The organism is Sedimenticola hydrogenitrophicus (assembly GCF_029017505.1).
GTDB classification, from domain to species: domain Bacteria; phylum Pseudomonadota; class Gammaproteobacteria; order Chromatiales; family Chromatiaceae; genus Sedimenticola; species Sedimenticola hydrogenitrophicus_A.
Map to the genome: position 1 here is coordinate 1 of NZ_JAQGEI010000015.1, position 115,343 is coordinate 115,343.

Annotated in this window: 94 protein-coding genes and 1 pseudogene (1 of these 95 running past the window's edge); 31 read left to right on the top strand and 64 right to left on the bottom strand. The window is 62.8% G+C overall.

Going from position 1 to position 115,343, the window contains the following annotated elements; genetic code table 11:
• The 14 genes from O9K64_RS11030 to O9K64_RS11095 form a co-directional block, all read right to left on the bottom strand.
• On the bottom strand, positions 1-280 hold a 280-nt coding region (locus O9K64_RS11030; RefSeq protein WP_275098120.1), incomplete at its 3' end, for a helix-turn-helix domain-containing protein.
• 331 nt (positions 281-611) lie between these two features.
• The gene (locus O9K64_RS11035) at positions 612-1,259 is read right to left on the bottom strand and encodes a class I SAM-dependent methyltransferase (RefSeq protein WP_275098121.1); all 648 of its coding nucleotides are present in this window, start codon (positions 1,257-1,259) and stop codon (positions 612-614) included.
• 6 nt (positions 1,260-1,265) lie between these two features.
• A complete protein-coding gene (locus O9K64_RS11040) occupies positions 1,266-2,147 on the bottom strand; it encodes an alpha/beta hydrolase (RefSeq protein ID WP_275098122.1) in 882 nt (293 codons plus the stop codon).
• Between the two features lie 267 nt (positions 2,148-2,414).
• Positions 2,415-2,798, bottom strand: a complete 384-nt coding sequence (locus O9K64_RS11045; protein WP_275098123.1) for a carboxypeptidase-like regulatory domain-containing protein — start codon at positions 2,796-2,798, stop codon at positions 2,415-2,417.
• Between the two features lie 28 nt (positions 2,799-2,826).
• On the bottom strand, positions 2,827-3,999 hold the full coding sequence (locus O9K64_RS11050) for a trans-sulfuration enzyme family protein (protein ID WP_275098124.1): 1,173 nt from the start codon (positions 3,997-3,999) through the stop codon (positions 2,827-2,829).
• Positions 3,996-4,550: a peroxiredoxin family protein gene (locus O9K64_RS11055; protein WP_275098125.1), complete on the bottom strand. Its 555-nt coding sequence runs from the start codon at positions 4,548-4,550 to the stop codon at positions 3,996-3,998. The genes O9K64_RS11050 and O9K64_RS11055 overlap by 4 nt, the downstream gene beginning before the upstream one ends.
• The gene (locus tag O9K64_RS11060; protein WP_275098126.1) at positions 4,547-5,122 is read right to left on the bottom strand and encodes a hypothetical protein; all 576 of its coding nucleotides are present in this window, start codon (positions 5,120-5,122) and stop codon (positions 4,547-4,549) included. The genes O9K64_RS11055 and O9K64_RS11060 overlap by 4 nt, the downstream gene beginning before the upstream one ends.
• A gap of 28 nt (positions 5,123-5,150) precedes the next feature.
• Positions 5,151-6,359 carry a multiheme c-type cytochrome gene (locus tag O9K64_RS11065; protein ID WP_275098127.1) on the bottom strand — a complete coding sequence of 403 codons (1,209 nt, stop codon included), beginning with the start codon at positions 6,357-6,359 and terminating at the stop codon, positions 5,151-5,153.
• A gap of 262 nt (positions 6,360-6,621) precedes the next feature.
• Positions 6,622-7,890: a hypothetical protein gene (locus tag O9K64_RS11070; RefSeq protein WP_275098128.1), complete on the bottom strand. Its 1,269-nt coding sequence runs from the start codon at positions 7,888-7,890 to the stop codon at positions 6,622-6,624.
• 155 nt (positions 7,891-8,045) lie between these two features.
• A complete protein-coding gene (locus O9K64_RS11075; RefSeq protein ID WP_275098129.1) occupies positions 8,046-8,846 on the bottom strand; it encodes an outer membrane lipoprotein-sorting protein in 801 nt (266 codons plus the stop codon).
• 13 nt (positions 8,847-8,859) lie between these two features.
• A complete protein-coding gene (locus tag O9K64_RS11080) occupies positions 8,860-11,172 on the bottom strand; it encodes an efflux RND transporter permease subunit (protein ID WP_275098130.1) in 2,313 nt (770 codons plus the stop codon).
• Between the two features lie 315 nt (positions 11,173-11,487).
• Positions 11,488-11,844, bottom strand: a complete 357-nt coding sequence (locus O9K64_RS11085) for a DsrE/DsrF/TusD sulfur relay family protein (protein WP_275098131.1) — start codon at positions 11,842-11,844, stop codon at positions 11,488-11,490.
• A 46-nt stretch (positions 11,845-11,890) separates the two neighbouring features.
• A complete protein-coding gene (locus tag O9K64_RS11090; RefSeq protein WP_275098132.1) occupies positions 11,891-12,910 on the bottom strand; it encodes a VTT domain-containing protein in 1,020 nt (339 codons plus the stop codon).
• 69 nt (positions 12,911-12,979) lie between these two features.
• Complete coding sequence (locus O9K64_RS11095) at positions 12,980-13,822, bottom strand: sterol desaturase family protein (RefSeq protein WP_275098133.1); 843 nt, start codon at positions 13,820-13,822, stop codon at positions 12,980-12,982.
• A 93-nt stretch (positions 13,823-13,915) separates the two neighbouring features.
• On the opposite strand from O9K64_RS11095, the gene O9K64_RS11100 reads away from it, so the two are divergent.
• The 6 genes from O9K64_RS11100 (at position 13,916) to O9K64_RS11125 (ending at position 21,919) form a co-directional block, all read left to right on the top strand.
• A complete protein-coding gene (locus O9K64_RS11100) occupies positions 13,916-14,578 on the top strand; it encodes an ArsR/SmtB family transcription factor (RefSeq protein WP_275098134.1) in 663 nt (220 codons plus the stop codon).
• 158 nt (positions 14,579-14,736) lie between these two features.
• Entirely contained in the window at positions 14,737-16,080 is a 1,344-nt protein-coding gene (locus tag O9K64_RS11105) for a sensor histidine kinase (protein WP_275098135.1), read from the top strand.
• 191 nt (positions 16,081-16,271) lie between these two features.
• Positions 16,272-17,648, top strand: a complete 1,377-nt coding sequence (locus tag O9K64_RS11110) for a sigma-54-dependent transcriptional regulator (RefSeq protein ID WP_275098136.1) — start codon at positions 16,272-16,274, stop codon at positions 17,646-17,648.
• A 154-nt stretch (positions 17,649-17,802) separates the two neighbouring features.
• Entirely contained in the window at positions 17,803-19,128 is a 1,326-nt protein-coding gene (locus O9K64_RS11115; protein WP_275098137.1) for an ethylbenzene dehydrogenase-related protein, read from the top strand.
• The gene (locus tag O9K64_RS11120; protein ID WP_275098138.1) at positions 19,109-19,786 is read left to right on the top strand and encodes a NapC/NirT family cytochrome c; all 678 of its coding nucleotides are present in this window, start codon (positions 19,109-19,111) and stop codon (positions 19,784-19,786) included. The genes O9K64_RS11115 and O9K64_RS11120 overlap by 20 nt, the downstream gene beginning before the upstream one ends.
• A 381-nt stretch (positions 19,787-20,167) precedes the next feature.
• On the top strand, positions 20,168-21,919 hold the full coding sequence (locus O9K64_RS11125; RefSeq protein ID WP_275098139.1) for a putative bifunctional diguanylate cyclase/phosphodiesterase: 1,752 nt from the start codon (positions 20,168-20,170) through the stop codon (positions 21,917-21,919).
• 222 nt (positions 21,920-22,141) lie between these two features.
• On the opposite strand, the gene O9K64_RS11130 is transcribed toward O9K64_RS11125, so the two are convergent.
• The 12 genes and pseudogenes from O9K64_RS11130 to O9K64_RS11185 all read right to left on the bottom strand — a co-directional run bounded on the left by O9K64_RS11130 (position 22,142) and on the right by O9K64_RS11185 (position 38,286).
• The gene (locus tag O9K64_RS11130) at positions 22,142-23,299 is read right to left on the bottom strand and encodes an HD domain-containing phosphohydrolase (RefSeq protein WP_275098140.1); all 1,158 of its coding nucleotides are present in this window, start codon (positions 23,297-23,299) and stop codon (positions 22,142-22,144) included.
• Positions 23,299-24,510: a response regulator gene (locus tag O9K64_RS11135; RefSeq protein ID WP_275098141.1), complete on the bottom strand. Its 1,212-nt coding sequence runs from the start codon at positions 24,508-24,510 to the stop codon at positions 23,299-23,301. The genes O9K64_RS11130 and O9K64_RS11135 overlap by 1 nt, the downstream gene beginning before the upstream one ends.
• Position 24,511: 1 nt before the next feature.
• Positions 24,512-24,757: pseudogene (locus O9K64_RS11140) on the bottom strand (ATP-binding protein); the annotation flags it as partial.
• Positions 24,758-24,851: 94 nt separating this feature from the next.
• Positions 24,852-26,999, bottom strand: a complete 2,148-nt coding sequence (locus O9K64_RS11145) for a PAS domain S-box protein (RefSeq protein ID WP_275098142.1) — start codon at positions 26,997-26,999, stop codon at positions 24,852-24,854.
• Positions 27,000-27,404: 405 nt separating this feature from the next.
• Positions 27,405-27,851 (bottom strand): YiiD C-terminal domain-containing protein, encoded by a 447-nt coding sequence (locus O9K64_RS11150; protein ID WP_275098143.1) that lies wholly within the window; start codon positions 27,849-27,851, stop codon positions 27,405-27,407.
• Positions 27,848-28,489: a carbonate dehydratase gene (gene can, locus O9K64_RS11155; RefSeq protein WP_275098144.1), complete on the bottom strand. Its 642-nt coding sequence runs from the start codon at positions 28,487-28,489 to the stop codon at positions 27,848-27,850. The genes O9K64_RS11150 and can overlap by 4 nt, the downstream gene beginning before the upstream one ends.
• A 108-nt stretch (positions 28,490-28,597) precedes the next feature.
• A complete protein-coding gene (mce, locus tag O9K64_RS11160; RefSeq protein WP_275098145.1) occupies positions 28,598-28,996 on the bottom strand; it encodes a methylmalonyl-CoA epimerase in 399 nt (132 codons plus the stop codon).
• Positions 28,997-29,261: 265 nt separating this feature from the next.
• Positions 29,262-30,254: a methylmalonyl Co-A mutase-associated GTPase MeaB gene (meaB, locus tag O9K64_RS11165; RefSeq protein ID WP_275098146.1), complete on the bottom strand. Its 993-nt coding sequence runs from the start codon at positions 30,252-30,254 to the stop codon at positions 29,262-29,264.
• A 51-nt stretch (positions 30,255-30,305) separates the two neighbouring features.
• Positions 30,306-32,288, bottom strand: a complete 1,983-nt coding sequence (locus tag O9K64_RS11170) for an acetyl-CoA carboxylase biotin carboxylase subunit (protein WP_275098147.1) — start codon at positions 32,286-32,288, stop codon at positions 30,306-30,308.
• A 227-nt stretch (positions 32,289-32,515) separates the two neighbouring features.
• Complete coding sequence (locus tag O9K64_RS11175) at positions 32,516-34,048, bottom strand: acyl-CoA carboxylase subunit beta (protein WP_260292951.1); 1,533 nt, start codon at positions 34,046-34,048, stop codon at positions 32,516-32,518.
• Between the two features lie 79 nt (positions 34,049-34,127).
• Positions 34,128-36,278 carry a methylmalonyl-CoA mutase gene (scpA, locus tag O9K64_RS11180; protein ID WP_275098148.1) on the bottom strand — a complete coding sequence of 717 codons (2,151 nt, stop codon included), beginning with the start codon at positions 36,276-36,278 and terminating at the stop codon, positions 34,128-34,130.
• A gap of 97 nt (positions 36,279-36,375) precedes the next feature.
• A complete protein-coding gene (locus tag O9K64_RS11185; RefSeq protein WP_275098211.1) occupies positions 36,376-38,286 on the bottom strand; it encodes a propionyl-CoA synthetase in 1,911 nt (636 codons plus the stop codon).
• 429 nt (positions 38,287-38,715) lie between these two features.
• Here O9K64_RS11185 and O9K64_RS11190 point away from each other — a divergent pair, with 429 nt between their 5' ends.
• The 3 genes from O9K64_RS11190 (at position 38,716) to O9K64_RS11200 (ending at position 40,476) form a co-directional block, all read left to right on the top strand.
• Positions 38,716-39,159 carry a hypothetical protein gene (locus tag O9K64_RS11190; protein WP_275098149.1) on the top strand — a complete coding sequence of 148 codons (444 nt, stop codon included), beginning with the start codon at positions 38,716-38,718 and terminating at the stop codon, positions 39,157-39,159.
• Between the two features lie 128 nt (positions 39,160-39,287).
• Entirely contained in the window at positions 39,288-39,719 is a 432-nt protein-coding gene (locus tag O9K64_RS11195; RefSeq protein WP_275098150.1) for a CBS domain-containing protein, read from the top strand.
• A gap of 82 nt (positions 39,720-39,801) precedes the next feature.
• Positions 39,802-40,476, top strand: a complete 675-nt coding sequence (locus O9K64_RS11200) for an endonuclease I family protein (RefSeq protein ID WP_275098151.1) — start codon at positions 39,802-39,804, stop codon at positions 40,474-40,476.
• A 27-nt stretch (positions 40,477-40,503) separates the two neighbouring features.
• Here the strand turns inward: O9K64_RS11200 and O9K64_RS11205 are convergent, their stop codons facing one another.
• The 7 genes from O9K64_RS11205 to O9K64_RS11235 form a co-directional block, all read right to left on the bottom strand.
• Positions 40,504-41,130 carry a DsbA family protein gene (locus O9K64_RS11205; RefSeq protein ID WP_275098152.1) on the bottom strand — a complete coding sequence of 209 codons (627 nt, stop codon included), beginning with the start codon at positions 41,128-41,130 and terminating at the stop codon, positions 40,504-40,506.
• 88 nt (positions 41,131-41,218) lie between these two features.
• Positions 41,219-42,508, bottom strand: a complete 1,290-nt coding sequence (locus O9K64_RS11210) for a hypothetical protein (RefSeq protein WP_275098153.1) — start codon at positions 42,506-42,508, stop codon at positions 41,219-41,221.
• A gap of 31 nt (positions 42,509-42,539) precedes the next feature.
• Positions 42,540-43,643, bottom strand: a complete 1,104-nt coding sequence (locus tag O9K64_RS11215; protein ID WP_275098154.1) for a bifunctional chorismate mutase/prephenate dehydrogenase — start codon at positions 43,641-43,643, stop codon at positions 42,540-42,542.
• Positions 43,644-43,746: 103 nt separating this feature from the next.
• On the bottom strand, positions 43,747-44,361 hold the full coding sequence (locus tag O9K64_RS11220; protein ID WP_275098155.1) for a flavin reductase family protein: 615 nt from the start codon (positions 44,359-44,361) through the stop codon (positions 43,747-43,749).
• Positions 44,358-45,527 (bottom strand): alkaline phosphatase family protein, encoded by a 1,170-nt coding sequence (locus O9K64_RS11225; RefSeq protein WP_275098156.1) that lies wholly within the window; start codon positions 45,525-45,527, stop codon positions 44,358-44,360. The genes O9K64_RS11220 and O9K64_RS11225 overlap by 4 nt, the downstream gene beginning before the upstream one ends.
• Positions 45,528-45,684: 157 nt before the next feature.
• Entirely contained in the window at positions 45,685-46,116 is a 432-nt protein-coding gene (locus O9K64_RS11230) for an FKBP-type peptidyl-prolyl cis-trans isomerase (protein ID WP_275098157.1), read from the bottom strand.
• A 454-nt stretch (positions 46,117-46,570) separates the two neighbouring features.
• Positions 46,571-48,223: a PAS domain-containing protein gene (locus O9K64_RS11235; protein ID WP_275098158.1), complete on the bottom strand. Its 1,653-nt coding sequence runs from the start codon at positions 48,221-48,223 to the stop codon at positions 46,571-46,573.
• A gap of 190 nt (positions 48,224-48,413) precedes the next feature.
• On the opposite strand from O9K64_RS11235, the gene metH reads away from it, so the two are divergent.
• The 11 genes from metH (at position 48,414) to O9K64_RS11290 (ending at position 60,933) form a co-directional block, all read left to right on the top strand.
• The gene (metH, locus tag O9K64_RS11240) at positions 48,414-52,121 is read left to right on the top strand and encodes a methionine synthase (RefSeq protein ID WP_275098159.1); all 3,708 of its coding nucleotides are present in this window, start codon (positions 48,414-48,416) and stop codon (positions 52,119-52,121) included.
• A gap of 230 nt (positions 52,122-52,351) precedes the next feature.
• Positions 52,352-52,816, top strand: coding sequence for a peroxiredoxin (locus O9K64_RS11245; RefSeq protein ID WP_275098160.1), 465 nt, complete (start codon positions 52,352-52,354; stop codon positions 52,814-52,816).
• 109 nt (positions 52,817-52,925) lie between these two features.
• A complete protein-coding gene (locus tag O9K64_RS11250) occupies positions 52,926-55,250 on the top strand; it encodes a hybrid sensor histidine kinase/response regulator (protein WP_275098161.1) in 2,325 nt (774 codons plus the stop codon).
• 73 nt (positions 55,251-55,323) lie between these two features.
• Positions 55,324-56,199 (top strand): response regulator, encoded by an 876-nt coding sequence (locus O9K64_RS11255; protein ID WP_275098162.1) that lies wholly within the window; start codon positions 55,324-55,326, stop codon positions 56,197-56,199.
• Between the two features lie 19 nt (positions 56,200-56,218).
• Positions 56,219-56,560, top strand: a complete 342-nt coding sequence (locus O9K64_RS11260; RefSeq protein ID WP_275098163.1) for an ArsR/SmtB family transcription factor — start codon at positions 56,219-56,221, stop codon at positions 56,558-56,560.
• 206 nt (positions 56,561-56,766) lie between these two features.
• Positions 56,767-57,870 (top strand): cell division protein ZapE, encoded by a 1,104-nt coding sequence (gene zapE / locus O9K64_RS11265; RefSeq protein WP_275098164.1) that lies wholly within the window; start codon positions 56,767-56,769, stop codon positions 57,868-57,870.
• Positions 57,867-58,061: a SlyX family protein gene (locus O9K64_RS11270; RefSeq protein WP_275098165.1), complete on the top strand. Its 195-nt coding sequence runs from the start codon at positions 57,867-57,869 to the stop codon at positions 58,059-58,061. Before zapE ends, O9K64_RS11270 begins: the two co-directional genes overlap by 4 nt.
• A gap of 93 nt (positions 58,062-58,154) precedes the next feature.
• Complete coding sequence (locus O9K64_RS11275) at positions 58,155-58,373, top strand: hypothetical protein (RefSeq protein ID WP_275098166.1); 219 nt, start codon at positions 58,155-58,157, stop codon at positions 58,371-58,373.
• Positions 58,361-59,551, top strand: coding sequence for a DUF2325 domain-containing protein (locus tag O9K64_RS11280; protein WP_275098167.1), 1,191 nt, complete (start codon positions 58,361-58,363; stop codon positions 59,549-59,551). The genes O9K64_RS11275 and O9K64_RS11280 overlap by 13 nt, the downstream gene beginning before the upstream one ends.
• Positions 59,552-59,580: 29 nt before the next feature.
• Positions 59,581-59,715 (top strand): hypothetical protein, encoded by a 135-nt coding sequence (locus O9K64_RS11285; protein WP_275098168.1) that lies wholly within the window; start codon positions 59,581-59,583, stop codon positions 59,713-59,715.
• A gap of 126 nt (positions 59,716-59,841) precedes the next feature.
• Positions 59,842-60,933 (top strand): Opr family porin, encoded by a 1,092-nt coding sequence (locus tag O9K64_RS11290; protein WP_275098169.1) that lies wholly within the window; start codon positions 59,842-59,844, stop codon positions 60,931-60,933.
• Positions 60,934-61,071: 138 nt separating this feature from the next.
• Here the strand turns inward: O9K64_RS11290 and hemE are convergent, their stop codons facing one another.
• The 15 genes from hemE to O9K64_RS11365 form a co-directional block, all read right to left on the bottom strand.
• A complete protein-coding gene (gene hemE, locus O9K64_RS11295) occupies positions 61,072-62,169 on the bottom strand; it encodes a uroporphyrinogen decarboxylase (RefSeq protein WP_275098170.1) in 1,098 nt (365 codons plus the stop codon).
• Between the two features lie 143 nt (positions 62,170-62,312).
• A complete protein-coding gene (locus O9K64_RS11300) occupies positions 62,313-62,837 on the bottom strand; it encodes an iron transporter (protein ID WP_275098171.1) in 525 nt (174 codons plus the stop codon).
• Between the two features lie 86 nt (positions 62,838-62,923).
• Positions 62,924-64,384, bottom strand: a complete 1,461-nt coding sequence (locus O9K64_RS11305; RefSeq protein ID WP_275098172.1) for a 4Fe-4S binding protein — start codon at positions 64,382-64,384, stop codon at positions 62,924-62,926.
• Positions 64,381-65,589, bottom strand: a complete 1,209-nt coding sequence (locus tag O9K64_RS11310; RefSeq protein ID WP_275098173.1) for an FTR1 family iron permease — start codon at positions 65,587-65,589, stop codon at positions 64,381-64,383. Before O9K64_RS11310 ends, O9K64_RS11305 begins: the two co-directional genes overlap by 4 nt.
• Complete coding sequence (locus O9K64_RS11315; RefSeq protein WP_275098174.1) at positions 65,586-65,993, bottom strand: hypothetical protein; 408 nt, start codon at positions 65,991-65,993, stop codon at positions 65,586-65,588. Before O9K64_RS11315 ends, O9K64_RS11310 begins: the two co-directional genes overlap by 4 nt.
• 639 nt (positions 65,994-66,632) lie before the next feature.
• Positions 66,633-68,084: a glutamate synthase subunit beta gene (locus O9K64_RS11320; RefSeq protein WP_275098175.1), complete on the bottom strand. Its 1,452-nt coding sequence runs from the start codon at positions 68,082-68,084 to the stop codon at positions 66,633-66,635.
• Positions 68,085-68,086: 2 nt separating this feature from the next.
• Positions 68,087-72,727 (bottom strand): glutamate synthase large subunit, encoded by a 4,641-nt coding sequence (gene gltB, locus O9K64_RS11325; protein WP_275098176.1) that lies wholly within the window; start codon positions 72,725-72,727, stop codon positions 68,087-68,089.
• 247 nt (positions 72,728-72,974) lie between these two features.
• Positions 72,975-74,738, bottom strand: a complete 1,764-nt coding sequence (locus O9K64_RS11330; RefSeq protein WP_275098177.1) for an AAA family ATPase — start codon at positions 74,736-74,738, stop codon at positions 72,975-72,977.
• On the bottom strand, positions 74,735-75,829 hold the full coding sequence (aroB, locus tag O9K64_RS11335; protein ID WP_275098178.1) for a 3-dehydroquinate synthase: 1,095 nt from the start codon (positions 75,827-75,829) through the stop codon (positions 74,735-74,737). Before aroB ends, O9K64_RS11330 begins: the two co-directional genes overlap by 4 nt.
• Positions 75,830-75,912: 83 nt before the next feature.
• Positions 75,913-76,431, bottom strand: a complete 519-nt coding sequence (aroK, locus tag O9K64_RS11340; protein ID WP_275098179.1) for a shikimate kinase AroK — start codon at positions 76,429-76,431, stop codon at positions 75,913-75,915.
• A gap of 364 nt (positions 76,432-76,795) precedes the next feature.
• Positions 76,796-78,835 (bottom strand): type IV pilus secretin PilQ, encoded by a 2,040-nt coding sequence (gene pilQ / locus O9K64_RS11345; RefSeq protein ID WP_275098180.1) that lies wholly within the window; start codon positions 78,833-78,835, stop codon positions 76,796-76,798.
• 322 nt (positions 78,836-79,157) lie between these two features.
• Entirely contained in the window at positions 79,158-79,691 is a 534-nt protein-coding gene (locus O9K64_RS11350) for a pilus assembly protein PilP (protein ID WP_275098181.1), read from the bottom strand.
• Entirely contained in the window at positions 79,691-80,275 is a 585-nt protein-coding gene (locus tag O9K64_RS11355) for a type 4a pilus biogenesis protein PilO (protein ID WP_275098182.1), read from the bottom strand. The genes O9K64_RS11350 and O9K64_RS11355 overlap by 1 nt, the downstream gene beginning before the upstream one ends.
• Positions 80,272-80,829 carry a PilN domain-containing protein gene (locus O9K64_RS11360; protein ID WP_275098183.1) on the bottom strand — a complete coding sequence of 186 codons (558 nt, stop codon included), beginning with the start codon at positions 80,827-80,829 and terminating at the stop codon, positions 80,272-80,274. The genes O9K64_RS11355 and O9K64_RS11360 overlap by 4 nt, the downstream gene beginning before the upstream one ends.
• A gap of 1 nt (position 80,830) precedes the next feature.
• A complete protein-coding gene (locus tag O9K64_RS11365; RefSeq protein ID WP_275098184.1) occupies positions 80,831-81,907 on the bottom strand; it encodes a pilus assembly protein PilM in 1,077 nt (358 codons plus the stop codon).
• Positions 81,908-82,131: 224 nt separating this feature from the next.
• Between O9K64_RS11365 and O9K64_RS11370 the strand changes: the two genes are divergently transcribed.
• Positions 82,132-84,516, top strand: a complete 2,385-nt coding sequence (locus tag O9K64_RS11370; protein ID WP_275098185.1) for a penicillin-binding protein 1A — start codon at positions 82,132-82,134, stop codon at positions 84,514-84,516.
• A 166-nt stretch (positions 84,517-84,682) separates the two neighbouring features.
• On the top strand, positions 84,683-85,288 hold the full coding sequence (locus O9K64_RS11375; protein ID WP_275098186.1) for a hypothetical protein: 606 nt from the start codon (positions 84,683-84,685) through the stop codon (positions 85,286-85,288).
• Here the strand turns inward: O9K64_RS11375 and O9K64_RS11380 are convergent.
• The 4 genes from O9K64_RS11380 to hemW form a co-directional block, all read right to left on the bottom strand.
• Positions 85,285-86,580, bottom strand: coding sequence for a citrate synthase (locus O9K64_RS11380; RefSeq protein ID WP_275098187.1), 1,296 nt, complete (start codon positions 86,578-86,580; stop codon positions 85,285-85,287). The genes O9K64_RS11375 and O9K64_RS11380 overlap by 4 nt on opposite strands.
• 489 nt (positions 86,581-87,069) lie before the next feature.
• On the bottom strand, positions 87,070-87,273 hold the full coding sequence (rpmE, locus tag O9K64_RS11385; RefSeq protein ID WP_260293002.1) for a 50S ribosomal protein L31: 204 nt from the start codon (positions 87,271-87,273) through the stop codon (positions 87,070-87,072).
• Positions 87,274-87,372: 99 nt separating this feature from the next.
• Positions 87,373-87,735, bottom strand: coding sequence for a DUF3135 domain-containing protein (locus tag O9K64_RS11390; RefSeq protein ID WP_275098188.1), 363 nt, complete (start codon positions 87,733-87,735; stop codon positions 87,373-87,375).
• Between the two features lie 191 nt (positions 87,736-87,926).
• Complete coding sequence (gene hemW / locus O9K64_RS11395) at positions 87,927-89,090, bottom strand: radical SAM family heme chaperone HemW (RefSeq protein ID WP_275098189.1); 1,164 nt, start codon at positions 89,088-89,090, stop codon at positions 87,927-87,929.
• Between the two features lie 392 nt (positions 89,091-89,482).
• Here hemW and O9K64_RS11400 point away from each other — a divergent pair, with 392 nt between their 5' ends.
• The gene (locus tag O9K64_RS11400) at positions 89,483-90,673 is read left to right on the top strand and encodes an amino acid aminotransferase (RefSeq protein ID WP_275098190.1); all 1,191 of its coding nucleotides are present in this window, start codon (positions 89,483-89,485) and stop codon (positions 90,671-90,673) included.
• 240 nt (positions 90,674-90,913) lie between these two features.
• On the opposite strand, the gene mdh is transcribed toward O9K64_RS11400, so the two are convergent.
• The gene (mdh, locus tag O9K64_RS11405) at positions 90,914-91,846 is read right to left on the bottom strand and encodes a malate dehydrogenase (protein ID WP_275098191.1); all 933 of its coding nucleotides are present in this window, start codon (positions 91,844-91,846) and stop codon (positions 90,914-90,916) included.
• 298 nt (positions 91,847-92,144) lie between these two features.
• On the opposite strand from mdh, the gene O9K64_RS11410 reads away from it, so the two are divergent.
• Both O9K64_RS11410 and O9K64_RS11415 read left to right on the top strand, forming a co-directional pair.
• Entirely contained in the window at positions 92,145-94,433 is a 2,289-nt protein-coding gene (locus tag O9K64_RS11410; RefSeq protein ID WP_275098192.1) for an NADP-dependent malic enzyme, read from the top strand.
• A gap of 445 nt (positions 94,434-94,878) precedes the next feature.
• Positions 94,879-95,952, top strand: a complete 1,074-nt coding sequence (locus O9K64_RS11415) for a TRAP transporter substrate-binding protein (RefSeq protein ID WP_275098193.1) — start codon at positions 94,879-94,881, stop codon at positions 95,950-95,952.
• 74 nt (positions 95,953-96,026) lie between these two features.
• Here O9K64_RS11415 and O9K64_RS11420 read toward each other — a convergent pair whose 3' ends face one another.
• On the bottom strand, positions 96,027-97,406 hold the full coding sequence (locus tag O9K64_RS11420; RefSeq protein ID WP_275098194.1) for a TRAP transporter large permease: 1,380 nt from the start codon (positions 97,404-97,406) through the stop codon (positions 96,027-96,029).
• The gene (locus tag O9K64_RS11425; protein WP_275098195.1) at positions 97,403-97,957 is read right to left on the bottom strand and encodes a TRAP transporter small permease subunit; all 555 of its coding nucleotides are present in this window, start codon (positions 97,955-97,957) and stop codon (positions 97,403-97,405) included. The genes O9K64_RS11420 and O9K64_RS11425 overlap by 4 nt, the downstream gene beginning before the upstream one ends.
• 290 nt (positions 97,958-98,247) lie before the next feature.
• On the opposite strand from O9K64_RS11425, the gene O9K64_RS11430 reads away from it, so the two are divergent.
• Together O9K64_RS11430 and O9K64_RS11435 are read left to right on the top strand one after the other, a co-directional pair.
• The gene (locus tag O9K64_RS11430) at positions 98,248-99,636 is read left to right on the top strand and encodes an FAD-binding oxidoreductase (RefSeq protein ID WP_275098196.1); all 1,389 of its coding nucleotides are present in this window, start codon (positions 98,248-98,250) and stop codon (positions 99,634-99,636) included.
• 52 nt (positions 99,637-99,688) lie between these two features.
• Positions 99,689-100,357, top strand: coding sequence for a pseudouridine synthase (locus tag O9K64_RS11435; protein ID WP_275098197.1), 669 nt, complete (start codon positions 99,689-99,691; stop codon positions 100,355-100,357).
• 364 nt (positions 100,358-100,721) lie between these two features.
• Here the strand turns inward: O9K64_RS11435 and uvrD are convergent, their stop codons facing one another.
• The 3 genes from uvrD to O9K64_RS11450 form a co-directional block, all read right to left on the bottom strand.
• Positions 100,722-102,887, bottom strand: a complete 2,166-nt coding sequence (gene uvrD, locus O9K64_RS11440; RefSeq protein WP_275098198.1) for a DNA helicase II — start codon at positions 102,885-102,887, stop codon at positions 100,722-100,724.
• 306 nt (positions 102,888-103,193) lie between these two features.
• Positions 103,194-104,759 carry a class I adenylate-forming enzyme family protein gene (locus tag O9K64_RS11445; RefSeq protein ID WP_275098199.1) on the bottom strand — a complete coding sequence of 522 codons (1,566 nt, stop codon included), beginning with the start codon at positions 104,757-104,759 and terminating at the stop codon, positions 103,194-103,196.
• A 532-nt stretch (positions 104,760-105,291) separates the two neighbouring features.
• Complete coding sequence (locus O9K64_RS11450; RefSeq protein ID WP_275098200.1) at positions 105,292-105,846, bottom strand: hypothetical protein; 555 nt, start codon at positions 105,844-105,846, stop codon at positions 105,292-105,294.
• Positions 105,847-106,020: 174 nt separating this feature from the next.
• Between O9K64_RS11450 and O9K64_RS11455 the strand changes: the two genes are divergently transcribed.
• The 3 genes from O9K64_RS11455 to O9K64_RS11465 all read left to right on the top strand — a co-directional run bounded on the left by O9K64_RS11455 (position 106,021) and on the right by O9K64_RS11465 (position 109,334).
• The gene (locus tag O9K64_RS11455) at positions 106,021-106,254 is read left to right on the top strand and encodes a hypothetical protein (RefSeq protein WP_275098201.1); all 234 of its coding nucleotides are present in this window, start codon (positions 106,021-106,023) and stop codon (positions 106,252-106,254) included.
• Positions 106,255-106,476: 222 nt separating this feature from the next.
• Positions 106,477-107,592 (top strand): Glu/Leu/Phe/Val family dehydrogenase, encoded by a 1,116-nt coding sequence (locus O9K64_RS11460; RefSeq protein WP_275098202.1) that lies wholly within the window; start codon positions 106,477-106,479, stop codon positions 107,590-107,592.
• Positions 107,593-107,624: 32 nt separating this feature from the next.
• Positions 107,625-109,334: an AMP-binding protein gene (locus O9K64_RS11465; RefSeq protein WP_275098203.1), complete on the top strand. Its 1,710-nt coding sequence runs from the start codon at positions 107,625-107,627 to the stop codon at positions 109,332-109,334.
• On the opposite strand, the gene O9K64_RS11470 is transcribed toward O9K64_RS11465, so the two are convergent.
• Both O9K64_RS11470 and O9K64_RS11475 read right to left on the bottom strand, forming a co-directional pair.
• On the bottom strand, positions 109,331-109,993 hold the full coding sequence (locus O9K64_RS11470) for a hypothetical protein (RefSeq protein WP_275098204.1): 663 nt from the start codon (positions 109,991-109,993) through the stop codon (positions 109,331-109,333). The two genes, O9K64_RS11465 and O9K64_RS11470, sit on opposite strands and share 4 nt — an antisense overlap.
• Before the next feature lie 128 nt (positions 109,994-110,121).
• The gene (locus O9K64_RS11475) at positions 110,122-111,093 is read right to left on the bottom strand and encodes a hypothetical protein (protein ID WP_335342278.1); all 972 of its coding nucleotides are present in this window, start codon (positions 111,091-111,093) and stop codon (positions 110,122-110,124) included.
• Between the two features lie 345 nt (positions 111,094-111,438).
• Here O9K64_RS11475 and O9K64_RS11480 point away from each other — a divergent pair, with 345 nt between their 5' ends.
• Positions 111,439-112,011: an NnrU family protein gene (locus O9K64_RS11480; protein WP_275098205.1), complete on the top strand. Its 573-nt coding sequence runs from the start codon at positions 111,439-111,441 to the stop codon at positions 112,009-112,011.
• Positions 112,012-112,115: 104 nt separating this feature from the next.
• Here the strand turns inward: O9K64_RS11480 and O9K64_RS11485 are convergent, their stop codons facing one another.
• From O9K64_RS11485 to O9K64_RS11500, 4 genes are all read right to left on the bottom strand, one after another.
• Complete coding sequence (locus O9K64_RS11485; RefSeq protein WP_275098206.1) at positions 112,116-112,844, bottom strand: glutathione S-transferase; 729 nt, start codon at positions 112,842-112,844, stop codon at positions 112,116-112,118.
• Between the two features lie 379 nt (positions 112,845-113,223).
• Complete coding sequence (locus O9K64_RS11490) at positions 113,224-113,739, bottom strand: hypothetical protein (RefSeq protein WP_275098207.1); 516 nt, start codon at positions 113,737-113,739, stop codon at positions 113,224-113,226.
• Positions 113,740-113,886: 147 nt separating this feature from the next.
• Positions 113,887-114,483, bottom strand: coding sequence for a MarC family protein (locus O9K64_RS11495; RefSeq protein ID WP_275098208.1), 597 nt, complete (start codon positions 114,481-114,483; stop codon positions 113,887-113,889).
• Between the two features lie 258 nt (positions 114,484-114,741).
• On the bottom strand, positions 114,742-115,343 hold the 3' portion of the coding sequence (locus tag O9K64_RS11500) for an alanine/ornithine racemase family PLP-dependent enzyme (RefSeq protein WP_275098209.1). 502 nt of this gene lie beyond the right edge of the window; only the last 602 of its 1,104 coding nucleotides appear in the window; its start codon lies off the right edge, out of view — the gene reads right to left on this strand; its stop codon occupies positions 114,742-114,744.

Genomic DNA, 115,343 nt, shown 5'->3' on the forward strand with positions numbered 1-115,343 from the left:
GAATCTGGCGCGGCCCAAGCCCTAGCCGTTCACTTAAAGCTCTCTTGCTTGGATAAGGCTTTCGCTCTTCATCCCACCAATAATCAGCAAGTTGCAGCAGCACCGCCAACTGGGTTGGATTCAGGCCCAAACGCTGTTGAGCCCTCAATAGCAGGGAGGGGATAATGCTAAAACCTAGCTTCATCACCTGTTTACCCCATTTTTTCTCTGATGTCTGCGCCGTCTTGTTTCCCGGCAACAGTCTCACGATTTCGGCAGTTTGCCCGTGCTCAGTTTCCATCTGGTTTCCCATCACAATATATCAATCGATGGGTGGGAAATATTCCTAAAAACAGTCAGGTACAATAAGAATCAGGAGTCAAATACGACTAGGGCCACTGGAATAATATGACCCTTAGGTGGAGGCTTGTATGTCCTATTAATAAGCACGACTCTACACAGCATTACGTATACGTAGCACAAACCGAGTAACAGTTAAGGGTCTAGTCTCAGATGTCTAGTGGGTTACGCCCGTTCGGTTCTTTGCATGTTGGTTTAGCTCCCGGTATCGGGGATTTCCTCATGCTTTAGCCGCCCGTGATGTTAGACGTTATCGTTATGCCGCATCTCTATTACCTCCTCAGACAGACCGCCAGAAAACCACCCCAGGGGATTTGCCGGGGTAGCCAGGTCTCGGCAATGCGGGCGAAGCGGTCGCCCCGTGGCAGGAAGATGGCGCTGCCCATACTGACCGCGACGGGGCTGGGGGTAAGCCGGGGTATCCACTCCTCTCTTATCGCTTTCGCGCTGTCCCAGCGGGCACCCCGGTAAGCGCCCCGGCCCTGTTTTTCCCGATACAGCAAGCTGTGCCGGTTGAGCAGGCCGAGCACCACGGCATGGCGGGTAACCCGCCACATCTCCCGCAGGGCGACGACCGGGTCATCCACGAAACAGAGACTGGTGACGGCGCTGCTGTAGTCGAACTGGTTATCGGCAAACGGCAGTGCCCGGCCGTCACCCCGCAGGTAGGTGATGTCGCCGTCCTCGCCCGCCGCGTAGGCAAGTGCCAGAGAGTCCGGATCGAGACCGCTGACCTCCAGGCCCAGCCCGGCAAACCGGCGGCTGAAGTGGCCGGTCCCGCAGCCCACATCAAGGAGTGACGCGCCGACGACCGGGTTCAGCAGGTCACCCAGCAGCGTGAACTCCCGGTCACCGATCCAGCGCCCGCGCGGGGTGTGATACCACGCCTCGTAGGCCGCCGGATCGGTGATGCTGTGCATGGCCGGTTACTCGTTGATGAACTCGATGGCGCGCTCCACCAAATCCTCGGCGTAGAGGTCACGGAAGGAGTGGTCGGCGCCGTCCAGCACCTCCAGTTCGATGGTACCGGCCTCCGCCATGGGGGCCAGTGTCTTGTCCAGCCCCTTGACCACCTGATCCTCGGTGCCGGCGAACACCAGCACCGGCTGGCTGATCCCGGGCAGCAGGTAAGGGGTATCCTGGCGCGGCTCCGGGGCATAGTAGGAGACGAAGGCCTCGGCGGTGACGCTGGTCCCCTTGCAGTAGATGAAATCGGTCTGCTCCATCGGCATCTTCGACTGGCCGGCGGAGACCAGGGCCTGGGCCGACGCCAGCACCGGCGCCAACGGCTTGGCGTAACGCTTTTCATACTCCTCGGCGGCGTATTCCGGACTCCAGGTCTGCGGCGCGACCAGGATCACCTTTTTGACCACCGGGTCGCCCTGTCCGGCGGCAAACCAGGCAGTCTGGTTGCCGCCCCGGGAGTGGCCCAGCAGCACCACCTGTTGCGCCCCTTGGCGTTTCAGCCACTCCAGCCAGAGCCCGATCTCGGTGACCGCATCCGCATGCTTGTGGGCGTGGGGTGTGGCGCACTCGTAGGGACCCTGCCGGTCATTCAGGCCCAGGCCCAGGTTGATCGCCAGGGAACTCAGGCCGTTTTCCTGAAACAGCGTCTGCAGGGCGGTGATGATTTCGCTCTGGTTGTGCGACAGCGTACCGTGGGTGATGAGGATCACCGGTCCGGCGGGCCAGTTTTCGGTCTTTTCAAGACGGGCATTCAGGGTCAGGCCGGCGTCGCTCAGGGTCACCTCCGCGGCCTGGGCCTGAGCAAGAAACAGTACGGCTATCAGAAGAATATAACGGGTCACGTGTTTACCTCTCTGGTCTGTTTTTTTATCAACTCAAAGTTTCGGAGTTCGCAGTACTTGTAGGGTGGATAAGCTTGCGCATCCACCGCCATCCGATTCATGGTGGATGCGCTGATGCTTATCCACCCTACAAAATCAGCGATTCGGGCTTTGTGACAATCCTATAGGGGTCGGAGTCAAATTTGCTGGACATTGTTGTATGAAATGTCCCGTTTCCTTGATCAAATTTGACTCCGACCCCTGTCCTGTCGCCACCGCATTACCGGGTCAATCACAATCATCGTCCGCACTCCCGGACTGATCCTCCGCGAAGGCCTCGTTCACCAGTTGAACCTCGATCGCCACATCGTCGGCGCCAACGCCGATCCCCCGGGTCCAGCGGTTGACATAGCCGGACTTGAACGCCCCGAGATCGAAGCTGCCGCGCTCGACTGTGAAGCGGAAGCGGCCATCGGCTCCGGTGTAGACGCTGCCCAGGGTGACCCGGCTGTCCGAGTCGACCAGGATGATCTCCACCTTCGCCAGGCGATCCCCCTCCTCCGCCACGACCCCGGACAGGGTGGCGGCGTGGAGTGGCGCAAACACCAACAGCAGCGCCGCCCAGGTGCCGTGGCAACCCAACCCGAACCGTTTTTTTGTCCTATCCATCATGCGGGTCTCTCCGGCTGTCGGTCATCATTTAATCCAGCGCCTGTTGCAGGTCGGCGATCAGGTCGCCGGCATCCTCCAGCCCCACCGAGAGGCGCACCATGGCACCGCTGATGCCGCGGCGCGCGCGTTCATCCTCGCTCAGGCCGTGGTGAGTGGTGGTCACCGGCTGGGTCACCAGGCTCTCCACCCCGCCCAGGCTGGCGGCAATGGAGAACAGCTTGAGCCGGTCCACCACCGCAGCCGTTCCGGCCGTGTCGGCATCGATCTCAAGGGTGAGCATGCCGCCAAAGCCGCTCATCTGGCGGGCGGCGAGTTCGTGGCCGGGGAAATCGCCCAGACCGGGGTAGAGCACGCGGCGAATGCGCGGGTGGCGCGTCATGGCGTCGGCGATGGCCTGGGCCGTGGCGTTCTGCTGGCGCACCCGCACCACCAGGGTGCGCAGGCTGCGGGCCAACTGGCTGCAGGTCTCCGGCGCCGGCATCGAGCCCAGGTTCTTGCGCCAGCCCCAGATCGGATCGAGCAGCGCCTTCGACGCCATCAGCGCACCGGCGGTGAGGTCGCTGTGACCGCCCAGGTACTTGGTGGCGCTGTGCACCGCGAAATCGGCGCCCAGCGCCAGCGGCTGCTGGTTGACCGGTGAGGCGAAGGTATTGTCCACCGCCAGCAGGGCGCCGTGGGCGTGCACCTGTTCCGCGATCGCGGCGATATCGAACAGCTCCAGGGCCGGATTGGTGGGTGTCTCCAGGAACACCAGGCGCGCACCCGCCGCCAGCAGCCCGTCCAGGCGATCCAGTTCGGAGCCGAGGATCAGGTGGGTCGGGATGCCCAGCAGCGGCAACTGCTCGGCGATCAGCTCCAGGGTGCCGCCGTAGGCGTCGCCGATACAGACGATCCCTTGCCGGCCATGGGCCAGGAACAGGGCCGCCTCCGCCGCCATGCCGGAGGCGAAGGCAAAGGCCGCTTCCGCCCCCTCCAGGCTGGCCAGTTTCGCCTCCAGCGCCTGGATGGTGGGGTTCAGCCCGTAGCGGGTGTAGAGACTGCCCGCCTGGCGCCCCTCCACCACGTCGAGCAGCGCCGCGGTATTGGCGAACTTGAAGGTTGTCGTTGCGTAAATCGGGGTGTGCGGACTGCCATGACTATCGGCCAGTTCGCCGGCGTGGACACAGCGGGTGGCGAGTTGTTGTGCTTTTGTTTCGGTCATCGGTCGCTCCCTGAGAGTGGTCTATCGAAAGTAGTGTTCATGTTGCGCAGTTCGAGTACCGGTTGCAGCAATGCCGGATCGTCCCACTCGCGCCCGCCGATGGCGCGGTAGACGATGCGTCCCTGCGGATCCACCACGAAGGTGGTAGGCAGGCCCCGGATCGGCCAGGCGCCGCTGACCGAGCCGTCGCTATCGAACAGAATGGGGAACTCCACCGGGTAGCTGCCGGTAAACTGGAACACGCTATCCACATCCTCACCGACATTGACAGCCAGCAGCGCCACCCCTTCGGGTTGCAGCCGCTCCCAGGCGCGCTGCATGGAGGGCATCTCCTCGCGGCAGGGCGGGCACCAGGTGGCCCAGAAGTTGACGATGACCGGCCGGCCGCGCAGATCGGCGAGGCGAACAGCGTTGCCGTCCAGGTCCTGCAGGGTGAAGTCAGGGGCCATCGGCCGCGCCTCGACCGGGGTCAGGGTCTGCGCCGCCGTGGCGGTGAGCGGCAGCAGCAGTACGGCAAGCAGCAGGCGGCGCATCAGGTTCTCTCCTTTCATAATTGACGATCAGGGGCGCACCGCATCCCCGCAAAACGCAGATGCCGCGCTGTGTTGGCTTGCCGCCAGTCGACTTCAAGATCAAAGCTGGCGCCCGGCTCGAGGTTGAAGGTCACCATGCCCATGTTCCAGTCACCGGGTTGAAAGCGCTGCCGGGTCGGAAACAGCGACCAGCGAAAGGCGACACGGGCCGGTTGGGCTACCTCCAGCCGTTGCCACTCCTGTTGCCAGTCGGCCTCCAGCCGCAACGGCCGGGGGCTCCCCCGCGCCGGCATCACCCGCCAGCCGGACAAGTCCAACTCAATGGGGGCGTCGGCGTCGTTGCGGACGACGGCCTGGAAGACGCAGGCCAGGGCCACGGCTTCCGCCTCCCCGGGCCGGAACCCCCGACCCTGAAAATAGGCGCGGGACTGGTCCGGCAGGCGCTGGTTGAAGCTGAACGAGGCGCCGCCAACCCGCCAGGACCAGCTCTCCAGGCCCGTCTCCGGATCGCGGGCGTGCTCGACGCCGGCTTGCGCGGAGGCGCCGAACAGGAGCAGTCCGAGCACAGCGCCAATAGCGTGGTTCGCCATAGAATTCTCCCTTGCGGCCGCGCTGCGATCAGCCCGCCCGCGGGTCGCCGAGGGGCAGGCGCTTGCGGTATATCTCGTAGGTGGTGGGCTCCTCGCTCTGGTAACCGATGCGTTTGAGCCGCGCCTCCTCAACCAGCCCATAGCGCACCACCGCCTCGGCGGTCCAGGCGCGGTCGAGTGCCGCGCCGCTAAATTTGAACTCCTCGCTGCGCGGACGCCCCGGCGGCAGCCGGGTGTCCCAGAGATCGACAATGAACGGCCGCCACATGACCGTCCGTTTCAGTACTTTCTCCTCCTCGGCCAGTACCGCGCCATCCTGGTCCAGCAGCCGCACGCTGAGGACGAAATGCCGGTCCGGGGTGCCGGTGGGCACATAGTGGGCAGCGCCGACGTTGGTGATGGTCAGGCGGTAGCGGTCCGATTTGCCGCTCATCCGTTCGAAGCCGACCTCCACGGCCTTGCGCACCATCTCCGGATCATGGCCGCCGCGCCACACATGCTGCCGCGTCAGCCTCGGCTCGCCGCCGGCCACCAGCGGACGCTCCACCGCCGGCATGTGGCACTCGACGCAGCCCAGGGTGGCCGGATCGACCTGTTCCAGATCCCCGGTGTAGGTCGACGGCTCGCCCCCGCCGGTACGGATTTCGGCGACCGTGCCACAGGGCGGAAAGCGGAAGAAGGTGTCCCAACGCTCGCCACCCACCAGATGACATTGTATGCACACCTGGTTGCCGCTGCTGATTTGCCGCACCGGGTGGGCATCGCTTTCGCTGCCGTACGGGCCGAGAATCTGTCCCTCGCGCAGGTGGCAGGCGGCGCAGGTGACACCCTGGTGTTGCAGGCCAGGGTCAAAATCCGGATTCGGCGCCAGGATCGGGTCCCACTTTTCCTCATCGCGAAAACCGAGCACCCGATGCTCCTGCTGCCGGTCCAGGGGGGTGTGGCAGTTCTTGCAGACCTGCTGGCTGCCGTCGAATTGCCAGTCCGCCTGGAAATAGGGGTCGGTCCACGCCTGGCTGTGCATGCTGGTGCGCCACTCCTCATAAAATGCCGCATGGCATTCGCCGCAGCTCTCCGCCTTGAGGTCACCAAGCACGGCGGGCGCCGCGCTGGTATCCACGGGCCGCTCGAAGGCGGGAGCGACCACGAAGATGTTCAGCGGGCGCACGAAGCGCCAGCCCAGGAAGGCGGCCAGCGCCAACAGGACAGCGCCGAGGATGATGGTCTTTCGCTTCATGAAATTTTCCGATTCATCAAAAGGTATAACTCAGCCATCGTAGGGTGGGTTAGCGGCGCACAGACACAGAACTTCCAGACCACGATAACGCTTGGGCGCCGCGTAACCCACCGAATTCTCGACCACCAAACGGTGGGTTACGGCGCGCGTACGGTCCAATGCCAACGGCCATCCCCGGCGCACGGCGCGCCTAACCCACCCTACGGGAGCGCTGGGCCGCAACACCCTACATCTATTGGGCGCTGCGTAACCCACGAATTCCTCAAAAGGCATAACGCAGGGTCATGTAGACGTTGTCGTTATCCCCCAGAACGCCGAACTGGCCGCTGCGATCGCCCACCACCAGGTTCGCCCCGACCTCGCCCCACAGGGCGTCGCTGAAGGCGTAGCGGGCGGATGGGATGAGGTAGCCGTCCCCCTCGCTGATGCCCCAGAAGGCGAACAGGCTCAGGCGCAGGGTCTGGTGCATCTGGAACCGGGTGAGGCGCAGGGTCGCCACGCCGCGCAGCTCGTCGCGTTCGGGCTGCCCCGCCGGCAGGGTGCGCCGGTAGGCGGCGTGGTCGTGCATCCACTCCACATAGCCCTGCACCCCGAGGGTGGTGTCGGCGCCGATCTGGCGGCTGTAGCCGGCCAGCAGCCGCGTCTGGCTGTTCCCGATAGCGGGATCGTTGCCGTCACGATCATCGACCGAGTCGTAATAGCCTGCCTCCAGGCTGAGCACGCCGCTGCCCAGCGGACCCGAGAGGCTCGCGCCGACGGCGTTGAGGCGCGGAAACCCGCCTTGCCACCCGGCTCCCACTTGGCGTAACGCCGGGGCGCGGTAGTGGGTGCGGGAGAGATACAACGCCCCGTCCCAACTGCCGACGTAGCGCGAGACCCGCAACCCGACCTCCAGCCCCGACGGCTCGTCCAGCTCGGCCTGGATCGCCTGGCCCGGGAGGACGAAACGCTCCCGGTCCGGCAGGCGGTCCGGGCGAAAGTCGGCCAGCACCAGTTGCACATCGGCAAAGTCCGGGAACAGGTCGAGGCGCATCGCGTCGCTGCCGCGTTTCAGATACTCCAGCGGCAGGCCGCCGTAGAAGGCCGTCCAGTCCTTGGGGAAGGTGTCGTTGATGAACAGCAGGTCCGCCACCCCCCAGGTGACCACCTGACGGCCAGCGCGGACACTGTAGCGATCAGCATTGTAGTCGGCGTACAGCTCACGGACATCCGCCTCTGATTCGCCCAGTGCGGCGTCGTGCAACAGGTCGATCTTGCCGGCATAGCCCAGCGCCCCTGCAAAACCGCCGCCTTCCGCCTTGAGTTGCAGGCGCTGCTCATTGAAGGGCAAGTCGCAGGCGGTTCCCGGATCACAGTCCACGCCACCGAGGCGCGCCGCCCCGTGGGCCTGAAGGAAGCCGTGGATTTCAGGTATCTCCAGGGGGGGCGCCTCCGCCGCGCCGGCGGGAAGCCCCGCGCCCCAGGCCAGGACACCCGCCAGGGCGAAGTGAAGGATGGATGGCGTTTGCCTGGTAAGTGCCGGGCTAACCACGCATGTGGGCGCGTTACCCCCGGCAGAGGGCGTCTGCGGCCATGGATGGCCGCAGCGAGCCCCCAGGGATGGGTTTACGGCGTCCCTCTGCCGGGGGTAACACACCCACTTCCGGACTATTCCAGGGTGGTTGACCAGATGTTTGCATTCCCGGCTCATCGTATCCACTGCCGTGGTGGGCGTTGCAGATAGCGCTCGCTGAACAGGTCATCGTTAAGCCCGACGCCGTAGTTTATCTCGTCATACACCACCTCGGTGTGGTGGCCGCTCTGGGCGTCACGCATGGTACGCTGGGTGACGGTCCAGTGGCCGTCCACCTCGCGCACCGCGTCGGCGGTGAAGGTGCGCAGCAGCTCGCCGCGGCCGTCGTAGTACTCCTCCTTGAGCGGCAGCCAGCGCTCCCGGTCGACCCAGGAGAGGCGGCGCACGTAGTCCGCCTTGGCCTTCGGCACGCTCTCGATCCGGTAGACCGGCCGGCCATCCAGATCCGTCTCATCCAGCAGACTGTGGCTCTCGTCGCCTACCTCGCGGCCCGAGACGTCCTCGTAGGTGAAGTCCGAGCCGACGAAGGAGGAGCGCTTGTCATCGGCGGCGATGCGTCTGACCAGCTTGATGGCCGGGATGAAGATCCAGCGGTCATCCTCCCGGGCCGGGTATTTCCACACCATGAAGGTGGTGCCCTTCACGTCGGCCGGTTCGTGAAAGTAGATGTAGTAGCGCTGCTCGCCCGCGCCGCCCAGGTCCTTGCGCAGCAGGGTCATTACCCGCCGGCGCTCCTTGCCCTGGGGATTGACCAGCCGCATGGTGGCCCGGGTACGCTGGTCGTCTCCGGAGTAGTAGAAGGTTTCCAGGGAGCGGGCGATGATGTCGTCGGCGCCGGGTTGCGCCTGTACGCTGGCCGCCGAAACGAGGGCCAAGGTCAGGATCAGCGCCAGGAATGAGCTAAGAAATTTCATCACGATATCTCCTTCAGGCGGTCGCCGGCTGCTGCCGCCAGAGCCGGCCGTGGGTCAGTTTCAACAGTCCCGGCAACAGCCCCAGGGCGGTGAGGCCGGAAAACAGCATCAGCAGGGCGAAGAACACCCCCACCGTCTTGTAGGGGCCGAGCGGCGAGAACATCATCGGCGAGAAGCCCACGGCAATCACCCAGGCGTTGCGCGCGATGGCACGGGCGGTCTCGCCGAACACCACGCCGTTGGTTGCCGCCAGATCCCCGCCGAGGCGCGACAGATTGAGCCGGTAACGCTGGATGAAGTGGATGGCGAAATCGATGGAGAGCCCCAGGGTCAGGGCCGAGCAGACCGCCATGGGCATGTCGTACTCCTTGCCCACGAAGGCGGCCAGGCCATAGGAGAGGGTGATGGCGAAGACCAGCGGCAGCATGGAGAGCAGCGCCAGCACTGGGGAGCGGAACAGCAGCAGCATCATGGCGAATACCGCCAGGAAGCCCCCCAGCACCGCGTTCATCATCCCCACCACCATCTCGTCCTGCCACACCTTGTTGATATAGGTGAGGCCCGACCACTCCACCTGGATACCCGGCGGTGGCGGCTCCACGCGCAGCTGGTCGTCTATCAGCGCCACCACCCGCGCCATCTCCCGGTTGTCGCCGGCGCGCATCTGTACCCAGATGTTGGCGGTGCGGTAGTCATAATCGACAAAGTTGTCCAGGTCCCCGGCATCCCCGGCGGTCTCGTACAGGAACAGGTACTGGGCCAGTTCGTCGGTCTCGCCCGGGAGTTGCCGGGACTGCGGATCGGCATCGTGAACCACATAGTTCACCTGCTTGATGACATCCGCCAGGGAGGAGGTCTTGCCCACCTCGGGATCGGACTCCAGCACCCGCTGCAGTTTCTCGATGTAGCGCATCACCTCGGGCCGCTTCATGGCGCCCTCGGCATCGCCCTGGATCAGCAGGTAGGCCATGTAGGTGCCGCCGAACTGGCGGTTCATCACCCGGTCGGCAATGCGGATATCGTGACTCTCGGGGAACCAGGCCACCGGGTTGTCGTTGACCACGGTACGCGACACCCCCCAGAAGCCCAGGCCCAGCACCAGGGCGGAGATCAGCGCCACCGGCACGGCGCGGCCGAAGGCGAAACCACCGAAGCCGCGCAGCACTGCGCCGAGACGCCCGCCCTCGTGGTCCAGGGCGCCGATGGCCCTCTGCAGGCGCTCCTCCTTGATCAGCATGATCGAGGCGGGGACCAGGGTGAGGGTAAGCAGCAGGGCGGCCAGGATACCGATGGCGACGAAGGCGCCGAACACCTGTACCGGCGGGATGTCGGCCAGCAACAGCGAGGCAAAGCCGGCGGCCGAGGTCAGGGAGGTGTAGAGCATCGGGGTGTAGAGCTCCTCGATGCTCTCGCGCAGGGCCGCGCGCCGGTCCCCGAGGCGCGGATAGCGGTCGTAGAAGTCACTCAGGATATGGACCGAGTCGAGCACGGCGATGGGCATCAGGAACACCGGGATCATGCTGGACATGATATGCACCGTGTAGCCCATGCCGATCAGCAGCCCCATGCCCCAGACCACGGTGAGCATGGCCACGCCCATCACCGGCAGCACCAGGGTGAACTTGCGGAAGACAAACCACAGCAGCAGGAACAACACGCCGCCACTGGCCGGCGAGACGATAGCCATCTGGCTGAACATCTCAATGCCGAAGCTGTCCTCGGCGATCGGTAGCCCCGCCAGATGGTAGTCCTGTTGTGAGTCGAGTTCCTCATCCAGGATGGCGCGCAGCTCACCGCCGATGCGCGCCGCCTGGTCCTTGCGCTCGATCGGGATGTAGACCGCCAGTGCGGTACCGTCGGCGGAGGCCAACTTGTCGCTGAACAGCGGATTGTCGGCGATGGCGGCGCGTAGCGCCGCGATCTCCGCCGCGTCATCCGGGACCGCCTGCATCAGCGGGCGCACCTCCAGCAGCCCGCCCTTTGAGCGCACGTCGTCGCTGGTAGTGAGGCTGATCACATCCGCGGTGATCACCCCCTTGAGCCCCAGCAGCCGATCCACCACCCGCGCCACCCGGGCCAGCGGGTCGGGCCGGAACATCCCCGCCTCGTCGGTGATGCCGAGCACGATCAGGTCGTTGATGCCGAAGTCCTGCTTGGCGCGGTTGTAGAGCACCCGGTCGGCCTGATCGACGGGCAGCATGTTCTCGGGATCCGTGTCGATGTGGATCTTCGGAAACTGGATACCAAAGAGAAGGGTCGCCAGCAAAACAAGACCGATGGTGGCCTTTGGAAAGTCCATCGATAACCAGATGAGCCGTTTAAGCATCTCGTACTCCCGGTAATTATTGTTGATGAGTAACTACTCACGAGGTGATTGGCCTGCCTTGCCGGCGACGTGAACGGATTCACTAATGCCGCGGGGGCAGGGATGCCCAGGAACGGCCTCACACGATGGCTTGTTTCCTCGAATCCGGCCCAATGGCGCTTACTTAAGGCGAATTGCAGGATTTCCGTCATTCCGGCCTGCGCCGGGATGACGGTGGTTCTTGGCTTAGGTAAGTGCCATCAAGATCGGCCAACAAGGCAGGCCTATCACTCACAGACCAAGCGAGTAGTTACGTTGATAATCAAATTTCACCCTTCAAAACACCAGCGTCCTGTCGGCGGCCAGGGTGCGCTCCGCCAGCTCCGCCATGGTGCCGCGGCGGGCCCCTTCGATGATCTCCCCGTCGCTCAGGCCGCGGGCGTCCATGCAGGTCCCGCACAACAGCACCTCGCCCTGGCGGGCCACCGATTGCACCATCAGCTCCAGGTTGTAGTAGCCCTGGGGAACCTTCTGCCCCGCCTTGGCGCAGGCCACGGCATCGGCCATCAGGAAGATCGAGACCTCGGCCTCCTTGCTGGCCCCCGTTCCAAATAGCGCCTTGGCCAGGCGCAGGCCATTGAAACTGCGCTCGGTGCCGTAGGGTGGGTCATTGAGTATGATCAGAATCTTCATTTGTAAATCTCCGGTAATAAAAGGGGCATCATCGGAATTCCCTGGATTATTCGGTTGCCTGAGCCGTGCTTTGCGACGGTGCCGTGCTTTGCATCGGCGCAGCGGTATGTACCGGCAACGCCGCCTTGTGCCACTCGGCCATGCCACCAGCCACCACATGCACCTCGGCAAAACCCTCGCCGGCAAGGATTTGGGCGGCCTTTTTGGAGCGCCGATCGGTGGTGCAGATCAGCGCGACCGGCTGTTCCTGGTAATCGGCAAGCTCGGTCAGACGCGCTTCCAGCGCTTCTAATGGGATATTGCGGGAGCCGGCGATGTGGCCCATCTCGCCCCGGTAGTCGGCCTCGCTGCGCACATCCAGCAACAGCAGCGGTTCGCCCTTCTCCAGGCGGTCGTTCAATTCGTTGATGCCCAGGGTCGGACCCTGCCGCAGGCGGCCGATAATCCGCGGCAGAAAGGCCACGATGGCCAGCAGCGCCAGCGCCATCAGGCCCTTCTGGATCAACCCCTCGCCACCGGCCAGCGCCTCGCGCCCGGCGTAGCCCAGCCAGGTGTAGGCCAGGGCGCCCGGCAGCATGCACAGGTAGGTGGCGACCAGGTAGTGGAGCAGGCGGATACGGGTGAGACCCAGGGCATAGTTGAGCAGATTGAATGGGAACAGCGGCACCAGGCGCACGAAGGCGACAAAGCGCCAACCCTCCTGCTCGACGCCCGCCTTGAGTTGCCCGAGCCGGCCCGCGGCCTTGTGTTCCACCCAGTGCGAGGCCAGGTGGCGCGACAGCAGGAACGCCAGCAGCGCCCCCAGGGTGGCGCCGGTGAGGTTCACGAAGGTGCCCACCACCGGCCCGAACAGGGCGCCGCCGGCCAGGGTCAGCATGGAACCAGGCAGAAACAACACCGTGGCAATGGCATAGATCGCCATGAACAGCAGCGGCGCGGCAGCCCCCGCCCCGCCGACCCACTGCTCCAGGGCGGCGGTGTTGAAGCGGTCCCGGTAGAGGATGGCCAGGGCGATACCCGCCGCCAACAAAAGGAACAATGCCAGACGTGTGAATTGCTGTTTCATACTGCTCTTCCCGCGACCGCGGGCTGGCCCGGCGGCGTCAATAGGTGGGACTGATTTTTCGGTATCCATCTACCAGCGTCGGTTGATGGTGTATTCGCCCAGCTGGCGGACAAACGGCAGCATCAGCATGCCGGGGAGCCGGTCCACCTGCTTCGGGTCGCGAAGATCGGCCAGGCCGATCTCCATCGCCACATGGCCCTCCGGCGGCTGCGCCACGTAGGTGCCGAACAGCCGGTCCCACCAGGGCAGGTTGAAACCGAAGTTGGAGTTGGTCAGCGGGGCGTGCACCGAGTGGTGCACCCGGTGCATGTCAGGGGTGACCACGAACAGCCGCAGCACCCGGTCGATCCGCTCCGGGATGCGGATGTTACCGTGGTTGAACATGGCGGTGGCGTTGAGCAGCACCTCGAAGATCACCACCGCCAGCACCGGCGGTCCCAGCACCAGGATGGCGGCGAACTTGATCAGCATGGAGAGGATGATCTCCAGGGGATGAAAGCGCGCCCCGGTGGTGAGGTCATAGTCGAGGTCGGCGTGGTGCACCCGGTGCAGGCGCCAGAGCAGGGGGATGGCGTGCACCATCACGTGCTGCAGCCAGATCACGAAATCCAGTGCCACCACGGCGATGACCACCGTGAACAGATCGGGCAGCCGGTACAGATTGAGCAGCCCCCAGCCGCGTTGTTCGGCCAGGGCGGCGACGCCCACAGCCGCGGCCGGAAACAGCAGCCGCAGCACCACGCTGTTGAGCACCACCAGTCCCAGGTTGCTGGTCCAGCGGACTCCCCGGGAGAGCATGAGGGCACGGCGCGGCACCAGCACCTCCCAGAGCGCTACGGCGGCAAAGATGCCGAAGAAGAAACTCAGCCGTATGCCAACCTCGTTGGCGAGAATCCAGTCATGCCAGTTCATTTGCCACTTTCCTCCGCTGCCTCATCTGTTATAATTTTGATTGATCTGCTATTCAATAGATTACTTGAATAATTGAATACCAAGGACCGAGCCATGTCAACCGCCAATTTCAAACACGATCTGTTCAGTCAGTTTGCGCGTATCGCCAAGGCATTAGGCAATGGTTACCGGTTGGAGCTGTTAGAGTTCCTGGATCAGGGGGAGCGCAGTGTCGATGCCCTGGCCCAGGTTTCCGGTCTCAGCGTGGCCAACACCTCTCAGCATCTGCAGCAACTTCGACAGACGGGGCTGGTCTCCAGCCGCAAGGAGGGGCAAAAGGTCTTTTACCGACTGAGTGGCCCGGACGTATCGGCCCTGCTCAGCTCTCTGAGGGGGGTCGCCGAACGTCACCTGGCCGACGTCAACCGGCTGGTCGACGACTACCTCAAGGTCAAGGACAGCCTGGAACCGATCCCCGCAAACCAACTGCTGGAGCGCGCCCGCGCGGGGCTGGTGACGGTGCTGGATGTACGGCCGCCGGAGGAGTACGCCGCCGGACATCTGCCGGGGGCGATCAATATTCCACTGAAGGATCTGGAAAAACACCTGGATGAACTCCCCCCCTCCCGGGAGGTTGTCGCCTACTGTCGCGGTCCCCATTGCGTGCTGGCGTTCGAGGCGGTGTCCCGGCTGCGCCAGCAAGGTATGAATGCCCGGCGCCTGGAGGGGGGACTGCCGGAGTGGCGCATGGAGGGCCTGCCGGTGGAGCGGGCCTGAGGGAACATTGCTTCAACCAGGATACCCCCGGAGCGCGGTAGCCTGGATGCAATGAAATGGAATGCGTATGAAATGATCAGATCAACAAGCCCCGAATTTCTCGCCTGAGTAGGCCATGAGCTGGTACCTTATCCATCTAGTCAGCGACCGGATCAACAATGCTGCATCGCAACCTCAGCTCACCCTCCAGGCTGTTCACCCTGCTCAGTCTGCTGATGATCGCCCTCATGGTGACCGGCACCGGGATCACCCTGTCGGGTTTTCTGCACCAGGCGATCATCGAACGGGAGTCCCTGATCATCCGCGACTATGTACAGGCGCTGGCGGCCCAGGAAAACGATATCGAACCCGCCCGCCGCTTCGCGCCCCTGACCCGGCTGGCCGATGCGGTGCGGCTGAAACTGTACGATAAAAGCGGTGAAGTGGTCTGGTCGGACGACACCCGGTTCATCGGTACCCAGGCAAAGAGAAACCGGGAGTTCCAGGCCGCGGCGGCCGGCGACATCGGCGTGGTGTTCTACACCGAGAAGGAGCTGCCCGGCGAAGCGGGTGATCCCAATGCCATGCCGGTGGTGGAGTTCTACATGCCGATCCGCATAGCGCGCGTCGGCGCCCCGCCGATAGACGCGGTGCTGGCCCTGTACCGTTCCGCGCGGCCGCTCAATTTTCAGATCCGCCGGGCCATCGTGCTGCAGTGGCTGGTGATCACCCTCGGCGGGGTGTTGCTGTACGTGGCGCTGTTCGCCCTGTTCCGCTCCGTCCTGAGGCGCCAGCAGCGTGCCGAAAGCGCGCTGTCGCGGCTCAGCAGCGAGCATGAACAGATCGTGCAGATGGAGAAACTGTCGGCCGTGGGACAGCTGGTCGGTGAGATCGCCCACCAGATCAATGATCCCCTGGTAGGGGTGATGAACCTGGCCCAGCTGGCCGAGCGCGAGGCCGACGATCCCGTCCGCACCCGCGAGATCCTGTGCGAGATCCAGCAGGCCGGCAGCCACTGCCGCGGCTTCGTGCAGCGCATGCTGGAGTTTAACCGCCTGTCCCATTTCGAGCGGCAACCGGTTGACCTGCGCCAGTTGGTCGAGGGGACGGTGGCGCTGTTCCGCCAGAGCACGCCGGGAAATCCGCAGGTACGGCTGGAACTGCCGGAGACGGCACCGGTCACCGCCGACCCCGTGCTGCTGCGCCATGCGCTGTTCAATCTGCTGACCAATGCCCGGCATGCCGGTGGCGCCGAGGCGCCGATTCATGTTCAACTGGATGAACGGGAGAAGTACTGGTCCCTGAGCGTGTCGGACCAGGGCCCCGGGATCGACGAGGCACACCGGGAACAGCTGTTCACCCCCTTTTTCACCACCCGCGAGGGCGGCGTGGGTCTTGGCCTGTCGGTGGTACGGCACATCCTGGCGCTGCACGGCGGCACGGTGGAGGTGCATAACCTGGCCGGGGGCGGCGCCTGCTTCACCCTGGATATACCCGGCGAGACGGAGCCGGCCAATGCCTGAGAACTCAATTTCGGAGTTCACAAGGCGTCGTTCAGGGCGGGCTATCCCCTTTCCGGGACCGTCGGAGGCAGGGATGCCGACGCGAGCTTACAGGGACGTATTCACAGCGTGTCCCGGAAAGGGGGTGGCCCACCCGGCGCCTGAAACTGAACTCCGGCAACTGAACTCCAAACCTTGAGTTGAGAAAACCCATGCCTGAGAAAAACCAGCGTCGCATCCTGGTGGTCGACGACGAACCCTATACCCGCAGCCTGATCGAGGGGCTGTTCCGCAAGGGCGGTGCACAGGTCCAGCTCGCCTCCAGCGGCAGCGAGGCGGAGCGGCTGTTTCGCCAGGGTGACTACAACCTGGTGATCATGGATCAGCGACTGCCGGATGCCCGGGGTCTTGATCTGTTGCGCCGCATGCTGAAAGAACGACCCCGACAGCAGAGTATCCTGATTACCGGCTTCGCCGACGTGCGCGATGCGGTCAAAGCGGTGCGCGAGGGGGTGTTCGACTACCTGACCAAACCGTTCGAAAACCTGGAGGAGCTGGAGGCGGTGATCGAGAAGGCGCTGGAGCTGGACCAGGCCTACCGGGAGATCAGCAGCCTGCGCGAACGCCTCGGCCAGCAGCGGGATGAACCCCAGCTGATCGGCAACTCGCCCGCCATCGAACGCCTGTTGGCGTTGATCGTCCAGGTGGCGCCACTGGACACCACCGTATTGCTGGAGGGTGAAAGCGGTACCGGCAAGGAGCTGGTGGCGCGGCTGCTGCATGTCCACAGTGGACGACGGGACGGACCGTTTCTCGGGGTCAACTGCGGCGCCCTGCCGGAACCGCTGCTGGAGAGCACCCTGTTCGGCTACGAGAAGGGGGCCTTCACCGGCGCGGCCCGTGCCACCGCCGGTTACTTCGAGGAGGCTGACGGCGGCAGCCTGTTCCTGGATGAGGTGGCCGACATGAGCCCCAAGCTGCAGAGCGGGATGCTGCGGGTGCTGCAGGAGCGCCGCTTCACCCGGCTCGGCAGCACCCGCCTGCTGAGCAGCGACTTCCACCTGATCTGCGCCAGCAACCGGTCGCTGGCCGATGCGGTGGGCGAGGGGGCCTTCCGCGAGGACCTGTTCTACCGCCTCAACGTGGTGGCGTTGCGGCTGCCGCCCCTGCGCGAGCGGCGCGAGGATATCCTGCCGCTGGCCGCGCACTTTCTCGACCACTTCAACGCCAAGTTCGGCAAATCGGTCGGCCCGCTCACCCCCGAGGTGATCCGGCTGCTGGAAGGCCACCCCTGGCCGGGCAATGTGCGCGAGCTGCAGCACACCCTGGAACGGGTGGTGGCGCTGGCCGCCGACGGCCTGATCACCCCGGCCGATCTGCAGGCCCTGGAGCCCACCCCGAACGGGCGCTTCCCGCTCCAGGCGCTGGGCTCCTACGAGGAGGCCCGGGGCGAATTCGAACGCGACTATCTCACCCGCCTGCTGCAGGCGACCGGCGGTAATGTCTCCGAGGCGGCGCGTATCAGCGGCCTGGCGCGCCAGAACCTCTATGTGCGCATGAACCGCTGGGGGCTTGTCTCCGGGTCGTAACAACTGTTATCGGATCGTAACAGTCACCGGTCCGGGCGCCTTTTTATTACCCTCCGTTAGTTGTTGTTTTTATGCGCTTTTCCCGCTTTTCTCCGGTTTGGCACGGGGTTTGTAACGCCTCTACCGTGCCTATCGCACTCTTGGAGGAGAGTAAATGAACAAAACCAGAACCCTGACCACCCTGATCGGCGCCCTGCTGGCCAGCGGCTCCGCGGTCGCCACCGATCTGCAATCCGTCGACTGGTCATCGATTCCGAGTACCGAGCTCACGCTGTTCTATCCCGGCCAGTCGTCCTATGAGTGGATCGTGAATGAAAAGCACGGCCCCGGCGCCACCGAAACCCGCGCCGGCAAGACCTGTCTCGACTGCCACGCCGAGGAGGAGGCCGATATCGGTAACCTCATCGTCAGCGGCGAGAAGCTGGAACCGACACCCATCCCCGGCAAGGCCGGTTCGCTCAAGGTGAAGGTCCAGGCCGCCTTCGACCAGGAGTACCTCTACCTGAAGGCGGTGTGGGCGGCCAGGGAGGCCGGCCAGTATCACGACTACATCGTCTACAGGGACGGCAAGTGGGAGAAAACCGGCAGCCACCGGGTGAGCGGGAAGGTCGCCGCGGGCGTGGAGCCGCCGATCTACGAGGACCGCTTCACCGTCATGCTGGGCGATGGCAGGGGGGTGCCGGAGTTCAATCAGGTCGGCTGCTGGGCCACCTGCCACAACGACATGCGCTTCATGCCCGACCACCCCGACAAGGAGGCGGTGGAGACCCACCCGGTGCTGGGCAAGGGGGGGTTGAAGAAGCATGACATCCGTAAATACCTGCTCAACTCCCGCACCGCGTCCGACCGGACCGGCGGCTGGAACAACACCAAGTCCAGGGAAGAGATCGCCTCGCTGCGCAACAGCGGCGGGTTCCTGGATCTCTGGCAGTGGCGTGCGCACCGCTCCAACCCGGTGGGCATGGCCGATGACGGTTTCGTCGCCGAGTACCGCCTGTTCGACGCCGGCAAGAAGATGTTCTCCGACAACTGGGACAAGCAGACCAACCAGCCCAGGTACATGTTCGACCCGGCCGGCAACGGCGGCAAGCCGCACCTGACCACGGCCGACCTGAAGCAGGCGACACCCGGCTTCTACCTGGGTGATACCAACAAGGTCGCCTACGATCCCGGCTACGCCTGGAAGAACGGTGACGTGCTGGTACGCCGGGTGGTTACCGGCAAGGTCGAAGGCAGCGCCGGCGACAACAACGACGTGCACGGCAGCCATGCCGGCGGCAAGTGGACCCTGGTGTGGAAACGCAAACTGGATACCGGCAACGCGGCGGACGATGTGGCCATGAAACCGGGCCAGAGCTACCCCATCGGGCTGGCGGTACATGACGACCACGTGACCGCTCGCTTCCACTATGTGAGCTTCCCGATGAAGCTGGGGCTGGGCAACGGAGAGGGAGAGATCAATGCCGTCGAGATCAAATGATCCGGCGAAAAAGGAGGGACGGGGGCGCGCCCTGTGGCGCGCCCTCCACGACTTTTTCGAGAAGCCGCTGAACGGCCTGCTGGCCGGCGTTGTGGTTGCCGCCGTGCTGAGCCTATCGTTCGTGGTGGCGGAGGAGCTGAACGTCCGCGCCTCATCCACCGAGTTCTGTATCTCCTGCCACTCCATGGGGGCCTACGTCTATGAGGAGTTCAAGCAGTCGAAACACTACAACACCGCCAGCGGGGTGCGCCCCCAGTGCGGCGACTGCCACGTCTCCAAGCGCTTCTGGCCGGCGGTGTGGGACCATATCATGGGTACCGAGGATCTGATCGGCGAATACTCCCACGACTGGAGCCGGCCCGAGGTGTTCGAGGAGAAGCGTCCGGCGATGGCGGAGAAGGTGCGCATGCAGATGCTCAACAACGACAGCAAGAACTGCCGCGAGTGTCATGTCTGGGAAGCGGTGCAACCCAAACGCAAACGTGGCCAGCGGGCGCACAAGGCGGCCATCGAGGAGGGCAAGACCTGCATCGCCTGCCACTATAACCTGGTGCATAAAAAGGTACCGCTGTCCGACACCTTCAAACAGGCGGTGGACCAGTACGGCAAGCCGGGCAAGGGCCTGTCGTCGGGCGTAGCGCAGACAGGAGACTCTTAGTCTGGTGGAGGGGTGGGCACGCCTTTTGTGCCCACTGGACCGAACCGGCACAGAATCAACGATTGATCAAGGATATTCCGATATCGGCAAGTCTATAGGCAGGCCATCGAAACAGGCTACAAACTACCTGACAAAACCGCCTGGCAATCCGCCACGCACCAACCATCGGACAATCGGCGCCGATCAGGCCCCCGCCAGGGGCGCCGCAACTATTCCCACCTATAATTCCACACCAACGGCCAGACCGTCGACAAGCGTCGATCCGGGTGAGCCAGGATTGTTTTTCGCCCAAAACCAGTAATCGGTTAAATCATTCGTCCGAACTGCCGCTAGTACTAGCTACGGTACAACCGATGAGATCCACCCAGGGGACCGAACCAAGTGACTGAACGCATTCTGCTGGTAGATGACGAGCCCTTCATTCTCTCCGGTTACCGCCGTGGCCTGGGCCGGCAGTTCACGATCGACACCGCCACCAGCGGTGCCGAGGCCCTGGCGCTGTTCGACGCGGCCGGCGACGAACCCTACGCGGTGGTGGTTTCGGACATGCGGATGCCGGAGATGGACGGGGTGACGCTGTTCAAACGCCTGGCCATCGCCCACCCCAATGCCATCCGCATCATGCTGACCGGCGATTCCGACCAGCAGACCGCCATGGATGCCGTCAATCAGGGGCATGTGTTCAAATTCCTCGCCAAACCCTGCGCCGTCGCGGATCTCAAGGCAGCGCTGGAGGAGGCGCAGGCACTGTATCGTGAGGAACGCCGGCGCGACGCCGCGGCACGGAAGGACGCGATCGAGGTGCAGCACCTCAGCGCCCGGCTTTCTCACCAGTCACGCCACGACATCCTGACCGGACTGGCCAACCGCCACGCCTTTGAACTGCGCCTGGCAAACTCCCTGGAAGCGGCCCGGCAGGAGGGGCGCCAGCACGTCTTCTGCTTTATCGATGTCGACCATTTCCACCGCATCAACGACGCCTGCGGCCATACCGCCGGGGATGAGCTGCTGCGGCAAGTGGGGGGGCTGCTGTCGCAACAGCGGCGTAGCGGCGATCTGGCGGCGCGCCTGGGCAGTGACCAGTTCGGCCTGATCCTGAGCGACTGCAGTCTGGATGACGGCCGGCAGATTATCCAGCAGCTGCACCAGCAGATGAAACAGTTCGTGTTCCGCTGGGAGGCGGGCAGTTATGACCTGAGTGTCAGTATCGGCCTGGTGCCGGTCACCCGTGAGAGCGACAGCGTGGCCGCCCTGTTCAGCGCCGCCGAGACCGCCTGCAACGTGGCCAAGGATCAGGGCAGAAACCGTATCCACATAGGTGACGCCCAGGATGCCCAGCTGACCCGGCGCCTCACCGAGATCCAGTGGATCAGCCGCATCAACAAGGCCCTCGGCGAAAATCGTTTCCACCTCTACTACCAGACCATCGAACCAATCAACCCGGTGGAGAGCGAGGGGGAACACTACGAGATCCTGCTGCGCATGGAGGGGGATGACGGGCAGATCATCCCGCCGGGCGAGTTTCTGCCGGCGGCGGAACATTACCACTTGTCACCGCAGATCGACCGCTGGGTGATCCGCAACACCATCGGCTGGCTCGATGACCATCCGGATCAGCTGCAGGCCCTGTCGCTCTGCTCCATCAACCTCTCCGGGCTCTCGATCGGCGATGAGGAGATGTTGGGGTTCATCCAGGAGACCCTGGGGAATTCCGCGGTCCCGCCGGGCAAGATCTGTTTCGAGGTGACCGAGACGGCGGCCATCGCCCACCTGGATGCGGCGGTCAATTTCATGCAGACCCTGAAGGCGACCGGCATCCGTTTCTCCCTGGATGACTTCGGTACCGGCCTCTCCTCCTTCGCCTACCTGCGCACCCTGCCGGTGGATTTTCTCAAGATCGACGGCATGTTCGTGCGCCATATCGACCGCAATATCATCGACTGGACCCTGGTCAAGTCGATCAACGACATGGGCCAGATCATGGGCAAGCAGACCATCGCCGAGTTCGTGGAGAATGAGGACATCTACAACCAGCTGCACGAGATCGGCGCCAACTATGCCCAGGGCTATCTGCTGAGCAGGCCGAGCCCGCTGTGCGACAAGGGGATACTGGTGCTGGAGCAAGAGTCGTAAGGGCCGCGGAAAATCTGTAGGATGCGGTGAGTAAAACGAACCGCATCATCAAGGCGGATGGGTGGAGCGCCCCCTCCCATGTGGTGTCTACCGGCACTTTCCAGGCGCGTAACCCATCATGTCCCCAGACCCGAAGATGGGTTACGGCGCCACCGGTCGCCGTGGATACCTCCAACAACGGCGCCGCGCGCCTCCACCCATCCTACTCACTATGGCGCGGAGTCAGGTCTCCGCCGGCATGGCGATCTTGATCGGCTCCTTGACCCGGTGCACGTCGTGATAATTCACCAGCCGCTGGATCATGGTCTCGGTCAGCTTCTGTCCCGCGGTGATCAGGGTAAGGCCTTCCACCGTCTCCACCGGGTTGATCAGCACCGCGCCCGGCGTAAGGGCGCCGACCGCCACGTGAATCGGTGGCAGCAGCTTCTCCTCCTCTTCCGCCGCCATGAAGAACCAGCCCACCGTCTGCAGCACCTTGGGATCATAGCGCCCGGGGTGGCCGCCCATCTGTTTCAGCGAGGCACTGGTGGCGATGCCCTTCTCCTCCTGCACCAACAGCTCATGCAGCACCTTCAGAATCCGGCTCTCCAGCGGGATCTCGTCACCGCCCAGGGTATCCTTGGGAAAGCCGCTGCCGTCAAAATTCTTGCGCTGGTAGAGAATGATCCGGGCGACCCGTTCCAGGCGCGGGATATTGGCCAGCAGGTTGCTGCTGGTCTCGGGCAGCCGCTCGATCACCAGCTGTTCCGCCGGCCCCAGGGGCTTGGAGGCGCGCACCTTGGCCAGGGTCTGGGGCGGCAGGGTGACGTAGGCGATCTTGGAGAGCATGGCCGCCATCTCGATGTCCCAGGTGGACATCAGGCGCATGGCGCGGGCGATCTCCCGCGCCGTCTCGCGCAACTCGGTCAGTTTGCCGAAGGTCTCCGGGGCCACCATGGAGAGGATGTCGGTGAGCAGCTTGATGGAGCCGTTGACCGTGCCCTCCAGCAGCTCCTGTTCGGCCTTGATCAGGCGATACTGTTGCAGGGCCGCCTCCACGTTCTCCACCAGCAGGGAGAGTGGACAAGGCTTGTTCATGAAGCGGAACACCGCCCCCTGGTTCACCGCATCGATGGCGGTCTGCTGGTCGGCATTACCGGTGAGCATCAGCCGCACGCTGTTTGGCGACAGCTCTCGGGCCTGGCGCAGAAACTCGACCCCATCCATCTCCGGCATGCGCATGTCGGAGACGATCACGGCGAACTCCTCGCTCCCCTTGATCAGCTCCAGCGCCTCGGTGCCGCTCAGGGCGGTGGCGACCACATACTGTTTTCTGAGCTGGCGCTTGATGGCGCTGAGGATGTTCTCCTCATCATCGACAAACAGGACCCGCGCCGCCATCAGCCGGCCTCCGTCAGCTGTCTGTGGTAGATTTCGCGCCACTCATCCAGCCGGTCCGCCACCCCGGAAGCCTCCAGGTAGGCCATGTCCAGCCCGGCGGGGATGACCGCCGCATCGCTGGAGTTGACCGAGGTAATGGCGTCCGCCACGTGCACCGCCAACAGCGGGGAGAACCCGAAATGCTCGGACAGTTGCGGCTCGTGGTGATAGGCCACCGCCTCCACCAAGCTGTCCGGCAACGCCCACAGGCCGAGCAGGTAGGCGCCGACCCGCCCATGGTCGACGCGGAACACCGCCCGTTCCGCCTCCAGCAGCTCGGCCTTGCAGTCATTCACCTGGTCAAAGAACTGCTGGTATTCGTTTGGCAGGCTCTGCACCAGGATCAGCTTGCCGATATCATGCAGCAGCCCCGCCAGCAGGGAGTCCTCCACCACCTGTTTCTCGGCCCCCACGGATTCGGCGATCGCCCGGGCCAGCCGCGACACCTGCAGGCTGTGACGATGCAGCGCCTCCAGGGTGAAGCCGCCGACGTTCAAGGTCTTGGGATCGAACTGCATGAAGACCCCCGCCGACAGCACCAGCCCGCGCAGCGTCTCGGTACCCAGCATGGTGGCCGCCTGCACCGGATTGGAGATGTGATGGCCGACCCCGAAGAAGGCCGAATTGACCATCTGCAGGATCTTCGAGACCATGGCCGGATCCTGGCCGATCACCTCGCCCACCCGCTGCACCGACACCCGGTCGGCGTTGAGCAGATTGGTCAGCTCCACATAGAGCTTCGGCAGGGTCGGCAACGAGCGGATCTGCGACACCAGCGCCTGCATGCGCTCATCCGCCACCAGCGATTTCAGCTTGAGGGAACGGATGATGACCTGCCTGATCACATCGGCATCGCAGGGCTTGGAGAGGAACTGGTGGGCGTAGGGCACCGCCTTGAGAATCAGCGCCTCGTCCGAATGGCCGGACAGGACCAGGCGGATCATATCCGGGTAGCTGTCCGAGAGCCGCTCCAGCAGTTCCGCCCCGTTCATCCCCGGCATGCGCATATCCGACACCACCACATCAAAGTGATTCTCGGCGGCAAGCTGGAGGGCCTCCTCAGCGGAGGCGGCGAAGGCCATCTCCCAGACATCGCGCTGGCTGCGTAAGGATCTTTTCAGGCCGTCCAGCAGGTGCTGTTCATCGTCCACAAAGAGAATCCTGCTTTTCATTTCACTGTTCCTTGTCCTTGTCCTGGCCACTCCACTTGCCCACCTCCTTGGTGGTGTACAAGGGGTCAAATACCTTGGTGATAATGTCATCGGCTATGCCCGCGCCGTTATCGGCAATAATCACCTCCAGCCACTCCGCCCGCCGCCGGGTAGCGATGCCGAGCAACTCCCGGGCCGCATCAGACCGGGCTATGCTGTCACTTATAGCATGGGCGGCGTTGACAATCATATTCAGGAACACCTGATTGAGTCCCTGCGCATAACCCGGCGTGCCGTCCGTGCCACCCTGTCAGCCAATTTTCAGCACCTGCTCAAACACCCGGCCCGCCACGTCCGGCCGCTCAGTCGGCCTGCCGGGTCGACTCCAGCGGCAGGGTCACCACGAAAACCGCGCCCCCCTCGGGATTGTCCTCCACCCGCAGGGTGCCGCCGTGCTGCTCCACTACCGTGGTATAGGCGATGCAAAGCCCCTGCCCGGTGCCCTTGCCCACCGCCTTGGTGGTAAAGAAGGGGTCGAAGATGCGCCCCTTGATCTCTTCCGGCACCCCGGTGCCGCTGTCGCTCACCCGGACCTCGACCTGGCCGTGTACCAGGCGTGTGGAGATGCCGATGGTCCCCATGCGCTCGGCGGATGCCTCCAGGTGGTCGGCAATCGCATGGGCGGCATTGACGATCAGATTGAGGAACACCTGGTTGATCTGATCCGGCACACAGAGGATCTTCGGCAGCTCCTCGGCCAGATCGGGCTGGATCTCCGCCACGTATTTCCACTCGTTGCGGGAGACCTCCAGGGTGGTGCGGATCGCCCGGTTGATATCGGTCTCCACCTTACCCACCATTCCGGGATGGGAGAACTCCTTCATCGCCCGCACGATCTTGCTGATCCGGCCCACCCCCTCGATCGCCTGATCGATGGCGCGGGGAATCTCCTGCTCGAGAAACTCCAGATCGATCGCCGCCTCCTTCTCGCGCACCGGGGTGACCAGGTGGGTTAGACCGTCCTGGGATTCCAGCGTCCGGGCCAGTTCAGCATAGCTATCGATCAGCCCCTTCAGGTCGCTGAAGGCCTCTTTCAGAAACTGGGTGTTGTCACCGACGAACTGGGTGGGGGTGTTGATCTCATGGGAGATGCCGGCCGCCAGCTGCCCGATCGACTCCAGCTTCTGCGCCTGGCGCAGCTGCACCTCCATCAACTGGCGCTCCTGTTCCGCCTTCTTGCGTTCCGAGATGTCGCGGATGATGCCGATCACATGCCACTGCCCCTTCAGCAGCAGCGAGGAGATGGAGAGCTCGATCGGGAACGCCGTACCGCTTTTTCTCAACGCATTCAGTTCGATGGTGCGCCCGGCGGAGCGGCCCCTGCCGGGCCGCGTGAGTTGCTCCACCAGGCTGGAAAACTGGTCCCGGCTGGCGCCCGGCTCGATCCAGTCGTCCAGCCGTTGGCCGACGATATCCTGGACCTCGAAGCCGAACATGGACTCGGAGGCCATGTTCCAGAAGATCACCTCCTCGTCCTGGTTCACCATCACGATGGCATCCTGGGCCGAATTGGCCATGGCCGAGAACTTCTCCTCGCTCTCCTTCAGGGCCGCCTGGGAGCGCTTCTCTTCCGAGTTGTCCCAATACATGCCGAACACCCCGATCACCTCACCCCGGGCATCGCGCAGTGGTGCCTTCAGGCGGTGGTAGGAGGCCTCGTGGCCCTGGTAGGTGCGCAGCACATCCGCCGCCAGGGTCTCACCGGTGTGCATCACCCGGTGATCCTCATCAACAAACTGCGCGGCCATCTCCGGTGGATAAAAGTCACTGTCCATGCGGCCGTTGATATCACCGGACTGAATACCGAGGTCGCCCGCATAGAGCCGGTTGCAGGCGACGTAGCGGGAGTTGCGATCCTTGTAGAAGAGGCGTTGCGGCAGGTTTTCGATCAGGCTCTGGTAGTGGCTCTCCTGCTGCCCCTCGAAGCGCTTGCGCTCGATGATGCCGGCGATCACCAGGGCGGCGGTCTCCAGGAACCGCTCCTCCTCGTCGCTGCGCACATGGCCTTCGGGCAGGTAGAGCACCATTACCCCCAGCACCGCGGCGCCGGAGATGATTGGCACGTTGTAGTGGCCGTGGGGCTTAATGCCGTCGAAGCTGATCTCGTGGCGCTCGTCGATAGCGTCGGCGTGGATGATCCGGCGCTCCACGGCGGCCCGCCCGCACAGGCAGCTGCCGAAGGGGATGCGCTTACAAAGGGTCTTCAGCGGCTCGGCCAGATGCCGCTCCACCAGCAGTTCGAGCTCGCGCTTCTCCTGATTGGCGAGAAAGATCGCCCCGGAGGGCTGCAGGGCGGAAAAGGGGGCGGTCAGGATGATGGCCAGGGCATCCCCGAGACAGTCACGCAACGGCCGATTGGCCAACTGGATCTGCAGCAGCAGCACCAACACCAAGTGCAGACCGCTCTCCCTGGCGGCGCGTTCCCAATCGGTATATTGCCCATCACTCATCGATCAATCCTTCGGCCCTCCCGTGATCCGGCGGAGGTCCATCTCCGGGCGGCCCTGATGGCGGTGTGCGACCAGCGGTCCTGTATCGCCACTACCGGGAGCCCATTACGAAGTATAAAGACCAGAAGTCCCTAATTGTCATCGGCAGTGGGATGAATTTCTGTAACTATTCGGCGGGAGATAAAGTCGTTCAATCGGCAGGCCCGCCAGGGCAATGACAGTGGGAGGCGTCGTGTAACCAAGGACCCGCGCAAGAATCCACGGCCTTGGGTCAAGTTCTTTATGCGCACCATCCCTCAAACAGAAACGACCACCCTACATCTGCTTCGGGCCAAGTTCAGCATGAGAAACCGCGGCGAAGCAGCACGTTCGCTGCGTGGACACCTTGACTCCGACCTTCGTGGCTCAGGTGCTGGCGGAATAGCTGCCGATGAAGCGCACGGCAACGCCGCGCTCCACCAGGATCTCGGCCGTCAGCTCGATGCGGCTGCGTTTGCCGGCGCGGAGGTTTTCGATAAAGGCTTCATAGCTGCCATCCGCCGGCAGCCGGCAGCGGGCCCTGATCTCACCGCGCACCGGCAGGCGGTAGCTGATCCGGGCATCCCCCAGGACGCTGTGGGCGTGCAGCCCCTCGTCCTCGTACTTCAGGTGCAGCATCCCCCAGCAGACCACCGCGCAGATGCTGTAGAGGCTGCCGCCGAAGGCGGTGCCGTGGATATTGATATTGGGTGCGAAGTCGGCCAGGAACACCAGCTCGCGGCCGTCATGCTCCTCCACCCGCACCCCCATGGTACGGGTCAGGGGCAGCTCACGGTGCAGGGTCTCCTGCAGCAGCGCCAGTCGCTGTTTCATATTTTCACCGGCATATGCCGATAGACGGCGGGGAGCTGCCCCGCGGCATCATAGCTGACGTCCAGATCGCGCAGGATGCCGTCTCGGATACTGTAGATCCAGCCGTGTACCGAGAGTGGCTGGCCGCGGCTCCAGGCATCCTGGACGATGGTGGTGCGGGTCAGGTTGGCGACTTGTTCGATGACATTCAGCTCGCACAGGATATCCACCCGCTCCTCCTGATCGATACAGGCCTCGAAGCGCGCCTGATGGCGGAAATAGACATCCTTGATATTGCGGATCCAGTTGTCGATCAGCCCCAGGGGGCGGTTGTGCAGCGCCGCCGCGACGCCGCCGCAGCCGTAGTGGCCGCAGACGATGATGTGTTTCACCCGCAGCACCTCCACCGCGTACTGCACCACCGAGAGGCAGTTGAGGTCGGTGTGGATCACCATGTTGGCGACATTGCGGTGGACGAAAATCTCGCCGGGGAGCAGGCCGGTGATCTGATTGGCCGGCACCCGGCTGTCGGAACAGCCGATCCAGAGGTACTCCGGCGACTGCTGTTTGGACAGCTTGTCGAAAAAGGCCGGGTCCTCCGCCTTGATGCGGGCCGCCCAGTCGGCGTTGTATTCAAACAGCTGTTCGATGGTGGCCATGGTCAACCTTGTGTTCAGAAACCGCGTTGGGGTGAGCTTGCGCACCCCAACGGACTACGCCGCGCGGCAAGTATCGGCAAATTCACCGCCGCGGGCAAGGGGGGTTGTCTACGCCTGCTCCAGCTCCACCAGGGTGCCGCAGAAATCCTTCGGATGCAGGAACAGCACCGGCTTGTTGTGGGCGCCGATCCGGATATCCCCCAGTACCCGCGCCCCGGCCGCCCGCATCTTTTCCGCCGCCGCCCGGATGTCCGCCACCTCGTAGCAGAGGTGGTGCACCCCGCCAGCGGGGTTGTTCTCCAGAAACCTGGCGATGGGCGACTCCTCACCCAAAGGATAGAGCAACTCGATCTTGGTATTGGGCAACTCCACGAACACCGTGACCACGCCGTGCTCGGGCAGTTCCAGGGGTTCGGAAACCCGGGCGCCCAGGGTGTCCCGGTAGATGGCCGTGGCGGCCGCCAGGTCGGGCACCACGATGGCGACGTGATTCAGTTTTCCGATCATTGGTATCACCTCTGAAGAATAATGGTCTCGTGCGTCAAATATGCATTCCCACGCGGAGAGACTGTGAAAGTATTCAGGCTGATCAACGCGGCAAAAAAATTGACCGCCTGAGAAGCCCGTAGAGAGGCGATCGCCATCTCGGGAAGGGTTTGGGTACCCCCCTTTTTGCGTCATTTGGCAATTCTTTCACAGTCTCGGAGCGTGGGAACGAGGAGGATACCGGGGTCGCCGTGACATACCCTGGCGATCCGATCCGGCCAAGCCCTCATTCAGGCAGCCGCTCATCGCGTAGAAAGGCCCTCAGCAGCTGGGCGGCCGCCAAGGTCGGGGGCAGGGTGCCGGCGATCACCGCCTGCTCCAGTTGCGGGATCAGCCGCGCCACCCGGGCATCCGCGCGCAGGGCGCCGAGCAGGTTCTCCGCCGTTTCGCTCCACATCCACGCCTTGGCCTGCTGGGCGCGCCGCCGGGCCAGCTCGCCGCTGGCGGTGAGCAGTTCGTGAAAGCGGCACACCGTCTGCCACGCCTCGGCGATGCCGCGCCCCTCCAGGGCGGAACAGGTCTTGACCGGCACCCGCCAGTCGCGGGTGCGCGGATGCAGCAGTTTCAGGGCGTGGATATAGTCGCTGGCCGAGTGGTTGGCGGTGGCCACCAGGTCGCCGTCCGCCTTGTTCACCAGCACCAGGTCGGCCAACTCCATGATGCCGCGCTTGATCCCCTGCAGGTCGTCGCCGCCGCCCGGCAGCAACAGCAGCAGGAACATGTCTGTCATGTCGGCCACCGCGGTCTCCGACTGGCCGACCCCCACCGTCTCGACGATCACCACGTCGAAACCGGCCGCCTCGCACAGCAGCAGGGTCTCCCGGGTGCGCCGGGTAACGCCCCCCAGGGTTCTACCCGCCGGAGAGGGGCGGATGAAGGCGTCGCGCGCCCGCGACAGCTCCTCCATGCGCGTCTTGTCGCCGAGGATCGAGCCGCCGCTGAGGGCGGAGGAGGGGTCCACCGCCAGCACCGCCAGCTTATGACCCTGCTCCAGGATGTGCAGCCCGGCGGCCTCGATGAAGGTGGACTTGCCGGCCCCCGGCACGCCGCTGATGCCGATGCGAATCGAGTTGCCGGCATGCGGCGTCAGCCGCTCCAGCAGGGCATTGGCCTGGACCCGATGCTCGGGCCGGGTCGATTCCACCAGGGTGATGGCGCGTGCCAGCGCCCTGCGGTTGCCCGCCAGCAGCTGTTCGGCCAATTGTTCCGTGTCCGTCATTTGAAATCCACTGCCTAAATTCGCGGCTAACAATCCTGCCCTCTATGACTCTCACTCGAACTCGATAATCACCTGATCCACGCTCAGGCTGTCACCGACCTGGGCCTGGATGCTGCCGACCACGCCATCCTGCACGGCACGCAGCACGTTTTCCATCTTCATCGCCTCGATCACCGCCAGCTCTTCCCCGGCCTTGACCTCCTGCCCCTCCTCCACCGACACCTTGACCAGCAGCCCGGGCATGGGCGAGAGCAGGAACCGGGAGAGATCCGGCGCCTCCTTCTCCGGCATCAGGGCATGCAGCTCCGCCGCCCGGGCGGCCATCACCAGGGCGTCGGTCTGGTTGCCGCGATGGGTCAGCCGCAGCCACAGCCCCTTGCGTTCCACCTGGAAGCAGGCCGACTCGCCATTGATGGTACTGTGCAGTAGCAGCTGGCCCAGCGCCCACTCGGTGGTCACCGCATAGCGCTCGCCGTTGTACTCCACCTGATAACCGCCATCGGCCGGTGCCGTCAGCACATGGTGCTGTACCCCGTCGACCACCACCACCCACTCGTCGTGGACCCTGCGCTCATGGCCGCGCAGCTGGCCGCTGAGCCGGGCGGCCCGGTCCATGTACTGGCGATGGATCATGGCGGCGACGACGATCGCCTTGGCCGGGTCGTCCTGGGGCACGCAGGAGGCGTCGAAGCCGTCCGGGTACTCCTCGGCAATGAAGTTGGTGGTGAGCCGCCCTTCGATAAAGCGCGGGTGTACCATCAGGGCATTTAGGAAGCTGATGTTGTGCCGCACGCCGCGGATACAGTAGGCATCCAGGGCGTCCTGCATACGGTGGATCGCCTCATTGCGATCCGCCCCGTAGGTGATCAGCTTGGCGATCATCGGGTCGTAGTACATGGAGACCTCGCCACCCTCGTAGACACCGGTGTCGACCCGCACATGCTCGCCCACCGGCGGCTCGTATTTGACCAGGCGGCCGATGGAGGGGAGGAAGTTGCGGAACGGGTCCTCGGCATAGACCCGCGACTCCATGGCCCAGCCGGTCAGTTTCACATCCTCCTGCCGGAGCGGCAGCTCCTCACCGTCGGCGACGCGGATCATCAGCTCCACCAGGTCCTGGCCGGTGACCAGTTCGGTGACCGGGTGCTCCACCTGCAGGCGGGTGTTCATCTCCAGGAAATAGAAGTTGCGCTTGGCATCGACAATGAACTCCACGGTACCGGCGGAGCGGTACTCCACCGCCTTGGCCAGGCGTACCGCCTGTTCGCCCATCTGTTTGCGGGTCGCCTCGTCGATGAACGGCGAGGGGGCCTCCTCGATCACCTTCTGATGGCGCCGCTGGATCGAGCACTCGCGCTCCCCCAGGTAGATCACGTTGCCGTGGGTGTCGGCCATCACCTGGATCTCGATGTGGCGCGGCTCTTCGATGAACTTCTCGATGAACACCCGATCGTCACCGAAACTGGAGCGCGCCTCGTTGGTGGCACGCTCGAAGCCGTCGCGGCACTCCGCCTCGTTCCAGGCCACCCGCATGCCCTTGCCGCCGCCCCCCGCGGAGGCCTTGAGCATCACCGGATAGCCGATGCCGTTGGAGATCTCCACCGCCTGTTCGGCGTCCCGCACCACGTCGGTATAGCCGGGGATCACATTGACCCCGGCCTGCGCCGCCAAGTTCTTGGAGGTAATCTTGTCGCCCATGCTATTGATGGCCAGGGTGGCCGGGCCGATAAAGGCGATGCCCTCCTTCTCCAGCGCCTCGCAGAACACCGAGTTCTCGGACAGGAAACCGTACCCCGGGTGCACCGCCTGGGCGCCGGTATCGCGGCACGCCTGGATGATGCGCTCCATCACCAGGTAACTCTCGGAAGAGGCGGCAGGGCCGATGTGCACCGCCTCGTCCGCCAGCTTCACGTGCAGCGCCTCGCGGTCGGCATCCGAGAAGACCGCCACGGTCTTGACGCCCATCTTGCGGGCAGTCCTGATCACCCGGCAGGCAATCTCACCACGGTTAGCTATCAGTATTTTTTCAAACATATTTTATGTCTCTGTTTGTTAGCCGCGAATGAACGCAAATAAACGCGAATAGGTAAAAGGTTATCTACCCGTACCTGTAGGGTGGATAAGCGTCAGCGCATCCACCATTATCCGGCCTGTGGCGGTGGATGCGCAGGCTTATCCACCCTACATATTCAGCGCTTCGAACGTCGATAAGTGCCATCCAGCTTTCCACTCAAGCTTCGGGCTCCCCGGTACCCGATCCCCTACAGCGGGATGTTGCCGTGCTTGCGCCAGGGATTCTCCAGCTTCTTATCCTTGAGCATGGCCAGCGAGCGGCAGATGCGCTTGCGGGTGCTGTGCGGCATGATCACGTCATCGATAAAGCCGCGGCTGCCGGCGACGAAGGGGTTGGCGAACTTCTCCCGGTACTCCTCGGTGCGGGCGGCGATCTTCTCCTGGTTGCCCAGGTCCTGGCGGAAGATGATCTCCACCGCGCCCTTCGGTCCCATCACCGCGATCTCGGCGGTCGGCCAGGCCAGGTTGACGTCGCCGCGCAGGTGTTTGGAGGCCATCACGTCGTAGGCGCCGCCGTAGGCCTTGCGGGTGATCACGGTGATCTTGGGCACCGTGGCCTCGGCGTAGGCGTAGAGCAGTTTGGCGCCGTGCTTGATGATGCCGGCGTACTCCTGGCTGGTGCCCGGCAGGAAACCCGGCACGTCCACCAGGGTGACCACCGGGATGTTGAAGGCGTCGCAGAAGCGTACGAAGCGGGCCGCCTTGCGCGACGAGTCGATGTCCAGGCAGCCGGCCAGCACCATCGGCTGGTTGGCGACGATGCCGACGCTGGAACCCTGCAGGCGGCCGAAGCCGGTGATGATGTTGGCGGCGTAGTCTGGCTGGATCTCGAAGAAGTCGTTGTCGTCGACCATCTTGGTGATCAGCTCCATCATGTCGTAGGGCTTGTTGGGGTCGGCCGGCACCAGGGTGTCCAGGGAGGGGATCTTGCGGTCGGCCGGATCGTCGGTCGGCCACACCGGCGGCAGCTGCTTGTTGTTGGCCGGCAGGAAGTTGACGAAGCGGCGCAACATCAGCAACGCCTCCACGTCGTTCTCGAATGCCAGGTCGGCCACCCCGGACTTGCTGGTGTGGGTCAGCGCCCCGCCCAGTTGCTCCGCCGTCACGCTCTCGTGGGTCACGGTCTTGACCACCTCCGGACCGGTGACGAACATGTAGGAGGTGTCCTTGACCATGAAGATGAAGTCGGTCATGGCGGGGGAGTAGACCGCGCCGCCGGCACAGGGCCCCATGATCATGGAGATCTGCGGCACCACGCCGGAGGCCAGCACATTGCGCTGGAACACGTCGGCATAACCGGCCAGCGACTCCACCCCCTCCTGGATGCGCGCGCCGCCCGAGTCGTTGAGGCCGATCACCGGCGCGCCCACCTTCATGGCGTGATCCATGATCTTGCAGATCTTCTGCGCATGGGCGGCGGAGAGGGAGCCACCGAACACGGTGAAGTCCTGGCTGAAGACGAACACCAGGCGGCCGCTGACGGTGCCGTAGCCGGTCACCACGCCGTCACCCGGGATTCGTTGCTTCTCCATGCCGAATTCGCTGCAGCCGTGCTCGACGAACATGTCCCACTCTTCGAACGAGCCGGGATCCAGGAACAGCTCGATTCGCTCGCGCGCGGTCAGTTTGCCCTTGGCATGCTGGCTTTCGATGCGTCTCTCGCCGCCGCCATTCACCGCGGCCGCGCGCTTCTCATCGAGCCGGCTAATCATATCTTGCATGAATCTCTCCTCAAGCTTGAACGGTGGCGTTGCCACCTGACACCTCCCCGTCTCGGGGGAGGGGCGTATTCTTGTACTCTCAGCCGTCCTGGCGGCGTCGGATCAGGGCCAGCAGCTCCGCCGCCGAGGCCGGGATGTGGGTGCCGGGGCCGTAGACCGCGGCCACCCCCATCTCCAGCAGCAGCGGGTAATCCTTGGGCGGGATCACGCCGCCGCAGACCACCAGGATATCCTCGGCCCCCTCCGCCTTGAGGGCCGCGATCAGGGCCGGCACCAGGGTCTTGTGACCGGCCGCCAGGGACGAGACGCCGACCACGTGCACATCGTTTTCCGCCGCCTGGCGGGCCGCCTCCTCGGGGGTCTGGAACATCGGGCCGATGTCCACGTCGAAACCGAGATCGGCGTAGGCGGTGGCGATCACCTTGGCGCCGCGGTCATGCCCGTCCTGGCCCATCTTCACCACCAGCATGCGCGGGCGGCGCCCCTGCTCCTCGGCAAAGGCGGCAATCTCCCGCTTGATCATCTCGAACCCCTCGTCGCCCTCGTAGGCGGAACCGTAGACCCCGGAGACCGAGCGGGTGATCGCCTTGTGCCGGTTGTAGACCGACTCCAGGGCATCGGAGATCTCGCCCACCGTGGCGCGGGCGCGAGCCGCGTCCACCGCCAACGCCAGCAGGTTGCCGCTGCCATCTTTGGCCGCCGCCACCAGCGCATCCAGGGCCGCCTGATGGGCCGCCGGATCGCGGCTGGCGCGGATCCGCTGCAGCCGCGCCACCTGGGATTCGCGCACCGCCGTGTTGTCGATATCCAGCACATCGATCTCCGGCTCCTGGGCCAGCTGGTACTTGTTGACACCGACGATCACCTCTTCGCCGCGGTCGATGCGCGCCTGGCGCAGCGCGGCCGCCTCCTCGATGCGCAGCTTGGGCATGCCGGACTCCACCGCCCTGGTCATGCCGCCCAGCGCCTCGACCTCGTCGATCAGGGCGCGCGCCTCCTCCACCATGGCGTTGGTCAGGCTCTCCACGTAATAGGAGCCGGCCAGCGGGTCCACCACCTTGGTGATGCCGGTCTCTTCCTGGATCACCAGCTGGGTATTGCGGGCGATGCGCGCGGAGTTGTCGGTGGGCAGGGCCAGTGCCTCGTCGAAGGCGTTGGTATGCAGTGACTGGGTACCGCCCAGCACCGCCGCCATGGCCTCGATGGTGGTGCGCATGACGTTGTTGTAGGGGTCCTTGGCGGTCAGGCTGACGCCGGAGGTCTGGCAATGGGTACGCAGCATCCTGGAGCGCTCATCCCGGGGCTGGAAGTGCTGCTCCATCAGCTCCGACCAGAGCAGTCGCGCGGCGCGCAGCTTGGCCGCCTCCATGAAGAAGTTCATGCCGATGGCGAAGAAGAACGACAGCCGCGGCGCAAACTGGTCCACGTCCAGGCCCTTGGCCAAGGCGGCGCGCACATACTCCAGGCCGTCGGCGATGGTGAATGCCAGCTCCTGCACCAGGGTGGAGCCGGCCTCCTGCATGTGGTAGCCGGAGATGGAGATGGAGTTGAACTTGGGCATGTGCGCGGCGGTGTAGCCGATGATGTCGGCGACGATGCGCATCGACGGTTCCGGCGGGTAGATATAGGTGTTGCGTACCATGAACTCCTTGAGGATGTCATTCTGCAGGGTGCCGGCCAGCTTCTCCGGCGGCACCCCCTGCTCCTCGGCGGCGACGATGTAACTGGCCATCACCGGCAGCACCGCTCCGTTCATGGTCATGGAGACCGACACCTGGTCCAGCGGGATGCTGTCGAACAGGATCTTCATGTCCTCCACCGAGTCGATGGCCACCCCGGCCTTGCCCACGTCACCCACCACCCGCGGGTGGTCGGAGTCATAGCCGCGGTGGGTGGCCAGGTCGAACGCCACCGACAGTCCCTGCTGGCCGGCCGCCAGGTTGCGCCTGTAGAAGGCGTTGGACTCCTCGGCGGTGGAGAAGCCGGCATACTGGCGCACCGTCCACGGGCGACCCGCGTACATGGTGGCGCGCGGCCCGCGCAGGTAGGGGGCGAAGCCCGGCAGGCTGTCGATGTGCTCCAGCCCCCGCAGATCGGCGGCGGTATACAGCGGCTTGATGACGATCCCTTCCGGGGTCTGCCAGTTCAGCGCCTCCAGGGGGCGTCCGCGCAGCTCCTTCTCCGCCTGTTGTTTCCAGTCATCCAGCGTGGGTTTTGGCGATTTGGCCATGGCGAATAACTCCCGCGCAGGGACGCCGGGCACCCCTGCTTCATTAATATCCGGCGGCTGATGCCGCCGGTCTTTTGTCACACGATATGACTGAATTTCAGTGCTTCTGGGCGTAGCCGATGCGGATCAGCGCCTCGGTGATCTCATCCAGGATGGCGGGGTCATCGATGGTGGCCGGCATCTTATACGCCTCGCCGTCGGCGATCTTCTTCATGGTGCCGCGCAGGATCTTGCCGGAACGGGTCTTGGGCAGGCGCTCCACCACCACCACCTTCTTGAAGGCCGCCACCGGTCCGATCTTCTGCCGCACCAGGGCCACCAGCTCGGCCACCACCTGCTCCTCGGGCCGGTTGGCACCCGCCTTGAGCACCACCAGCCCCACCGGCAGTTCGCCCTTCAACTGGTCGGCGGCGCCGATCACCCCGCACTCGGCCACGTCGGGATGGGAGGCGAGCACCTCCTCCATGCCGCCGGTGGAGAGGCGGTGGCCAGCCACGTTGATGATGTCGTCGATGCGGCTCATGATCCACAGGTAGCCGTCGGCGTCCTTGTAGCCGGCGTCGCCGGTCAGGTAGTAGCCGTCGTTGGCGCTCAGGTAGGAGTCGACGAAGCGCTGGTCGTTCTGCCACAGGGTCGGCAGGCAGCCCGGGGGCATCGGCAGCTTGATCATGATGCGGCCGATCTCGCCGGCCGCCTCTTCGTTGCCGTTCTCGTCCAGGATACGCACGTCATAACCCGGCACACAGACCGTGGGGGAACCCGGCTTCACCGGCAGCTCCTCGATGCCGAGGCAGTTGGCGGCGATGCCCCAGCCGGTCTCGGTCTGCCACCAGTGGTCGATCACCGGCACCGCCAGCTGTTTCTGCGCCCACCCCAGGGTGTCGGGGTCGCAACGCTCGCCGGCCAGGAACAGGGCCTCGAAACAGGAGAGGTCGTACTTCTTCAGGTACTCCGCCTCCGGGTCCTCGCGACGGATGGCGCGGAACGCGGTGGGGGCGGTGAACAGGGTCTTCACCTTGTGTTCGGAGATGACCCGCCAGAAAGCGCCGGGATCGGGGGTTCCGATCGGCTTGCCCTCGTAGAGGATGGTGGTGGCGCCGTGCAGCAGCGGTGCGTAGACGATGTAGGAGTGGCCCACCACCCAGCCCACGTCCGAGGCGGCCCAGAACACGTCGCCCGGATCCACGTTGTAGATGTTCTTCATGCTCCACTGCATGGCCACGGCGTGACCGCCGTTGTCCCGCACCACGCCCTTGGGCATGCCGGTGGTGCCGGAGGTGTAGAGGATGTAGAGAGGATCGGTGGCGGCCACCGGCACGCAGTCGGCCGGGGTCGCGGCGGCAGCGGCCGAGGCCCAGTCCACGTCGCGTCCCTCCTGCATGGCGGCCGTGGCCTGGGGGCGCTGATAGATGACGCTGCGCTCGGGCTTGTGGCCGGCGATCTCGATCGCCTCGTCCAGCAGCGGCTTGTACTCGATCACCCGGCTGCCCTCGATGCCGCAGGAGGCGGAGACCATCACCTTCGGCTTGGCGTCGTCGATGCGGGTGGCCAGCTCCCTGGCGGCAAAACCGCCGAACACCACCGAGTGGATGGCGCCGAGACGGGCGCAGGCCAGCATGGCGATGGCGGCCTCGGGGATCATCGGCATGTAGACGATGACCCGGTCGCCCTTCGCCACCCCCTGGTCGCGCAGCACGCCGGCGAATTGCGCCACGGCATCGCGCAACTCACGGTAGCTGTAGCGCTGCTGGGCCCCGGTCACCGGGCTGTCGTAGATCAATGCGGCCTGCTCGGCACGGCCTTTTTCAACGTGACGATCCAGGGCGTTGTAGCAGGTATTCAGCTCACCACCGGCAAACCAGCGGTAGAACGGCTTGCGATTCGCGTCGAGCACCTTGTCCCACGGCTTGTACCAATCGATGGCGGCCGCCTGCTCTCCCCAAAAACCCTCCGGATCCTCCATTGAACGCGCATAGATCTCTTCGTAGCTCATAAGTCTCTTCCGCAGTTGGTGGTAAATACTCGGCCTGAGGAAATCCCGGACCAGGCCATTATGTTAATTGCTTCGCATAGATTACGTTTGCGTAAAGGAAAAATAAACAGCTAAATGCTTATTTAGCCGGATTTTTTTCAAATAACCAGTTCTTTTTATGGTAATCCCTAATAACTGCAAATTAATTTGCAGTCGGTGTTTTTCACTGTAAACCGAGAGAAGGGAAAATCGGCACCGGCTTCCTTGCCAAAGTGCCTTACCAGCGGCGCGGCGTGCCGCTGCTACACCACGTGTTCTGGGGAAATATAGCAAAGATAGCCGGCGGCTGAACCATTTTCACCCGACCTCCCCCGGGGTCGACAGATGGGCCAAACCGCCATGCGGACGCCCGCCTCCAACGGGGATGCTATGCTATACAAGACAAGAAGACGAATTGGAGCCCTTATGCACCTGCAACGACACACCGCCCCGCTGGCCGGCCTGCTGCTGATCCTCATCGCCCTGCCTTTCACCACCCAGGCCCGTGACAGCGACACCCTGATGGGCGCCGTGTTCAGTGAGATCGAGCGGCGCACCATCGCAGAGTACTACCGCGGGCGCTTCGGCCAGCCGGCCTATGAACAGCAGCGGGACAAGGCAGCGAAAAAGCAGAAGGGCCTGCCGCCCGGCCTGGCCAGGCGCGACCGGTTGCCGCCGGGCCTGGAACGGCAACTGGAGCGCAACGGTCACCTCCCGCCGGGACTGGAGAAACGGGAGTTGCCGGAGGGGCTGGAGCGGTTGCTGCCACCCCGGCGGCCGGAGTATCAGCGGGTGGTGGTGGACAACGACGTGCTGTTGATCGAGCTCGCCACCGGGCTGATCCTGGACATCCTCCGGGATGTCTACTAAGAGCTCGCGCGACAAAGATCGCACGACCGGGAAATATCTGTTTTACTTAAGAGAACCGCCCCGTTGCAGCCGCCACCCCGGCCCGTCACGGGACGACACCGAATCATAGGCCAAAGGAGGATGCGGTAATGACATTGAATGATGTATTACAGAACAAACCGGGCGGCGTCATCACCATTCCCGCCAGCATGGACCTGCTGGAGGCGATCAACACCATGTGTGAGCGCAAGGTGGGTGCGCTGCTGGTAACGGCCGCGGACGGCTCCCTGCACGGCATCGCCACCGAGCGCGACATCCTCCGCTACTGCTCCTCCAGCAAGGGCAACCTGCGCGGCGCCGTGGTCGAGGATGCCATGACCCGTCAGCTGATTGTGGTGAGCCCCACCACCAGCGTCGACGAGGCCATGACCCTGATGACCGAGCACCGCTTCAGACACCTGCCGGTACTCGAGAACGGCATCCCGACCGGCATGATCTCCATTGGTGACCTGGTCAAGGCCCAACTGTCCGACATCACGGTTGAGGCCACCTATCTGCGGGAATACATCAGCTACTCCTGAGCCGACACCATTGCCCGCCGCGAGCGCGGCGCGTTCCCGCTCGCGGCAGCCGCCCACGCAGCCCACACCCCCTGTCAAGCCTATGCAATATTGCAACGCCCGGATCGGCCTCGCCCTGCTCTGCCTGCTCGCGCTGTTCGCCGTCAGCCCGGCCCAGGCGGCCGGACAGCAGCTCTTCAACGCCTACCTGGATGCCCTGCCTGTGTTCTGGGATCGCATCTATCCCGCCGGCGGCCGCACCCTCTACTGTGATGAAAAGTTCGGCGCCTATCACGGTCGTCGCTTCAATATCGAACACGTCTTCCCGATGGCCTGGGTGGTACGCGATGAGGGCTGCCGCAGCCGCAAGCTGTGCCGGGAGACGAGTCAACGCTTCAACCGGATCGAGGCGGACATGCACAACCTCTACCCGGTGCGGGCCGATATCAACAAGGTGCGCAGCAGCCTGCCGTTTGCCGAGATCGCCGGTGAAAAGCGCGAGTTCGGCCGTTGCGACTTTGAGTTCCACCCGCGCCAGCGGGTGGTGGAGCCGCGCCCGGCCAGCCGGGGCAATATCGCCCGTGCCCTGTTCCACATGCACGACACCTACGGGCTGACCCTCTACCGGCGCCAGGGCGAGCTGATGAAGCGGTGGAACCGGGAGGATCCACCGGACGCCGAGGAGCGGCGGCGCAACGAGCTGATTGGCAAATACCAGGGGACGCGCAACCGCTTCATCGACAATCCCCAGGCGGCCGAGGCGCTGAGTTTCAAATAACGGATGTTCTCCGCCTCCCTTTGAACGTCAATCCTCCGCCAGCCAGCCGGCCAGTTGCGTCAGCAGCGGCGCGGCATCCTGGTAATCGTGATTCAGCCGGTGGTAGCGCCCGCGCCGCTCCAGGATCAGCGAAGGAAACCCCTCGGCGCCGATCGACTGGGCAAAGTCGATCTCCTGGGTCAATTGCCGGTGGGTGGCCGGATCGTTCAGCTCCCGGGCGAAGCGCGCCTGATCCAGCTCAAGCTCGCCCGCCAGGGCGATCAGGGTGGCGTCATCCGAGGGGTTCCTGGCGCGCAGGTAGTAGGCCTGCTGGATTGCCAGGATCATTGCCGGCTCGAATTCCGCCCCCTGCTGGCGCGCGGCGATCACCGCGCGGCAGGCCGGGTAGGTGGAACGGCGCGGGCGGCAGCGGCTCCAGAAATCAAAATTGAACGACGTGCCCGGCACCCGCTGCTGGATGGTGTGCCAGGTGGTCTGCAGATACTCCTGCAGCGGTCGCGGCATCGGCTGGTCACTGTCCGGGGCCAGGCCGCCCAGCAACCTGACCAGCGGCACGCCGGCCGGCAGGGCGCCGACGATCCGGACCAGCACTGGCCGGAAGGCCCAGCACCAGGAGCACATGGGGTCATGGACATAGTAGAGCCTGCTGCTCATCTGTTACTCCTCCGCGCTCACGAACGGCCAATGCTTCAGTCTGTGGACGACCGCCCGGCCACGCCCAATCCTGTCACTCCCAATCCTGTCACTCCCAGCGCAACACCTCTGCCCGGCGAATTTTTCCCAGCGGGATATACAGTGTCATCTTGCCGCCATGCATTCGCTGCTCCAGTTCGAGTTGCTGGTCACGCAGCGCCATCATTATGCCCTGTTGGGGCTCGGCCTGGTCGGCACCGAAGATCCGCGCCTCACGCCCGAGATAACGCGGCAGCTGGCCCAGCGGGGTGGCGATGTAGCGCGCCCGGGGGGATTTCGGCGCCGGGACGGATGGGGCTGCTCCCTCGCCCGGCACGGCGGCACCCTGCGGAGCGCTACCGCCGAACAGGGGGCTCAGTCCGGCATCGCCCCGCGCCAGGCGGAAGCCCAGATCAGTCACCGGCTGATCGTTGACACTGAGTTTGATACCCAGCAGCCTGACCAGCTCCGCGGCCGTATACTGCTGCAGCCGGGCGGGGTTGAAGCGGCTGTCGGGTACCGCGGTGATCAGCAGCTCACCGGGCCGGCTGATCAGCCGGTGCAGACCCGCCTGCAGATCCGTGCCCGGGATGAAGCCCAGATTATTGGCAAAATAGTCCGCGCCGCGGGAAAACAGCCCGTCGACAAAGGCCGCCGGTTGCAGACCCGCCTGCCCGGCGCAGTACCCGACCGCACGGCGCATGTAGTCCGGGTCTATGCGGTAGTGCAGCGAAAAACGGCCCAGTGTCGGCAACGACTCCATCCCGGGGCCGGGCAGATTGCCGAGCACCATCTCCAGACTCAGCGCCGCCAGGCCATCCAGGGCGAACTCCAACCCCAGGGTGAGTACTCCGGAGCGCCGGTCGTGGTCGTAACGCAGCCGCGCGTCGGCCAGCCGCTGGCGGAAACCCAGGCGCTCGATCTCAGTCTGGCCCAACAGGCCGCCGAGGCTGCAGAGATCCGGGGTGGTAGCCGCCGCGGACCCCCAGGCCGGCAGATAGTCGCTCCCCAGAGGTATCCCCATGCGGCTGACGGCGAGCCGCAGCCGTTGCGGCGGCCGCTGTCGATCGAAGCCACCGAGCAGCTCCAGCAGGAATTCCGGCCCGTCACCCCGCAGTTCGACCCGCTCGATCCGGATTCCCGCCGGCGCCCCGGCCGGCATCAGCGTGATGCCGGTTACCGCCACACTGCCCCTGAGGCTCGACGCGATCCCGTCATAGGTGAGCCTGGCGACTGGCGCCACCTGGGAGGCCAGCCGGTCCAGTTCGCTCTTGACCTGGTAATAGAGCACCCCCTTAACGGCCGCGTAGGCCAGCAGGCCGACGACCACGGGGATCAACAACACTGTTTTCAATCTCACCCGGCAGCTCCTGTCATCACAATTTCGGCCCTCACGGCCGGTCCTCCGGACGCCGGGCAAGAAATGCCTTGCCCTGGGCCATCAGCTCGACAAAGCCCTGCTCGTCGCCGTCCAGCACCCGCCCCGCCACCTGGGTGACCGCGTTGAGCAGGGTCACCAGGGCACGCGGGCTGTGGGCGTTGAGGGACTGGATCTCGAAATAAAGGTAGGGATTCTCTTCCGCCACCCGGCTGGCCACATCCATCTGGGCGTCGAAGGTGCTGCTGGAGAGGGTCGCCAGCGCCTCCGCCTGCTCGCCGCTCTGGGAGAGGGCGTTGAAAAAGGCGATATTGACGGCATGGGAGAGGCCCAGCACATAGGCCATGGCCCGGTCATGCCCGTCCAGTGACATGCTCACCTGCTCCACCATGGTGGAGGCGAACAGCGCCTGCACCGTGGCGGTAGCGGCGGCATCACCCAGATCCACGAACACCACATTGCGCCCGGAGAGCAGCTCGGTATCGGGACCGAACATGGGATGGATGGAGGTGACATGGCAGCCGGCGGCACGCAGTTTCTGCAGGGCGTCGGCCAGTGGCCCCTTGAGGGAGCTGATATCGAATATGACCCCGCCCGGCCGGCGCTCGGCCAGCTGCTCCAGCAGCCGCACCGTCTGCTGGATCGGCGCGGCGATGACTATCAGGTCGTGGCTGAGATCGCTCTCCTCCAGGGCGAGGTGACGCCGATGACCGGAACGGGCCGGCAGCGGATCACAGATCTCCACCGCGTAGCCCTGGGCGTCGAGGAAGCGGACAAACCACTGTCCCATCTGACCGGCGCCGCCGATCACCAGCGCCCGCTGGCCGCTGCCGAATCCGTGGGAGGCGACCTTGTCCAGCTCCTGGGCCGCCAGCGAGGCACGGATCAGCAGCCGGAACATCTCCTCGCCGATCTCCTCATCCAAGCCGACCCGGCGGGCGGTGCGCCGGGCCAGATCCAGCACATCCTTCTCCCGGGCATAGTCCCGCGTCCCCCTCCCGGCGGAGGATTTGACCCGGCCGATCTCGGCCACGATCTCCTGGCGGCGCGCCACCATCTCCAGCAATTCTACATCGAGCCGGGAGAGTCGCTCCCGCAGCACCTGCAGATCTTTCATCTTGCCATCACCTGTCTGGGCCGACCGGAGGCCGGTCCGCTGATGCCGTTATCACAACCGGCGCAATTTTGTCATGAATCTCTCGCAATGGGTTCGCGTCCGCTCAAGCCGGCCTGGGCAGGGTGATCGCCTCGCCACCGGCGAAATACTCCCCGGCGCCCAGGCGGCCCAGCGGGTTCAGGCGCTCGGCATGGATCTTGAGCCGGCCCTTGGGGTCCCGCTCCGCCACCCCGTCGTCGATGTAGAGGTGGGTCAGGCGACCGAAGATCAGCGCCTGGGGCGCCGCACCCAGCTCCATCACCTCGTACAGTTCGCAGGCCATGGCCAGGCGGCTGCCGGCCAGGCGGGGCAGCCGGGAGCCGGGGAAGTCGGCCAGCTCCAGCCCCAGATGGGTGATCTCCGACTCCCCGGCGGGCAGGGTTGCCGAACTGGCGTTCAGCTGATTGATCTGATCGACCCCGGCGATATGCACCACGAAGGAGCGCCGGGCCTCGATGTTGACCCGGGTGTCCTTGGGCGCACCGTCCGGTTTCTTGCCCAGCGAGATCATGATCAGCGGCGGATCGCTGCAGACGGCATTGAAATAGGAGAAGGGGGCCAGGTTGTAGTCGCCCGCGTCGTTCTCGGACAACACCCAGGCAATGGGTCGGGGGACGATCGCCTGGGTCATGGCGAAATAGGTCTCGGAGCTACTCAGGTCATCAAGGTCGATAATCATGCATTACAGTCCAGGCTGATCAGGGGGACATACATCTCGTGGGACGAGAGGCCGCCATGTACGCCGATATGGCTGAGCGGCCGCTCTCCGGGCAGTTCGCTGGTGATTATATAGTTCTCTTTCATTAGCAGGGCATAGTGACCAATGCGGTCGTGCAGCCGTGGATGCGCCACGCCCAGGCCGAAGCGCCCCTCGTTCAACAGCTGCGCGCTACGGCACAGGGTCGCCGCCTCGCCCAGCCGGTCGGTGACATAATGCTCGAAATGCCCGGTCCGGTCCGGATGCACGTAACAGAACGCCAACCGGGGTTCGCCGCACAGCGGCATCATCAGGGTCTCGGCCAGCTCCGGGTGGGCCGACAGCCGCAGGGTCCGCTCCGGGGTGGTATCGACAAATCCGTGATCCGCCGTCACCAGCAGTTGGGTGTCGGTCCCGCGCAGATTCTCCACCAGCCCGGCGAAGGCCTGATCCAGTGCGGCCAGGTGTACCGCCACCTCGGCGCTCCCCACCCCATGCTGATGGGAGAGACTGTCGAATTCCGGCCAGTAGGCATAGATGAAATTACGCCCCTTGCCCGCATCCACCGCACCGGCGATGCCCTGGAACATCCCCTGCAGCCCTCCCCGGTAGGGACGAAGCCGGCCCGCTCCGGTGAACGCCCGGTTGAAGGTGGTACCGGCGATCCAGTCCGGTATCACCAGATGGCTCTGCGCCGCCAGCCGGTCATAGAGCGGCGGCACCCCGCTCAGCCGGCGCGGATTCAACTCCCGGTCATCGATCGGCATGCGCCCCAGCCGCGTGGTGTAGGGGAGCACGGTGAGGATGGTGCCCACTTCGGCGAAATAGGTAAACCAGCCGGTCAGTCCATGCTGCTGCGGCGGCAGGCCGGTGAGAAAGGTGGGTATCGCGGTGGCCGTGGTGGACGGGCAGACCGAGGTCAGCGAGTCCACACAGTGGCGGAACAGCACGCTGTGCGGGGCCTGCCCCTTGAGATGCAGATAGCCCAGTCCGTCCACCACCAGCAGCACCAGGTTGCGCACCCGGCCCAGCCGCTCGCGGTCCAGCCGGGCGAGCGGCAGATACCCGGTCTCCCAGCCCCCCATCGCCAAGGCGATGGAGGACATGAGATTGGCAATGCTGCCGCCATGATAGTCGGGAAAGATCATCCTGGATTCCTCAGTTGACCGCTTCGAGCTGCATGTAAGCCATTAACATGCAAAAAGTTACTCTGCAATCGTCGATACACCCATCGGGTGAAGGCCGCTGCGACCGCCAGTGCACGCACCCTGGCGGCCGTCCAACTGAGGATACTAGGATCATGGATCAGGCGGCGATCTCCACCAGCTCCAGCTCGAACGTGAGGGCCTTGCCGGCCAGCGGATGGTTACCGTCCAGGGTGACGCTGCTCTCCGCCAGTTCGGTCACCACCAGGCGAAACACCTGGCCTTCCGGCCCCTGGGCCTGCAGCTGCACGCCGACGGCCAGCTCGATTTCGGCCGGGATCTGTGCCCGATCCACCTGCTGCACCAGCTCCGGCTGATGCTCGCCATAGGCCTGATCGGGCGGGATATGCACGGTGCGGGATTCACCCTCCTCCATCTCCGCGAGCGCCTGTTCGAAACCGGGGATCACCTGCCCCTCCCCCAAGGTGAACTCCAGCGGCTCGCGGCCGGCGGATGAGTCAAACTGGGTGCCATCGTCGAGGATGCCGGTGTAATGGACTTTGACCGTCTGGCCAGGTTGTGGTGTGGACATGGATCGTCTCCTGGTATCTGCGTCGATTGAACTGGCGGGCAGGGCACGGGCACCCGGACCGCCCTGAAGGATTGCCACCACGCACAAGTACACGGCTAACAAACCGTAAGGAGTCTACCGGACTCCTTATCCCCTGAGGATAGGGGAACAATGCCATTTTATCATGGCATGATTTCAGCCCCGTTGCCCAGCCAACGCTGTCATGCCGTGCCGCCCCAGCGTGAGCTACGGGTTTGTGCCTTAGGGCTCGCGCAAAAATAAGTTCCGGTATTCGGTCGCCACTGGACCCCGCCGCCGGCGTTAGGCTTTTTGGCGAGGGAACAGGTTTGTCCATGGATGGACTTATGCCGCGGAGGCCATGGAAGGCCGGGAGCGGCCATCGCCTGCAAAGCGTGCCTTGCCGGCATGGTCCAGTGACGCCCTCGGTACTACGAAATTATTCTTGCGCGAGCCCTTAGCCGGCACGGGCCGGCCGGAAGATCACCACCGCGCCGGGCAGCTCGCCGTTGGCGATCGGATAGGCCGAGTACTCCACCGCGAACGGCGCGCCTTCCGCATGCCAGAACACCCCGACCAGCGGGTGCGTCCGCCGGCCCTGACGGTAGGCACCATACACGGGCGACTCCTCTTCGGGGAAGGCGGTCTCATCGGCCCGGGTGTGCTGCACCAGATCGTGAAACTTGCTGCCGGTCAGCTCTTCGCGGCTGTAGCCGAGCAGCTCCAGGGCGGCTGGATTGGCAAAGGTGCAACGCCCGATGCCGTTGAGGCCGCAGATGCCGTCGCCGGCGGACTCCAGCAGCAGCTCCAGCTGCTGGTGCAGGTGGCTCAGCTCCCGTGCCGTCTCCTGCTGGGCGGTCACATCGAGTCCGATACCACCCACCATCTCCATTTCACCAGAGAGTCCGGTAATGGGAAAGCGGACCATCTGCCACTGAGTCGGACGATCGCCCCAGGGATGGATTTCGGTGCTCTCCACCACCTCGCCAGCCTCCAGCACCCTGCGCTCCTCCTGCAACCGCGTCGCCAGATCCCGTTCCGGCCAGATATCCGCGGCGCTACGGCCGAGCACCGCCGCCTCGCTCAGGTGATTGGTTCTTTCCCAGGCCGGATTGACGAACAGATATCGCCCGGAGGCCGACTTCATGTAGGCGATGCCCGGCAGATGCTGCATGAAGGCGGTAAACCGCTGGTTCATCTCGCGGATCTCTCCGGTTTGCACCCTTACCTGACTGCGCAGCAGCAGCACGCCAATGGCCAGCATCAGCATCAGCAGCATCAGGAACAGCAGCACCCAGATCAGCCATTCCGGGATCTCCAGCGTCGCCGTATCGCCGAACCAGCGCTCCTGCAGCTGGTAGAAAGAGGATTCCCGATCGCCCTTCAGGCGGGTCAGGTGATAATCCAGCCGCTGGATGCGCTTGGCGTTGGGGATCTGGCCATTGAACGGGGAGAGGGCGACCCGGATCTCGGCCGGGTTGAAGATCACCGACGACTTGATCAGCGGGTACTGACGGAAGCCGGCCAGATCGAACGAACGCGGCACCAGCCCGGCATCCACCGGCCCCTGGTCGACCCAGGCGAGCACCGACTCGTAGTCACTCACCTCGAGGAACCGCACATTGATGTCGAAACGGGCGGCCAGCTCCTTGAGATCGGCGAAGTGGGGATCGCTGGAGAGCGCCACCACGGTCTTGTTCGCCAGGTCCAGGGGGGACTTGATCACATCCTTGCCCGCCATCACGATCTGCCCCCAGTTCACGTAGAGGCTCTCGCGGTTGTAGTCGAGGCGGCGCTGCTTGGCCTCGTTGGAGGAGATCGGCGACAGCATCGCGATATCACCCAGCGCCAGCCGCTGGTTGCACTCATCCCAGTCGCAGGGGACGTACTCCAGCTCCCAGCCCTCGGCCGCGGCGATCAGATCCAGCAGGTCGATGACAAACCCCCGCGCCACCCCTTGACTGTCGACCAGCGACAGGGGGGGATTTTCGTGAATACCGACCCGGATGGTTTCCGCTGCCGCCGGGCCACCGAGGAAAAGCAACAACAGCAATGGCAACAACCGCTTGAAAAGCATGGTGATTTTATTTTGTTGGGCCAGCCAGGTCATAGGCAAAAGTGTATCCCTTTCCCGGGTAAAAATGGATCGTTTTCTTGTACTGCGCCCATAGAGCGGCCCGATGTCGATACTTTTTCCAGCAACAACAACGACTAACCGGGTCCCGCCCGCGGCGTTTCCCCTGCACCCCCGGAGCACCCTATAATAGGCCGCTCTATCTCTCTAGCAATCGAGTTGATCCATGAACCGCCCCAAAGACCGTACCGCAGAACTCCTCGCCCTGTTGCAGCAGCGCATCCTGCTCCTGGATGGTGCCATGGGCACCATGATTCAGCGTCACAGTCTGGTGGAAGCGGACTACCGGGACGAACGCTTCGCCGACTGGCCTTGCGATCTGAAGGGCAACAATGACCTGCTCTCCATCACCCAGCCGACACTGATCGGCGACATCCACCAGGCGTATCTGGAGGCCGGGGCGGATATCCTGGAGACCAACACCTTCGGCGCCAACCGCATCTCCATGGCGGACTACCGGATGGAGTCGCTGAGCCACGAGATGAACCTCGCCTCGGCGCGCCTGGCCCGCCAGGTGGCGGACGCGGCCAGCACCCCGCAGCGGCCGCGCTTTGTCGCCGGCGTGTTGGGCCCGACCAACCGCACCTGCTCGCTGTCGCCGGACGTGAACGACCCCGGTTTCCGCAATATCACCTTCGATGACCTGGTCACCGCCTACGCCGAGGCGACCCGGGGACTGATCGAGGGCGGCAGCGACCTGATCCTGATCGAGACCATATTCGATACCCTGAACGCCAAGGCGGCAATCTTCGCCGTGGAACAGGTGTACGAGGAGGAGGGCGTGCGCCTGCCGGTGATGATCTCCGGCACCATCACCGACGCCTCGGGCCGCACCCTGTCGGGCCAGACCACCGAGGCGTTCTACAACGCCCTGCGCCACGCCCGGCCGATCTCCATCGGCCTCAACTGCGCCCTGGGGCCGGACCAGCTGCGCCAGTACGTGGAGGAGCTGTCACGCATCTCCGAGACCCACGTCTCGGCCCACCCCAACGCCGGCCTGCCCAACGAGTTCGGCCAGTATGACCTGGATCCGGCGGCGATGGCGAAACAGATCGGCGAATGGGCGGCCAGCGGCTTCCTCAATATTGTCGGCGGTTGCTGCGGCACCACCCCGGCGCATATCCGTGCCATGGCCGAGGCCATCGCCGGCCGGCAGCCGCGGCCGCTGCCGACGATCGCGCGCGCCTGCCGCCTCTCCGGCCTGGAGCCCCAGACCATCGACCGCGACAGCCTGTTCGTCAATGTGGGCGAGCGTGCCAATGTCACCGGCTCGATCAAGTTCAAGCGCCTGATCATGGAGGAGCAGTACGACACGGCGCTGGAGATCTGCCGCCAGCAGGTGGAGAACGGCGCCCAGATGATCGACATCAACATGGACGAGGCGATGCTCGACTCCAAGGCGGCGATGGTCCGCTTCCTCAACCTGATCGCCACCGAACCCGACATCGCCAAGGTGCCGGTAATGGTGGACTCCTCCAAGTGGGAGGTGCTGGAGGCGGGCCTCAAGTGCATCCAGGGCAAGGGGGTGGTCAACTCCATCTCCATGAAGGAGGGCGAGGCCAACTTCCTCCGCCAGGCAACCCTGATCCGCCGCTACGGCGCGGCCGCCGTGGTGATGGCCTTCGACGAGGAGGGACAGGCCGACACCCTGGAGCGCAAGGTGGCGATCTGCAGCCGCGCCTACAAGCTGCTCACCGAGCAGGTGGGCTTTCCGCCGGAAGATATCATTTTCGACCCCAACGTGTTCGCCGTCGCCACCGGGATCGACGAGCACAACAACTACGGCGTCGACTTCATCGAGGCGACCCGGCGGATCACCGCCACCCTGCCTCACGCCCTGGTCTCCGGGGGTATCTCCAATGTCTCTTTCTCGTTCCGCGGCAACAACCCGGTGCGCGAGGCGATCCATGCGGTGTTCCTCTATCACGCCATCCAGGCCGGCCTCACCATGGGCATCGTCAACGCCGGCCAGCTGGCGATCTACGACGACCTGCCGGTGGAGCTGCGCGAGCGGGTGGAGGACGTGATCCTCAACCGCCGCGCCGACGGCACCGAGCGGCTGCTGGAGATCGCCGAGAAATACCGCGGCGACGGCGCCGCGATGGAACAGAAGGAGGACCTGGCGTGGCGCGCCTGGCCGGTGGAGCAGCGCCTGGAACACGCCCTGGTGAAGGGCATCACCGAGTATATCGAGGCGGACACCGAGGCCGCGCGCCAGGGGGTGAAGCGCTCCCTGGAGGTGATCGAGGGGCCGCTGATGGACGGCATGAACCGGGTCGGCGACCTGTTTGGCGCCGGCAAGATGTTCCTGCCCCAGGTGGTGAAATCGGCGCGGGTGATGAAGCGGGCGGTGGCCTATCTGGAGCCCTTCATCCAGGAGGAGAAGAGCGTCGGTACCAGCCAGCCCAACGGCAAGATCCTGCTGGCCACGGTGAAGGGCGACGTGCACGACATCGGCAAGAACATCGTCGGCGTGGTGCTGCAGTGCAACAGCTACGAGGTGATCGACCTGGGGGTGATGGTGCCGGCGGAGACCATCCTGCAGAAGGCGGCCGAGCACAAGGTGGATATCATCGGCCTGTCCGGCCTGATCACCCCCTCCCTGGAGGAGATGGTGCATATCGCCCGGGAGATGGAGCGGCTGGGGATGCGCATCCCGCTGCTGATCGGCGGCGCCACCACCTCGCTGATCCACACCGCGGTGAAGATCCATCCCGGCTACAGCGGCCCGGCGGTCTATGTGCCGGACGCCTCGCGCGCCGTGGGCGTGGCCAGCAGCCTGCTCTCCGCCGATCGCCGCGATGAGTACATCAGCCGGATCAAGAGCGAGTATGCCGATGCCCGGGCACGCCGCGCCAGCCAGCAGGAGAACCGCAACCTGATCCCGCTGGCCGAGGCCCGGGCCAACCCGGCACCTATCGACTGGGACAGCTACCGGCCACCGCTACCCCGGCGGCCGGGCATCCACCTGCTGGAGGACGTCGACCTGGCGGAGTTGGTGCCGCTGATCGACTGGACCTTCTTCTTCCACGCCTGGGAGCTGCGCGGCAGCTATCCAAAGATCCTCCAGGATGCGGAGAAGGGCGAGGAGGCGCGCAAGCTGTTCGCCGACGCCCAGGCCATGCTGGCGCAGCTCATCGAGCAGAAATGGCTGCGCGCCAACGCCGTGATCGGTATCCTGCCGGCCAACAGTTGTGGTGATGACGTGACCGTCTACCGGGACGAAGCCCGCAGCGATGTCGCCACACGGTTCCATTTCCTGCGCAAGCAGGGCAAGCAGCCGGCCGGCCGCTACAACGACTGCCTGGCCGATTTTATCGCCCCGGAAGGGCGCGGCATCAAGGATTATATCGGCGGCTTCGCCTGCAGCGCCGGCATCGGTATCGACCAGAAGGTGGCAGAGTTCGAGTCCCAGCACGACGACTACAGCGCCATCATGCTCAAGGCGCTGGCCGACCGCCTGGCCGAGGCGCTGGCGGAGCAGTTGCACCTGCTGGTGCGCCGCGAGTTCTGGGGCTACGCCGCCGATGAGGCGCTGGATACCCGCGCCCTGCTCAAGGAGCAGTACCAGGGCATCCGCCCGGCCATCGGCTACCCGGCCACCCCGGATCACACCGAGAAGCGCATCCTCTGGGAGCTGCTGGACGTGGAGGCCCAGACCGGTATCTGGCTGACCGATGCCATGGCCATGGTGCCGACCGCCGCCGTCAGCGGCCTCTACTTCAGCCACCCCGAGGCGCGTTACTTCGCCGTGAGCAAACTGGCCCGCGATCAGGTGGCCGACTATGCCGTGCGCAAGCAGATGAGCCTGGCGGAGGCGGAGCGCTGGCTGGCGCCCAATCTCGGCTACGATCCCGAAACGTCCGCGGGTTAGACCGTCCCCCGCATAGCCCGGTACAGGCGCGCCCTATGGGCGCCATCATCGGCGGGCACCACCCGCCCTGTGGGCCACCGAAAAATCGCACAGAACGGAGCGCCATTCGCCCGCCGGCGGAGAATCCTGTGCCACTATTACAGTAACAAACCAGAGGTTGACGCGCCCCGGCAACGTCAATAGATTCAGTAGCCATAACTAGAGAGAGTCACGACACCTGAGGAGGAGTCATGCTGAAAGTCGGTGATCAAGCGCCGGATTTTGCCCTGCCCAATGCGGACCTGGAAAAATCCGAGCTCGGAGACTATCTGGGCAAGCGCAATCTGGTGCTCTATTTCTATCCCAAGGACAGTACCCCGGGCTGCACCATCGAGGCCCTGGAATTCTCCGATCTGATGGATGATTTCCAGGCCGTGGAAACCGATGTGCTCGGGGTCAGCATGGATAACTGCCTCAGCCATGGCGATTTTCGCGACAAGAACGGGCTGACTATCGGGCTGCTGGCCGATATCGACGGTACCCTGTGCCAGGACTATTACGTGTGGAAGGAGAAGGAGGCGCACGGCGAGAAACGCATGGGCATCCAGCGCTCCACCTTCGTCATCGACAAGCAGGGCGTCATCCGCCACGCCCTCTATGACGTGAAGCCTAAGGGCCACGCCCAGGTGGTGCTGGAACTGGTCAAGGCACTCTGACCCCCGGCCCGGACAGACTCCCGGGGCACTCGAAAAGACCCGCCACGCTTTGCGGATATCCACCGCCTGGGTTAATGTGCCTGCACCGGTAGCCGTTTAGCAACCTGATGTGAAACTCCGCACCCAGATACTGCTGTTCTTCTTCGCCTTCGCCTTCACTCCGCTGCTGATCGCGGTAGCGATCAATCTGCCGTTGGTGCTGGAGCGCATGGACCTGTTCTATCAGAAGGCGCACCTGCAGAACCTGCGCGCCGACTTCCGTGATCTCGACCAGCACCTGGCCAGTCGCCACGAGATGGTACGGCTGCTGGCCAAGCTGCCGGAACCGGGCACGCTGCTGGGTGAAGAGGAGGCGGGTGACAGCGACACCATCGATCTGGCACGTACCCGCTACATCCAGTGGATCAACCAGATCCTCCAGGAACAGCTGGATATCGTCCAGATTGTGTTCCTCGACGCCCGGGGCGACGAGCGGTTCTGGCTCGACCGGGACCCTGAGAACCAGTCCTGGCAACCCACCGTCCGGCGTCCCGGCAAGGCCCCCGAAACGCTGGTTAGCGCCGCGCTGCAGGCGGAGCCGGGGCGGGTGCTGGTGAGCGCGCTCAGCCTCAATCCGGTCGCGGGTGCCCTGGACCCGCGCCGCTTCATGACCCTGCGGCTGGTGACGCCGATCCTGGGCCGGGAGAACCGCCCGCCCATCGGCGCCGTGATGCTGAATATCGATGTGGGCGGCATCGCCCGTTTCTACCGCGATACCCTGTGGGTCAACAATGACGGCAGTTTTCTGCAGATTCCCGCCCCCGACGCCCCGACCGGCAATGCCTTCGCACGGTACCCCGGACTGGCGGCGCTGTTCGCGGAGGAGCAGCCGGTGCTCTGGAAGGGGGCCAACGAGCAGATCATGTGGGTGCCGATGTTCCGCACCGAGCGGTCGCGCTCGCTCTGGGTCGGTCGGCGGGTGGATCCCTCGCCCATCGCCGAGTTCCGCAACGCCCTCACCCTGCGGGTACTGAGCATTATCTTCCTGCTGATGCTGGCCACCTGGCTCGCCTCGCGCTGGCTGGCGAAACGGGCGGAACGCCTGAGCCGCGAACTGATCGACGGCATTCAGCAGATCCTCGAGGAGGAGACCCCGGTCAGCTTCGACTGGAAAGGCCCCCAGGAGCTCAAGCGCCTGGGCATGAACCTCTCCCGCCTGGCCGAGGAGCATGGCCGCACCTCGCGCCACCTGCGTGCCCACGCCCGGGAACTGGAGGAGTCCAACCGCTACAAGTCGCAGTTCCTGGCCAATATCAGCCATGAGCTGAAGACACCGCTCAACTCCATCCTGCTGCTCTCCAAACTGCTGGCCGGCGCGCAGCATGGTCTGAGCGATGATCAGCTCAAACAGGCGCGGGTCATCCACGAGGCGGGCCGCGACCTGCAGGCGCTGATCGACAACATCCTCGATCTCTCCCGCATCGAGGCGCGGCGCACCCCCCTGCATCCGCAAAGCGTTGCCGTGATCCCGCTGCTGCAGGGCCTGGTGGAGCTGGTCCAGCCGCAGTTTGACGCCAAGGGGCTGTCACTGCGCCTGGAACTGGGCCGGACGGCGCCGGCACAGATCACCAGCGACCCGGACAAACTGCGCCAGATCCTGAAGAATTTCCTCTCCAACGCGGTCAAGTTCACGGAAACGGGCGAGGCGGTGCTGCGGGTGGCCGCCGCTGACCCGGCGGATGCGGACAGTTACGCCCTGCAGATCAGCGTCAGCGACAGCGGAATCGGTATTCCGGCGGAGCAACACGCGGAGATCTTCGAGGCGTTCAAGCAGGCCGATGGCGCGACCAACCGCCGCTACGGGGGCACCGGCCTGGGCCTGACCATCAGCCGCCAGCTGGCCCGGCTGTTGGGCGGGGATATCCGCCTGCGCAGCCGCCCGGGGCAGGGCAGCCGGTTCACCCTGCTGCTACCCGCTGAACTGGGGCCCGCTCTGCGCGCGGCGGAGTCGGCGGCCCCGGAGCAGGAGAGGCCCCCCCCCAGCACCCCGGAAACCGTGAACCCCGATCCCTATCTGGGCCGGCATTCGGTGCTGGTGGTGGATGCCAATCTGCATCACCTCTTGCAACTGACCCCGCTGCTGGAACAGGCCGGCCTGCGGGTCACGGCGGCGGAAAGTGCCGGCGAGGCGGCCGAGCTGATGGCCGACGAACCATTCGCCCTGGTGTTGATCGACGTCATACCCCCCGGTGACAACGGCTGTGATACGATCAAACGCATCAAACAGGCCCAACCGCTGCCGGTGCTCGCCATCCTCAGCGAAGCGGAATCCGAGACCGAGGCGGCCTGTCTGGCGGCCGGCGCGGATGCCCTGATCCGGCGACCGATCGACCCGGGCGCGCTGCACCAATTGTTAGGACAACTTCTTCCAGCGGAAGCCGTAGACACCGAATAATGAAAAATTGGCAGGAGAGACTATTTTCACGGCCGAAGGCCGCCCGCCAGGGTGCGGCACAGGGATGTGCCGCATGAACCGCTATAGTGGATTTACCCTCCTGGCCGTGGACGACCACGAGCACAACCTGTTCACCCTGCGCACCTTGCTGCGGCAGCATATGGACGTCGCCATCCTGGAGGCCACTGGCGGGCAACAGGCACTGGACATCGCCCTCGGTGAATCCCACATCGACCTGATCATTCTCGATGTGCAGATGCCGGAGATGGACGGCTTTCAGACCGCCTCCATGCTGAAGATCCGCAAAAAGACCCGGGACATACCGATCATCTTCCTCACCGCCGCCTTCAAGACCCGGGAGTTCCAGCAGAAGGGCTATGAAGTGGGGGCGGTGGACTATCTGCTGAAACCGATCGACGACAACCAGCTGATCAACAAGATCAGCACCTATTTCCGCCTGATCGAGAAAGAGCGCCAGCTCAACCGGGTACTGGAACAGAAGGTGGCCGAGCGCACCGCCGCACTGGCCCAGGCCAAACAGCACCTGGAAAACATCATCCACTACATGGGTGAGGCGCTGCTGGTGTTGAGCCCCGAAGGAAAGATCCGCGAGGTCAACCCGGCGCTGCGGCAGATGCTGGGCTACAGCGACGAGGAGCTGCTGGGAATGGGCATCGGTGATATCTTTGAAGAAGAGGGTGACGAGCAGGCCGGGGCCTTTATGGGCACCTGGCTGGAGGCGCTGATCCGGGTCGGTGCCCTGAGCCAGATCGAGGCCCGCTTCATCACCCGTGAGGGACGGCGCATTCCGATTCTGTTCTCGCGGAGCGCCGTAACCGACTCGTGTGGGGAGATTACCGATATTTTATGTATCGCCAAGGACATGAGCGGCTATATCCGGCAGGATGTGCCGGCAGCGGACACCTCCGCAGCCGGCATGCCTTCCTGAGCCGTAACAGGAGTTAAACATGAACGATCAAGGCCAACCACCTCTGGAATATGAAGACACCACGCTGACGGCCAATGCCCTCAAGGCGATGGCCCATCCGCTGCGCTGGAAGATTCTCTGCTCCCTGGGCGATGACGAGTTGTCGGTGGGCGAGATCGTGGAGCGCACCGGCACCTCCCAGAGCAATATCTCGCAACACCTGGAGCAGCTGCGCAACAAGCATATCGTGGTCGCAAGGAAAGAGGCCAACCGCATCTATTACCGGATTCGTAACGGCCAGTTGCTGACCCTGATCGGCACCATGCGCAGCGTGCTCTGTCCGGCCAATCTGGACGAGCGCTATTCCGGGGACAAGGAGTAACAAACTAGGAGCCTGTCGGTTTTGACCGACCGTAGCGAGGGAAAGCCGATTTGAGCCAGATTTTTCGATCTTTCGAGGCGAATAGTGGACCTATTTAACGAGAAAGATCGAAAAATATGGCCAAATTCGGCTTTTCCGCAGTAGGTCAGTGTTAAATCCGACAGGCTCCTAGGCAATCTCCTGCCTGTTCCGGTATTCTTGCGCGGATGACACCCGAGCAATATTACCGGCAACAGTTGCAACAGGACCTTGTGCTGGCGGACCCGGATCAGGCCGCCGTGGTCGCTGAACTCCAGACGCTCTACCAGCGGCTGATCCGGCCGGCGCCGCCGCCGGCGGAAGCGGATCTCTTCAGCCGCCTGTTGAAGCGTAGGCAGCGTCAGGAAATCACCCCCGAAAAGGGCATCTACCTGTGGGGGGGTGTCGGCCGGGGCAAGACCTGGCTGGTGGATATCTTCTTCAACCAGCTCCCGTTCGATGCCAAGCTGCGCATCCATTTCCATCACTTCATGCGCGACACCCATGAATCGCTGAACCGCCTCAAGGGGGTGAGGAATCCGCTGGAGCAGGTCGCCGAGGGGCTGGCCGCCCGCACCCGCATCCTCTGCCTGGACGAATTCATCGTCACCGATATCGGCGATGCCATGATCCTGGCACAGCTGCTGAAATACCTGTTCAGCCGCGGTGTCACCCTGGTGACCACCTCCAACACCGCACCGGACCACCTCTACCGCAACGGCCTGCAGCGGGCCAGTTTCGTGCCCGCCATCGAGCTGATCAAACAGCATACCCGGGTGATCCATCTGGATAGCGCCACCGATTACCGCCTGCGCTATCTGGAACAGGCCACGGTCTACCACACCCCCCTGGAAGCGGCCGTCAGCGAACGCCTCGATGAGGAGTTCGATCAGCTGGCGCCGGAACCGGGACGGCGCGGCGGCAGCATCACCCTGTATGGGCGGGAGATAGCGGTCGAGCGGCTGGCCGACGATCTGGTCTGGTTCGACTTTTTTGCCATCTGCGGCCCACCGCGCAGTCAGGCCGACTACCTAGAACTGGCGCGCTGTTATCATACCGTGATCATATCGGATATCCCGCTACTGACCGGCGAACTGGATAACGCCGCCCGGCGCCTTGTCTACCTGGTGGACGAGTTTTACGACCGCGGGGTGAAACTGATCATCAGCGCGGCGGCCGGCCCGCGGGAGCTGTATCAGGGGGAGCGACTGCAGGCCGAGTTTGAGCGCGCCGTCAGCCGGCTGCAGGAGATGCAGTCAATCGAATACCTGTCCCGGGAGCATAAGGCATGAACAACGAAATCATCGACCTGCAGAGCCGCGTCGCCTTCCAGGAAGACGCCATTCATCAGCTCAACCTGACCGTCAGCCAGCTGCAGAACCAGCTCACTACCCTGCAGCAGGCGATCAGGGAGCTGCACCAGCAGATGCGCAACCTGTCACCCGCCGAGGATGGCGGCAACGAGATCCCGCCGCATTATTAATGTTTGTCCCGCCTGCAAGAAAGAATCCATCGCATCTTGACATGCGAATGATAATGATTATCATCGATCTCCAAGTCACAAGGAGACAAACAGATGCGCTGTGTCATAGATGCCTGGCTGGAACGTAGCGATCCCTGCCTGCGCCTGCTGGATGCCGAGACAGGTCAGGAGATTTTGCGCTGCGGCGCCGCCTGGATCATCCCCCTGCTGGAGAGTGGCGAATTGAGCCTGGAGGATATCCAGGACGAGGGGCTCAGCTATGCCGAGCGTCTGGGATTCACCGCGGGAGAACCGGCACCGTGTGCGATCTGACCAAGAAACGTTTTGCGCCCCCCCGGGCACCCGCATCCAGACGGCTGCGGCTCTGGGAGGTTGACCGGCGCTTTCACTGCGCCATCCTCGGCACCTGCCTGACCCTGCAGGAACTGCATAAGGTGATCCGCCAGGCCGGCCTCATCCTGGAGCCGAAACACAGCGACTATGACGCCCATAACGCCCTGGTCGCCAGTGCCGGCCAGGAGTGCCATGCCGCCCGGCTGCTGACCCGCCTGCTGGACAGAAAATACCGCACCCCCATCAGCCAGCTGGCCAAGGGCGACGACAAGGCGCTGCGCAGCCATTGGGCGCAGGCCCTGCAGACGGGTGATATCGCTGGTCCCTTCTGGGGCCTGGTGACGCTCCCGCACACCAGTCCGGAGCTGATCCAACGGGTCTATGGCGACGTGCATATGCTGTCGCACCTGGCCGGGGCCTCCAATCGTGCGGACCTGAGGCGCCTCGCCACACTGGAAGCCGGCATGGCCGAATTGAGGGAGTCGGCGCTGCACACGGCCCGCCAACAGCGGCAGCAGCTGGCGCAAAAAGACGCGGTGATCGCAGAGCTGGAGGCGCAACTGCTGCGCCGCCTTGCCCGGGACAAGCAGGCGTCCGCGCCCACCGAGGCCGACCTGAGTGAGCAGCTCTGCGCCAGCCGACGCGAGTTGACCCAGTCACTGCGGCAGCTGGAGCGGACCCGGCGCCGACTCATCAGCCTGAGCCGGCGCAACGACCATCTGCAAGAACAGCTGGAGTCCGCGCGGACGGCACTCCGCGAGGCCGAAGCGGAACAGCAGGCCGCCGAGCTGGCCTTCCATCAGCTGTTGGTCACCGATCAGGCAGCCGCCGCACCGGCAACCGACCTCTGTGGGCGACAGATCGTCTACGTGGGCGGCCGGACCTCGCTGTCCCCCCACTTCCGCACCCTGGTGGAAAAATGCCATGGCCGCTTCGAGCACCATGACGGGGGCGTGGAGGAGAGCCGGGCCAACCTGCACTGCCTGCTGAGCAAGGCGGACATGGTGTTCTGCCCGATCGACTGCATCAGCCATGATGCCTGCCTGAAGGTCAAACGCTTCTGCAAACAGAACGCCAAGGCCTTCATACCGCTGCGCAGCTCCGGCCTTTCGGCCTTCGCCAAGGAGCTGTCCCAGCTGAGCCGGACGGATACTTAAGCCCAATTGGGCCGCCAATCACCATGCTAATGAATATCACCACCCAAACGCCCGCCCGGTCCCGCCGGAGTTGGGCCCTGAGCGGCATCTCGACCGGACTGCTCTGGGCAACCGCCCTGGCGGCGCTGTTGCTGGCCGGCCTGAGCGGATTCGCGGGGGGCTAGCGTGATCCGAGGGCGGTACCACCGCGGCATGAAAATAAGTGAAACGACGACGACCCGGCCCAAGGGGCGGGTTGCCGGCAATCGGCAAGATCTTTAACAAGCCATCAGTAGATACAAGGGGAACACGTGAAAAAGCGATATCTTGGCGTAGCGATGCTGTCGCTACTGGGCATGCACAACGTACAGGCCGATACCCTGGCCGACGCATTCAAGAACGGCACCGTCAGTGGCGATCTCAATCTTTATTACAATGGGATAGACAACCGGAGCGCCGCCGATAGCGCCTACGGCACCGGTTTTCTCGGGCTGAAATATGAGACCGCGCCACTCAACGGCCTGCAGCTCGGGCTCGCCCTGCGCCACGGCAGCGAGGTTTACGAGAAGAATTCAGACGACTCGGACGAGGGCGTCGGCACCCTGGTGACCGAGGCGTATATGAGCTACCGGGGTGACGGGTTCGGTGCCGTGCTGGGGCGCCAGGAGATCGATCTGGAGTGGGTCGCCGATTTTCATGAGGCCCTGACCCTGACCAGCGACACCCTGCCCAACACCGAACTCACCGCCGGTTACAGCCGCAGCCTGGCGGTGGCGGACGAGGACGACCTGCAGGACAGCTTCACCGACATCGGCGACGACGGCGCCTGGTTCCTGGATGCGAAGATCGCACCGGCCGAGGGGCTGCTGCTCAATCCCTACTATATCCATGAGGACGAGGTATTCGACGGCCTGGGCCTGAAGGCCGATTTCGAACACGGCTCCGGACTGGGCCTGACCGCCCACTACGCCACCTCGGATGTGGATGTGACGGGTGAGGCGGACGGCGCCATCCTGCACCTGGAGCTGCGCGGCGCCCTGGGTGAACTAGCCCTGGCGGCCGGTTATATCCAAACCGACAAGCAGGGCGGTGTGGGCCATCTGGATGACCTGGGTGAAAACATCAATCCCTTCGAGGAGGGGAACCAGGTTTATGAGGCCGATGCCCAAACCTGGTACCTGGGCGCCGAGTACAGCCTGGGCCACGCCACCCTGGGGCTGCTGGTCGGCAACAGCGACTACGCCGGCAATGCCGAGGAGCGGGAGATCAATCTGACCCTGGGCTATGACTTGGCGGAGATCGCCGAGAACCTCAGCGTTGACCTGGTCTATGCCGATATCGATGCCGACGCCGCCAGCGACGACTATGAGAAACTGACCCTGATGTTGAGCTACGCGTTCTGATCCACGCACCGGGGCAGGCATAAGAGCCTGCCCCTACGCCGATTGGTGTTTGGGCCAAATCGGCTACTACGAAATAAAAAACCCCGACCGGTCTCCCGGTCGGGGGTTTTTTATGCGCCCGTTCAAGCGGCCGATGAATCAGTCGCTGCCCCAGCTTTTCCCCTTCACCCCGGGACTGTGATAGGCCTGGCTCAGCTCATGCACCGCCTCCACCAGCACCCCGGCATGCTCCGGATTCACATCCGGGTGGATGCCGTGGCCGAGATTGAACACGTGCCCGGGACCGTGACCGTAGCTGGCCAGCACCCGGCCCACCTCTTCACGGATACGCTCGGGCGCGGCATAGAGAATGCTCGGATCGACATTGCCCTGCAGCGCCACCCGGTCCTTAACCTGGATGCGGGCATCCGCCAGGTCGGTGGTCCAGTCCACCCCCAGGGCATCACAGCCGGTGCGGGACATGGCATCCAGCCACTGGCCACCACCCTTGGTGAACAGGATCACCGGCACCTGGCGGCCCTCGTTCTCGCGCACCAGGCCCTTGACGATCCGCTCCATGTAGGCAAGCGAGAAGAGCTGGTAATCACGCGGACTGAGTACCCCGCCCCAGGTATCGAACACCATCACCGCCTGGGCACCGGCGGCGATCTGCGCATTGAGATAACCGATCACCGACTCCGCCACCTTGCCCAGCAGGCTGTGCATCAGGTCGGGCCGGTCGAACATCATCTCCTTCACCTTGGCGAAATTCTTGGTACTGCTCCCCTCCACCATGTAGGTGGCCAGGGTCCAGGGACTGCCGGAGAAGCCGATCAGCGGTACCCGCCCATCAAGCTCGCGGCGGATGGTGCGTACCGCGTCCATGACATAACCCAGATCATCCTCCGGATCGGGCACGCCGAGCGCGGCGACGGCCGCCTCGTCCTGCACCGGGTTCTTGAACTTCGGCCCCTCACCCTCGGTGAAATAGAGCCCCAGGCCCATGGCGTCGGGAATGGTAAGGATATCGGAAAACAGGATGGCGGCATCGAGGGGAAAACGCTCCAGCGGCTGCAGGGTCACCTCGCAGGCCAGTTCCGGGTTCATGCAGAGATCCATGAAGCTGCCCGCCCTGGCCCGGGTGGCCCGGTATTCCGGCAGATAACGACCCGCCTGGCGCATCATCCAGACCGGGGTCATGTCGACGGGTTCACGAAGCAGGGCACGGAGAAATCGATCGTTTTTCAAGCTGGACACAGCGGGTTTCCTTTGTTGACACCGAGAGACAACCGGCCCGTAATGCCGGTAAGGGGGCGAGTTTACACCGAAACCGCCAACGACACACGGCGCCAGTGGCAATCCATGGCGCCGTGCGTACCTGTCAGGCCGTGACCGTGCGATCAATAGTCGCCTTTCTTCCCCACGCCGACAAAGGCAAAATCCCACTCCAGGTCAAACGGTGCCCACCAGGCACCGACGCCGGTCTCCTTGTCGGTATGCCGATAGAAACCATTATAGGCCGGTGGCTTGATGTGGTATTTCAGGTGATATTTGCCGGGGCCGTTGAGCTTGATGTTGTCCGCATAGTGGGGGCCGTCGGAGGCTACCATGGGCATGAAGCTGCCGGTGGTCGACCAGCCGTCGCCCTGCTTGGTGATGGTGTAGCTGATATCCAGATAGGGCATCCATTCACCCTCGCCGAAACCGTTCTGGTTGCCCTTGATGGCGTGGATGTCCGCCTCCAGGTGGATATCGGTATTGCCCATGCCGGGCAGCATCGGCTCCATCTTGGTCGGCTGCAGATAGACCGCGGCAATCTCCATGCCGTTCAGCTCCACCGGATCACCGATCGGCTGTTCGCCGGCGCTGACGACGGCACTTCCCAACAGACCCGCCAGGGCCAGACTCAATGCACCTCTTTTCATATAACTCTCCAGCATTATAATACGACTCATTCGCGTTACTGAGCCAAAAAAAACCCGCCAGGAGATTCACCCCCGACGGGGCGTTACTAAATTCCGAATACGGCCGGCCACCAAGCCAGGCCAACCAACATGCTTCCTGTCACGCCTGGTAGCAGGGGCACCCACAATCCGTGGCCCCGCAGCCCTTGATGGATCAATATCTGCCGTCCGAGATAGAGGCTCCAGAACAGGCCGAGACTGAACAGCCCCCCTTTCACCAGGCCGACCATGGCGGCCGACATACCCAGGGTGGTGAGGGGTGAAAAGAGCTCCCCCCCCAGGCCCAGCACCAGGGAGACCATCGCTACCGGCGCGTACTGATAGCCCAACTCAACAAACCGCTCCGCCAAACCGCGATCCGCGCCCAGCCGCCCGGCCAGCCAGGCAGACAACCCGGTGGTTAATGACAGCAGCAGGCTTAGGAGCAGCATGACAGCCAGCATGAAACCGACAATCAGGGTGAAATCGAGCCAGTTGAACACCTCGCGCCGTTCCGGATGCACACTCATCAGCCACCAGGGGCCGGATTCGCCGATCCAGTACCAGCCGCGCTCGATGAACCAGCCACCGACCGCCTGGCGCAGCTGCTGATACTGGGGCAGTACCAGCCAGAGAAAGCCGCCCAGTGCAATCCCGGTACCCAGGAACAGAAAGCCCACTTCGTAGGGATTGGGATGGTGCCGGCGGATCTGCTCGATCTCCTCGCCCGGCCGTCGCAAACGCAGGAACAACCCCCCTTGCGACTGGGGATTGACACAGCGGAAGCACTCGATGCAGTGGCGCGACTCCTCCTTGCGGGGGATATCGATCATGGTCGGACAGACCCCCTTCTCGGTAAACCGGTCACCGCCGGATTTTTTCCTTTTCGGGGCGAACTGCACGGCACCGATGCGCGAGAACACCCCCAGCAGCAGGCCGATCGGACACATATGCCGACACCAGGCGCGCTTGTTGCGCCCGTAAACGAAGCCCAGCACGATCGCTGCCAACAGGGTGCTGCCAAACACCTCGGCCACCGCCTCCGGGTGATCACGCACACCCACGGTCTGTCCCAGCAGGGTGATGAGCAGAAAACTGATAATGGGCGTCCCCTCCCAACGCACCCAGGCCGGGATCGGTCGCTGCAGCCCCCGCTTGTTCGCCCATTCGGAGGCCGCCCCCATGGGGCAGAGCAGGCCGCACCAGCTGCGACCGGTGAAGATCACCGAGAGAAACACCAGGGGGAACCAGAGCCCCCACATGGCGTAATTGGCAAAGCGGGTGAAATTAGTCAGCGGCGTGGAATCTTCCGCCGCCTCGGGGAGCAACAGCGGCACGAAGATCACCGCAAGGAAAAACAGGAACATGCCGGCATGCAGCCATACCAGCCGCTCCCGGTGGCGGACAAAAAAGGCCTCCAGCGGACCGGCGAGGCGGGCGTCCAGGGTCCCGGCCACCCGTATCGGGATGGACGCCAGCTGCCCGGCCACCGGGTGGCCGGTCAGCTTCTGGTATACCGGTACATTCACGACCCGGCCCCGGCCGGTGCCCGACGGCGCTGGTTCCACCACCAGACCATGGCCAACGGCAGCGGGATCAGCAGCAGCAACTGGGCCGACAGGCTCTCCAGGGTGGGGTAGAGGCCCAGCCAGCTGATCCGGGCAACCCCGTCAACCGGGGTGATCCCCAGCCAGCCGGCCTCCTGCAGCTCCAGCACACCATTCCCGGCAAAGGTGACGGCCAGATAGTAGAGCAGTACCGCGGTCAGGGTGAAAAAGAGTCCGATGGGCAGTCTGAACGAGGCCGCCTGCATCAGCCGGTAAAGCAGCAGCAGCGCGGCCAGGGCCAGGGCGAAACCGCCCAGCAGCGGCCACCACTGGCCATCCGCCTGGCCGCTCAGCGCCTGATAGAAGAGCACGGTCTCGGCACCCTCGCGGTAGACCGCCAGAAACGCCGCCAGGCCCAGGGCGAAGCGGCTGCCCCGGGAGAGGGCGCTGCTGATCTGGTCATGGATAAAGGCCTGCCAGCGGGCCGCCTCGCTTTTCGAGATCAGCCAGTAGCTGACGTAGAACAGCACCGCCGCGGCCAGCAGCATGGTGACGCCCTCCAGCGCCTCCCGGCCGGCACCGGAAATCTGCAGCACCACGCTGAACAGCCAAGCGGTGAGCAGGCTCGCCAGCAGCGCCCAGGCCGTGCCGTGATAGACCACCCGCACCTGCTCCGCCGCGCCCTGACGACGCAGGTAGGCCACCAGTGCCGTGATCACCAGCATCGCCTCGAAGCCCTCGCGCAGCAGGATCAGGAACGCCTGCACAAACAGCCCCCAGAAATCGCTCTCCGCCGGCTGCTGGGCGTCGGCTACCTGTTCCAGTTGGGTGCGCAGTTCATGCCAGGCGGCCGCCACCTCGTCAGCGGCACGTTCACGCGAGGCGAGTCCGATGATCTTGCCGAAGCGCGATTCCAGTTCACTTTTCAGCGCCGGGTCGCGCATGCCGATGGCCACCTCCATGCCACTCCCTTCGAAGATATCGAAATAGAGCCCGGAGACGGCATCCGCCGTATCGATCCCCTCCTCCGGCCGGTATTCGGCCACGATCCGGTCGCCCTGACGGGTCAGTTCGGCCACCACGGTGGCGAAATCGGGTGATGTATCGGGCATTGCGTCGGGCGTCTCGACGGCCCCGAAACCGGCCACCGGGAACAACAGCAGGAGCAGCAGCCAGCGCAGGCTCACTGGTTCACCTTGAACACTTCCAGGGGGATGCCGGCCTGGTCCAACTTCTCCGCATCCCGGCGCATCGCCACCCGGATCGACTCGGCAATGGCGCTCACCTCGGCCCCGTCCAGCCCCTTCTGGATCGCCTTGCGCAGGTCGCCGAACCGCCGCTCCACCTGGTAGGTGTGCTTGGCCCCCAACTCCATGCGCATGGCCGCCTCCATCTTGCGGTCCTCGAAGACACCGAAGTAAGCACTCACCACCGAGCGTTTGGCCTGTTTCGCGTCCCCGGCCAGGTAGGACTGCTCGGCCGCGTCGATATGTTCCACCACGGCCTCGGCCACGTTCAGCCAGCCGGCGGGCTCGCCGGCCCAACCGATAGCGGGCAGCAATAACCAGAGAGAAATAAAAGCGTATTTCATGGCGAATCCGTACTCCACAGGCCCGGTCCTCCACCCCGGAGGCGATCATAGGCCCCGTTCAGAAACCAGGAAGGCTAATAATAACGATTCGCAATTATAATATCAACACTGATTGTCCAGCAATTCCAAATTTGGCGAAGTCTATCCCCAGCATCTCTTGGCAAGGATTCATTTTTGGCCGCGAGGAGTGGTGCAAGAGGAGTGGTACAGGGATGTACCGTTTACGGAGCCGAGGATGCAATGCACCGCTTACGGACCTAAGGATGGAATGATCGCAAATAAGCGCGAATAAATTTACTACAACCCCCTCCGATGGTTTGGTGGGTGCCAGAGGGGTGGGGCATTACGGACGAATTATTTAACACCGGGCATAATGGCTGGGCGGGACCTGGAGAACCACGGATGGACACCGATAAACACAGATTCAGGATTCTGATCTCCTATTCGTGTGAATCTGTGTCCATCCGTGGTTCCGAATGACCAGTTGTAGGGGCAGGCCCCTGTGCCTACCCTGGCCGATGGGCGGCCCGTCGATGCCTCGTTGGGGCTCTTTACAATCCTGGCCATCCCGGGATAAAAAAAGGACGGTGGCCTTCCCGGCCACCGCCCTTTTTGCCAACCGCCTCCGGCGATATATTGTCAGCGCGGCAGCTCGGAGCTCCCCATCAGGTACTCATCCACGGCGCGGGCACACTGGCGGCCCTCACGAATCGCCCAGACCACCAGCGATTGCCCGCGGCGCATGTCGCCGGCCGCAAACACCCCGCCGATGGAGGTGCGATACGCCTCGCTCCCTTCGGTATCCCCCTTGACGTTGCCACGGCTATCCAGGCCCACGCCCAGCTCATTGAGCATGCCATCATGCACCGGATGCACAAAGCCCATCGCCAGGGTCACCAGGTCGGCCTTGAGCTCGAACTCGGAGCCGGCCACCTCGCTCATTTTCCAGTCGCCCGAGTCGCTCTGCTGCCACTCCACCTTGATACAGCGGACCGCCCTGACATTGCCCTTCCCATCATCCAGGAATGCCTTGGTGGCGACACTCCAGATCCGTTCGCAGCCCTCTTCCTGGGAGGAGGAGGTGCGCAGTTTGTTCGGCCAGTAGGGCCAGATGGTCAGTTTGTCCTCTTTTTCCGGCGGCCGCGGCATGATCTCGATCTGGGTCACCGACTCCGCGCCCTGGCGGTTGGAGGTGCCGATGCAATCCGATCCGGTATCGCCACCGCCGATCACCACCACGTGCCTGCCCGCGGCGGAGATGAACCCGTCGCCGACCTCGTCACCCTGCACCCGATGGCTGTTCATGCGCAGGAAATCCATCGCAAAGTGGATGCCGTTCAGCTCACGTCCCGGCACCGGCAGGTCCCGTGGCTGTTCCGAACCGCCGGTCAGTACCACCGCATCAAACTTGTCCACCAGCTCCTTGGCCGGGATATCGAGGCCGATGTGGGTATTGGCGTGGAACTTGACCCCTTCCGCCTGCATCTGCCCCATGCGGCGGTCGATCACCTGCTTGTCCAGCTTGAAGTCGGGAATCCCGTAACGCAGCAACCCGCCGATACGGTTCTCCTTTTCGAACACCGAGATCGAGTGACCCACCCGTGCCAACTGCTGGGCGCAGGCCAGTCCGGCCGGTCCGGAGCCGACGATGGCGACCCGTTTACCGCTCTTGTGGCGGGCGATCTGGGGCTGGATCCAGCCCGCTTCCCACGCCTTCTCGACAATCGCCAGCTCGATGCTCTTGATGGTCACCGGCTCATCGGTCAGGTTCAGCGTACACGCTTCCTGACAGGGCGCCGGGCAGATGCGCCCGGTAAACTCGGGAAAGTTATTGGTGGAGTGGAGTACCTCGATGGCCGATTTCCAGTCCTTGTGATAAACCAGGTCATTCCAGTCGGGGATGATATTGTCCACCGGGCACCCCTTGTGACAGAAGGGGATGCCACAGTCCATGCAGCGCGCGCCCTGAATACTCAGTTCGTCGCTGCTCAGTTCGATGGTGAACTCGCTGAAATGAGTCAGCCGGTCGGCTACCGGCGCATAGCTGCGGTCCTGACGCGGATACTCCTTGAAACCTGTTGGCTTACCCATGATTAGTGACTCCCCTTGACAACTTCATTACCTCGCGCCTGCGCCACCTGCATCTCCAGCAGGGCGCGACGATAATCCACCGGCATCACCTTCACGAACTTCGGCAGATACTCACCCCAGTTGTCGAGGATCTTCTGTGCAACGGTACTGTTGGTGTAATGCAGGTGGTTCTCAACCAACTGCCGGAGCCGGATGGAATCGAACCGGGTCATGTCGTGACTGACATCGACCCGCCCCTTGGTCTCCAGGTCGCCGCCCTGATGATCCAGCGTCTCCAACGCATCGTCCTCGTCCCGGATCGGCTCCAGGTCGACCATGGAGAGATTGCAGCGCTGCTCGAAGCTGCCGTCCTCATCCAGCACGTAGGCGATGCCGCCGGACATGCCGGCGGCAAAGTTGCGCCCGGTCGAACCCAGACAGACCACCACGCCACCGGTCATGTATTCACAACCGTGGTCGCCGACCCCCTCGATCACCGCCGTGGCGCCCGAGTTGCGCACGGCGAAGCGCTCGCCGCCGACCCCGCGGAAATAACACTCGCCGGCGATGGCGCCATAGAGCACGGTGTTGCCGACGATGATGTTCTCTTCGGCCTTGTCGATGCCCGACTCCGCCGGCGGATAGACCACGATGCGCCCGCCCGAGAGCCCCTTGCCGACGTAGTCGTTTCCTTCACCCGCCAGTTCGATGGTCACGCCCCGGGTCAGCCAGGCGCCCAGTGACTGGCCTGCCGTGCCCCTGGCCTTGACGTAGATGGTGTCGTCAGGCAGACCGGCGTGGCCGTATTTCTCGGCCACCCGTCCGGACAGCATGGCGCCGAAGGTGCGGTTGTAGTTGTGGATGTCGATCTCGATCCTGACCGCCTCGCCATGTTCCAGCGCCGGCTGGGCCAGCTCGATCAGGCGATGATCCATCGCCTTGTCCAGCCCGTGGTCCTGGGCCTCTGTGTTGTGGATCGCCACGCCCTCCCCGGCCACCGGTTTCGCCAGGATGCGCGAGAAATCGAGTCCCTTGGCCTTCCAGTGGGTCACCGCCTTGCGGGTATCCAGACGGTCGCTCTGGCCGATCATCTCGTTGAAGTTGCGGAAGCCCAGTTTGGCCATCAGCTGGCGCACCTCCTCGGCCACGAAGAAGAAGTAGTTGATCACATGCTCCGGCTTGCCGGTAAACCGCTTGCGCAGTTCCGGGTCCTGGGTGGCCACGCCCACCGGGCAGGTATTCAGATGGCATTTGCGCATCATGATACAGCCCTCGACGATCAGCGGCGCGGTGGCGAAACCGAACTCGTCGGCCCCCAACAGGGCGCCGACCACGACGTCGCGTCCGGTACGCAGGCCGCCGTCGACCTGGACGGCAATGCGCCCGCGCAACCGGTTCAGCACCAGCGTCTGATGGGTCTCCGCCAGACCGATTTCCCAGGAGGAGCCGGCATGCTTGATGGAGGTGAGGGGCGATGCCCCGGTACCGCCGTCGAAACCGGAGATGGTGACATGGTCGGCATGCGCCTTGGAGACACCGGCGGCCACGGTGCCGACACCCACCTCGGAGACCAGCTTGACCGAGATGCGCGATTTCGGCTGCACGTTCTTCAGGTCGTGGATCAGCTGGGCCAGGTCCTCGATCGAGTAGATGTCGTGATGCGGCGGCGGCGAGATCAGGCCCACCCCCGGGGTGGAGTGACGCACCCGGGCGATCTGCGCATTGACCTTGTGGCCCGGCAGCTGACCGCCTTCGCCCGGCTTCGCGCCCTGCGCCATCTTGATCTGGATATCGTCCGAATTGACCAGGTATTCGGTGGTCACGCCAAAGCGGCCGGAGGCCACCTGCTTGATGGCGGAACGCTGCGGATTGGGCGAGCCGTCCGGCAGTGGGTTGAAGCGGCTCGGCTCCTCACCCCCTTCACCGGTGTTGGACTTGCCGCCGATGGCATTCATCGCCATCGCCAGGGTGGAGTGGGCCTCATGGGAGATCGAGCCGAAGGACATGGCCCCGGTGGCGAAACGCTTGACGATCTCCTTCGCCGGCTCCACCTCGTCCAGGGGCACCGGCTCACTCGCCCAGTTGAGATCAAACAGCCCGCGGAAGGCGAGCAGCTGCTCATCCTGTTCGTTGATCAGGCGGGAAAATTCGGCATAGCTCTTGGCATCGTTGGCCCGCGCGGCGTGCTGCACCTTGGCGATGGTATCCGGGGTCCAGGCGTGCACCTCGCCGCGCTGCCGGTAGGCGTAATCGCCCCCCACATCCAGGTGCTTGCGGTAGATCGGATTGTTGCCGTAGGCATTGGCGTGCAGGCGCACCGCCTCCTGGGCGATCTCGTCCAGTCCGGCGCCCTCGATCAGGCTGGAGGTGCCGGTGAAATACTGGTCGACGAAGCTGCCGGTGAGGCCTACGGCATCGAAGATCTGCGCCCCGCAGTAGGACTGGTAGGTGGAGATCCCCATCTTCGACATGACCTTCTTCAGGCCCTTACCGATCGCCTTGATATAGCGTTTCTGCGCATCCTTGAAGCCGAGTTGCTCCGGCAGGGCCGGCAGCAGGGACTGGATGGTATCGAACGCCACATAGGGATTGATCGCCTCCGCGCCATAGCCCGCCAGGGTGGCGAAGTGGTGCACTTCGAGTGCCGCGCCGGTCTCGACCACCAGCCCCGACTCGGTGCGCAGCCCCTTGCGGATCAGGTGGTGATGCACGGCCGAGACCGCCAGCAGGGCCGGGATGGCGATATTATCCGCATCCACACGGCGATCCGAGAGGATCAGGATATTGAACCCCTCCAGCACCGCCTTCTCGGCGGCGTGACCCAGGGCATCCAGGGCCAGCTTCAGACCGGTCGCACCCTTGGCCGCCTTGAAGCAGATGCTCAGGGTACGGGTGCGGAAGGCGCCGCCGGTGTTGTCTTCAATATTGCGGATCCGCTCCAGGTCGCTGTTGGTCAGGATCGGCTGATGCACCTCCAGGCGCATGGCCGGCTTGCTCTGGCCGATACCCAGCAGGTTGGGGCGGGGGCCTATCAGCGACACCAGCGACATCACAATCTCTTCGCGGATCGGGTCGATCGGCGGATTGGTGACCTGGGCAAAATTCTGTTTGAAATAGGTCGACAGGTGACGTGGCCGGTTGGAGAGCACCGACGGCGGATTGTCCGCGCCCATCGAGCCGGTCGCCTCCTGGCCGGTCAGCACCATCGGCGTCAGCAGGAACTTGATATCCTCCTGGGTGTAGCCGAAGGCCTGCTGGCTATCCAGCAGGGTCTCGGGATCCGGCGACATGGCGCCCACCACTTCCGGCAGATGATCCAGGTGGATCTGGGTCTGATCCAGCCAGTCCTGGTAGGGGTGCTCGGTGGAGAGCTGCGCCTTGATCTCCGCATCGTCAATGATACGCCCCTCTTCCAGGTCGATCAGGAACATCTTGCCCGGCTGCAGGCGCCACTTCTTGATGATGCGCGCCTCCGGGATATCCAGCACCCCCATCTCCGAGGCCATCATCACCATGTCGTCGTCGGTGATCAGGTAGCGCGCCGGGCGCAGGCCGTTGCGATCCAGGGTGGCGCCGATCTGCCGGCCGTCGGTGAAGGCGACCGCGGCCGGTCCGTCCCACGGCTCCATCAGGGCGGCGTGGTACTCGTAGAATGCGCGGCGACTTTCATCCATCAACGGGTTGCCCGACCAGGCCTCCGGGATCAGCATCATCATGGCGTGGGCCAGGGAGTAACCCCCCTGCACCAGCAATTCCAGGGCGTTATCGAACGACGCGGAGTCGGACTGTCCCTCCGGAATCAGCGGCCACACCTTGGCCAGGTCATCGCCCAGGATCTCGGAGGCCATGGAGTGCTTGCGTGCCGCCATCCAGTTGACGTTGCCGCGCATGGTATTGATCTCGCCGTTGTGGGCGATCATGCGGAACGGATGGGCCAGATCCCAGGTTGGGAAGGTGTTGGTGGAGAAGCGCTGATGGACCAGCGCCAGCGCCGAGACCATGCGCTCGTCCTTCAGGTCGGGATAATATTCGCCCACCTGATCGGACAGCAGCATACCCTTGTAGGTGATGGTACGGGAGGAGAGGGAGGTGAAGTAGAACGATTCGCCCTTCTCCAGGCCGGTTTCGCGAATCACCTTCTCGATCTGTTTGCGAATGACAAACAGTTTGCGCTCGAAGGCCGCCTGCTCCTGGCAATTGGCTCCACGGCCGATAAATACTTGTTTAATGGAAGGTTCTGTTGGCTTTACGCTGTACCCAAGGCCTTCATTATCCACCGGCACCTCGCGCCAGCCGATAATCTGCTGCCCCTCATCCTCGACAAACCGGTTGACTGTACTCTCGGCCCGCGCCCGGGCCGCCTCGTCGCGCGGCAGGAACAGCATGCCGACCGCATATTCGCCCGGTTCCGGCAGGGTGAAATCCAGCTGCTCACGGAAAAAGCAATCGGGTATCTGAATCAGGATACCGGCGCCGTCACCCGCACGCGGGTCTGCGCCGACCGCACCACGGTGCGTCAGCCGCTCCAGGATCTCCAAGCCCTGTTCGACAATCCTGCGGCTCTTACGGCCCTTGATATTGGCGACAAAACCGACGCCACAGGCGTCGTGTTCGTTACGGGGATCATAGAGTCCCTGCTTCGCTGGCAAAGCGCCTTGGCCCATCGTAAACCTCATCTCATCGGGGCAGAATACGGCAACAACTGCTCTCTACCCGTTGTAAACATGGACGTAAGACCCGAAAAAACACTCTTCGAGGTTCGTCCAAAATGGCTGAAGAATGTCCATCACAAGGAATTCCGGCCGGACAGAACCCTGCAGGATAATGGAAAACTCTATTCCAGGCCAGCAATTTACTCAGCGGCTTTAATTTCCCGATGTGGAGTGGGTATCCGGCAGGGATTTCCGTCCTTTATTTACCCATGGCCGCCTGGACGGAGGCGAAGGTACGGGGCCAGACACCGCTGTTACGCAGCGCGGGCGGCAGGGTCTCCCGGCTTTTGAGGGCGCTGGATCGATCCCCATAGACGCCCTGGATCACCGAGTACCATGGTCGGCCCGACCGGATCGTCTTGAAGTAGGCAACATCCCCCCGCAACCGGTGTTGCTCGATAAACCGCCTGGCGGCCGGCTCATCCCTGACACCCACCAGCTGCAGTGTGTAGGCAACGGGACTCTGGGTCAATATCCAACGCTCATCCCGAAGACGCTTCCCGGTGGCGGGGGTCGCCGAATCCGCGCCATCAGTCGCGGCGACAGCGGGCTTGGACGCGGATCCTGGCGGCCCGGCAGCGACACCCTCCTCGCCCACAGGCGTGTCGACACCCCCGGGAGCATCCTCGCCGGTCGGCAGATTATCGGTCGGCGCCGCCTCACCGGCGGCCGGCGCTGTGCCGGGTGCGGGCATTGCCGGTTCATCCGTCACGTCCGGTTGCGACCCCATCCCCTCCGCGACAGTCGGCGGAATGACCGCCGGCCCTGGTGCTTGCTCTGTTTCCGTTGCTGTTTCCGGTTCCGTTACCGTTGCTGTTTTCGCCTCTGGTTCCGGTTCCGGCCCCGATAACATCTGCGGCGGCTTGTCCGTCCGGGGAGCCGTCTCCAGGGACGGCGCTTTCTCCAGCCGCTCCCCTCCCCCGGGACCTTCCGTCTCGCGCGCCATTCCCGACCCGGGCTGCGGAAGTTGCAGGGGGCGCAACCCCTCTTCCGTGAACCGCGCAACGCCCTCCACGGCCGGATCGACTTCGGTCTGATCGAACAGCCGATTGATCTCATCCTGAAAAACCAGTGTCAGCAGCAGCAGTACCAGCAGCAGGGGAGCGCCCATCAGTACCGACAGGGGCAGGTCCGACACCACCGCTCGAATACCGATCCGTTGTTTTACCGCGGATTGCGCAACCACCACCTCGGCAGGCCTGGAGGTGCCGGCAAAAACGCCCTGCAGTCGCTCTTCCAGCGCGCCCGGCACCCCCGCGGCGTCCCTGATGATCCGCTCAATTCGACCGGGCGCCAGGCTCAATCCCGCCGGGTTACCCTCGATATCGAGCAGAAACCCGATAAATGCCTGCGCCTGCGCCGCGTCAAACAGCGGCATCTCAAGAGACTGAACACTCTGGAGATTCATCGCCTGCAATTGCGGCGTCTGGAACTGCGCATCGATCCCGGGCGTGGCAAACAGCACCACCCGGATCAGCGCCCGGCTGCCGGGGCGACGTTCAAAAAGCCGGAACAGGGCGATCAATGTCGCTACCGGAAGCAGTTGGGCGTCATCGACCACAATCACCGGTAACCTTCCGGCGGCATGCAGCATATCGAAGCGCTTGAGCAGCTCCTCGATATTCATCGCCGCCGGACCGGTCAGCCCGAAACGCCGATAGAGGAGAGAGAAGAACTGGTCGGGCTGCAGCATGTGGTCCGCTGTCAGACAGCAAAGCGCCCAATCCTCCCGGGATAAATCGCGAAATTGTTGCAGCAGGGTACTCTTACCGGAACCGGTGACCCCTTTGATTAACAGTATTTTTTCACTGTTATCCGTCAGATGCCGCAGCAGATCCAGGCGTTGCCTGAGCTCCGGAGTTGAAAAAAACGCCTCGGACCTCCCCGGGGTGGGCGTCCTGTCATGCCGGTGAGTTAATTCTGCGCTCGCTGCCGCGTCAGCCGGCCGCTCGTCCATTTTCATTCAGGTCCATACCCATTCAGGGTCACCTTCAAAAGCTCTGAATCAAAATCATCGGTCACTACGGAGGAGCCCAGCTGATTCATCAGAACCAAGCGGATTTTCTGCGCCAGCACCTTCTTGTCTATCGACATCAATTGCATGAACCGATCGGCATCGATGCTCTCCGGCGGGTGGGTGGGCAGGCCGGCGCGGGCGATCAGTGCCGTGATCCGGGCCTGATCGGACGCTGTCAGCCAACCCAGCCGGCGGGAAAAATCCGCCGCCATGCAGATACCGGCGCCGACAGCCTCACCATGCAGCCACTCACCATAACCCATCCCCGTTTCGATGGCATGGCCAAAGGTGTGTCCCAGATTGAGCAGGGCACGATTACCGGCCTCGCGTTCGTCCGCCGCCACGACATCGGCCTTATCACGGCAGGAACGCTCAATGGCAAAGCTCAGCAGTGCCTGGTCCCGGGCCATCAGGCCATCCATATTCTGTTCCAGCCAGACGAAAAACTCCGGGTCGCCGATCAGCCCATATTTGATCACTTCCGCCAGCCCGGCGGAGAGTTGGCGGTTGTCCAGGGTAGCCAGCGTCTGAATATCGGCAATGACGCACTGTGGTTGATAAAATGCGCCAATCATGTTTTTTCCCAGCGGATGATTCACCCCGGTTTTACCACCAACCGATGAATCCACTTGGGCCAGGAGCGTGGTGGGCACCTGGATGAAGTGGACGCCCCGCTGGTAACAGGCAGCGGCGAAACCCGCCATGTCGCCCACCACCCCACCACCCAAACCGATCACCGTACAGCGCCGGTCGAAGCGGTTTTCCAGCAATGCATCGATAATCCCCTGCCACACCGCCAGGGTCTTGTACTGCTCGCCATCCGGCAGGATGACCGATTCGACCGTGAATTCCCGAAGTGCCGCCTGGACCCTCTCCAGATAGAGGGGCGCCACCGTGGTATTCGACACGACCAGCACCTGCTGCCCATGGATATGGGGAAGGTAGACCGCGCTGTCGCCGAGCAGATCGGCGCCTATATAGATAGGGTATGAGCGCTCGGCGAGATTGACGTTCAAAATGCTGGTCTGGGGATTCATGATACGATAATAATTCTGGTTAATAACTTGGTTTGCCAAAAAACCGCCACCTGACTACGAGTCATCTCAGCACCAGTCGGAAATCACTCGGCCCTGAGCTTTCGGACAATCTCATTGGCCACCGCCGAAGCGCTGCGCTTCTCTGAAGTCACGACGATATCCGCCGTCTCCCGGTACAGGGGATCGCGCTCCGCCATCAGCGCCTGCAGGGTGCCCAGCGGGTCCTCTGTCTGCAACAGCGGCCGGCTCCGGTCCCGCAGGGTACGTTCAAACTGCTGTTCCGGGCTACAGTAGAGATAGACCACAAAACCGCGGCTGCTCAGGTTGCGTCGATTATCCGGATCGAGGATCGAACCGCCCCCGGTGGCCAGCACCAGCCCCCCGAGTTGGGTTAGATCGTCGATCACGGCGCTTTCGCGCTTGCGGAATCCCGCCTCACCCTCGTAGTCGAATATGGTGGGGATATCGACTCCTGTGCGTCGTTGGATCTCATGATCGGTATCATCAAAATCCAGGCCGAGCAACGCGGCCACCTGACGACCGATGGTGCTTTTACCAGCCCCCATGGGCCCAATCAGAAAGATATTGTTTGGATGATTCATAGAGCGTTAGGTATGCCAGATTTTCTATCAACAGACAATTAAAAATGGACCAGCAAAACGAATGGCCGGATATTTTCCGGGCAATCGGCAGAAAACAGGGTCCCTGGGTGGATAATCGACGGCGTATCCACCCTACAAACCTTTCCCCGTCATTGCCAGGCGCCGCCGCACCGTTCCCGGCCAGTGCACGGGGTTTGCGCGACACAGCAATCCCGGGCTTCGGAGTGGCGGACCGCTTCCTAGTTGCGCTCCTCGCAATGACCGCAAGGAGAAGGCGCTTCATGCGTTGTATTCTCCCGCCGCCCCAAACAAGAAGGGTCTATCCGCAGATAGACCCTTCCGGGTGCAGCAGGAGCGCCGCGCATCAGCGGGCTGACAGGGTCTCCTTGAGGATCTTGGGGGTCACGAAGATCAACAGTTCCCGGTTCTCATCCGTGCGCAGTTCCTGCTTGAACATGAAACCGACATAGGGGAGATCGCCGAAGAAGGGGACGCGTTCGTTTCTGCGCGTCTCCGAACGTTCGAATACGCCACCCAGGACCACGGTCTCGCCATTCTCGACCAGCACGGAGGTCTCGACCTCCCGCGTATCCACCGGCGGCACGCCCAAGACCGAACGCGAGAAGTCGGGGCTATCCTTGGAGATATTGAGATCCATGATAATCCGGTCATCCGGGGTGATATGCGGGGTCACCTCAAGCTTCAGCACCGCCTCCTTGAACGAGACCGTGGTCGCGCCACTGGAACTGGCCTCCTGATAGGGGATCTCGACACCCTGCTTGATCACCGCGGTACTCTGATCGGACGTGACCACCCGGGGGCTGGAAACGACCTCGCCCTTGCCTTCCTGCTGCATGGCGGAGAGCTCCAGCTGCAGCAGATAGGAACCGAGCTTCCCGGCGATAAAGTTTATCGCCCCGCCCCTGGTGGAACTCAGGGTCTGGGGGAGATTGACCAGGAGGCCTTCTTGCCCTGAGCCGGCGGGCGACTCCAGGGAGCCCTCATGTAAACCGGCCGTGCCGCCGACAAAACCCTCCTGGGTACCGTTGATATCCAGGAAGTTGCCGTCTTGCTTGAGGTGGGTGCTGAGGCCGAAACGCACGCCGATATCCCTGGCGAAATCATCATTGGCGATCACCACGCGGGACTCGATCAGGACCTGCCGGACGGCCACATCGAGCCGGGTGATCAGCCGCCTGATGTCATCCAGCTTGGCGGCCGTATCACGCACCAGCAGGGTATTGGTCCTTTCATCGAAAGTGACGTTGCCACGCTCGGGCGTCAGCAGCTGATTGCTTTCCGCCTTCAGCAGCTTCTGAATATCGGTGGCCTTGGCATAGTTCAGCTGTATGTATTCTGAAAACAGCGGCGCCAGCTCCTCGATCTGACGCTGGGACTCCAGCTCCAGCTTTTCGCGCGCAGCAATCTCCTCGGTGGGCGCGATCAGCAGGACGTTGCCATTCTGGCGCATGGAGAGACCGCGGGTTTTCATGATAATGCTGAGCGCCTGATCCCAGGGCACATTCTTCAGCCGCAGGGTGATATTGCCGGTAACCGTATCCGAGGTGACCAGATTCAGGCCGGTAAAATCCGCCAGCAACTGCAGTACGGCGCGCACCTCGATATCCTGGAAATTGAGTGACAGCCGCTCGCCGGTGAAGGTCTCCTTGCGCCGCTGCATCTCCTCTCTTTCCTCTTTGCTCAGGGCACGGAATTCAATCGTAAAGAGATCGTTGGCCTGGTAAGCGAGGTGTTCATAATCACCCGTTGCGGTGATCTCGATATGCACATTCTCGCCCTGACCGGTGACCTCGAACTGTTTTACCGGGGTGGCGAAATCGCCCACGTCAAACTTGCGCATCAGGCGCTCCGGCAGCGAGGTATTGAGGATATCCAGCACGATCCGGCCGGACTCTTCGCGCATATCCACGGCGGCCGCCGGATTGCCCAGAGTCAGGATCACCTGCCCCTCGCCGCCATCGCCCCGCCGGAAATCCACATTGCGCAGACTATCCACCGGCTCCGCGGCCGTGTCCGGGGAGCCCGGCACGGCGGGCGTGGCCGCGGCGGTTGCTCTGCCGGAGGAGGCCACCCGGGCACCACCCTTGATGGTGATTTCCAGCTGGTTTCCGTTCACCACGATATCGTGGCCTGTCGCTTCAACCAGGTTGACCACCACCCGGGTGCGGTCTCCCGCCTCAATTGCCGTGACGCTTCGGGTATTGCCAATCCCGATTGCCTGGGTTTTGCTGCTCAGCCCGTTGGACATGCCAAAAAAATCCAGCGCAATACGCGCGGGATTATCGGTGGTGAACATCTGTGGCCGTTCAATCGGTTTATCCGCACGCAGCGTGATGACCACATCGTCGCCCGGCAACGCGGAGAAGGTCAGCTCTTTCAGCACATTGTCCGCCGCGAAAACGGGCGTCAGCGAACACAGAAACAGGAGAACTACTGCCAGGAACAGCCGCCGGGAGGAGTGGTGCGGGGATGCACCGTTTACGGACCTGAGGATGGAGGAGTGGTGCAGGGATGCACCGATTACGGACCTGAGGATGGAGGAGTGGTACAGGGATGTACCGTTTACGAACCTGAGGATGGAGGAGTGGTACAGGGATGTACCGTTTACGAACCTGAGGATGGAATTCATCGCATCCGTCACCACACCCTCAGGCTGGCTCCACCGTTTTACGTCAAGTGGTTTATTTTTCATTAACATAGCCCTGTTACTCTCCTGCCAATGCCAAGGAGGCCTGCCGCTCACGGTAACCGCCCTGACCGTCCGCAATGATCTCCGTCAACTCAACCTGGGTTTCATTGATCTGGGTTATCTGCCCGTGGTTCGTCCCCAGATAATTGCCCGCCTTAACCCGGTGAATCGTTCTCTCTTGTGTCTGGATCAACGCCCAGGTAATCCCCAACTGCTCCAGCAGCCCCACCATGCGCAGCGAATCGAGCGGATAACTCTCCAGCTCCTCCTTGCGGCGGTTTAAGTCGGGCCCGAATCCATCGCCTGCATTCTGCCCGAGCGCTTGCTCGCCCTGGGCCTGTGACTCAAACGGGCTGCGCCGGCCGTCGCTGATATAGGCGAAGGTCTCTATTGGCTTGATTTCCGGCAATGGCTCAATGTGCCCGGCCTTCCTGGATTTCACCTCATCCACATAGCTCTTCAGATCGTGCATGCTCCGATCGGCACAGGCAGACAGCAGGAGAGCAGCGGCCAGCACCGGCGCAAGACGAACGATTTTGTTACACGTCATCAATTCGCCTCCTCTTCCAGATAGCGGTATGTCTTTGCCGTCGCGGTCATCACCAGCACCCCCTCGGCGCGGGGGGTGACGGCGACGTCATGGATGGTGACGATGCGCGGCAGGGCGGCCAGCCCACTGATAAAGGCACCCAGTTCATGGTAATTGCCGAACACCCGCAGCTGTATCGGCAATTCCGCATAAAACTCGCGGGGGACTTCAGCCTGCGGGCCGAACAGCTCGAATTCCAGGCCCGCGGCCAAACCGGTCTGCGACACATCCACCAGCAGATCCGCCACTTCGGTCTTGTTCGGCAGCTGTCGCAACATGGCGCCGAAGGACTGCTTCATCTCTTCCAGCTGCTTCTTGTACTTCTCCAGATTTACCGCTTTGGCCTGCTTGCGCTCAAACTCGGCGCGCAGGCTCAACTCCTTCTTCTCCGCGGTCTCCAGGTTGAGCAGTTGCTCTTCGGTGTTGTAATAGTACCAGCCGACGGCGACTCCGACGCAGAGCAGGATAACAATAAACGCCTTTACGGGCGTCGGCCAACCGCCGATATTGTTGAAATCAAGTTCATTCAACTCCTGAAGGTTCACTGCTGATCCCCCTTTTCCTTATTGCGGTCGATCTGTTTGGCCGTCAGGGTGAATATACCCTTGGATCTTTCGGTACTCGTAATCACCTGCAGGGAAGGCCCCCCCAACCAGGCCGAAGAATCGATGTTGCGCATGTAGGCAGAGACCCGCGCATTGGACTCGGCGACTCCATTCAATGTTATCGCCCCCCCCTTCTGGTCCAGCTTGGTCAGGTGGGTACCATCCGGAATGGTAGTAACCAGTTCGTCAAACAGGTGCACGATCTGCGGCCGGCTGCCCTGTAATGACTGGATCACATTCATGCGCGCAATCAGCTGCGCCTTCTGCTTCTCCAGATCCTGAATCTCTTTGATTTTTTTATCGACGATCGCAATCTCTTGCCCCAGATAGCTGTTGCGCGCTCCCTGGTGGCTGATCATATCTTCGATATAGAAGTGCACTCCACCCGCGGCGGTACCGGTCAGTATCAGCGCCAGCAGCACCGACATGCCGAAGTCCTTTTGACGCTTTTTTCTGAGGGTTTCCCGCCAGGGAAGTAGATTTATATGGGCCATATCAGTCGAAACTCCTCAATGCGAGTCCGCAGGCAATCATCAGCGACGGCGCGTCGTTACTCAGTCCCTGGGGTTTTACACTGGATGAAACCGACATGTTGGCGAAGGGATTGGCCACGACCGTGGGCGTACCGATCTTCTCCTCGATCAGTTCATCAACGCCCGGAATTGACGAGCTCCCGCCGGCCAGGATGATGTAATCGACGCTGTTATAGGCGCTGGACGAGAAGAAGAACTGCAGCGAACGGCTTACCTGTTGGGCCATTGCCTCTTTAAACGGCTCCAGCACCTCAGGCAGATAATTATCCGGCAGCCCGCCCTGCCGTTTTGCCATACCGGCCTCCTCATGCGAGAGGCCGTAACGCCGCTGAATCTCCTCGGTCAGCTGCCTGCCGCCAAAGTTCTGCTCCCGCGTATAAATGATCTTGCCATTGCGCAGCACATTCAGCGTGGTGGTGGTCGCCCCGATGTCCGCGATGGCAACCGTCTGATCGTCGCCGCTGTCCGGCAACTGGTCGACTATCTGGCTGAAGGCGTTCTCCATGGCGTAGGCTTCCACGTCGACAACGCTGGCCGCCAGCCCGGCAATTTCCAGGGCCGCCACCCGGTCATCGACATTTTCACTGCGCGAGGCCGCCAGCAGCACATCCATCATTTCCGGGCTCTTCTCCGAAGTCCCCAGGACCTCAAAATCCAGGTTGACCTCTTCCAGCGGATAGGGGATGTACTGATCGGCCTCCAGTTGAATCTGACTCTCCATCTCGGCATCGGAGAGCGAGGCGGGCATGGTGATGATCTTGGTGATTACCGCGGACCCGGAAACGGCCACAGCCGCCTGACGTGCCTTGGTGCCGGAACGCCTGACCACATTCTGAATGGCCTGACCAACGGCGTCGACATCGGCTATATTCTTCTCCACCACGGCATTTGCCGGGAGTGGCTCTACCGCGTAGGCTTCAACCCTGAACTGGGCGCCCGACCGGCCTGATGACTTACTCAACTCGAGCAGTTTGACTGCCGTGGAACTGATATCCAGGCCAAGCATCGCCTGGTTCTTGGAGCCGAAAAAAGGGGCCATCGCGTTTCCTTTCTCGCAATTAAAATATAGCTTTACGGAGAACTTTTAGGTTTTCCTTTAATTAGAATAGTTAACTATATAGCAGTAAATGATTTTCTTGTGAAGTATTTTTTATCCAAGACTGTCACAACAACACATATTTGGTAGTATAGCCACATATCCCGTCCAATATATTCTGGATCCCCATCAATACACAATCCGTGAACTGGCTCATGAAGTGGTTAATGAAACCGATCAAGTTTTTCTTCTGGCTCAGCCTGCTGGGATCCCTAACCGGCGCCATCACCGTCGCCGCACTCTACTATTATCTCGAGCCGTCGCTCCCCTCGATCGAGAGCCTGAAAAGCGTCCAATTCCAGGTCCCGCTGCGGGTCTACTCGAGTGACAACAAACTCATTGCCGAGTTTGGTGAAATGCGCCGCATCCCACTCGCCTATGAAGATATCCCCGAGCCCCTGGTCCAGGCCTTTCTGGCCGCCGAGGATGACCGCTTTTTCGAACACCCGGGCGTCGATTACAAGGGATTGCTGCGTGCCGCCTACCAGCTGTTGCTTACCGGCGAACGCCGGCAGGGCGGCAGCACCATCACCATGCAGGTGGCGCGAAATTTCTTCCTTTCGAGCGAAAAGACCTTCACGAGAAAATTCAGTGAGATCTTTCTGTCCCTCCGGATCGAACATGAACTGACAAAACAGGAGATCCTGGAGTTATACCTTAATAAGATATATATGGGAAATCGTGCCTATGGGATCGGGGCGGCCGCCATGGTCTACTACGGCAAGACCGTGGACCAGCTGAGCCTGCCGCAGATCGCCATGATCGCAGGCCTGCCAAAGGCCCCGTCACGCTACAATCCGCTGGCCGACCCCGAGCGATCACTGCAACGACGGGACTACGTCCTCGGCCGGATGGCCAAGCTGGACTTTATCAGTGATGCGGAAGAGCAAGAGGCGCGTTCCACTCCGATCACGGCTGCACTGCATACCGCACAGACTGAGGCCGATGCACCTTACGTCGCCGAAATGGTCAGGGCGGAAATGTATGAGCGTTATGGCAACGACGCCTACACCACTGGCTTTAATGTCTATACCACCATCGACAGCAAGCTGCAGTCCGTCGCCAACGAGGCGCTGAGAAACAACTTGCAAGCCTACGATCTGCGGCATGGCTACCGCGGCGCTGAGCAGCACCTCAAGCTCTCGGGTGACGAAGATAACCAGACACTGGACGCACTGCTCCGGGATCACCGGATAGTTGGCGACCTGCTGCCCGCCATTGTCACAGGCATCGAGGAGAAAAGCGCCACGCTCTATCTCGGCGAAGGGCGCCATGAGACCCTGGCGTGGGCAGGGATGGAGTGGGCCCGGCCTTTCAAGAGCGAAAACCAGGCTGGTGCGAAACCCCGGCAGACCCGCGAGATCATTCAACCCGGAGACCTGGTCAGGGTGCTGGTCAGTGTGAGCGAAACCGGGCCGACCCTCCGACTGGCCCAGATCCCCGCCGCCGAGAGCGCTTTTGTCGCTCTGCATCCGGACAATGGCGCCATTTTGGCCCTGACCGGCGGTTACGATTTCTACCACAGCAAGTTCAACCGGGTTACCCAGGCCATGCGCCAGCCGGGATCCGGCTTCAAGGCCATCATCTACTCCGCCGCGCTCGAAGCCGGCTTCACCGCCGCCAGCCTGATCAATGATGCCCCCGTGGTATTTGATGATCCCAGCCTGGAAGCGGCCTGGCGCCCGGAGAACTACAGCGGAAAGTTCTTTGGTCCCACCCGGCTGAGATATGCGTTGACCAAGTCGCGTAACCTCGTCTCCATCCGCCTGCTGCGCTCCATGGGTATTGCCCACGCCCTGGAACACGCCAAAAAGTTCGGCTTCAATCCCGCCAATCTGCCGCACAACCTTTCGCTGGCCCTGGGCAGCGGCGCGGTCACCCCCCTGCAGATGGCCTCGGCCTACGCCATTCTGGCCAATGGCGGGTTCAGGATCGAACCCTACTTTATCACCCGCATCGAAAGGGACAATGGCGAACTGATCTTTCAGGCCACCCCGGTCACGGTCTGCGAAGGCTGCACAGAGGCGAGCAACAACAACCTGCCACTGGCGGAACGGGTTATTTCACCGCAGAATCACTACCTGATGAATTCCATGATGCGCGATGTCATCTCCCAGGGCACTGCCGTCAAGGCACGCAGCCTGGGGCGTACGGACCTTGCCGGCAAGACAGGCACCACCAACGACCAGCGGGACGCCTGGTTCAACGGCTTCAACCGCTCTCTGGTGGCGATCACCTGGGTCGGCTTTGATTCGTCCAAACCGCTCGGCAGGGGCGAAGTCGGCGGCCGCGCCGCGCTACCGGCCTGGATCGAGTTCATGGGAAGCGCATTAAAGGATATCCCCGAACAGCCGCTTAAGGTACCAACCGGTATGGTCACCGTACGAATCGACCCACAAACGGGAAAGCGTGCCAGCGTCGATCAGTCCGATGCCATATTTGAAGTTTTTCGGAGCGAAAACGCCCCCAAGGAACTCTCCAGTGAGGCAGTGTCGAACAGTGAGCCGGGACAGCGCATCAAGGGAACTGCCAGTGAGGAGCAGATTTTCTGAGGGCCGGAATGCGATAACGGTTACGCATTGCGCCGGATTTTCGTCTGCCTTCAAGGCGCGCATAGTCGCCCTATGTGAGCCTTGCCGTGACGCCGAAGGCGGACGAAAAGACCAGCAAGACGTGATGGTTATTTATTGACCGGTCCTAACCAGGAGCATCATTATCATGCCCCGTCGTTCAGCGCCCCGCGCGCTCAGGCATCAGATCGCCATCGAGGCGGCGCAATTGATCGCCGAACAGAGTGATCTCAGCTATGCCCAGGCCCGCACTAAAGCCGCCAGGCGATTGCGCTGCACAGACCAGCGGCAACTACCGGAAAACCGCGAAATCGAGCTGGCCCTGAAAAACCACCTGGAACTGTTTCAGTCGGCGACACAGGGTGCGCAGTTGCGCCAGCTCAGGGAGAGCGCGGTGGCGGCCATGCGACTGTTCAGCCAATACCATCCGCGCCTTATCGGCCCGGTACTGAGCGGGATTGCCAACCAGCACACCCCCATCAGCCTGGTGCTCTTCTCAGACACCGTGGAGGCCGTGGCCATCTCATTGATGGACTGGAAGATCCCCTTTCGACAGCGTGAGCTGCCGTTGGAATACAGCAATAAAAAGCGCGCCACGCGGACGCTATTCAGCTTTCATGCCGGGGAGCACCGGATGGAACTGCTGGTGCTTCCGGAGTCGGAGCGGCACAACATGCCGCTGGACCCGACAGAAGGACGCCCCCAGAAGGGGGCGTCGCTGAACAAACTGCTGACGATGCTCGAGTCAGACTAACGCTTGCCCACCGGGACGTAATCCCGCATCGGTGCGCCGGTGTAGAGTTGGCGTGGGCGACCGATTCTCTGCTCGGGATCGTCCATCATCTCCATCCAGTGCGCCACCCAGCCGACGGTCCTGGCAACCGCAAACATCACGGTGAACATGCTGGTCGGGATACCCAGGGCCTGATAGATGATGCCGGAGTAGAAATCGACGTTGGGATACAGTTTGCGCTCGACGAAGTACTCATCCTCCAGCGCCACCTGCTCAAGGCGCAGGGCCAGCTCGAACAGAGGATTGTTGTTGTCCTTCATGTTCTCGAGCACTTCGTGACAGACTTCGCGGATCAGTGTGGCACGCGGGTCGAAATTCTTGTAGACCCGATGACCGAAGCCCATCAAACGGAACGGGTCGTTCTTATCCTTGGCCTTGGCGATGTACTTGTCGATCTGGGAAACATCCCCGATCTCTTCCAGCATATCCAGTACCGCCTCGTTGGCGCCGCCGTGCGAGGGGCCCCACAGGGAAGCGATACCGGCCGCGATACAGGCGAACGGATTGGCCTGCGAACTGCCGGAGAGACGAACGGTTGAAGTACTGGCGTTCTGCTCATGATCGGCATGCAGGATAAACAGCATATTGATCGCCTTCACCGCAACGGGATCCGGTGTGTAATCCTCGCAGGGATTACTGAACATCATGCGCAGGAAGTTTTCGCAATAATCCAGGTCATTTCGCGGGTAGATGAAGGGTTCGCCAACATTGTGCTTATAGCTGGCCGCAGCGATGGTCGGCATCTTGGCTATCAGCCGGTGGGCGGAAATTTCACGATGCCGCGGATTGTTGATATCCAGCGAGTCGTGATAGAAGGCGGAGAGCGACCCAACCACGCCAACCATAATACCCATGGGGTGGGCGTCATACTGGAAACCATCGAAGAAGTTCTTCAGAGTCTCCTTGATCATGGTGTGGTGGCGGATGGTGTTATCAAACGAGGCCAGCTCCTCGGCCGTCGGTAGCTCGCCATACATCAGCAGATAGGCGACTTCGAGAAAGCTTGCCTCTTTGGCCAACTGCTCGATGGGGTAGCCGCGATAACGCAGGATCCCCTTGTCTCCATCAATATAGGTAATCGCGCTACGACAGCTTGCCGTGGCTACGAAACCGGGATCGTAGGTAAACATCCCGGTGTTTTTGTAAAGGGTCGAGATATCCGCGACTTCAGGCCCTTCAGTGCCCTTGTACACAGGCAGCTCTACAGAGGTTCCGTCTACTTCGTTGGTTAAGGTTACTTTTTTATCTGACATAAGTTCACTTTCTCCTGCCATAAACTGGCTAACTGGCCTTTTATATAACAGTCGGCCGATCAGAACAACCCCTCAGGCATTTAATAGGACAACCATCCAAACATAGTTTTCCCTCTGCTGCCTGATTTCTCGGCAAATTATTAAATAAAATCGGCCGCGGTTACGTTGAGACGCGGGATCTACCGGGATTTTGCAATCGCCGCAATGCTACCAAAACCTTATTTGGACGCAATGACTGCATTTTTTAATACAGCACATTGAAATAATGAATACTGCCGAATGCCAGAAGGCGAAAGGGTGTCGATAATGCGTTATGCAAGGACGCGTTAAGCATAGTCCATCGGCATGAAAACGCCCAGATTTGAGACCGGCGCAATCGGCGCCTCAGGCGTCACCGATGCCAAGGCCGCTGCAGCGGGGCAGCCCATCCCTGGATAAAATAAAAGGCACCGAAGTGCCTTTTATCCGTTGCTCTGCTTTGCGCTACGCTCAACCGCGCGAATAACGCTTGCGGAACTTATCTACACGGCCAGCGGTATCCATGATCTTCTGTTTTCCGGTGAAGAAAGGATGGCAGGCTGAGCAGACTTCCACGTGCAGATCCTCGCACAGCGCCGAACGGGTGGTAAACTCGTTCCCGCAGCTGCAAGCCACTTTAATCTCTTCGTATTTGGGGTGGATATCCGCTTTCATGACAGCCTCTGAATAAACTCAAACTACCCGCATAATTAGGACGGGGTGAACGGGGCATTATAGCCAACACCTCTATTCCCCGCAATACCCGGCGCTCGCCTAGTTTCGCTGACCGCCCCCGGGAACCAACGGGATGACCTTTGCCGACTTCCCCCGGCCCGCGCGGGCGGAGTACGCGCCGCTGCCGAGATCGTGGAGCCGGTCGACCAGCCCGCCCTCACCCATCATCTGCTCCCACATCATCCTGGATATGCGGATGCAGGCCCCCATCGGGCTGCCGGAGCGTCGTCGCTCCTGGTCGATACGCCACTGCAGCCGGCGCAGCCTATCCTGTTGCTCCTCGGGTGCCTGCCTGATGACCTCATCTATAGTCGAGCGGCGCAACGCCTCGAAGGCCGACAGGTCGGTACTGGCCAGTTTCAGCCAACGATCAAAATCCAGCTTGCCTCCCGTCCGCTCCATTGACCATTCCTCGTTACCAGCGCCAGCCGCTCCCACCACCGGTTGGCGACCTCACAGTGAAATCCTAGCACAGAGCACGACCGACTGCTCTGAGCCACGATACCATCCAGCGACTGTTAAGGAGCTGATAATTATAATATTAGTTCATATTCCAGAGCCCCTGCCGGCGCATGGATGCGCCAAGCCCCCAATCAAAGAAGCCCGCCCACCACGTCGTCCAAAAACAGCCAGGCGGATTCCGATGTTCTGACGGTGCCGGCCTCGTGCAACAACAAGCCCCGTTCCAGCGGATCTGCCAGCCTGTCCCACAAATGGGCCTCGTCCAGCCCCGTGCGTTCGGCAAACAGCGCCACCGCGAAGCCCTGCTTCAGTCTCAGCGCGTTCATCATGAATTCAATAAAAAGATCCTCTCGATCGAGTCGACTCTCTCCGGAGATCGCCCCCCTGCCGCCGGCAACCCGCAGATACTCCTCTGGCCGTTTCACCCGCCATCTGCGTTGCACCTGCCAGGGGGAGACGGAGGTGAGCTTTGCGTGCGCCCCGGCACCGATGCCGAGATAGTCACCGAACAGCCAGTAATTGAGGTTGTGCCGACAGGCCCGTCCGCTACGCATATAGGCCGACACCTCGTACTGCCGATAATCCGCCACCTCCAGGAGCCGGCGTCCCTCGGCCTGGAGATCGGCCGCCGCATCCACACTCGGCATGGCCCGGGGCGGCCGATGGTGGAAAGGGGTATTCGGCTCCAGCGTCAACTGATAATAGGAGATGTGATCGGGAGCGGCCTCGATGGCCAGGCGGACATCCTCGCCGGCCATCTCCAGGGTCTGCCCCGGCAGGCCGCACATCAGGTCCAGATTGATCGACTCAAACCGGGCCGAATGGGCACTGTCGATCGCCGCATGGACCTCCTCAGGGCCATGGATCCTGCCCAGCCGGACAAGGGAGTCTTTATGAAAACTCTGCACACCGATGGAGAGGCGGTTCACCCCGGCCTGCCGATAGCCGAGATAACGTCCATGCTCAAGGGTGCCGGGATTCGCCTCCAGGGTCACCTCCATACCCGCCACACAGGAGATCCGCTCGCGCACGCCCCGGAGCAGTCGCTTGATCGACTCGGCGGAAAACAGGCTCGGGGTGCCACCGCCGATAAAAACGCTCTGCAACTCACGCGTCCGGGCCCAGCCGCCGGCCAGCTCAAAATCGAGATCGGCCAGCAGGGCGTCGATACAGGCCGCCTCCGGGATGCCGGCCCGCACCTCGTGGGAATTGAAGTCGCAATAGGGGCATTTGCGCATACACCAGGGCAGGTGGATATAGAGTCCCAGCGGCGGCAACAATGGCATTTGACTCATCACTTCTTTCTCACTCCCGCGACCATCAAAATCGGTTTTCGCCCTGGTACTCTGTCCAGGTGATATTTGCGTGTTCAGTTGGCCTGTCCGCGTTCCTGACAAGGCGCGGCTCGCAGCGAATGGCCCGGTCCTGTGCAAGAGCCGCAACGCAGCCAGGGGCGCGAACAGGCCAACCCGAAGGGTGCCCCTGTGGTGTCCCGCCGCCGCGTTGCGTCGCTTGACAAGGACCTGGCCAATGCCTGCACGACGCGCCTTGCGGCGGGACACCACAGGAGCGCTGAACTACGCAAATATCACCCGGACAGAGTACTTTACATTAACCGCTTTGCAACACTGCGCACAGGGGGTAGCATATTGGCCCATTGTCAAAAAACACTCGCATGAGGATAAAAATGTTTGAACAGCTCAGCGCCGCCCCGGCCGATCCCATCCTTGGTTTGACGGAAGCCTTCAAGAAGGATACCCGCACCGGCAAAATCAATCTCGGCGTCGGAATCTACAAGGATGAGGCGGGCACCACCCCTATCCTCTCATGCGTCAAAAAGGCCGAAGAGCAGCTGCTCACCCAGGAGACCAGCAAAAGCTATCTCAGCATTGAAGGCACCCCCGAGTATGGCCTGGGCGTGCAACGCCTGCTGTTCGGCAATGACAGTGACATCATCAGCAGCGGCCGCGCCCGTTCGGCCCATGCCCCCGGCGGCACCGGCGCCCTGCGCATCTGCGCCGAATTCATCGCCCGGCACATGCCCAGCCGGCGCATCTGGGTGAGCAACCCCACCTGGGCCAACCACGCCAACATCTTCCAGGCGGCGGGCCTTGAGGTAGTCACCTATGACTATTACAACGCGGACGCCAAGGACAAGGACTTCGCGGCCATGAAGAATTCCCTGCGGCAGGTCGCCGCCGGTGAAACCGTGCTGCTTCACGGCTGCTGCCACAATCCGACCGGCATCGATCCCACAACCGCGGAGTGGGAGGAGCTGGCCAGGCTGTCGGCGGCCGGCGGCTGGCTGCCGCTGTTCGACTTCGCCTACCAGGGTTTCGGCAAGGGTATTCAAGACGATGCGGCCGGCCTGCGCATCTTCACCGAACACAATCCCGAACTGCTGGTGGCCAGCTCCTTCTCGAAGAACTTCGGACTCTATAACGAGCGCGTCGGCGGCCTCACCCTGCTGGCGAAAGAGGCTGGCCAGGCGGACAACACCTTCAGCCAGATCAAGTCGATCATCCGCGCCAACTACTCCAACCCGCCCTTCCACGGCAGCGGCATTGTCACCACCATCCTCAACAACGCCTCGCTGTATGCCGAGTGGGAAAAGGAGGTGGCCGAGATGCGGGACCGCATCCAGGCGATGCGCGACCTGTTTGTGGCCACGCTGAAGGAGAAGGGGGTCAACCAGGACTTCAGCTTCATCAGCCGGCAGTGCGGCATGTTCTCCTTCTCCGGTCTGAACCCGGACCAGGTGAAACGCCTGAAAGAGGAGTTCGGCATCTATATCGTCGGCTCGGGCAGGATCAGCGTCGCCGGCATGACCCGCGACAACATGGACGCCCTCTGCAGCGGTATCGCCCAGGTGCTGTAGGGTCGGTCACCATCATTGTCGGATTAGGTTGTGCCAATCCGACCTGCAGACTGGACAAAGCCGCTCCCGGCTATCCGGCTGTCGCCGTAAGGGCAGGCCCCTGTGCCTGCCCGTTACCCGGGGCAACCACGGGGGGTTGCCCCTACGGCCATCCCCGGCCTCCGCGGCATAAGTTCGTCCCTGGACAAAAAAACGCCCGGCTCAGACCGGGCGTTTTTTTGCAGGCGTTGCGGCCGTCAATCAGCTGTTGGCAAACTCCACGCCCTTGGCGATGTTGCTCTCCAGGGTTGGCAGCATCTCGTCGAACAGCTGCTGTTCATAGGCACTCAGGGTACCGGCCGGGAGGATCTCCTCCACGCCGTTCTTGCCCAGGCGCACCGGCAGGGAGAGGAAGCGGGTCGGCTGATTCTCCACCTCGACATAGGTGCAGACCACAGACTCTTCGCCACCCAGCGCTTTCAGCAGGGTCAGGGCGAAACGGGCGCCGGCATCGGCCATGGAGAGGGTGGCGGAGCCGCCGCCCGCCTTGGCCTCAACCACCTCGGTACCCGCATTCTGAATACGTGGGGTCAGGCTTTCGATCTCCTCCTGGGAGAATTCGATACCAATCTGGGAGAGCAGCGGCAGAATGGTATTGCCACTGTGACCACCGATCACCGGGATATTCAGGCTGGTGGGATCCAGGCCCTTCAACTCCGCCACGAAGGTGTTGGAACGGATGATATCCAGGGTGGTGATACCAAACAGTTTGCGTTTGTCATAGACGCCGGCCTTCTTCAGCACCTCGGCCGCGATCGGCACGGTGGAGTTTACCGGGTTGGTGATGATGCCGTAGCAGGCATTCGGGCAGACCTTGGCGCCGGTCTCCACCAGCGCCTTGACAATACCGGCATTGACATTGAAAAGGTCATCGCGGGACATACCCGGCTTGCGCGGCACACCGGCCGGAATGATTACGATATCGCTATCCGCCATCGCCGCTTCCAACTGATCGGCGCCGTAACCGGAGACCTTGACCGGAGTTGGAATGTGGCTCAGATCCGCCGCAACGCCTGGTACCATCGGATTAACATCGTACAATGCCAGCTCGGAACCAGCGGGCATGGCATTTTTGAGTAGGAGGGCCAGTGGCTGACCGATGCCGCCGGCAGCGCCAAGAACGGATACCTTCATGAGATTAATCCTCTGCAGTAGTGTTGGGAGTTAACTTAGAATAGCTGAAAATCGGACGAAATCTTACGGCATTTCCCACTAAGAATCCATGTTCATGGTAAAAAACCGCAAGATAAATAGGACATTCATACTAATTTTTCATTAAATTCTGGGAATAGCTGAAAAATAGCCCTAAACTTGCAAAATCCAGGTTACTATTTGTTGGCATTGGTATAATCTATTCGATAATTCTATAGTCATTATTTGTTTTTTTAATCTAAGCCGAATCACCAACCCCCGCATATATAAGGAATAGGATATGTCAGACGAGCTGAGCGAGGCGTCACTTCAGTATCACCGTTACCCCAAACCCGGGAAGCTGGAGATTGTTGCCACCAAGAAAATGGTCAACCAACGCGATCTCGCACTCGCCTATTCACCCGGTGTTGCCGCTGCCTGTGATGAGATCGTCCGTGACCCCAATGAAGTGGCCAATCTCACCGCCCGGGGCAATCTGGTGGGCGTTATCACCAATGGCACGGCCGTACTCGGACTTGGCGCCATTGGTCCACTCGCGGCCAAGCCGGTCATGGAAGGGAAGGCGGTACTGTTCAAGAAGTTTGCCGGGGTCGACGTATTCGATATCGAACTCGACCTGACGGACCCGGAAAAGATCATCGAGACCGTCGCCGCCATGGAGCCGACTTTCGGCGGCATCAATCTGGAGGATATCAAGTCCCCGGAGTGCTTTGAGATTGAGCGTCGACTGCGCGAGCGGATGAATATCCCGGTGTTCCATGACGACCAGCACGGTACCGCCATCGTGGTCGCCGCCGCCGTGCGTAACGGACTGCGGGTAGCCGGAAAAAAGATCGAGGAGGTGCGGCTGGTCTGTGCCGGCGCCGGCGCCGCGGCCCTGGCCTGCCTCAACCTGCTGGTCAGCATGGGACTGAAAAAGGAGAACATCCGGGTGGTCGACCTGGATGGCGTGGTCTACAAGGGTCGCAAGGCGGCCATGGACCCCTACAAGGAGGTGTACGCAATCGACACCGACCAACGCACCCTGGATGATGTCATCGAAGGCGCCGATATCTTCATGGGCCTTTCAGGACCCGGCGTGTTGAAGCGGCATCAGGTGCAGAAGATGGCCAGTCCGCCCTTCATTCTGGCCCTGGCCAATCCGACCCCGGAGATCACCCCGGAAGAGGTGCTCGCGGTGGCCCCGGATGCCATCATCGCCACCGGCCGTTCCGATTACCCGAACCAGGTCAACAATGTCCTCTGTTTCCCGTTCCTGTTCCGGGGCGCGCTGGATGTAGGCGCCACCACCATCAATGAGCAGATGAAAATCGCCTGTGTCGAGGCGCTCTCCGACCTGGCGATGAAGGAGGCCTCCGACCAGGTGCAGGCCGCCTACGGCGGACAGGCGCTGCAGTTCGGTCGTGAGTACCTGATCCCCAGACCGTTCGATCCTCGGCTGATGACCGACCTGCCGCCGAAGATTGCCCAGGCGGCCATGGACTCCGGCGTCGCCACCCGGCCGATCCAGGACTTCCATGAATACCGCCGCACCCTGCGCGAGTTCGTATTCCGCTCCGGTCTGGTGATGAAGCCGGTATTCGAGCGCGCCATCGCCAATCCCCAGCGCGTGGTGTTTGCCGAAGGCGAGGCGACCCGGGTATTGCAGGCGGTACAGGTGCTGGTGGATGACGGCATCTGCAAACCGATCCTGATCGGCCGCCCGGAGGTGATCGAGGAGAAGGCCAAGGGTCTCGGCCTGCGCTTCCAGCTCGGTCAGGATGTCAAGGTCGTGAACATGAACGACAACCCGAACTTCGAACGGGACTGGCAACACTATCACGAGATCGAGGGACGCAACGGTGTCTCTCCGGCGTTTGCGCGCGGCGTGGTCCGTACCCGCTCCACCGTGCTGGCCGCGCTGCTGACCCGGCAGGGCGATGCGGACGCCATGATCTGCGGCGTGGAAGGCGCCTATATCCAGCACCTGAAATATATCCGCAGTGTCATCGGCATCCGCGAAGACACCACCGACTGCTCGGCCATCACCATGCTGATCCTGTCCAAGGGTACCTTCTTCCTCACCGATACCCATGTCACCCCCGATCCCTCGCCGAAACAGATCGCCAAGAAGACCGCCATGGCGGCGGAGATTGTGCGGCGCTTCGGCATGTCGCCCAAGGCCGCGCTGCTGTCCCATTCCAACTTCGGCAGCCGGGATAACGCCTTCTCGCGCAAGATGAAGGAGGCACGGCGGATTCTGCATGAGCAGTACCCCGGCGTGGTGGTGGAGGGTGAGATGCATGCCGACTCGGCGCTCTCCGATGAGATCCGTGACAAGGTGTTCCCCCATTCACGTTTCAAGGGTGCGGCCAATCTGCTGGTAATGCCCAACCTGGACTCGGCCAATATCGCCTACAACATGGTCAAGATGCTGGGCGAAGCCGTCCCGGTGGGCCCGATGCTGACCGGGCTGAAGTATCCGGCCCACGCGGTCTCCGACTCGATCACGGTACGCGGCATTGTCAACATGAGTGCCGTGGCGGTGGTGGATGCGATTGACTGGCAAACGACCCACGCCGCGGGCTGAACCACAATACGGAATATCTGCCTTAGGGCTCGCGCAAGAATAATTTCGCAGTACCGAGAGCGCAACTGGGCCCCGCTGGCAAGGCACGCTTTGCAGGCAATGGCCGTTCCCTTGGCAAAAAGCGTAACGCCACCAGCGGGGGCCAGTTGCGACCGAATACCGAAACTTATTTTTGCGCGAGCCCTCACTTCAGGCGCGCCCCGATCAACCCGGGTGCGCCTGATTTTTTCTGTTCATATACTACAACCTCCTTCCGTTTTATCAAACTGCAAAATGTTGCACCTGCAACTGTTTATTGGTCCGGTTGATTTTATCGCCAATGCAAGCCCCTATCATTACGGGTGTTATAAATTCACGATTCCATTTGCACTCCCTGTGTTGATCGCATATATATAAGTTTCCATGCTGTTCAGATAATAACTTTACCAAACCTGAGGAGATCCAGATGAAGCGTCGTGATTTTCTGAAGAAGGCCGCCGTCGGAGCCGTGGCCGCTGGCGCCGCGCCGGCGGTACTGGCCCAGAGCAACAAAAAAATTCGCTGGAGAATGGCCACCAGTTGGCCGAAGGCGTTCGACACCATCTATGGTGGCGCCGAAACGGTTGCGGCGCGGGTCAAGGCGATGACCGGCGGTCAGTTCGAGATCATCCCTTATGCCGGTGGTGAACTGGTCGGCGGCCTCGAGGTCTTCGATGCGGTATCCCAGGGCACGGTACAGATGGGCCACACCGCCTCCTACTACTATGTGGGGAAAAATCCGGCTTTTGGTTTTGATACCGCCATCCCCTTCGGCCTCACCTATCGCCAGCAGAATGCCTGGCTATACAACGGAGGGGGAATCGAGGCGATGCGCAAGATCTACGCGCAGCACAATATCGTCAACTTCCCCGCCGGCAATACCGGTGTGCAGATGGGCGGCTGGTTTCGCAAAGAGGTCAACACCTTGGCCGATCTGCAAGGCCTGAAGATGCGCATCCCCGGGCTGGGTGGCAAGGTAATGAGCCGGCTCGGCGTCACCGTGCAGGTGCTGGCGGGTGGAGAAATCTATCCGGCGCTGGAGCGTGGTGTCATCGATGCCACCGAGTGGGTGGGTCCCTACGACGACGAGAAGGCCGGCTTCTACAAGGTGGCCAAATACTACTACCATCCGGGCTGGTGGGAGCCCGCCCCGACCCTGAGCCTCTATGTCAACCAGAAGGCGTGGGACAGCCTGCCGAAAGAGTATCAGGAGATCGTCGCCTCCGCCGCCGCCGAGGCCAATCTGGACATGATGGTCGACTATGACTCGAAGAACCCGAAGGCCCTGAATAGTCTGGTGAGCAAGGGTGTGGAAATGCGTGAATTCTCCCAGGAGATCCTGGAGGCCGCGCGTAAGGAGGCCTATGCGCTATATGATGAGCTGGCGGCAGGTGATGCCCAGTTCAAGAGTATCTACGAGGGCTGGAAGGCGTTCAAGGAGGAATCCGATCCCTGGTTCAATACCGCCGAAACCTCCTACTCGCGCTTCAACTTCAAATAGTCACACCGCTGGCGCACAAAGCAGTTGCTGGACAAAAAAAGCCCCAACTCCTGACGGAGTTGGGGCCTTTTTTGTTAAGCGGACTGACCAACCCCGATACTCAGCAATCCAGTCACCAGTTGCGGGAAGTAGAACAACGCCAGCAGGCCGATCAGCTGTATCACGATGAAAGGTACGGCGCCGCGATAGATATCGGCCGTCGTGACCGAGCGGGGAGCCACGCCACGCAGATAAAAAAGTGAGAAGCCGAACGGCGGCGTGAGGAACGAAGTCTGCAGATTCATGCCGATCATGACACCGAACCAGACCAGCGCCATGCGTCCCGGCTCGTCGAACTCGGCAAACATCGGTGCAAGAATCCTGACCACCACGGGCGCCAGCAGGGGGACGATAATAAAAGCGATCTCGAAGAAATCGATAAAGAACCCGAGAACAAACACCAACAGGTTTACCAGCACCAGGAAGCCCACGATGCCGCCCGGCAGGGAGGTCAGCAGATCCTCCACCCAGAGATCACCGTACAGGCCACGGAACACCAGCGAGAACGCTTGGGAACCGACCAGGATAAACATCACCATACTGGTCAGTTTCGCCGTCTCGGTCATGCTGTCCAGCATCGAACTGAGAGTCAGGCGGCGCTTCAGCACCGCCAGCGCCATGGCGCCGACCGCACCAAAGGCACCCGCCTCGGTGGGTGTCGCCCAGCCGGCAAAGATACTCCCCAGCACCACCACAATCAGCGCCAGCGGGGGAATCATCACCAGGATGATTTCCCGGCTCAGTTTTTTCCCGTCCAGATTTCGCGCCTCTATCGACATCGCCGGGGCCAGTTTGGGCCGGGTCAGTGCAATAAGGCCGATATAGGCCATATAGAGTCCGGAGAGCATCAGCCCGGGAATCAGCGAACCGACAAACAGATCGCCCACCGGGGCGCCCAGTTGATCCGCCAGTACAATCAGGACGATACTGGGGGGGATCACCTGGCCCAGCGTCCCGGAGGCGGAAATAATCCCGCAGGCCAGGGGCTTGGAATATTTGCTCTCAAGCATGATCGGCAGGGCGATCAGACCCATCGCCACCACCGTGGCGCCGACCACGCCGGTCGCGGCGGCCAGCAGGGTACCCACAATCACCACCGAGATCCCGAGTCCGCCGCGCATCCGGCCAAAGGCGATGCCCATGGTCTTCAGCAGATCCTCCGCCAGTCCTGTTCGCTCCAGCACCATACCCATCAGGATGAAGAAGGGTACCGCCAACAGGGTGTAGTTCTGCATCACCCCGAAGATGCGCTGGGACATGGCCTGCAGCAGGGCAAAGTCCAGCAGCTCCATGTTGATGCCGATGGCGGCGAACGCCAACGCCGTGCCGCCCAGGGCAAAGGCCACCGGATAGCCCATGAAAATCAGCAACAGTGCGCCGCCAAACATGATGGGGCCTAACAGGTCGGGATTCATATGCCCTCCTCCTCATGCACTTGGGGGAAGGGGATAAACCCCTTGAGGAAGGCGATCTGCTTGATCAGTTCACTGATGCCCTGAACGATCAGCAGGATAAAGGCGATAGGTATGGCCGATTTGATCAGATAGCGTGGCAGGCCGCCCGGATCGGGGGATCCCTCCAGGATTGCCCAGGAGTCGGCCGCATAACTGTAACTGACCCATAGGATCAACGCCGACAACGGGAACAGAAACAGACAGGTGCCGATGATGTTTATCCACGCCTTGAACCGATCCGATACCCGTGCGTAGAGAATATCCACCCGCACATGGGCCTGGTTTTTCAGCGCATAACCGGCGCCCCACAGAAACACCAGACTGAACATAAACCATTGCGCCTCGATATAGGCATTGGAGCTCAGATCAATACCGATCGTCTGACTCAGCTTGCGGGTGATGGCATTGTAGGCGCCCAGCAGCACCATAATCACAACCAGCCAGGAGATCAGCCGTCCAATCCGTTCATTCACGGCATCGATGATGCCGGAAAGACGTAGAAACTTTTGCATAGAGTAAAACCCTTAGGCTAATTTTTATGGGTTACTGCAGTTAAGGGCTCGCGCAAGAACAAGTTCCGGTATTCGGTCGCCCCTGGACCCCCTTGGTACTACGGAATTATTCTTGCGCGAGCCTAAACCATTGAACCATACAAGATTCAACGACCGGAAACCACCTCCATGCGAGCAATGGAAATCGGATGATAACCCTGCAAAGGCCACGCTTTACGCCCCCTTTACGCCCGAGGGGTTGTAGGCGAGAATCCATTGGGTAATCCTCGGACATTCAGGTAACAAACATCATGACCACTCTCTACGGCGCTGTCGACAGTGTGCTCCCAGCACTGACCGAACTGCTCGGCGAACGGCTTTCCACCGCCTCCGCGGTCCGGGAGCACCACGGGCATGACGAATCCGGTTTCAAGACCGTACCACCGGATGCGGTGGCGTTTGCCAACAGCACGGAGGAGGTGAGCGCGATCGTGAAGATCTGCGCCCGCCACAAGATTCCGGTGATCGCCTACGGTACCGGCACCGCCATCGAAGGGCATGTACAGGCGCTGCGGGGCGGGGTCTGCATTGACCTCAGCGGGATGGACCGGATTGTGGAAGTCAACCCGGAGGACATGGACTGCACGGTGCAGGCCGGGGTCACCCGGATGCAGTTGGAGAGTCACCTGCGCGACACCGGCCTGTTCTTTCCGGTGGATCCGGGGGCCGACGCCTCCCTCGGTGGTATGGCGGCCACCAGCGCCTCCGGCACCAACGCCGTGCGCTACGGCACCATGAAAGAGAATGTGCTGTCGCTGAAGGTGGTCATGGCCGACGGGCGCATTATCCGCACCGGCACCCGGGCGAAAAAATCCTCGGCCGGCTACGACCTGACCCACCTGTTCATCGGCTCGGAGGGCACCCTGGGGATCATCACCGAGGTGACCCTGCGGTTGCACGGCCTGCAGGAGGCGATCTCCTCGGCGGTGTGCAGCTTCCCGAGCGTGGACGACGCCATCAACATGGTGATCCTCACCATCCAGTCGGGTATCCCGATTGCCCGTATTGAACTGCTCGACGGACTGATGATGCACGCCATCAACCGTTATTCGAAAATGGACTACCCGGAGCAACCCCACCTGTTCCTGGAATTCCACGGCAGTGCCGCCAGCGTCAAGGAGCAGGCCGAGGCGGTACAGGAGCTCGCCAGCGAGTTTGGCGGCGGTAATTTCAGCTGGGCCACCCGCAGCGAGGAGCGCAACCGCCTGTGGAAGGCGCGCCACGACGCCTACCCGTCGGCGCTGCAGCTGCAGCCCGGCACCCGGGCCATCACCACCGATGTCTGCGTGCCAATCTCGCGGCTGGCGGAGTGCATCCGCGAAACCCGCGCAGACATCGACCGGGCCAGCATGCCCATCGTCATGCTCGGTCACGTGGGGGACGGCAATTTCCACCTGGCGATCCTGCCCCATCCGGACCGACCCGAGGATATCGAGGAGGCCGAGGCATTGAACCACCGTCTGGTGCGCCGCGCCCTCGCCCTGGACGGCACCTGCAGCGGCGAGCACGGCATTGGCCAAGGCAAGATCGGATTCCTGGAGGAGCAGAACCCGGAAGGGGTGGTGCTGATGCGCCAGCTCAAGCAGACCCTGGACCCGGACAACCTGCTCAATCCGGGCAAAGTGTTGCGGATGGATTGAGCAGGCTCATGGCAGAAAACTCTTCCCGCGGGATCCCTGTATGATTCCGACGATGAATGCAGCTATCGGAAGCTACCACCCGCCGGCGGATACCGGCCTTGAAATCCTCTATCAGGATGAGGCACTGCTGGTACTGAACAAACCCAGCGGGCTGCTCTCGGTACCGGGACGGGGGGAGGAGAAGCAGGACTCGCTGGCGCGGCGGGTACAGGCGCGGATTCCCGATGCCCTGGCCGTGCACCGCCTGGACATGTGCACCTCCGGTGTCATGGTGATGGCGCGGGGAAGTGAAATGCATCGCACGCTGAACCGGATGTTCCAGCAGCGGGAGATCGGTAAACGCTATATCGCCGTGGTCGACGGCCGGCTGGCGCCGGCCTGCGGCAGCGTCCGCCTGCCGCTGATCTGCGACTGGCCGAACCGGCCGCGACAGCGCGTCGACCACGAAATCGGCAAGCCCTCCATCACCCACTACCGGCGGCTGGAGTACCGGCCGGAGGACGCCAGCAGCCGGGTGGAACTGACCCCGGAGACCGGGCGCTCCCACCAGCTGCGGGTGCACATGCTGGCACTCGGCCATGTCATCCTGGGGGACAACCTGTATGCCGACCCGGTCAATCGGGAGCGGGCACCCCGCCTGCAGCTGCACGCCTGTGAGCTGAGCCTGCGACACCCCCTGAGCGGCGAATCCATGACCTTCCACTCTCCGGCGCCGTTCTGAGCAGGGGCCGGCCTACGGAAGCGCTGGCCTCATCACCAGCAATCGTATCGTAGGGTGGATAAGCCGGTAGGCGCATCCACCGTAGCACTGGTGGATGCGCCTCTGGCTTATCCACCCTACAAAAAACACTGGGGAACCACGGACTCACACAGATAAACACGGATTCAGGCGTAGGTTGGGGTGAGCCTGCGAACCCCAACGGGGGTTCGGGCGGGCGTGACCTAATGTTGGGATTCGTTCCTCAACCCAACCTACGGACTTGCTACGGCGGCTGCTTGTGAAGTTGTCCTATTCGCGTTCATTTGCGTTAATTCGCCGCCAGGCGCCTGTCGCTCTTTGGCGTCGTTCCGAGTCGGTAACCGCCTCAAAGCGGCTGCAGGTTGGCATAGGCCGCCACCAGCCACTTGGCACCCACCTGTTCGAAATTGACATGCACCCGGGCGCTGCCGCCCTGGCCCTCGGCATTGAGCACCACCCCCTCGCCGAACTTGGGATGCAGCACCCGCTGGCCCAGCTGGAAGCCGCAGGCGGGATCGGCAAAGCCGGACGATGAGGCACCGTAGACCGGTCGGCTGATCTGCGGCCGGGAGCGGATTTCGCGAACCAGCTCAGCCGGGATCTCGCGCAGAAAGCGCGAGGGCAGGGGATAGGACTCGCTGCCGTGCAATCGCCGGCTCTCGGCATAGGTGAGGTAGAGCTGCTCCATGGCCCGGGTCATGCCCACGTAGCAGAGGCGCCGCTCCTCCTCCAGCCGCTCCGGATCCTCGGCCGACATGCTGTGGGGGAACAGCTTCTCCTCCACCCCGGCGATGAACACCAGCGGAAACTCCAGCCCCTTGGCCGAGTGCAGGGTCATCAGCTGCACGCAATCCTCGAACTGATCCCCCTGGTTCTCGCCGGCCTCCAGCGCCGCATGGGAGAGGAAGGCCGACAGCGGGTCCAGCTCATCCTCATCCTCGGCCACCTCGTAGGTGAACTCGCGCGCCGCATTGACCAGCTCCTCCAGGTTCTCCACCCGGTCCTGGCCCTTGCCGTCGCGGCCCTTGCGGAAGTGCTCCGCCAGGCCGGCGGCCGAGACCACCTGGTCCGCCAGCTCGTGCAGCGCCAGCCCCCGGGTGGACGCCTGCTGTTCGGCGATCAGCTCCAGAAAGCCGTTCAATGCCGAGGCCGCGCGCTTGGCCATGGCGCCACCCTGGACCAGCTCCTGAGCGGCCTGCCACAGGGAGCAGCCGAAGTCGCGGGCGTGAGCGCGCACCGCATCCAGGGTGCGCGGGCCGATGCCGCGGGGCGGCTGATTGACCGCCCGCTCGAACGAGGGGTCCTCCTGGGGATTGGCCACCAGGCGCAGATAGGCGAGGGCATCCCTGATCTCGGCGCGCTCGAAGAAACGCAGCCCGCCGTAGACCCGATAGGGCAGCTGGGCGTGGATCAGGGCCTCCTCGAACTGGCGTGACTGGGCGTTGGAACGGTAGAGGATGGCGCACTCGTCACGGCGGTGACCCTCCTCGGTAAAGTGACGAATCCGCTCCACCACAAAGCGCGCCTCATCCACCTCGTTGAAGGCGTTGTAGAGCAGGATCGGCTCACCCTCTTCGCCATCGGTCCACAGCTCCTTGCCGAGCCGCGAGGGGTTATTGGCGATCACCGCGTTGGCCGCCTTGAGGATGGTGGCGGTGGAGCGGTAGTTCTGTTCCAGCCGCAACAGCGGCGCGTTGGGGAAGTGCTTGCGGAAGTCACGGATATGCTCCACCCGGGCACCGCGCCAGCCATAGATCGACTGGTCATCGTCGCCCACCGCAAACAGGTGGTTCTGTTCCCCCGCCAGCAGCCGCAGCCAGGCGTACTGGATGGTGTTGGTGTCCTGGAACTCATCCACCAGGATGTGCTGAAAGCGCTCCCGGTAGTGGTGCAGGATATCCGGCCGGTCGCGCAGCAGTTCATGGGCGCGCAGCAGCAACTCGGCAAAATCGACCACGCCGCCACGCTCGCAGGCGGCCTGGTACTCGCTGTAGATGCGAATCATGGTGCGCTGGTAGGGATCACCCCCATCGTCCATGTGCTGGGGCCGCAAACCTTCATCCTTGCGCCCGTTGATAAACCACTGGGCCTGGCGTGGCGGCCAGCGCGCCTCGTCCAGGTCCATCGCCTTGAGCAGGCGCTTGAGCATCCGGTACTGATCGTCGGAATCGAGAATCTGGAAGCTCTGCGGCAGATTGGCATCCTTCCAGTGGGCGCGCAGCAGGCGGTGGGCGAGACCGTGAAAGGTGCCGACCCACATGCCGCCGACCGGCTGCCCCAGCAGGGTCTCGATGCGCCCTTTCATCTCCCGGGCCGCCTTGTTGGTGAAGGTCACCGCCAGGATATTCCAGGGCGCGGCCCCCACCACCTGCAGCAGCCAGGCGATGCGGTGCACCAGCACCCGGGTCTTGCCGCTGCCGGCACCGGCCAGCACCAGCATACCGCCCGGCGGCGCGGAGACCGCCTCGCGCTGGGCATCGTTCAAACCTTCGAGAATATGTGATACGTCCATCGGCTTATCTTAACAGCGGTTGTGCGGGATCACGACCGCTTGTGATCGGCGACTGACCGATGAGCGGGTGGCATTTAATTGACCACCGTCATTCCCTTACTGTTTGTACAGTTTTATAAAGGGAGTCCATGGAATATGGGCAGGGGGTAAAGATTCAAGGTGGTGGTGTAATCAACAATAAATCCCGCGCGCAGGGAGTCGCGCACCAGGGGATCCGGGATGGAAGCTAACGGGCATTGATCGCTTCATGCCCGTTTTTTTTGTCCAGACTCCGAGTGGGCACAAAAGCATGCCCTCCCGACCAAACTAAACCTCTACCTCAGCGCAGTAGCGCGCTCGCAACCGCGGTTTCTCGATCTTGCCCGTGGCATTGCGCGGCACCTTGTCGAACAGGAAGCGCCGCGGTCGCTTGTAGCGGGGCAACCGCTCCGCGAAAGTTGCCAGCGCCTGTTCCGTGAGACTGTGCCCCTCCTTGAGCTGGATAATCGCGGTGACCAACTCGCCGAGCCGCTGGTCCGGGGTGCCGATCACGGCGATATCCTGGATGCTCGGGTGTTCGAGAAAAAAGTGCTCGATCTCCACCGGCGAGACATTCTCGCCACCGGTAATGATCAGGTCCTTCTTGCGGTCCACCAGCCAGATGAAGCCCTCCCCGTCCAGCCGGGCGATGTCGCCGGTATGCAGCCAGCCGTCCTGGAGGGTCTCGGCGGTCGCCTCCGGGTTGCGGTAATAACCCTGCATCACCCCGGGTCCCTTCACCAGCAGTTCACCGGCCTGACCCGCCGGCAGGCGGTTGCCCCGGTCATCGACAATACACGCCTCCCAGTCGAAGCCGGGCTTGCCGATGGCACCGATCTTGTGGCTGTTGCCCGCGCCGAGATGGATACAGCCGGGACCGCTGCTCTCGGTCAGGCCGTAGTTGGTGTCGTACTCGTGGTGTGGGAACAGCTTGTTCCACGCCTTGACCAGGTTGGGCGGCACCGGCTGGGCGCCGATATGCATCAGCCGCCACTGATCCAGCCGGTAGCGGCCGAAATCGAGCTCGCCGTTCTCCCAGGCGATCAGGATGTCGTGGGCCCAGGGCACCAGCAGCCAGACGATGGTGGCCTGCTCCTCGGAGACCGCCTCCAGGATCCACTCCGGGCGCGCGCCCTTCAGCAGCACCGCCCGGGCACCGACCACGAAGTTACCGAACCAGTGCATCTTGGCCCCGGTATGGTAGAGCGGCGGGATGCAGAGGAAGTTGTCCTCGTGGGTCTGCCGGTGGTGCTGGTTCTCCACATAACAGGCGTGCTCCAGGTTGCGGTGGCTCAGGCTCACCGCCTTGGGCAGGCCGGTGGTGCCGGAGGTGAAGTAGAGCGCCGCCTGGTCGCTGATCTCCAGTTCGATCCGCGGCGGCGTATCGGCGGCCCCGCTGACAAAGCGGTCGTAGGCGATGGCAAAACCGGGGCAATCCTGGTCCGGCCCGACATACACATAGTGGTGGATGGTCCGGTCCAGGGCCGGCTTCACCGCGGCGATGCGTTCGCTGAACTCCGGCCCGAACAGCAGCACCCGGGCCTCGGCAAGCTCATTGCAGCGCTGGATAATCTCGGCCTCGAAGCGGAAATTGAGCGGGGCGGCGATCGCCCCGGCGCGCAGGATGCCGAAATAGGCGGGCAGCCACTCGAGCGAGTTCATCATCAGGTGCAACACCCGATCACCCCGGGCGACGCCGTGGGCCAGCAGGGCGTTGGCCAGGCGACTCGCCTGCCGATCGAACGTCCGCCAACTGATCTCCCGCCGACGATTGGCGGCCGGATCGCGCTCCACCAGCGCGATCTCGTCGGCATACATGCGCCCGTTGCGGGACAAAATCTCGGTAATCAACATCTCTGGGGCTGGCCTGTCGCTCGGTTATTGGCGACCCCTGAAACACCACCCCGCATGCCCGGTACAAGCCGATGAAGCGGGGCTGGAATCAGCACAGGTCTTGTGGGGTTAATTTATCACAGAAAAAAGATGCGCCGCGAGGAGTGGTGCAAGAGGAGTGGTACAGGGATGGAATGAACGCGAATAAGGTTATTGGGGATTCGGTTGAGTGAAGCCGCCACTACCTGTGGTGGTCATACCCCTCCCCCAGGCGGCAAATTCAATTGCTCTGTCGGGTTACGCCTTCGGCTAACGCGACCTACACCGGGATCGTAGGTCGGATTAGCGTAGCGTAATCCGACGAATAAGCAGGACACGCGAAACGAAGCGCTCGCCATTGATGGGCACGCAGCTTCGCCTACGGGGATGTAGGTGGGGAACGTGGGCATTTGCCCAGCCTCTCACTATTCGCGTTCATTCGCGGCTTAATAAACGGTGTCCGGCCCTAGCTGAGCATGGTGAGTAATCAGAAATACTTTTCATGGACTGAACGCTAGAGCTCGATCGTGGCGATGGCCCCCAGGGCCGCCTCGATCTCTATGAACAGCGGCAGATCGGCCTCCCACAGGTCGGCCATGGCGCCGAAACAGCGCATGCGCATCACATTGGGCTGCCGGTCGGATGCCAGCCAGATATCATAATAGCGGGCCACCAGGGGTGGACCCGTAGCATCACTCATTTGCGACAGTATATTAAACCCGGCGACCTGCAGACGCGGCTGGCCGACAATCGGGCTCCGACCCTGCTGGACTCGTACAACCGTAAAGGTATCGGGCTGAATCTGCTGCGGCTCCTGTTTCAGCTCCCGCACCTCGAAGTTGCAGCTGGGCCAGTACTGGTCCACACCGGAAAAGTCCGTCGCCGCGCCACGCTGGACAAATACCCGGGCGTGTCCCGGGCGGATCTCCAGCGGCTGGTTCAGGGTAATCCGGCTGCCCTCCGGGACCCGGTAATAGGGCGAACCGGGATCCCGAAGCGCCTGCTGCGCACAGGAGACCAGCAGCAACGGAGCGAAAAGGGTCAGGGTCAGTTTCTTCAGGGCGTTCATCCGCGACCTCGCAGGTTGGCTCTAATTGGTAGACAAGTCGGATCCGACCGGGTTTCACCCAAAGTATATGACCGGATTGAACCGACATCCCGATTACCGCTGCGGCAAATTATTCCGTACCGGTTCGGGTCTATAATCCCAAGTGTCGTCTCTATTCAACATCAAGGACCAACCATGAAGTCAATAACCGCTGTACTGTTGAGCGCCCTGCTGATGGTTACCTCAGGCAATCTCCTGGCCGCCAAGAAAGAGGGCAAGGCCTACGGGCCGGGCGGCGTCTCGGAAGAGAAGATGAGCGACACCGCCGCCGAACACCGCAAGGCCTATGCGGGTGAAAACGAGAAAAAGATGAAAGAGGAGCAGGAGGAGAAGGAAAAGAGAGACAAAAAGACAAAAAACGGGGGATAGGCAACCACTCCCGTAGCTTTGCGCAGGGGTGGCCGTTTGCATAGTGCCGTGCACGCCGTAACCCACCGTTTGACGGTGGGTGATGTGGTCCGCCAGGTAGCCTCCGCATCCCTCGCCGACCCGGCAGAAATATATGCTTTACTTAGATTGAGCGGCCGTGATCACGGAATACCCGAGAGAGCGCGGCAACCCACTCAAACAAGGCAAACAAGGACCCCGGTCATGAGCGAAGTCTTTGATCAGGCAGATGCACTGGGCCCGGCCAAGATACTCCATGTCTATGAGCCCACCCATCGGCTGAAGGCGATCCTGGTAGTCGACAACGTGGCCTGCGGACCGGCCATCGGCGGGCTGCGCATGGCCCCCGATGTGAGCACCCGGGAGTGTGCCCGGCTGGCCCGCGCCATGACCCTGAAAAACGCCGCCGCCGGGCTCTCTCACGGCGGTGCCAAGTCGGTCCTGTTCGGCGACCCGAAAATGCCCCGGGAACAGAAGGAGCCGCTGATCCGCGCCCTCGCCTGCGCCCTGCGTGGCAATGACGAGTACATCTTCGGCCCCGACATGGGCACCGACGAGAGCTGCATGGCCTGGATCCAGGATGAGCTGGGCGGCCGCGCCGTGGGGCTGCCCCGGGCGCTCGGCGGCATCCCCCTGGATGAGCTCGGCGCCACTGCCTGGGGCCTGAGCAGCGCCGTGGATGCGGCCATGAAACAGGTCGACTTCAGCCTCGACGGCGCCCACCTGGTGATCCAGGGCTTCGGCTCGGTCGGCCTCCACGCCGCCCGTTTTCTGGTGGAGAAGGGCGCCGTGCTGGTGGCGGTGGCGGACTCCCGCGGCGCCATCTACCACCCGGACGGTCTCGATCTCAACGAACTGATCCGCCTCAAGGGCGAGGGGAAAAGCGTCCACCAGTACCCCGAGGGAGAAAAACTGGCGCGCGATGCGGTGGTCGGCATCGCCTGCGACATCTGGATACCGGCGGCGCGCCCGGACGTGGTCCACGCCGGCAACGTCGGGCTGATGGATACCAAACTGGTGGTGCAGGGGGCCAACATCCCCTTTACCGGCGACGCGGAGCTGGCCCTGCATCGACGCGGGGTGCTGGTCATCCCGGACTTCATCGCCAATGCCGGCGGCGTCATCTGCGGTGCCATGGAGTACCGGCACATGAGCCAGAGTGCAGCGTTCGAGGCGATTACCGAGAAAGTGAGCACTAACACCGCGGAGGTGCTGGAACGGGCGGCGCAGGAGAAGATTCCGCCCCGGCAGGCGGCCGAGGCAATGGCCGTGGAACGGGTAAAGCGGGCCATGGCGACCCGGCGCTGGTCCATCTTCTAGCCCATCGCCCCCCTGTGCAAGGAACCCCCCGCATGAGCAAACCGTCCACCAGCTACCACCACTGCGGCAGCGAATCCCCGCTGCTGGGCGACACCATTCCACAGTGGCTGGCGCGGGTGACAGCCGAGCATGGCGCGCGCGAGGCGGTGGTCGGCCGTCCCCAGTCGCGGCACCTGAGCTATCGGGAACTGGCCGCCGCGGTAGACCGGGTGGCGCGGGGACTGATCGGGTTCGGTTTCGGCCGCGGTGATCGCATCGGCATCTGGTCGACCAACAATATCGAATGGCTGCTGCTGCAGCTGGCCACCGCGCGCATCGGCGTCATCCTGGTCAACATCAATCCCGCCTACCGCGGCCATGAGCTGGCCTATGCCCTGCGCCGTTCCGAGGTGCAGGGGCTGTTCATCATCCCCGCCTTCCGCGGCAGCGACTACCTGGGGATGCTCCATGAGTTGCTGCCGGAGCTGCGCGACAGCAGCGAACGGCCGCTGCGCTCCGCGGCCTTTCCCGCCCTGCGCCGGGTGGTGCTGTACGATCCCCAGGCGCCCGACCAGACGCCACGGCCGGCACCCGGCCTGGACGTCTGGGGCGATCTGCTCGATGCCGCCGAAGCGGTATCCGGCACCACGCTGGAGGCGGTCACCGCCACCCTGGACCGGGACGACCCGATCAATATCCAGTACACCTCCGGCACCACAGGCTCACCCAAGGCGGTGCTGCTGAGCCACCACAACCTGATCAACAACGCCTGGTTCGCCGCCCAGGGCCTGCGCTTCGGTCCGGAAGACCGGCTCTGTGTCTCGGTGCCGTTCTACCACTGTTTCGGCATGGTGCTGTGCAATCTGCTCAGCCTCTCGGTCGGCGCCTGCCTGGTGATCCCGTGCGAACACTTTGACCCGCTGCAGGTGCTGGAGAGCATCGAGGCGGAGCGCTGCACCGCCCTGCACGGGGTGCCCACCATGTTCATCGCCGAGCTGGACCATCCCCAATTCAGCCGCTTCGATCTCGGCTCCCTGCGCACCGGCATCATCTCCGGCGCCCCCTGTGCCCCGGAGCTGCTGCGCCGGGTCACCGAACAGATGCACTGCGGCGAGATCCTGGTCGGCTACGGCCAGACCGAGGCCTCGCCCCTGACCCATCTCTCCCGCCCCGACAGCACGCTGCAGCAGCGCACCGAGACGGTGGGCATCAACCTGCCGCACCAGGAGGTGAAGCTGGTCTCCACCGAGAGCGGGCAGACCGTGCCGATCGGCGCGGTGGGGGAGGTCTGCTATCGCGGGTATCATGTGATGCGCGGCTACTGCGGCGATGCCGCGGCCACCGCCCAAGCCATCGACCCGGCGGGCTGGCTGCACTCGGGGGATCTGGGGGTGATGCAGGCGGACGGCTACCTGCGCATCACCGGCCGGCTCAAGGAGATGATCATCCGCGGCGGCGAGAACATCTACCCCCGGGAGATCGAGGACTTCCTGTTCACCCATCCCAAGATCGCCTCGGCGGCGGTGTTCAGCATACCCGACCCGTTCTACGGCGAGGAGGTGGTCGCCTGGATCAAGCTGCGCGCGGGTGAACAGGCCAGCGAGGCCGAAATCCGCGCCTACTGCAAGGAACGGATCGCCCACTTCAAGGTGCCGAAGCAGATCCGTTTCGTCGACGAGTTTCCCATGACCGTCACCGGCAAACTGCAAAAATTCCGCATGCGCGAGCTGATGTTGGCGGAGAGCGGTGGGGCGGAATCCTAGCCAAAGTAAAACCACAACGGTATCGGTGCAACCGCCAGGGTCAACATGGCGAGATAACCCCAATAGGGGATGATCCGGCTCATGCCCACCATCAGACCGATACCGCCACCACCACCGATCAACGCATTCCCCGGCATATTGAGAATAGCGGCAATGCTCAGATAGCGGTGATTGACCAGGAACAGCGCCACCTTGTCCGGCAGTTGATCCTGCAGCAGCCGCAGACGCTCGCTGCGGCCCAGCGGCTCAAGCTGCAACACCAGCAATCGTGCACGCTCGAGATGGAGCCACTGAAGGAATCGGCAGACCAGAGCGGATGGAATCAGGCGCCCCACCAGGTAGCTGATCGACAGCGCTGCCAGGGTGGACAGATAGACCAGCACCGCCCCCTTGCTGCCCAACAGCATCATCAGGCCGAGACCGATCTCCATTCCCGGCATGAACGGTATCGCCATCAACAGGATATAGAACAGCACCACCCCCAGGATCAGCAGGTCGCGCATCGCCGCCTGCCGGGGAGTGATCCCACCAATATTGATCTGCTCCTCAAGCCACACTCCGGTGAAGTGCAGCCCCACCAGCACCAGGATCAGCAGCAGGAGCTTGAGATAGCGCCCGCGCCTGACGGCCCGGTCCTGGCTCTTATTGACGAGTAGCATTCTGTTCCTGCTTATCCATGAGACCTGCAATTGCATGAGGGCACGGGATGTTAGCTTATTAACTGCCCCCCGTAGAGCATTATCCTTAGCGCGGGGTACTTCCCTGGATGGGGGAGGGCGGGATCAGCTCACTCCACCGGAGTGCGGATCAGCGCCAGCTTATCAGTCGCCGACTCCGCTAGCCAGACCTCCCCCGGGCGGCCGTGAATCTGCCGTACCATCGCGTTCCGACTCGGCAGGGTGATCGATTCAAAGGCCTCTGTCACGGGATCGAAGCGCCATATGGCATCACCACCGAAATCGGACACCCAGACCTGGTCCTGCGCGTCGACATAGACGGCATAGGCCCTGGGCCGGTCACCCGGGAGTGGCCACTCACGCCACTGCCCGGTGGCGGTGTGGTAACGACCGAGCCGACCGGCATTCCACTCGCTGACCCAGATGTGGCCCTGCGAATCGCCCCACACCCGCCGCGCACCCTGGCGCGGGGTGGGCGGTTCGATCACCTCCGCCACCCCCGTCTCCGGGTTCACCCGGGCGATATGCGAGCCGGCGAGCGAGGAGTAGTAAATGTTCCCGTCCGCTCCGCTGCTAATGCCGTAGGGCCCGCGCCCGCGCGGCGCCTCGAACACCCGCACCTCGCCGCTGTCCGGATCGACGCTACCGTAGTAGCCGGCCTGGCCGGTGAACCAGAGTATCCCCCGGGCATCGAAGGCGGCGGTGTTGAGATTCATGTAGGGGGTCCCGGCAGGCGGCGCGAAACGCCGCACCGCCTGGTTGTGCGGATCGACGCGCAGCACGGCGTTGAGACCGGAGTCGGTGACCCAGGCGGCACCATCGGGTCCGACGATCACCCCGTGGGGACTCGCCCCGTCACCCAGGGGGATGCGGCGGGTGGCGCCGCTGGCCGGGTCGAGCCAACCCAGGGCGCCGGCGTGCTGGGCGGTGTACCAGACCCCGCCATCCGCCGCCGGGGCCACGTCGTGCGGGTGATCGCCGTCCGGTACGGCAAACTCCCGCACCTCGGCGCCGGCCATCACCCACCCCGGCAGGCTGAACAGTATCAGTAACAGGTAGCGGATCACTTGTCTCCGGGGCATAGCCACACCTCCTCTCGGGCCGACCGACCGACGCCTAGTTACGTAGGTTGGGTTAGCGGCGCGCAGGCACTACGCCTGCAGACCACGACAATGCCCGGGCGCCGCGTAACCCAACGATTTCCCGGTCGCCCGACGGCGGGTTCGGGTGCGCACCTGACAACATGCTCGGGGATTGCCTTTCGGTTCGAGAGGTAACGTTATGCCTCCGTCACCTATCCTGCGCCGATATAGGTACCGTTAGCAAAGTATAGCGCCCTCCCGCGGTGATTCCCGTCCGGGCGATGCGGCGCTGCCATCGGGGGCAGGCTATAGTTGTGGTTGGTATCCACACGGAGGTTGCTTCCCATGGCACAACTGATCGCCGGTCTCGTTCTGTTCTTCGCCAGCCACTCGATATCGATCGTCAACCAGCCCTGGCGCGACCGCTTGGCCACGCGGCTGGGCGAGAAGGCCTGGCAGGGGCTGTATGGCCTGGTGGCGTTGGCGGGGCTGGTGCTTATCGTCCGGGGCTACGGCCAGGCGCAGCAGGCAGCGGTCGTATTGTACGCGCTACCCGGCTGGGCCCGGCCGGTCAGCCTGCTGCTGATGCTGCCGGTGTTCCCGCTGCTGATTGCCACCTATTTTCCCGGGCGCATCCAGGCGGCGGCCAAACATCCGATGTTGCTGGCGACCCTGCTCTGGGCCCTGGCCCACCTGCTGGCCACCGGCACCCTGGCGAGTCTGCTGCTGTTCGGGAGCTTTCTGTTGTGGGCGATGGCCGACCGGCTCTCCATGAACCGGCGGGTGCAGCGCCCGATCCCGGGTGCCCCGCCCGCCGCCTGGAACGATGCCGTCGCCCTGCTGGCCGGGCTGGCACTCTACGTCGGTTTCCTGCTCTGGCTGCACGGCTCACTGTTCGGGGTGGTGCTGATCCGCTAGTCGGGCCGGGTGGTGATCCGATGGATACACCAAACTCAATGCCCCTCTATTGCTAATTTGGTCAAAATTAGCAATACATTAGCAGTTAGATGGCATGTCCGGGTTTAACCGCGATCCAGCTCCGGGTAATGGCGGAAGATCCCGTCCTGGTTGAACGGCAGGCGCCGGGCGGAGGCCAGGTAGGCGGCGACATTCGGCCGCTTTGCCACCCGCCCGTGCAGCGCCACCAGTCCGGGCAACGTCGGCTCCAGCTCTGCCATCATGCGGGGAAAGGCGTAGCGCAGCCCGGCAACCACCTGGAACAAGGACAGATCGACATAGCTCAGGCGACGGCCCACGCCGTAACCCCGACCGCCGGAATTGGCCTGCAGCACCTGCTCGAAATAACCCAGCAGTTCCGGCGCCCGCTCCCCGGTGAAGTAGCGGGCGCGGCGTCGCGCCTCGTCCCGCTGCTCCTCGTAGTACAGGCTGCTGGCCACCGGGTGGTGGGTGTCGTGCACATCCACCACCAGATCCTCCACCGTCAGTTGCAGCTGGTGCGCCCACAACCGGGCGCTCTCCGACTCGGGCACCAGCCCCAGGCGCGGACCGAGAAAGTAGAGGATATTGGCGGTCTGGGCAATCACCTGGCGACCGGCACGCAGGAAGGGCGGGGCGAAGGGCGGGCGCGCCAGCTCAGGCCCCGCCATCAGGCGCTGCATCGCTGCCAGCCCCTTGCCGCGGCCGCGCTCGCGGGCCACGTCGATGTATTCCGCGCCCGCCTCCTCCAGGGCCAGGCGCACGAACTCGCCGCGTCCCTGGATCGAAGGCCAATAGAACAGTTCGTAGCGCATGGATCCCTCCTGTGCATGACATGGAACGGGCGATAGGCCGACACCTACAGCTTAGTAGCGGGGCGGCTGTAGGGTGGATAAGCCCGAAGGGCGCATCCACCAACAACCAAGGATAGAGCTGCACAATGCCGCTCCTGCCGTCGAAATCCCCGACGCCCCAACGGGGAGGTTGGGCACGTTTTGTGCCCACGCTGTTGTCGTGGTATGCATTCCCACGCGGAGAGACTGTGAAAGTATTGCCAAATGACGCGAAAAGGGGGGGTACCCAAACCCTTCCCGAGATGGCGATCGCCTCTCTACGGGCTTCTCAGGCGGTCAATTTTTTTGCCGCGTTGATCAGCCTGAATACTTTCACAGTCTCGGAGCGTGGGAACGAGGACTACGGATACAACTGCACGATGCCACTCTTGGCGGAGAAATCACCCACTATCCAGATCTGTTCAAAGGTGTGATCACACGGTACATCAATATGGTGTTGCAACGCTTCGATCTCATTCGAGGTCCAGGCCGGATGGGCATTGCGGATCACCAGCCACACCCGCTTGGTCTTGTAGCGCTTGGTCGACTTGTTCTTCAGGATTCGGTTGAGCGCATTGAGCAGCCGCTGGTGGGGGTCGGTCTCCCGCTCCAGCCGACGCAGCTCCAGGCGGGTTTGGTCACTCAGGTTCCGACCCAGTATCTTCATCGCCTCCTGCTCAGTACCGTAGAGATGGGCGATCTCCAGATCCAGCCGCGCCCCCTCCAGCTGGCAGGAGACATCCGGCTTGGCCGGACGGTTATGCCAGATATGGCGGATCGGTATGCCGGTGTCGTGTTCGTACCAGCGCATGAAGAGCTTGGCCGCCTGGTGCTCCAGTTGGATTTTCTCTTGGCTACTGGCTTGGTTCGTCGGCATGGAAAGGCAGGTGGTCTGTAAATTATTTTGCGCGTCAGCCTGTTGCGTGCGACTGCAGCGGATCATTTTTTCACACGGGGACAGTTTCAACAACTGTTACCAGGCGCTGTCATTCTTTCCTGCTGCACCCGGTAAAGCAACCCTGACTTAGAGGGACTGAACGAAAACCCTTATCCCATTCAACAACATCTGGGTGGCCAGTATCACCAGGATCATACCCATCAGACGCTCCAATGCCCGCGATCCACGGAGTCCGATAACAGAGAGCAGATAGGGCGAGGTCACCAGCAAAATCGTCACCCCAAGCCACGCCAGCAACAGCGCCAGGCTCCATTCCACAATCCGATCCGGTTGATTGGAACTCAGCAGCAACAGCACGGCGATAGTCGACGGACCGGCAATCAGCGGTACCGCCAGCGGCACGATGAACGGATCATCCTGAACCGCCTCATCATCCGTCGCCTTGCCGGGAAAGATCATCCGCAGGGAGATAATAAACAGCAGAATACCGCCCGCGATACTCAACGACGGCTGGGTCAAGCCCAGGAACCCAAGAATGGTGTTGCCGGCCAGCAGGAACCCGAGCAGGATAATCAGCGCAATCAGCAGCTCGCGGGCGACCACCAGGGTGCGACGACGCCGATCCAGCTTCACAAGTACCGCGTTGAAAACCGGCACATTACCGAGTGGGTCCATGATCAGAAACAGGGTCACGGCCGCCGAGGCGATGTCACTCCAGTGCATTTTCCAGCTCCCGATGATTAACGGCCATTGCCGTGTCACTGCGTGGCGCGAGAACAGCGGCTGTCCCCGTGGACCGGAAACCGTGGCCCGTTCCCCATTGCCTTCGCTGCACTTACTGTACAGGAAACAGCACGATCCCGCCCCTGGGAACCGGAACACTCATGCTAATCCGAGCATCAATAGGGTCAAGGTCTGCTACTCAATTGGATAGGCGTATTACCGCTCGGTGAATGAATTGATCAGGGATGACTTGCCGTTTCAATGATGGGATTCGACAGGGACACACGGCTTCTCGTATGTTGCGGCCATCATTACTTTGGCCACAAACGGCGAGGTCATTGCACGGACCAGCGCACTGTAGTTCAGCCCGAATCTGATCTCGGCACCCACTTGGGGATGGTTGCTATCGGACTGGGTGATGAGATGGTCGCCGCTAGCGCCCAGTATCCGGGTGCCGATAGGCGCCTTGAGACCCGATGGATCGACGTCCTGGTGGCCGATGGCGAGAATCGCCCGCGCGATGTCCCCGCGACAAGCAACAACGCTTGCCTCTCCGAACGCGGTTTGCGCGATTGTGCCCCATGGGCGCGCCGGCTTCAGCTTCGCCTCGATCACCTCGCCAACCAGCGTAATCGCGTCGAGGTGCAGGCCCTCGATCGGTCGACGGTGGAGCGGCTCACAACCGAGCAAAATGGCCTCACCAAGACGGAGGTTGTTGATTCTCCCGATCTCTACGCCACTCAATGCCCAATCCAGGTTGGCCGAGTTGCCACCCGACACCAGATCAAGACTCACACCGAAGGTGGCCTCGACCGAATCCGCCAGCGCGGACAGCTCGGACATGTTGTCCGCATCGGGTG

What these genes read in the sequence shown, in the direction of transcription:
- O9K64_RS11035 (WP_275098121.1), bottom strand. Translation starts at nt 1,259, where the DNA reads ATGCACAGCATCACCGATCCGGCGGCCTACGAGGCGTGGTATCACACC.
- O9K64_RS11045 (WP_275098123.1), bottom strand. Translation starts at nt 2,798, where the DNA reads ATGATGGATAGGACAAAAAAACGGTTCGGGTTGGGTTGCCACGGCACC.
- O9K64_RS11050 (WP_275098124.1), bottom strand. Translation starts at nt 3,999, where the DNA reads ATGACCGAAACAAAAGCACAACAACTCGCCACCCGCTGTGTCCACGCC.
- O9K64_RS11055 (WP_275098125.1), bottom strand. Translation starts at nt 4,550, where the DNA reads ATGAAAGGAGAGAACCTGATGCGCCGCCTGCTGCTTGCCGTACTGCTG.
- O9K64_RS11060 (WP_275098126.1), bottom strand. Translation starts at nt 5,122, where the DNA reads ATGGCGAACCACGCTATTGGCGCTGTGCTCGGACTGCTCCTGTTCGGC.
- O9K64_RS11065 (WP_275098127.1), bottom strand. Translation starts at nt 6,359, where the DNA reads ATGAAGCGAAAGACCATCATCCTCGGCGCTGTCCTGTTGGCGCTGGCC.
- O9K64_RS11075 (WP_275098129.1), bottom strand. Translation starts at nt 8,846, where the DNA reads ATGAAATTTCTTAGCTCATTCCTGGCGCTGATCCTGACCTTGGCCCTC.
- O9K64_RS11080 (WP_275098130.1), bottom strand. Translation starts at nt 11,172, where the DNA reads ATGCTTAAACGGCTCATCTGGTTATCGATGGACTTTCCAAAGGCCACC.
- O9K64_RS11085 (WP_275098131.1), bottom strand. Translation starts at nt 11,844, where the DNA reads ATGAAGATTCTGATCATACTCAATGACCCACCCTACGGCACCGAGCGC.
- O9K64_RS11090 (WP_275098132.1), bottom strand. Translation starts at nt 12,910, where the DNA reads ATGAAACAGCAATTCACACGTCTGGCATTGTTCCTTTTGTTGGCGGCG.
- O9K64_RS11095 (WP_275098133.1), bottom strand. Translation starts at nt 13,822, where the DNA reads ATGAACTGGCATGACTGGATTCTCGCCAACGAGGTTGGCATACGGCTG.
- O9K64_RS11100 (WP_275098134.1), top strand. Translation starts at nt 13,916, where the DNA reads ATGTCAACCGCCAATTTCAAACACGATCTGTTCAGTCAGTTTGCGCGT.
- O9K64_RS11105 (WP_275098135.1), top strand. Translation starts at nt 14,737, where the DNA reads ATGCTGCATCGCAACCTCAGCTCACCCTCCAGGCTGTTCACCCTGCTC.
- O9K64_RS11110 (WP_275098136.1), top strand. Translation starts at nt 16,272, where the DNA reads ATGCCTGAGAAAAACCAGCGTCGCATCCTGGTGGTCGACGACGAACCC.
- O9K64_RS11115 (WP_275098137.1), top strand. Translation starts at nt 17,803, where the DNA reads ATGAACAAAACCAGAACCCTGACCACCCTGATCGGCGCCCTGCTGGCC.
- O9K64_RS11120 (WP_275098138.1), top strand. Translation starts at nt 19,109, where the DNA reads ATGCCGTCGAGATCAAATGATCCGGCGAAAAAGGAGGGACGGGGGCGC.
- O9K64_RS11130 (WP_275098140.1), bottom strand. Translation starts at nt 23,299, where the DNA reads ATGGCGGCGCGGGTCCTGTTTGTCGATGATGAGGAGAACATCCTCAGC.
- O9K64_RS11135 (WP_275098141.1), bottom strand. Translation starts at nt 24,510, where the DNA reads ATGAAAAGCAGGATTCTCTTTGTGGACGATGAACAGCACCTGCTGGAC.
- O9K64_RS11145 (WP_275098142.1), bottom strand. Translation starts at nt 26,999, where the DNA reads ATGAGTGATGGGCAATATACCGATTGGGAACGCGCCGCCAGGGAGAGC.
- O9K64_RS11150 (WP_275098143.1), bottom strand. Translation starts at nt 27,851, where the DNA reads ATGAAACAGCGACTGGCGCTGCTGCAGGAGACCCTGCACCGTGAGCTG.
- can (WP_275098144.1), bottom strand. Translation starts at nt 28,489, where the DNA reads ATGGCCACCATCGAACAGCTGTTTGAATACAACGCCGACTGGGCGGCC.
- mce (WP_275098145.1), bottom strand. Translation starts at nt 28,996, where the DNA reads ATGATCGGAAAACTGAATCACGTCGCCATCGTGGTGCCCGACCTGGCG.
- meaB (WP_275098146.1), bottom strand. Translation starts at nt 30,254, where the DNA reads ATGACGGACACGGAACAATTGGCCGAACAGCTGCTGGCGGGCAACCGC.
- O9K64_RS11170 (WP_275098147.1), bottom strand. Translation starts at nt 32,288, where the DNA reads ATGTTTGAAAAAATACTGATAGCTAACCGTGGTGAGATTGCCTGCCGG.
- O9K64_RS11175 (WP_260292951.1), bottom strand. Translation starts at nt 34,048, where the DNA reads ATGCAAGATATGATTAGCCGGCTCGATGAGAAGCGCGCGGCCGCGGTG.
- scpA (WP_275098148.1), bottom strand. Translation starts at nt 36,278, where the DNA reads ATGGCCAAATCGCCAAAACCCACGCTGGATGACTGGAAACAACAGGCG.
- O9K64_RS11190 (WP_275098149.1), top strand. Translation starts at nt 38,716, where the DNA reads ATGCACCTGCAACGACACACCGCCCCGCTGGCCGGCCTGCTGCTGATC.
- O9K64_RS11195 (WP_275098150.1), top strand. Translation starts at nt 39,288, where the DNA reads ATGACATTGAATGATGTATTACAGAACAAACCGGGCGGCGTCATCACC.
- O9K64_RS11200 (WP_275098151.1), top strand. Translation starts at nt 39,802, where the DNA reads ATGCAATATTGCAACGCCCGGATCGGCCTCGCCCTGCTCTGCCTGCTC.
- O9K64_RS11205 (WP_275098152.1), bottom strand. Translation starts at nt 41,130, where the DNA reads ATGAGCAGCAGGCTCTACTATGTCCATGACCCCATGTGCTCCTGGTGC.
- O9K64_RS11215 (WP_275098154.1), bottom strand. Translation starts at nt 43,643, where the DNA reads ATGAAAGATCTGCAGGTGCTGCGGGAGCGACTCTCCCGGCTCGATGTA.
- O9K64_RS11220 (WP_275098155.1), bottom strand. Translation starts at nt 44,361, where the DNA reads ATGATTATCGACCTTGATGACCTGAGTAGCTCCGAGACCTATTTCGCC.
- O9K64_RS11225 (WP_275098156.1), bottom strand. Translation starts at nt 45,527, where the DNA reads ATGATCTTTCCCGACTATCATGGCGGCAGCATTGCCAATCTCATGTCC.
- O9K64_RS11230 (WP_275098157.1), bottom strand. Translation starts at nt 46,116, where the DNA reads ATGTCCACACCACAACCTGGCCAGACGGTCAAAGTCCATTACACCGGC.
- O9K64_RS11235 (WP_275098158.1), bottom strand. Translation starts at nt 48,223, where the DNA reads ATGACCTGGCTGGCCCAACAAAATAAAATCACCATGCTTTTCAAGCGG.
- metH (WP_275098159.1), top strand. Translation starts at nt 48,414, where the DNA reads ATGAACCGCCCCAAAGACCGTACCGCAGAACTCCTCGCCCTGTTGCAG.
- O9K64_RS11245 (WP_275098160.1), top strand. Translation starts at nt 52,352, where the DNA reads ATGCTGAAAGTCGGTGATCAAGCGCCGGATTTTGCCCTGCCCAATGCG.
- O9K64_RS11255 (WP_275098162.1), top strand. Translation starts at nt 55,324, where the DNA reads ATGAACCGCTATAGTGGATTTACCCTCCTGGCCGTGGACGACCACGAG.
- O9K64_RS11260 (WP_275098163.1), top strand. Translation starts at nt 56,219, where the DNA reads ATGAACGATCAAGGCCAACCACCTCTGGAATATGAAGACACCACGCTG.
- zapE (WP_275098164.1), top strand. Translation starts at nt 56,767, where the DNA reads ATGACACCCGAGCAATATTACCGGCAACAGTTGCAACAGGACCTTGTG.
- O9K64_RS11270 (WP_275098165.1), top strand. Translation starts at nt 57,867, where the DNA reads ATGAACAACGAAATCATCGACCTGCAGAGCCGCGTCGCCTTCCAGGAA.
- O9K64_RS11275 (WP_275098166.1), top strand. Translation starts at nt 58,155, where the DNA reads ATGCGCTGTGTCATAGATGCCTGGCTGGAACGTAGCGATCCCTGCCTG.
- O9K64_RS11285 (WP_275098168.1), top strand. Translation starts at nt 59,581, where the DNA reads ATGAATATCACCACCCAAACGCCCGCCCGGTCCCGCCGGAGTTGGGCC.
- O9K64_RS11300 (WP_275098171.1), bottom strand. Translation starts at nt 62,837, where the DNA reads ATGAAAAGAGGTGCATTGAGTCTGGCCCTGGCGGGTCTGTTGGGAAGT.
- O9K64_RS11315 (WP_275098174.1), bottom strand. Translation starts at nt 65,993, where the DNA reads ATGAAATACGCTTTTATTTCTCTCTGGTTATTGCTGCCCGCTATCGGT.
- O9K64_RS11320 (WP_275098175.1), bottom strand. Translation starts at nt 68,084, where the DNA reads ATGGGTAAGCCAACAGGTTTCAAGGAGTATCCGCGTCAGGACCGCAGC.
- gltB (WP_275098176.1), bottom strand. Translation starts at nt 72,727, where the DNA reads ATGGGCCAAGGCGCTTTGCCAGCGAAGCAGGGACTCTATGATCCCCGT.
- O9K64_RS11330 (WP_275098177.1), bottom strand. Translation starts at nt 74,738, where the DNA reads ATGAAAATGGACGAGCGGCCGGCTGACGCGGCAGCGAGCGCAGAATTA.
- aroB (WP_275098178.1), bottom strand. Translation starts at nt 75,829, where the DNA reads ATGAATCCCCAGACCAGCATTTTGAACGTCAATCTCGCCGAGCGCTCA.
- aroK (WP_275098179.1), bottom strand. Translation starts at nt 76,431, where the DNA reads ATGAATCATCCAAACAATATCTTTCTGATTGGGCCCATGGGGGCTGGT.
- O9K64_RS11350 (WP_275098181.1), bottom strand. Translation starts at nt 79,691, where the DNA reads ATGACGTGTAACAAAATCGTTCGTCTTGCGCCGGTGCTGGCCGCTGCT.
- O9K64_RS11360 (WP_275098183.1), bottom strand. Translation starts at nt 80,829, where the DNA reads ATGGCCCATATAAATCTACTTCCCTGGCGGGAAACCCTCAGAAAAAAG.
- O9K64_RS11365 (WP_275098184.1), bottom strand. Translation starts at nt 81,907, where the DNA reads ATGGCCCCTTTTTTCGGCTCCAAGAACCAGGCGATGCTTGGCCTGGAT.
- O9K64_RS11370 (WP_275098185.1), top strand. Translation starts at nt 82,132, where the DNA reads ATGAAACCGATCAAGTTTTTCTTCTGGCTCAGCCTGCTGGGATCCCTA.
- O9K64_RS11375 (WP_275098186.1), top strand. Translation starts at nt 84,683, where the DNA reads ATGCCCCGTCGTTCAGCGCCCCGCGCGCTCAGGCATCAGATCGCCATC.
- O9K64_RS11380 (WP_275098187.1), bottom strand. Translation starts at nt 86,580, where the DNA reads ATGTCAGATAAAAAAGTAACCTTAACCAACGAAGTAGACGGAACCTCT.
- rpmE (WP_260293002.1), bottom strand. Translation starts at nt 87,273, where the DNA reads ATGAAAGCGGATATCCACCCCAAATACGAAGAGATTAAAGTGGCTTGC.
- O9K64_RS11390 (WP_275098188.1), bottom strand. Translation starts at nt 87,735, where the DNA reads ATGGAGCGGACGGGAGGCAAGCTGGATTTTGATCGTTGGCTGAAACTG.
- hemW (WP_275098189.1), bottom strand. Translation starts at nt 89,090, where the DNA reads ATGAGTCAAATGCCATTGTTGCCGCCGCTGGGACTCTATATCCACCTG.
- O9K64_RS11400 (WP_275098190.1), top strand. Translation starts at nt 89,483, where the DNA reads ATGTTTGAACAGCTCAGCGCCGCCCCGGCCGATCCCATCCTTGGTTTG.
- mdh (WP_275098191.1), bottom strand. Translation starts at nt 91,846, where the DNA reads ATGAAGGTATCCGTTCTTGGCGCTGCCGGCGGCATCGGTCAGCCACTG.
- O9K64_RS11410 (WP_275098192.1), top strand. Translation starts at nt 92,145, where the DNA reads ATGTCAGACGAGCTGAGCGAGGCGTCACTTCAGTATCACCGTTACCCC.
- O9K64_RS11415 (WP_275098193.1), top strand. Translation starts at nt 94,879, where the DNA reads ATGAAGCGTCGTGATTTTCTGAAGAAGGCCGCCGTCGGAGCCGTGGCC.
- O9K64_RS11420 (WP_275098194.1), bottom strand. Translation starts at nt 97,406, where the DNA reads ATGAATCCCGACCTGTTAGGCCCCATCATGTTTGGCGGCGCACTGTTG.
- O9K64_RS11425 (WP_275098195.1), bottom strand. Translation starts at nt 97,957, where the DNA reads ATGCAAAAGTTTCTACGTCTTTCCGGCATCATCGATGCCGTGAATGAA.
- O9K64_RS11430 (WP_275098196.1), top strand. Translation starts at nt 98,248, where the DNA reads ATGACCACTCTCTACGGCGCTGTCGACAGTGTGCTCCCAGCACTGACC.
- O9K64_RS11435 (WP_275098197.1), top strand. Translation starts at nt 99,689, where the DNA reads ATGAATGCAGCTATCGGAAGCTACCACCCGCCGGCGGATACCGGCCTT.
- uvrD (WP_275098198.1), bottom strand. Translation starts at nt 102,887, where the DNA reads ATGGACGTATCACATATTCTCGAAGGTTTGAACGATGCCCAGCGCGAG.
- O9K64_RS11445 (WP_275098199.1), bottom strand. Translation starts at nt 104,759, where the DNA reads ATGTTGATTACCGAGATTTTGTCCCGCAACGGGCGCATGTATGCCGAC.
- O9K64_RS11450 (WP_275098200.1), bottom strand. Translation starts at nt 105,846, where the DNA reads ATGAACGCCCTGAAGAAACTGACCCTGACCCTTTTCGCTCCGTTGCTG.
- O9K64_RS11455 (WP_275098201.1), top strand. Translation starts at nt 106,021, where the DNA reads ATGAAGTCAATAACCGCTGTACTGTTGAGCGCCCTGCTGATGGTTACC.
- O9K64_RS11460 (WP_275098202.1), top strand. Translation starts at nt 106,477, where the DNA reads ATGAGCGAAGTCTTTGATCAGGCAGATGCACTGGGCCCGGCCAAGATA.
- O9K64_RS11465 (WP_275098203.1), top strand. Translation starts at nt 107,625, where the DNA reads ATGAGCAAACCGTCCACCAGCTACCACCACTGCGGCAGCGAATCCCCG.
- O9K64_RS11470 (WP_275098204.1), bottom strand. Translation starts at nt 109,993, where the DNA reads ATGCTACTCGTCAATAAGAGCCAGGACCGGGCCGTCAGGCGCGGGCGC.
- O9K64_RS11475 (WP_335342278.1), bottom strand. Translation starts at nt 111,093, where the DNA reads ATGCCCCGGAGACAAGTGATCCGCTACCTGTTACTGATACTGTTCAGC.
- O9K64_RS11480 (WP_275098205.1), top strand. Translation starts at nt 111,439, where the DNA reads ATGGCACAACTGATCGCCGGTCTCGTTCTGTTCTTCGCCAGCCACTCG.
- O9K64_RS11485 (WP_275098206.1), bottom strand. Translation starts at nt 112,844, where the DNA reads ATGCGCTACGAACTGTTCTATTGGCCTTCGATCCAGGGACGCGGCGAG.
- O9K64_RS11490 (WP_275098207.1), bottom strand. Translation starts at nt 113,739, where the DNA reads ATGCCGACGAACCAAGCCAGTAGCCAAGAGAAAATCCAACTGGAGCAC.
- O9K64_RS11495 (WP_275098208.1), bottom strand. Translation starts at nt 114,483, where the DNA reads ATGCACTGGAGTGACATCGCCTCGGCGGCCGTGACCCTGTTTCTGATC.